Source organism: Gellertiella hungarica (assembly GCF_014197145.1).
Taxonomy (GTDB): domain Bacteria; phylum Pseudomonadota; class Alphaproteobacteria; order Rhizobiales; family Rhizobiaceae; genus Gellertiella; species Gellertiella hungarica.
Map to the genome: position 1 here is coordinate 226,545 of NZ_JACIEZ010000004.1, position 115,343 is coordinate 341,887.

Below are 115,343 nucleotides of genomic sequence, written 5' to 3' on the forward strand. Positions count from 1 at the left end.
TTTTTGTCGGCGGCCAGATCGGCAGGATCGATGTCGTCAGCAACCAGAAGCCGGATCCAGTCAAGCGCCTCCGAGGTCGACGGCTTCTTCTTGAGACCAGGTACCTCGCGAATCTCGTAGAACCTGGTCAGGACCGAGGCAACGAGCTGCGGCTTGATGCCCGGATAATGCACCTCGACGATCCTCGCGAGAGTCTCGGCATCGGGAAATCGGATGTAATGGAAAAAACACCGGCGCAGAAACGCGTCCGGAAGCTCCTTCTCATTGTTCGACGTGATGATCACGATCGGCCGATGCAGTGCCTTCACCGTCTCGCCCGTTTCGTAGACATGGAACTCCATGCGATCGAGTTCCTGCAGCAGGTCGTTCGGAAATTCGATGTCCGCCTTGTCTATTTCGTCGATCAGAAGTACCACGCGCTGCGGGGCCTCGAATGCCTGCCACAGCTTGCCCTTGCGCAGATAGTTGCGCACATCGTTGACCCGCTCGTCGCCCAGCTGGCTGTCGCGCAGGCGGGAAACGGCATCATACTCGTAAAGGCCCTGCTGCGCCTTGGTGGTGGATTTCACGTTCCACTCGATCAAGGGCATGCCGAGGGCCGCGGCAACCTGCCGGGCCAGTTCCGTCTTGCCGGTGCCCGGCTCTCCCTTCACGAGAAGCGGCCGCTCCAGCCGGATCGCCGCGTTCACGGCGATCATCAGGTCCTTGTCTGCAATGTAATCGGCTGTTCCTTGAAACTGCATCACTATTCCCGTCATCGCATCATCAAGAGCGGGCCTTCGAAGGCCCATATTGCGTCCGTGCATCCCGCATAGCGCATCGGGGGCAAAACAGGAACAGGATTTACCACTGGCCCAAGCGAAGAAGCCCGGCGGTGTGGGCCGCCGGGCTTCGTTCCAACAGTGCGCTGGGAAGGCGCGGTGGATCAGAACTCCTCCCAATCCTGCTGGTCATTCGTGGGTGCGACTGCAGCTGCCGTGCGCGCGCCGAAGGCAGACGCGATCCGGTTGCCGAGTGCCCGTGCAGGCGAGGCAACGGTGCGGCTGGAGTGATCCGCAGGCGCGGGCTTGGAAACGGGCGGCGCAACGGGCGCACGCGCTGCCGGGGCGGCGGCCGGAGCCGTACGGACTGCTACGCGGCCTTCTCCGAAGCGGAACTGCGCCAGCAGATGGTTCAGTTCGGCTGCCTCGGATGCGAGGGCATGGCTGGCCGCGGTCGACTCTTCCACCATCGCCGCATTCTTCTGCGTGCCCTGATCGATCGTGTTGACGGCGGAGCTGATCTCGTTGAGCGCGGTCGACTGTTCCCGCGTCGACTGGACGATGGAAGAGACGTGCTTGTTGATATCCTGAACCTGAGCCACGATTTCGGTCAGCGCCTCACCGGTTTCGCCAACCAGAGCCACACCCGTCTGCACCTGCTGTCCGGAATTGGTGATCAGTGCCTTGATTTCCTTTGCAGCATTGGCGGAGCGCTGCGCAAGTTCGCGAACCTCCTGGGCGACGACTGCAAACCCCTTGCCTGCTTCGCCGGCGCGGGCAGCCTCGACGCCCGCATTCAGCGCCAGCAGATTGGTCTGGAAGGCGATCTCGTCGATGACGCCGATGATGTTGGAGATCTCACGCGAGGAGTTCTCGATGCCGCTCATCGCGACAACGGCCTTCTTGACGACTTCCCCCGAGCGCTCGGCGCCAAGGCGGGTGCGGTCGACAAGCTCGCCGGCATCTTCCGCCCTGCGGCTCGCGTCCCGGATGGACGAGGTGATCTGCTCCAGTGCAGCAGCCGTTTCTTCCACCGAGGCGGCCTGCTGCTCGGTACGCTTTGCAAGCTCGTCGGAAGACGACCTGATTTCGGCCGAGCCGGACTGGATCGCGGCAGCATTGATCTGCACGGTCTGCAGTGCAGCCTCGAGCTTCGCCATCGACGCGTTGAAGTCCTGGCGGATGGCTTCCAGAGAACTATGGAAGGCGCTGTTGAGGCGGTAGGTCATATCCCCTTCCGCAAGCTTCTCGAGGCCCTTTGCAAGTTCGGCCATGGCGAACTGGACCTGCTGATCCCGTTCTGCAGCCTCTGCCTGACGCTGACGGCGCTCCTGGTCGGTCTGCGCGCGGGTTTCCTCTGCCTCGCTTTCGAGGCGGAGCTTTGCCAGGGTGGCGTCACGCAGGACGGCAAGCGAACGGTTGAGCTCGCCGATCTCGTCCGGCCGCTCGACCTCGTCCAGCGCCACGTTGGTGTTGCCGTTGGCAATCTGCGTGGTGGCGGAGATTACCTTGTTGAGGCGATTGCGGAACCGGGCGGCAAGAACGGTACCGACGAGAACCATCACCACGGCGCCGAACACGATCAGGCCGGCGCAAAGCCAGGCAAGACTGGTCAGCTTGGCGAACACGGCAGCCTTGGGCACGGAAACGACGGTGTACCATTTGATGCCTTCGATGACATGCACGGGCATGGCGATGCTGATGTTCGTCGAACCATCGGCCTCGGTGGTTTCAAAAGCCTCGCCGGGATTGTCGATGACCTTCTGGAAACCGACGGCATCGAGGCCGGATTCCTTCAGTCCCTTGCCCAGGCTCTTCTTGTCCGGGTGGCTGACGACCGCGCCCTTCTCGCTGAACAGCGCCACGTAGCCGGCATCCAGCGGCTTGATCTTGGAGAGGTCATCGGCAAGAACCGAGAGGCTCGAGTCCACACCGGCCACGCCAACGAACTTTCCGTCGATCTTCAGCGGCACCATGACGGATGTCATGAGCACGTCCTGGCCGTTGATCGGATAGATGTAGGGCTCGGTCAGGAGGTCTTTGCCGGTCGATTTCGGGATCTGATAGTAATCACCCGGGCCAGGCTTGTCGTAGTCCTTCAGCGGTTCATGCACGATATCGCTTCCGGAACGGGCGAAATAGGGAATGTACCGGCCGGTCGCGTCATGACCTTCCTTGTTCACAAAGTCGGCATCCTTGCCGTCGAAGGCATTGGGTTCCCAGCCGGTGCTGATCCCCAGTGCCAGATCGTTGTCCCTGAGAAAAACCTTGAGCAGCGTATCGGCCTCGCTGCGCGAGGGATTGCCCATGGCGTAGAGCGAATAGAGGACTGAGCGAAGATTGTTCGCAAGCGCCTTGGCCTGGGTGAAACGGGTCTCCACCTTGGCGGCGCTGGAGTCCGCGATCTCGGCCATTTCGGACACGCTGCGGGTCTTGATCTCCGAATAGGAGAGCCAGAACAGCATTCCTGCGGTCGCCACCGAGATCGCCACACCTGTCGATATGATGGCGAACATGTTACGCGCTGTCGCAGACTTCAGGATCATCGGAAACCTCCGCATGCCAGCTGCAGCGGTTTATCGCGCAGCCGGTCCGATTGATGAATTCTCTTGGAGAAGCGGCCCTAGCCAGCAGGCACGGCAACGGCGGTTGCCGATCAGCATCATGTGATCGACACAAAAGTATGTGGTTGAACGTTTATAAAGAATAAAATTTTATGCGTGCACCTGACGATTCAGCCCCTGAAAATCGGGGTGGCGCCAGAGATTCTGCCTAGCCTTCGAGCTCTTCCCGCAAAAGTTCCAGCTCGAGCCACTCATTTTCCATCTTTGATTGCAGCTCTTGAAGCTTTCCTAACTCCGCGGCCAATTTGTTGAACTGGGCGGGGTCCTTTGCGAACAGGGAGGGATCGGCCATTTTCGCCTCACAGGCGGCGATGGCAGCTTCGTTGCGGGCAATCTCCTTCGGCAGATTCTCGAGGGCGAATTTCTGCTTGTAAGAAAGCTTGCCCTTCCCCTTCGCAGGTTCGGAGGTGGTCTCCTGGGGCGCGGATCTCTCGCGCTCGGCCTTCTCGGCCTTCCGCTTCTCGTCCTGCATGCCCTTGCGCTGCGCCAGCATGTCCGAATAGCCGCCCGCATACTCGACCCAGCGCCCGTCCGGCGCTTCCGGATTGGCAGGGGCAAGCGTCGAGGTCACCGTGCGGTCGAGGAAGTCGCGGTCGTGGCTGACGAGGATGACTGTTCCGGGGAAGCCCGCCACGATTTCCTGGAGGAGGTCGAGCGTCTCGATGTCGAGGTCGTTGGTGGGCTCGTCGAGGATGAGCAGGTTGGTGGGGCGGGCAAGGATGCGGGCCAGCATGAGGCGTGCACGTTCGCCGCCGGAAAGCTCCCGAATGGGCGTCCGGGCTTGTTCGGGCTGAAACAGAAAGTCCTTCATGTAGCCGGTCACATGGCGCTGCTCGCCATTGACGATCAGGTTTTCCCCGCGACCGTCCGTCAGATAGTTCGCCAGCGTATCGTTCAGGTCGAGATCTTCGCGGCGCTGATCGAGCGTTGCGATCTCGAGGTTGGTGCCAAGCTTGATCGTGCCGCTGTCGGGCTCGAGCTGTCCCGTCAGCATCTTCAGAAGCGTGGTCTTCCCGGCGCCGTTCGGCCCGACAAGGCCGATGCGGTCGCCTCGGTGAACCCGCAGGGAGAACGGCAGAACGATCGGCCGGTCGTTATACGACTTCGTGATCTTTTCCGCCTCGATCACGAGCTTGCCGGACTCTTTCGCGTCTCCGAGACTCGCCTGCACCGAGCCCTGCGGCCCCTTGTGCCCCCTGTGACGGGCGCGCATGTCCTGCAGCTCGCCGAGCCGGCGCATGTTGCGTTTCCGGCGGGCGGTGACCCCATAGCGGAGCCAGTGCTCTTCGCGCTCGATGGCTTTGCCAAGCTTGTGCTGCTCCAGCTCCTCCTCGTCCAGAACCTGATCACGCCAGGCCTCGAAATGGCCGAAGCCGCGGTCAAGCCGGCGGGATTGGCCGCGGTCGAGCCACAGCGTGGCGGTCGAAACCTTTTCCAGGAAGCGCCTGTCGTGGGAAATCAGCACGAGTGCGCTGCGCGTCTTCTGCAGCTCGCCTTCCAGCCATTCGATGGTGGGGAGATCCAGATGGTTTGTCGGTTCGTCCAGAAGCAGGATGTCCGGTTCGGGCGCAAGCACCCGCGCGAGCGCCGCCCGGCGCGCTTCGCCGCCAGAAAGATTGACCGGATTCTCTTCGCCGGTCAGGCCGAGATGTTCCAGAAGATAGGCCACCCGATAAGGGTCATCACCCGGCCCCAGTCCCGCCTCCGCATAGGCCTGAACCGTTTCGAAGCCTTCGAAATCGGGCGCCTGATGGAGGTAGCGAATGGTGGCCGAGGGGTGTCGGAAAACCTCTCCCGACTGCGCCTCGACCAGGCCCGCCGCGATTTTCATCAGCGTCGACTTTCCAGAGCCGTTGCGCCCGACCAGGCACAGGCGGTCGCCGGCTTCGAGCTGGAAACCGGCACCATTGAGCAATGGCGTGCCGCCGAAGCTCAGAAAGATGTTGTCAAGTTTGAGGATTGGCGGCGCCATGGGTCAGGCTCCCGTAAGATCATATGGCCGGGCAAGAAGCATGCCCTGCCCGGAACGCAGCGTCAGCCGCACCGGGCCTTCTGCAACATTGGAAATGGTTCGGGAGGACCCGAAGGGAAGGTTGAAGTCTCGAAGGGGATAGCGTGCGCCATCGATCGAAAGCCCCGCCAGCTCGGTCAAACCGACAACCGAGAAAAGGGAGCCGCTCGGCAGATCGAGATCGAGACGACCCGGCAGCAGAGGCCATGCCTCTTCCGCCCCGGACGAAAGATGGGTTTCTATGCCTGCTCCCGCCAATTGTACCGCCTGCATGAAATGCTGTAGCGCATGGTCGGAGCGTTCGCCCCCAAGGGCGCCCAGCAGCCTCAACCCTCTGGCTCCCCGCTCCAGCGCCACGCTGACGGCAATTTCTCCATCGGTTGCGGCTTTCTGCGGCGGGTAGGGTTGCCTCTCGACCTTTCGCCAGTGTTCCAGAAGACCGGATGCCGAGGAATCGAAATCCCCGACCCAGAGCTCGGGGATCACACCCAGCGCTTCGGCATGCCGCATGCCGCCGTCAGCGGCGATCACGCGGGTTCCCTTCACCGCCTGCCTCACGCGGTCGGTCATGGTAAGGCTTCCGCCGAGAAGCAGGGTAAAGGTCGGTTCTTTCATGGCGCTACGAGATAGACAAGTTTGCGCCAAAGGGAAAGGGTGGAACGCCAGGCGCGAAGCGCCATCAGACGCTGCGTGCAGCGAGCCTCTTGCCAGAACAATCTGCCGGGACTACATCTTCGAACGCTCTAACGGGGTGCCTGAATTCCGCACGGAATGACAGGCTGAGAGGCTGAAAATGCCAACCCGCGGAACCTGATCCGGTTAGCACCGGCGGAGGGATTAGACGTTGCCATCATCGGCACCCTTATTCCCCCCAGTCCCATGATCGAGAGGAGAGGCCGATGACGGCTCGAACGAAGACATTGCTTGCCCGCCTGTCAGCTGCAGCGCTGACGGCAGCGTCCCTTGCCCTGCCGGCTTTCGCGGCAGACAAGCAGCTTACCATCTACACCTACGAGAGCTTCACGTCCGAATGGGGACCCGGCCCCAAGGTGAAGGAAGCATTCGAAAAGACCTGCAACTGCACGGTAAACTATGTCGCCGTGGCCGATGGCGTCGCGCTTCTGTCGCGACTGAAGCTCGAAGGCAGCAGCAGCAAGGCCGACATCGTGCTGGGCCTCGACACCAATCTCACGGATGAAGCAAAGGCAACCGGTCTTTTCGAAGCGAGTGGTGTGGATACGGCCGCCCTGAAGGTTCCCGGCGACTTCAGGGACGATACCTTCGTGCCCTATGATTACGGCCACTTTGCCGTGATCTACGATACGCAAACCATCAAGAATCCCCCGCAGAGCCTGAAGGACTTGGTGGAGGGCGATCCCGCCCAGAAGATCGCCATCCAGGACCCGCGCACATCGACTCCCGGCCTCGGCCTCCTGCTGTGGGTCAAATCGGTCTATGGCGACAAGGCGCCCGAAGCATGGGCCAAGCTCAAGAACCGCGTGCTGACAGTGACGCCAGGGTGGTCCGAGGCCTATGGCCTGTTCACCAAGGGCGAGGCACCGATGGTCCTGTCCTACGTGACCTCGCCGGCCTATCACATGGTTGAAGAGAAGACCGACCGATATCAGGCTGCGGCCTTTTCCGAAGGCCATTACATCCAGATCGAAGTCGCGGGCATGCTGAAGAATGCCCATGACAAGGACCTTGCACGGTCGTTCCTGAGCTTCATGGTCAGCCCCGGCTTCCAGGACATCATCCCGACGACGAACTGGATGATGCCGGTCGCGGATACGTCCAGCCCGCTTCCGGATGCGTTCGGCAAGCTTGTAAAGCCGACCAAGACATTCCTGATGAGCCCGGAAGAGGTGGCAAAGAACCGCAAGGCATGGGTGGACGAGTGGCTGGCCGCCATGAGTCTCAACTAAGTGCTCACGGCGCGGGAAAAGCGTCTGTCGATTGCCGGCGGGAGCATTGCTCTCGCCGGGATCGTTCTGTTTGCGGCGATTGCAAGCGTCGCTCTTCTGGAGGCAGGCTGGCCCTCGGAGAACACCGGGATCTTCGACGCTTACATGCGCCGGGTGCTCGCCTTCACGCTCGTTCAGGCCGTTCTTTCCGCAGCCATTTCCGTGGCACTCGCCATACCCTTTGCACGGGCGCTCGCGCGGCAGCCCGCATTTCCCGGTCGTATCTGGCTCGTCCGGCTGCTGGCTTTGCCCCTTGGGCTGCCGGTCATCACGGGTGCCCTCGGCATCCTCACGGTCTGGGGGAGGAATGGCTGGGCAAACGAAATCCTGCGGATGCTCGGCCTGTCGGAGCCAATCAGCATATACGGTCTCTCCGGCATTCTGCTTGCCCACGTCTTTTTCAATTTCCCGCTGGCCGCGCGTCTCATGCTCGCCGGCCTTGAGCGGCTGCCCGGCGAATACTGGCTTCTTGCCAGCAACCTGGGACTCGGGCCGATCAGCATTTTCCGTCATATCGAGTGGCCGGAGATCAGGCGTCAGATACCGGGTATCGCCGGATTGATCCTGATGCTGGCCGCCACCAGCTTCACGCTGGTCCTGCTCCTTGGCGGAGGACCGGCCGCAACCACGCTGGAGGTGGCGATCTATCAGGCGCTTCGCTTCGATTTCGATCCCCAGCGGGCGGTTTCGCTGGCTATCGTGCAGATCCTGCTGACCGCGTTGCTTCTAATGCTTCTCTCGTGGACCAGGGGGAAGGATCCGGAGGGCTTCAGTCTGCACACCACCTCCATGAGGCCGGACGGGAAGACGACGGCAAAGCGGTGTCTGGATGGGGCGCTCCTCCTGTCAGGCACTGTCTTCATCCTTCTTCCTCTATCCGCCATCGTCGTGAGCGGGTTGGAGGCGGATTATCTCAAGCTGCTGTCCGATGGCCTGTTCTGGCGTGCAGCGGCCACGAGCCTTGCCATCGCACTGCCGGCGGGTGCACTCGCAGTCCTCATCGCGGGGATGATCATCTCGGGACGGCTTGCCATCCTGGCCGATCCCAAGGCATCCGCCCCCCTTCTGGCCGGCGCCCGTCTTGCACCGGCGACCGCATCCCTCATCCTGCTTTTCCCGCCGACGGTATTGGGCACGGGCTGGTTCCTGATTGCCGGTCCGGCGAATGTGGACAGCGTTGCGCCGGTACTGATCATGCTCATCAATGGCCTGATGGCGTTCCCTTTCGTCTTGCGCATCCTTGAGCCCGCCATGACAACGCATCGCCACCGCACCGGGCGCCTGGCGGCGAGCCTCGGCATCACCGGGTGGGACAGGTGGAGACTGATCGATTGGCCGGGTCTGCGAAAGCCCTTTGCAATGGCCTTGTCCTTTGCCACCGCCCTTTCGATAGGGGATTTGGGCGTGGTAGCGCTTTTTGGTTCGGACAGTCTCGTTACCCTGCCCTGGCTTCTTTACAGCCGCATGGGAAGCTATCGGACAGCGGATGCCGCCGGCATTGCCCTTATCCTGGCAATCCTCTGCCTGCTGCTTACCGTGGCGGGCGCCAAAGGTGACACGGAAAGGCATCGGCATGTCGGATGACAAACCGCATATACACATGGACAATGTAAGGCTGGATCGCGGAGGCCAGACTTTTCACATCGACGTCCGGATGTCGGGCTCCATCACGGCGGTTGCGGGCGCATCCGGATCCGGCAAGACCACGTTCCTGCATCTGATCGCGGGCTTCGAAACGCCGCGGTCTGGCCGCATTCTGCTCACAGGGAAAGATGTGACAGATCTTCATCCTGCAGACCGACCGGTCTCGCTGGTCTTCCAGGACAACAATCTTTTCGCGCACCTGGACATCGCGCGGAATGTTGGCCTGGGCATCAATCCTTCTCTTCGACTGACTGCGGAGGACGAGAGGAGGATTGACGAGGCGCTGGCCCGTACCGGCCTTGCCGGATATGGCGGACGCCTTCCCGGTACGCTCTCCGGCGGCGAACGGCAGAGGGCCGCCTTCGCCCGCGCTCTTGTGAGAAAAAGACCCTACCTGCTTCTCGACGAGCCGTTTGCCGCGCTTGATCCCGGCCTTCGTCTGGCCATGGGAGACCTTCTCCGCGAATTGCAGGCGGAAACCGGTGTCATGGTGGTCATGGTGACGCATCTGCCGGACGAGGTGGAACGCTTGGCCGAACGGGTTGTTTTCCTTGCACGCGGTACCGTGGTTGCATCCGGCCCGACGGACGAAATCCTCCGCAGGGGCATGTTGCCCGAGATCGATGCTTTCATGGGATGAATGCCAATCCGCCGGGCAGCCTTATTTCGACCGAACACTGCGGGAACTATGGGCGAACTGCATGACAGGAATACGTCCGGTGGAGCTATGCAAAGGGGGCGGAAATCGGTTAGAGCAGGGGATGCGTCTTGCAGGCTAACGGCATGTCAACTCCGGGCCGCGCCGCGAGGAAAATGTTGAAGCTGATGACGATGACGGTAGCCGGCATGGCCAATCTGACCGCACGCGAGATCCGCCCCGGTGTGCTGGCGCGGCGGCTCATTCCGATCATAATGGCCCTGCTTTCCGGGGTGTCGCTTGCTGGTTGCCAGTCTATTCTCAGCCAGACCTACGAGCCGACCGTATCGCCCTCCTCCAACCCGCAGATCGTCGACGAGGTTCAGAAGAACGATCCGAACGCTCAGGTCGGCGCCCGGGAGCATCCCCGGATTGTTGCCAGTTACGGCGGAGAATATCGCGATGCCCGCACGGAGCGGCTGGTCGCCCGCATCGTCGGCGCTCTCACGGCCGTCTCGGAAAATCCCACGCAGTCCTACAAGATCACCATTCTGGACTCACCCGCCATCAATGCCTTTGCCTTGCCAGGTGGCTACCTCTATGTGACCCGCGGCCTGCTTGCTCTGGCAAATGATGCGTCGGAGGTTGCTGCCGTGCTCTCCCACGAAATGGCCCACGTCACGGCCAATCACGGCGTGGAACGCCAGAAGCGGGAGGAAGCGGAGGTCATTGCAAGCCAGGTGGTGGCAGAAGTGCTTTCCAGCGATATCGCCGGAAAACAGGCCTTGGCGCGTGGAAAGATGCGCCTTGCAGCCTTCTCCCGGAATCAGGAACTGCAGGCGGACGTGATTGGCGTGCGCATGCTGGGGGAGGCTGGATATGACCCCTATGCGGCCGCACGTTTCCTGGACTCGATGGCGCGCTATAGCCGTTTCATGTCGGCGACGGCCGATAACGACCAGAGCCTCGATTTCTTGTCCAGCCACCCGAACACGCCGCAACGCATCGAGCTCGCGCGGTCCCATGCCCGCAACTTCGGCATGGAAGGCACGGTGGGTGACAAGGGGCGAGACTACTATCTCAGCGGCATCGAGGGACTGCTCTATGGCGACAGCCCGCAGGAGGGCTATGTCCGTGGCCAGACCTTCCTCCATGGCGGCCTGGGGATCCGCTTCGACGTGCCAGACGGGTTCCAGATCGACAACAAGGTTGAGGCCGTGCTGGCCACGGGTCCCGGCGAGGCAGCCATTCGCTTCGACGGGGTGTCGGACACGAGCAATGGCAGCCTGACCAACTACATCGCCTCCGGCTGGGTAACCGGCCTGAAGCCGGAAACCATCAGGCCGCTGATGCTGAACGGGCTGGAGGGTGCGACCGCCAGAGCCGCAGCTGACCGCTGGGATTTCGATGTCACTGTCATCCGGACAGGCGCACAGATTTTCCGCTTCCTGACTGCCGTACCGAAGGGAAGCGGCTCGCTCGATTCGATAGCAAACGTGTTGCGCTCGAGCTTCCGGAAGATGTCTCCTCAGGAAGCAGCTGCTCTGAAGCCGCTGCGCATCCGGGTGGTCACGGTGCAGCCCGGCGAGACCATGGGAACGCTGGCAAACCGCATGATGGGAACCAACCGCAAGCTTGAACTTTTCCAGCTCATCAATGCGCTGAACCCGACGTCGGTGCTGACGCCGGGCTCGAAGGTAAAGCTGATAGCGGAGTAGGAGAGATCGCGACTCCTACAGGAAAGCGCGCCGCTCCCTGCCGTTCGGCCCCTGCGTCAGTGCCAGCTTGAGCTTTTCGAGCGCCCGGCTTTCGATCTGACGCACACGCTCCTTGGAGATGCCGAGCTTGGCACCCAGTGCCTCGAGGGTTTCGCTTTCGTCGCTCAGGCGGCGGGCGTGAATGATCTCCAGTTCGCGTCCATTCAGATGCTTCAGGGCCGAGCGCAGCCAGGCTGCGCGCCGCTCGCCGTCGATCAGCGATTCGGCCTGTTCGTCCGGAAGAGGATCTTCACTGCGCAGCACATCGGAAAGGCTCTGCCCGTCGCCGGAACCGAGAGGGGTTTCGAACGGAACATCGCCACCCGACAGACGAGCGTCCATGCGCTGCACATCCGCGAGCCCGACGCCGAGGGCGTTGGCAATCTCCTGATGAGCCGCCTCTGCCGTCAACTGGACGTCGCCGCGCGCAAGCTTTGCTCTCAAGCGGCGCAGATTGAAGAAGAGAGCCTTCTGACCGGAGCTGGTTCCGCCTCTGACGATAGACCAGTTGCGCAGGATGTAATCCTGCATCGAGGCCTTGATCCACCAGGAGGCGTAGGTGGAGAAGCGGAAACCCCTCTCGGGGTCGAAACGCGCTGCGGCCTCCAGCAAGCCGGCATAGCCTTCCTGGGTAAGGTCTGCCGCAGGCAGTCCGAAGTTACGGAACTTGCCTGCCATGGAAATCACCAGACGCATATGCGCGACGACGATCTGGTTAAGGGCATTCTGGTCATCGGAACCGCGCCAGCGGCTTCCCAGACGGGCCTCTTCCTCCCTGCTCAGGTAGGGCGCCGACATGGCGTGCCTGATCATGGTACGATCTGCCGCATTACTGGTCATCATCCATCTCCTGGCATTTGAGGCAATCCGGCAGACGGGCTGTCGCCGGGGAACTCTTGGGGTCAGGCCTGTAACGAACGACGCGGAAAAAAGTTTCATAAAAAAACCCGGCTTTCGCCGGGTTTTTTGGGTTTGTGAAAGCAAAAGGCTCAGGCTGCTTCTTCCTGGCTTTCGTCCTCATCGACTGCCTTGCCGCGCTTGGGGCCCTTGGCGAGATGAGTCTCGACAAGACGAACGGCTTCAGTCTCGGACATCTTGTTCACGGCCGCGATCTCACGAGCCATCCGGTCCAGTGCGGCTTCGTAGAGCTGGCGCTCGGAATAAGACTGCTCCGGCTGGTTTTCGGCGCGGTAGAGGTCGCGAACGACTTCCGCAATCGAGATCAGATCGCCCGAATTGATCTTGGCATCATATTCCTGGGCGCGGCGCGACCACATGGTGCGCTTGACCCGGGCCTTGCCCTGGACGACCTTGAGTGCACGATCAACGAAATCAGTTTCGGACAGCTTGCGCATGCCGATGCTCACGGCCTTGGCAACCGGAACCTTGAGGCGCATCTTGTCCTTCTCAAAATCAATAACAAAAAGCTCGAGCTTCATACCCGCCACTTCCTGCTCTTCGATGGCGGTGATCGTACCCACGCCATGAGCGGGATAGACGATCGATTCACCGGTCTTGAAGCCCTGGCGCGTCGAAGATTTTTTCTGCTGGGTCGTCATTCGATTCAAAAACTCCCTGTTACGCTCCCGGTCTGCCCGGGGCCGGGTCAGTCAGGCCCGGATTAGGCGGCGGCACCGCCGGGTGACTCCAGTTTCTGTTCCAGCATCAGCCCACGAATTGAACGTCCCGAAAACAAAAAACCCCTGCCCTCAGGCACACGCCTGCGTCATGGCTTCTTTTCGGATTCTTTCGTTTGCTTTCGTGATGGTTGCGGGCAGCGAATGCCCCGAAGTGGATCAGTATCAGGACCCTATCACAAAAATATGCGGAAATCAATAATTTGCTTTGCCTGTGCCTTGCCAGCCACGAGGCAGACGTCGAGAAAGGACGTTTTGTGATTCGGCGCCAAAACGGCGCTGCCAAGAAGAAAAGGAGCCGCCTGGCAGCTCCTTTTTCCCGTCACGCGTCGCCGCTGCCCGGGTTGGGCGAGAAGAACTTCTCGAATTTGCCCTCGACACCGTCCATCTCCTTTGCCTCCGGCAGAGGGTCCCGCTTCTGGGTGATGTTCGGCCAGATCAGGGCATATTCCGCATTGACCTTGAGCCACTTGTCGAGACCCGATTCCGTATCGGGCTTGATGGCTTCGGCAGGGCATTCCGGCTCGCAGACGCCGCAATCGATGCACTCGTCGGGGTGGATTACCAGAAAGTTCTCACCTTCGTAGAAGCAATCTACGGGGCACACCTCGACGCAATCCGTATATTTGCAACGAACGCAGTTGTCAGTCACGACATAGGTCATGTTGAACTCCAGAGTCGTCCCGCGGAGTGGCGTTATAACGCCTTGTGCCAAGCGGGTCAGGGAAGCGAAGGCGCGCCGCGCTGTCATAGGGGCGCGGCATGTTCGGAACGGTGAGGTATCGGCTTTATCACGCTGTTGCAAGGCTTTCCGTTCCGAAATTCGGCGCTGAAGCGGGAGGAAATTCCAAGCCTTCGGCCTTATGCCCGCGCGTGAGGCATTTTGTCCCGCCCCTTTCGGCAGCAAGCGATCCTGAAGCCGCCCTTGCCTTGTCCGTCCTGCGGGTGGATAGAAAGGGGACAGGAGAAGACGCATGAAGATAGCAATACTGACCGTTTCCGACCGCGCGAGCGAAGGCGTGTATGAGGATATCAGCGGACCCGCCATCGAAAGCTGGCTCGCACGCGCTGTGGTTTCGCCATACCTGGTCATCAAGCGGGTAATCCCTGACGGCGTGGAGAGCGTGTCATCTGCGCTCATCGACCTCTGCGACAATGTCGGAGCGGACCTTATTCTGACAACCGGGGGTACCGGCCCTTCGCCCCGAGACCAGACGCCGGAGGCGATGGCCCTGATCCTTGAAAAGGAGCTTCCCGGTTTTGGCGAGTTGCTGCGGCGCAGGAGTCTCGAACAGGTTCCGACGGCAATCCTGTCCCGCCAGACGGCGGGCACGCGGGGTCGGTCGCTGATCATCAATCTCCCCGGCAGGCCCCGTTCCATCGAAATGAGCCTGGATGCAGTCTTTGCCGCTGTCCCCTATTGTCTCGACCTGATCGGTGCTGGCCGGATCGAGACGGACCCGGCGGTCATCGAGAGCTTTCGTCCGGAAAAATGAGCAGAACTCACTCTGGCTGGTGCCGGCGCCCCTGATCGTCATACAGGCGGCGCGCTTCTTCATAAGGCCCCCTGCGGTCGCCGGGCCCGAGCACGACGACCGTATGCACAGTAAGCTGGATCCCCCGCCATGCAAGCAGTTCCACTTTGTCCCCGCTCTTCAGGACATGACTGGGCTGCAGCCCATCCCGGCCATTGACGCGCACGAGGTTCTCGGCAATCCACTTCTGCGCCAACGCACGGGATTTGGCCAGACGAGCAAAGAACAGCCACTTGTCGAGGCGCTGACGCCCTTCCGACTGTGGCTGCTCGTGTTCGTCCATCGCCTACTTCTTCATCTGTTCCTTGAGGGCAGCCAGTTTTGCGAAGGGCGAGTCCGGATCGACCGGCTTTTCCTTTCGGGGCGGCCTTGCCTCGAAACGCTGCTGCTGGGCAGGGCGTTCGTTGCGGTCCGGACGCGACTTGCGGTCGCCTTCGGGACGCTCATGGCGCTTGCCCTGGTTCTGCTCGGCGCGGCCCTGATCAGCCCTCGCCTGCGGACGATCACGGCCACCGCGATTGCCTTCGCCGCGACGGTTGTCGCCCTGTCGGGAACCCCGCTCTCCGCGCCCTTCGCCTTCACCGCCGCGATTCCCGCCCTGCGGGCGGCGGTTGCCTGCCTGATGGTTTCGCTGGTTGTCCTGCCGCCCGGCCGGACGCCAAAGCAGCACGGGCTTGACCTCGAGGGGCGCTTCCGGTGCGGTGTCGGTTGTGCCCGCTTCGATCGGCTGCTCGGCAGCGGGCGCTGCATCGGCAGTATCGGAAGCAACCGCCTCCCCAGCCTGCGTGGCAGCAGGCTCGGACGTGGCTTCCTCACCCTCGGACGATGCCGGTTCGGCAGCGGCCTGCGCCGGTTCAATCGAAGCAAGGTAGGCGGCCGCCTCTTCGGGCTTTACCGCATCGGCGCGGTACCCGAGACCCTTCAGGATCTCTTCCATATCGTCGGGCGTGGCCCCGAGGATGGAGAGCATGGCGGGCGTGCTGGTAAAGCGGCGGCCGTCATAGGCACCTTCGGGACGGGGTGTCGTGCCCGGCTTCCACTGCAGAAGCGGGCGAATGATATCCGCGAGCCGTTCGAGAATGTCGATACGCACCGCACGCTTGCCCAGGAAGCGGAAACCCGCGAGCTTGTAGAAGGTCCGCTCGAAGCCGGGATCGGTGACCACCGAGGTACGGCCGGCGGCAAGCGCGGGGATAAGCTCACCATAGCCGGGCTTGTCCATGCCGTCGTTCTTCAGCGCCCAAAGCAGCGTGATCAGCTCTGCCGGTGCAGGCTTCAGCAGGGCGGGCATGAAGATATGGTAGGCGCCGAAACGAACGCCGTAGCGGCGCATCGAGGCTCGGGCATCCTGATCCAGCGACTTGACGTCCTCGGTCACGTCGCGGCGGAAAAGCACGCCGAGATTCTCGACCAGCTGGAACGCAAGCCCCTTCGCCAGTCCCTGCAGGTCTTCCGCACGGGAAATATCGTCGAGCGGCTTCAGAACGGTGGAGATGTGATGGTTCACGAAGCGCTCGATTCGCGCGGCGACGTGTTCGCGCGCGGGTCCCGTCAGCTGTTCATCGGCAAGAACGATGACGCGGGGACGCATGACGTGATCGTTGGCGGCAAGCCGCGCAACCGGCTCGCCGAGCCACCGCACATAACCGTCGGCGCCAAGGGCGAGGTCGCCATTGCCGGAAGCGTGAAGGCGGGCAGCCCGCGCCTCGAATTCGAGCGCAAGAGCCTTTTGCGCGGCAGTCTGGACTGCCTTCGCCTCCGGGCCGTCGGACACGGCGATTGGGGAGAACCGGAAACCGGCCAACTGCCCGACATGATGTCCCTCGACGAAGACATCTCCATTCACACTGATTTCAGCTTCCAGCATCGCATTCTCTCTCAGGCGCTTCATGAGCACAGATGTCCTGCGATCAACAAAGCGTTTCGTCAACCTCTCATGTAACGCGTCAGACAACCGATCCTCGATTTCCCGCGTCTTTTCTTGCCAGTGTGTCGGATCGGCAAGCCATCCCGGACGGTTGGACACATAGGTCCACGTCCTTATCTGCGCAATTCGGGCCGATAATGTGTCAATCTCGCCCTCTGTGCGGTCGGCACGGTAAACCTGCTCGGCCATGTAGTCCTCGTTGACAGCACCATGCCGGACAAGATCCGAATAGAGGGTGGCAATGAGTTCGGCATGCTGGGCAGGGGTAATGCGCCGATAATCGGGAAGCGCGCATGCCTCCCAAAGCTTTTCTACCCTTTCGGGTGTGGTCGCAATATCCTGAATCTCCGGGTAGCGTGCAAGCAGTTCCAGCGCCTGTTGATCGACGGCAGGCAATGCGCGCGTCAACCCCTGTACCGGAGGTGCCGCTTCGAGGCTTGCGCGCAGCGCCTTTATCGAAGCGAAATCCAGCTCCTTCGTCCGCCACTGAAGCACGCGCACCGGGTCGAAATGATGGGTTTCGATCCGCTCCACAAGTTCGGGGTCGAAGGGATCGACTCGTCCCGTCACCCCGAAGGTGCCGTCGCGGACATGGCGCCCTGCGCGTCCCGCGATCTGGCCGATTTCGCCGGGGTTCAGATCCCTGAACTGATAACCGTCAAACTTTCTATCCTGGGCAAAGGCAACGTGATCGACGTCGAGATTGAGACCCATCCCGATCGCGTCCGTCGCGACGAGGTACTCCACGTCGCCTTCCTGGTAGAGCCCTACCTGCGCATTGCGCGTGCGGGGGCTGAGCGCACCGAGGACGACGGCAGCGCCGCCGCGCTGACGGCGGATCAGTTCGGCGATGGCGTACACTTCTTCTGCAGAAAAGGCGACGATTGCGCTGCGCTTGGGCAAGCGCGTGATCTTTTTCGAGCCGGCATAGGACAGCTGTGAAAGCCTGGGGCGCTCGACAACCGTGATGCCGGGCAGCAATTGCTCGAGGATGGTGCGCATGGTGCCCGCACCCAGGAGGAGCGTTTCATCGCGCCCGCGCAAATGCAGCAATCGGTCCGTGAAGATGTGGCCGCGCTCGAGGTCGCCCGCAAGCTGCACTTCGTCGATGGCGACGAAAGCGGCGCGCGTTTCGCGCGGCATGGCCTCCACGGTGCAGACCTGGAAACGGGCAGAAGGCGGAACGATCTTCTCCTCGCCCGTCACCAGAGCGACATGGGCAGCACCGACCCGCTCGACCACACGGGTATAGACTTCCCGCGCCAGGAGACGCAGCGGCAGCCCGATCACGCCCGAACCGTGCGCAACCATGCGCTCGATCGCGTAATGGGTCTTGCCCGTATTGGTCGGGCCGAGGACCGCGGTGACGCCGCGACCGCTCAGGATCATCGGTTGCTTGATCAAAATGTCGTTCCACAAAAACCGTCCAGCTTCCACGAAGTCCGCCGGAGACCTCGCACACATGGCGTTCCCGGAGACCAAAGACAAGTGCTTAAATTGACCTTCTGGAAAAGAACCGCCGCCCTGGCGGACAGGATGTCGCAAAGTCCGGAACACGCCATCGGGTTAACGAATGGAACAGCGACGGAACGAATCGCTGACGAATCGCTCACCAGGGCATTTTCCCGATTTGTTCCCCACTACATCTAGATTGTCTGGGCCTCGTCCGTGCCATATCAAGACAGCCTGCGGAAGAGGCAAGCCCAGACATCGCGGGCGCCGTTAACTCTTTCGCGAGAAGCGGCGAGGCGGATTAACCGTTTGTTAAGCTTGCCCTTCCGGCTCTTGCTCCTTCGGGGCGGAGGCTCGTTAACAAACTGTCCAAAAACGGAACGAATCACAGACGAATCACCGACGTCGTGATTTTCTTCTTTTGTTCGCATCAACATGTAGTATCTCAATTGTTCACCATATACGATTTCGGGATCTCTGTTTCCCTCAACTCGCTCTCCGGCGTCGTGCAAAGGTTAATGCCCGTGAAGCGGGGTCATTTGCCTTCGCGGGATAGTCGGCGGTCTCGCTGAACTCAGTGGCGGACTAATGTAGGCCAGTCTTGTGCCAAGACGGGAATTAACCTTCAGAACAGGGCTGGAACGAATCGCAGACGAATCGCTGACGTGGCTCGTTTCCCGATTTGTTCACCGCAGTATATTGTGTAATATCAATTTGTTAACCATAGAAATCGGTGGATAAGCACCTTCGGAAGGCTGCAGGGACAACGCGCCCGTTAACTTTTTTCCTGCTGCGCTTTGCAAAAAAGGCGGCTTTGCAGCCGCCTTTTAAACCTTGCGTTAAGGGATGCCTCACACGAAGAACTGGCCGCCATTGGCGGAGATGGTCGAACCCGTGATGAACCCCGCGTCCTCGGACGCGAGAAAGACCACGCAACGGGCAATTTCCTCCGGCTCGCCAAGCCGGCCCACGGGTATCTGCGGGATGATGCGCTCGTTCAGCACCTTTTCGGGAATGGCCCGCACCATCTCAGTCCCGATATAGCCGGGGCAGATGGCATTGACCGTAATGCCTTTTGCCGCCCCTTCCTGGGCAAGAGCCTTAGTGAAACCGAGGTCGCCGGCCTTGGCTGCGGAGTAGTTGGCCTGCCCCATCTGGCCTTTCTGCCCGTTGATCGAGGAAATGTTGATCACGCGTCCGAAGTTTCGCTCGCGCATGCCGTTCCAGATCGGATGCGTCATGTTGAAAAGGCCGGTCAGGTTGGTCCCGATGACCTCACCCCATTGCTCCGGCGTCATCTTGTGGAACATGGCATCGCGCGTGATGCCCGCGTTGTTGACCAGGATGTCCACCGGACCAAGATCGGCCTCCACCCTGGCAATTCCCTCGGCGCAGGCCTGATAACTGGAAACATCCCACTTGTAGACCGGGATGCCGGTTTCGCCCTCGAAGGCCCTGGCCTTTTCTTCATTGCCGGCAAAATTCGCCGCAACCCTGTAACCCGCATTCTTCAGTGCCACCGATATGGCCGCCCCTATGCCACGCGTCCCACCCGTGACCAATGCTACTCGCGTCATGCCATTCCCCCCTTTATGATTATGTCAGGTTTGCAAGCGCGGCCCGGATGCTGGTCATCCGGGCCAAATTTCCGACAAGCCGCTCAAAGCGCCTCGAAGCACATGGCGACGCCCATGCCGCCGCCGATGCAGAGCGTGGCGAGACCCTTGCGGGCGCCGCGACGCTTCATCTCGAAAAGCAGCGTGTTGAGCACGCGCGCACCGGAGGCACCGATCGGATGGCCGATGGCGATGGCGCCGCCATTGACGTTGACGATATCGGGATTCCAGCCCAGATCCTTGTTGACGGCGCAGGCCTGTGCGGCGAAGGCTTCATTGGCTTCCACAAGATCCAGATCGTTGATCGACCAACCTGCCTTTTCCAGCGCCTTTCGCGAGGCAGGGATAGGACCGGTGCCCATGATGCTGGGATCGACGCCTGCAGTTGCCCAGGACACGATGCGTGCCAGCGGCTGGATACCGCGGCGCGAGGCTTCGGCCTCGGTCATCAGCAGGGCGGCGGCGGCACCGTCATTGATGCCGGACGCATTGCCCGCCGTTACGCTGCCTTCCTTGTCGAAAGCCGGGCGCAGCTTGGCCATGCTGTCGATCGTGGCGCCATGCCGGATATACTCATCCTGATCGACGACGACGTCACCCTTGCGGCCCTTGATGACGAAGGGGACGATTTCATCCTTGAAGCGGCCGGCCTTCTGGGCAGCTTCAGCCTTGTTCTGGGAGGCGAGCGCGAACTGATCCTGCTCGTCGCGGGTGAGCTGGAACTGGCGCGCCACGTTTTCGGCCGTGATGCCCATATGGTAGCCGTGGAACGCGTCGGTCAGGCCGTCCTTGATCATGGTATCGATCATTTTCATGTCGCCCATCTTCGTGCCCGATCGCAAATGGGCGCAATGGGGAGCCATGGACATGGATTCCTGACCACCGGCGACAATGATGGATGCATCCCCGGTGGCAATCTGCTGCATGCCGAGCGCGACCGCGCGCAGGCCGGAGCCGCAGAGCTGGTTGATGCCCCAGGCCGTCGCTTCCTGCGGCACGCCCGCCTTCATGGCCGCCTGGCGAGCCGGGTTCTGGCCCTCCCCGGCAGGAAGAACCTGGCCGAGGATAACCTCGTTGACCTCTTTCGGGTCCACGCCCGCGCGCTCCAGGACGGCCTGGACCACGGCGGTGCCGAGTTCATGCGCCGGTACCGAGCCGAACGCGCCATTGAAGGAGCCGACTGCGGTGCGGGCAGCGCTCGCAATGACGATGGATGGATTGCTCATGGGATCTCCTCGCTTTCGATGGGTCGTTGTCCGAAAACTGACAAAGCTTGGGTTGCAAGTCAAACGGCTTAAGGCACCGTGCCCTTTCTGCCCAGAACGGCTTTGGTCGCAGATTTGCTATTGATCAAAAGCATTTCCCGCATCGCACAAAGTGATTGTCATGCCCATTTCTTGCGCATAAAGTCTGAGACGGGAGACAGTCTTGGCCGGATGCACGCCGGTGGGCAGGGAGATCATAATGGCGAAAAACAACGGGCAAATTACAATCAAGAAATATGCCAACCGCCGACTCTACAACACCGGAACCAGCACTTACGTAACGCTCGACGATCTCGCCGTCATGGTGAAGAAGGGGGAAGACTTCGTCGTCCAGGACGCCAAGACCGGCGAAGACATCACGCATTCCGTGCTGACGCAGATCATTTTCGAACAGGAATCGAAGACGGGGAACACGCTTTTGCCGATCTCGTTCCTCCGCCAGCTGATCTCCTATTACGGAGACCAGATGCAGATGGTGGTGCCGAGCTTCCTCGAGCACTCCATGAAGGCCTTCAACGAACAGCAGGTGCAGATAAGGGAGCAGATGACCCGTGCTTTCGGAGACAGCCCGCTGACCAAGAACCTTCAGGCGCCGATGCAGATGATGGAAGAACAGGTGAAGCGCAACACCGAGATGTTCCATCAGGCGATGCAGATGTTCTCACCCTTCATGACACCGCCGCAGCCCAAGGAGGCCAAGAAGGCCGACCCGAAGGACATCGACGAGCTCAAGGAGCAGCTGCGCGCCCTTCAGACCAAGCTTGACACTCTCTGAAAAGGATCCATCGCTTAGACCTGACCGGGGGCCCGCAAGGCCCCTTTTTCACAGGCCGATGGAAACGTCCCGGCTGGCACTTCTGACAGAAACGGCAAAACCGCCGATGACGTCGATGAAGGCGATGACCATCAGGATGAAGAAAACCTGGGTTGCGGCGTCCCGCACCGCCAGGAACTCCACGAGGAATGCCACGAAGACCAGAAGTGACAGCATGTGGTTCATCAGCGAGCCCGACGAGTTGCGCGTGGACTTCAGCAGTTCGAGAAAGAAGAAGACAAGTCCTATCAGGATGAAGAGGTCCCCGAGGGAGAGCGACCACACCGCTCCGGACAGCATGGAAACCTGCAGAAGGACCGTCTGCAGAGAGGCGACCCCGCCCCCGCCGAACAGGCCGATCATGGCAAGGTTGTAAAGCGCGAACGGTACGATCATCAGCGGAAGCGCAACAAGCATCATGACATTCCTTTTCCTTCCGGCACAAACGCGCTGCACCGGCTCACGGGTTTCAGGAAAAGAGCATTCCGCGAATAAAAATGGAAGCTGGAGCCCAAACAAAAAGACCGGCCAGGGGCCGGTCTTTCCGATCAGTATGTCGCACCGGCCGAATTCGGCCGGCCCGGAGAAAAATCAGGCGCTTTCCTTCGGGGTCAGAACCTGGCGACCGCGGTACATGCCGGTCTTCAGGTCGATGTGGTGCGGGCGGCGCAGTTCGCCGGAGTTCTTGTCTTCGACGTAGGTCGGGTTCTTCAGCGCGTCAGCAGAACGGCGCATACCGCGCTTCGACGGGCTTGTTTTTCTTTTCGGTACAGCCATTTGAGTACTCCACTTGACGGGGCAAAACCGCTCTCCTCAGCCAGATACGGCTGCCGGGATCACGGTTCAATCTCGGAAATTGGGCGGCTTATACATGCTCGTTTCCCGTTTGACCAGCCCTTTTAGCAATTTTTGCCGATTCTGCAGGGCACCGGTCCCAAGGGCTCCGGTCAAACCTCGTCTTTTTCCACGTACCAGGTTTCCGCAAGGGCTGCATGCTGCCACTCCACCCAGGCAGGATGTTGCTTGACCGCGGTCATGTAGGCAAGCGTCTCAGGGTCGGAAACCAGCTCATAGACCTCGAAGCGGTTCACGGCGGGCGCAAACATCGCATCTGCAGCCGAGAAGGCGCCGAACAGGAAAGGCCCCCCTGACTTCTGGCGGCAATCCTTCCAGATGGCCTCTATGCGCCGCACATTGGCCCGCACGTCCTCACCGACGGGGATCGCTGCCGGCTGGCGGCGGATGTTCATCGGGCAGGCGGAGCGCAAGGCGCCAAATCCGGAGAGCATTTCCATCGAAATAGAGCGGGCGAGCGCCCGCTCGCCCTGGGCCTTGGGCCATAATCCTGCCTCGGGGAAGAGCTCGGCCACATATTCGATGATGGCAAGGGATTCCCATATCCTGATCTCGTCGTGATGCAGCACCGGCACCCGCCCCACGGGGGAAAGTGTACGGAACTTCGGGTTCCCTGCCTTCATATCGAAGGGGATGAGCACTTCGCTGAAGGGAATGCCGCACGCCTTCATGGCGATCCAGGGGCGCAGGGACCAGGAGGAGTAGTTCTTGTTTCCGATGTAGAGGGTCAGTTCGGCCATGATGTTGCTGCTCCGCGTTGTCATGACCGCACGCTAGTCGGCTATCGGACGGAGCACCAACGAAATCCGGTGAAGTCAGTCATAAAGGCATTTGATGTAATCGCCGGAACCGGCAGCGCGGCGCTCGATGACGGAGGCGAGCTGTCGCAGACCCCGCCCCGGTTTGCTGGCGATCCGCGTATAGGGATTGGGCAGGGAAACGGCGAGCAGTGCCGCCTGCCTGCGGCTGAGCTTCGAAGCGGGAACCTTGAAATGATGGCGGGCTGCCGCCTCGATTCCGTAGATGCCGGGCCCCCATTCGGCAATATTCAGATAGATCTCCATCATGCGCCGCTTCGACCACACGAGATCGGAGGCCATCGCGAGCGGAATTTCGAGCGCCTTGCGCAGGAAGGACCGCCCGTTCCAGAGAAAGAGGTTCTTGGCGGTCTGCATGGATATCGTGCTGGCCCCACGGGTAGGCACACCCTTCAGAGCATCGTCCACCACGCCCCGCATCTGCGTCCAGTCAACGCCACTATGAGCACAGAACTGGCCATCTTCGGACATCATCACGGATTGCACGAGGACCGGCGAGATGTCGTCGAAGGACACCCAACGCCGATCATAACCCTTGAAGAGGGCGAGATCACCCAGCATCAGCGTGGAAACCGGGTGGGTAAAGGGGACCAGATAGACAAAGATCAATGCATAAGGCAGGACGATCAGGCCCAGGACCAGCTTTGCGGCCGTACGCATGCGGGAGCGAAAGGCACTTTTCACCGGCGCCACCTGTGGCGCAGCCGGCGCCTCCGCCTCCAGCTCAATGTCCGGCACGGTATCCACCATTGGCCCCAAAACGCTTCCATCCTTGCCTGCCTGCGTGTCACTCATACCCTTATGGCTCCGGCAATTCCAGCCTCACGCCCACCGAGTCCAAAATGTGCTTAAGGAAAGCGATTGCATCGGCCGGGGCAAGCGTGGCAAAGAGCCCTGCATGAGCAAGACATCATCCATCGAGCAGAAGCTTCAGTCCCGGGCACAGGAAGTCGAGCGTCTTCTCGACCAACTCCTCTCGGCTGATCTGCGTTCCGATGAAATTGCCCGTCCGGAGCGGCTGCGGGCGGCCATGCGGCACGGCGTCCTGAATGGCGGAAAACGTCTCCGCCCCTTCCTTGTCATGGAAAGTGCCTCCCTTTTCGGCGCTGAGAGCGGGCCGGCCCTGCGCGTGGCGGCAGCGCTGGAATGCGTGCACTGCTACTCCCTTGTTCATGACGATCTTCCCGCCATGGATGACGATGACATGCGCCGGGGACAGCCGACAGTGCACAAGGCCTTTGACGAGGCAACGGGCATACTGGCCGGCGACAGCCTGCTGACCTACGCCTTCGACATCCTCGCGGCTTCCGAAACCGATCTTCCCGCTTCGATCAAGGTCGATGTCATTCTCGCGCTGGCGCGCGCTTCCGGCCTTGGCGGCATGGCAGGAGGCCAGATGCTCGACCTCGAGGCCGAGAAAAAGAGCCCGGACGAAGAAGGCATCCGAACCCTTCAGGCGATGAAGACGGGCGCTCTCATCCGCTTTGCCGCGGAAGCCGGCGCTATCCTGGCCGGTGCCCTGAAGGAGGATCGCGACCGGCTCCGGCGCTTCGGAGAAAAAATCGGTCTCGCCTTCCAGCTCGCGGACGATCTGCTGGACCTGACCGCCGATCCCGAAACCATGGGCAAGGCAACCGGCAAGGATGCCGCCCGTGGCAAAGGCACGCTCGTTTCCTTGCATGGCGAGGCCTGGGCCAGGGACGCGCTTCAGCGGCTGGTGGCTGAATCGGAAGATCTTCTTGCCCCCTTCGGCGAAAAGGCAGAGACATTGCTGCAAGCGGCCCGTTTCGTGGCCGAGCGGAAGAACTGAAAAAGATAGCCGGCATTCCATCGTCTGCTGTTTGAAGCCTATCTTGTCCCGGAGACAAGATCTCGCCTGCAAGGTCCGGCTGTCGGCGCTTATCCTGCGGACATCGCATCAGCAGGAGATATGTGCCGTGCCCGCAACTGCCGAGCTTTCGCCCCTGCTCCTGGGCTGGGGAGCCTATGTTGCGGCGACGGCATCGCCCGGCCCTGGCATCCTCACCATCGTCGAGACCGCCGTCAGCGCGGGGCGGGCCGCAGGTCTCGCCCGTGCGCTCGGCGTGCTGTCGGGTTCGATGACCTGGGCTGCATTGACCACAATCGGTGTTTCAGCGCTGATTCATGCGGAGCCTGGGGTGCTCACCGTCGTGCAGCTGATCGGAGGAAGCTACCTGATGTTTCTCGCCTGGGGCATGGCAAGAAAGGCGATGAAGCCCGGTTCCTTGAACGTGTCGGTTGCGGACAGGGGGCATAGCCTGCGCCACCATTACGCAAAGGGTTACGGGGTGCACCTGACCAATCCGAAGGCGATAATGGCATGGATCATGCTGACGTCGCTGGCTCTTCCGCCGGGGTCAGGCCCGGAACAGACACTGCTCTTCGTCGGCGGATGTCTGTTGCTCGGCCTGACGATCTTTGCCGGTTTCGCCCTGCTCTTCTCGATCCCGGCCGTGCATGCAGCCTACCTGCGGCAGCGCCGCCCGCTCGAGGCGGGTGCCGCGGCCTTTTTCGCCTATGCCGGCGCAATGCTTCTCAGATCCGCTCTTTGAGCTGGCTGTTGCGGGCGAGAATATCGGCAAGGGCTTCAATCAGGACATCGCATTCCTCATCGGTGCCGATGGAAATCCGGAGGTACTGATCGATGCGCGGCTTCTTGAAATGCCGGACGATGACGGACCTGGCTCTCAGCTCTGCCTGCAGTTCCGCGCCATCCCTGTCCGGATGCCGCGCAAAGACGAAGTTTGCGTGGGACGGGAGCACCTCGAAGCCGAGACGTTCCAGCGAGACGACCAGACGGTCACGGCTTGTCATCACCTTCCGCCGGCAGAGCTCGAACCAATCCACATCCTCCATAGCGGCCGCAGCGCCTGCCTGGGCGAGCCGATCCAGCGGATAGGAGTTGAAGCTGTCCTTGACCCGCTCAAGCGCATCGATGAGCGGCCGCTGGCCAATGGCGAAACCGACCCGCAGCCCCGCAAGCGAACGGGATTTCGACAGGGTGTGAACCACCAGAATGTTGGGATATTTCCGCGTCAGCGGGATGGCCGTTTCCGCCCCGAAATCCACATAGGCTTCGTCGATGACGATCACCGTATCCGGCTTCGAGGCCGCGAGCCGCTCGATGGCCTCGCGGTTGACCGCAATGCCGGTCGGCGCGTTCGGGTTCGGGAAGATGATGGCGCCGCAATCCCGATCGAATTCGGAGAAATCGATGGTGAAATCGTCCCTCAACGGCACTTCCACGGCCTCGATCCCATAGAGGAGGCTATAGGTCGGATAAAAGCTGTAGGTGATATCGGGGTAGAGAAGCGGCTTCTCATGCTTCAGCAGCCCATTGAAGACATGGGCCAGCACTTCATCCGAGCCGTTGCCGACAAAGACTTCATCCGCGGTAACGCCATGCAGGCGGGCGATGCTGTCACGCAGCGCGGTGGAGGCTGGATCTGGATAAAGCCGGAGACGCTCGTCAGCCGCGTCCCTGATGGCGGCCAGCGCCTTTGGCGAGGGTCCATAGGGGTTTTCGTTGGTGTTCAGCTTGATCAGGTTGGTGATCTTTGGCTGTTCGCCCGCAACATAGGGCTTCAGCTCGCTGACGATGGGAGACCAGTATTTGCTCATCGGTTCATTCCGCTGCGCTTCGGGTGCCGAAACGCTTTTCGATATAGTCGATTACCAGCGCCTCGAAGTCGGCAGCGATGTTGGGGCCGCGAAGCGTCAGAGCCTTCTTGCCGTCGATGAAGACGGGTGCTGCCGGTGTCTCACCCGTGCCGGGAAGAGAAATTCCGATGTCGGCATGCTTGCTCTCCCCGGGTCCATTGACGATGCAGCCCATCACGGCAACGTTGAGGGCTTCAACTCCCGGGTATTTTTCGCGCCAGACCGGCATGTTCTTGCGGATATCTTCCTGAATGCGCTGGGCAAGCTCCTGGAAGACGGTCGAGGTGGTTCGACCGCAACCCGGGCAGGCCGCCACGACCGGAACGAATTGCCGGAAGCCCATGACCTGCAGCAGTTCCTGCGCCACCTGAACTTCGCGTGTCCGATCACCGTTGGGTTCCGGCGTCAGGGAGACGCGGATCGTGTCGCCGATCCCGTGCTGGAGCACATACCCCATGGCAGCCGACGACGCCACGATACCTTTTGTTCCCATACCCGCCTCGGTCAGCCCGAGATGGAGAGCGTGATCCGAACGCTCCGCAAGCATCGAATAAACCGCGATCAGATCCTGAACCTGGCTGACCTTGGCCGACAGGATGATGCGGTTTCGGGGAAGTCCGATATCTTCTGCCATCTGCGCCGAAATCAGCGCCGACTGGACGATCGCCTCATGCATGACTTCGCGCGCGGAAAGAGGTGAGCCTTCCGCGGCATTCTTGTCCATCAGATGGGTCAGCAGCTCCTGATCCAGCGATCCCCAGTTGACGCCGATGCGCACCGGTTTGTCATAGCGGATCGCCATCTCGATGATGTCGCCGAACTGCTTGTCCTTCTTGTCCTTGAAGCCGACATTGCCGGGGTTGATGCGGTACTTGGCCAGTGCCTCGGCGCAATCAGGGTGATCAGCGAGAAGCTTGTGTCCGATGTAATGGAAATCGCCGACCAGCGGCACATCGATGCCCAGCCGCAGAAGCCTGTCGCGGATGCGCGGGACGGCGGCGGCACTTTCGTCACGGTCGACCGTGATCCGGACGATTTCCGACCCGGCCCGATGAAGGGCGGCCACCTGCGCAACGGTCGCATCAATATCTGCGGTGTCGGTATTGGTCATGGACTGCACGACCACAGGCGCACCGCCGCCAACGATCACACCGCCCACATCGACGGCCACCGTTCTGCGGCGAGGCTTCGGATCATAGGGATTGTTGGAGGTCATGGCGGGCTCTTCCAGCACAAGTGACGGGTCGCTTTTCAGGTGGAGGAAGGCAGGTCGGTTGTCAAGTTTGGCTCTGGTCTTTCGTTGGACCGATGGCGGCGGCAAAGAGCCTCACCATCGCCTTCATGTCTGCCTCGGCCTCGTCAATGGAGGGCGCGCGCGTCTTGATGCCCTCGACCGCATCGACCAGGAGGCGTGCCACCGTGGCGGGCGGATAAAGCGGGTCAGCGGCGTTGCCCTGCCATTTTTCGATGAGCACGGCCGCCTGCTTCTCGACGCCCGCGAACCACTCCGCCATCAGATCGGCGGCAAACTCGTTCTTCATGCCGATCAGTTCCGCCCCGTGCGGCATCAGGCCCAGTTCGCGATGCGGCTTGACGAAGGCCGTGGCCAGCAGCTGATCAAGCGCTTCGACAAGGCCGCCTGCCTTGGACGACGCGGCGCATGCTTCGTCGGCAACCTGGGCGCCAAGTGCCGCAAAGCAGGCACGGAAGATTTCGGTCTTGTTCTTGAAATGATTGTAAAGCGCCGGCCTCGAAAGTCCGGCGGCCGTCGCGATGTCATCCATCGAGACCCGCTTGAACCCGTATTGGGCAAAGCACCGGAAGGCCGCCTCAAGGATCGCGCCACGCCGAGAGCCAATGGTATCTTCGTTCACAAACATGGTTTGACACTTTTACATTTTTTGTCATTATGTAAAGACACTTTATCTTGAAGGAGCTTATATCCCGATGCGCCTCACTGTGAACGGGAAAATGCACGAGCTTGATGCCGAACCCGACATGCCGCTTCTGTGGGCACTTCGGGATATCCTGGATATCAAGGGGCCAAAATTCGGATGTGGTGCGGGCCTCTGCGGCGCCTGCACCGTCATCATCGACGGAGAGGCAGTCCGCTCCTGTCAGACGGCGCTTCAGGACGCGACGGGAGAAATCCGGACGATCGACGGATTGGCGGACGGAGACAGGCTGCATCCGGTCCAGCAGGCATGGCTGGACGAGCAGGTGGCACAGTGCGGCTACTGCCAGGCCGGGCAGATCATGAATGCCGTGGCGCTTCTCGAAAAGAACCCCCGGCCTACCGACGCGGAGATCGACGAGGCGATGTCAGGTAATCTCTGTCGTTGCGGAACCTACCCGCGAATTCGCGCAGCAATCCACCGGGCTGCAAGCCAGGGCGAGGGGGTCTGACCATGGCAACCTTGGGAAAGATTGCAAGACGCACATTCCTGTTCGGCGCTGCCGCCATCGCGGGTGGTGTCGCCTTCGGCTACTATAAGTACAGCCAGCCCTTCGAGAACCCGCTGAAGAAGAACCTTGCCCCAGGCGAGGGCACGCTGAATGCCTACCTCAAGATTGCCCCGGACAACCGCATGACCGTCATCGTCCCCCGCGCCGAGATGGGCCAGGGGGTGACGACAACGCTGGCTGCCCTTGTCGCGGAAGAACTGGAAGTGCGCCTGGATCAACTGACCGTGGAGCACGGTCCCGCTGCTCCCGCCTATTACAACAGTGCAGCGCTGGTGGAAGGTGCGCCCGTCCCGCGGTTCGACCAGGGACTTTTTGCCGATACGCTCAGAGGAACCATGGCTGTCTTCTCGAAGCTGGTCGCGCTGCAGTTTACCGGGGGTTCTTCCTCCACGATCGATGCATACGAACCGATGAGGCGCGCGGGTGCCACGGCACGCGAAATGCTGAAGGCGGCGGCGGCCAAACGGTTCGGCACCCAGGCTGCCAATCTGAAGACCGCGGAAGGTACAATCACGGACACCGCCACGGGCAAGACGGTCACCTATGGCGAAATCGCAGCGGAGGCCGCACGGCTTGCTCCGCCCGAAGACATTGCACTCAAGCCTCGCACCGCATGGACCATCCTGGGCAAGCCTCAGCCGCGCACCGACATGCGGGCCAAGGTGACAGGCGCACCGGTCTATGGCGTCGACGTTTCTCTTCCGGGCTTGCTCCATGCAACCATCCGCATGGCGCCGCTGCCGGGGCAGCGGATGACGAGCTTCGATCCGGCCGAGGCCCGGAAGATGCGTGGTGTGGTGAAGGTAGTGGAGATCGACAGCCCCTTCGGCCACGGTTTCGGCGTCATCGCCGACAACACCTGGCGTGCCTTCCAGGCGGCAGATGCCGTCTCGGTGGCCTGGAGCCCACCCGCAAGCATTCCCGATGCCAAGAATGTCTTTGCCACGCTGGCCGAGGCATTCGAAACGGAAACGCCGTTCAGCCTCAGAACGCTCGGGGATCCGGTCTCTGCGATGGCCGCAGCTGCACCGGGAACGGTTTACGAGGCCGAGTACAGGGTACCCCACCTAGCCCACGCCCCCATGGAACCCATGAATGCAACGGCACAATACAAGGACGGTCTGCTGACCGTCTGGGCACCGAACCAGTCGCCCAGTGTCGTCCAGATGATCGGCAGCCGCATTGCCGGCGTATCGGCGCAGGACGTGGTGGTTCATACCACCATGCTCGGCGGAGGTTTTGGCCGCAGGCTGGAGCCTGACTTCTCCGATTACGCAATCCGTCTCGCCCTCGCGGCAGAGGGAAAGCCGGTGAAGGTTATCTGGACGCGTGAGGAGGACATGGGCCACGGTGTCTACCGTCCTGCGGCACTTGCCCGTTATCGCGCGGCTGTCGACAAGGATGGGATGCCGGTTGCGATCACCGGTTCACTCGCTTCGCAATCCGTTATCGCCGGCATGGCGGGCCGCATCGCGCCCTCCATCCCCATCGCCGGGCCGGACAACACCATGCTGGATGGGGCCTACAACCAGCCCTATGCCTTCGCCAACCATCGCATCGAAGCCCGGAAGGTCGACCTGCCGGTTCCGGTAGGCTCCTGGCGCTCGGTGGGCTATTCCTTCAATGCCTTCATGCAGGAGTCTTTCCTCGATGAGGTCGCCGAGAAGGGCGGGCTCGACCCCCTGGAGCTTCGCCGCAGGCTTCTCGCGGACAATCCGGCCGCTCTCGGGGTGATCAACCGGGCGGCGGAGATGGCCGGCTGGGGCCAGCCCCTGGCGGAAGGGCGGGCCCGCGGGCTTGCCTACAATCTCTCCTTCGGGACCCATGTCGCGGAAATCGTCGAGGTTTCCGGAGATGCGGCAAACGGCATCCGCGTTGAGAAGGTCTGGTGTGCAGCCGATCCGGGGATCGTGCTGGATCCGGGGATATTCAAGGCACAGCTGATGTCGGGGATCCTGTTTGGTCTCTCGGCTGCCATGTTCCAGGAAGTCACATGGGGACCGGATGGCGTGGAGCAGCTGAACTTCGGCGATTACCCCGCGTTGCGGATCAACCAGTCTCCGCAGGTGGAAATCGCCCTTCTCGAGCAATCGCCGTTCATGGGTGGTGCCGGGGAGCCGGGCACCCCGCCATCGATGCCGGCACTTGCCAATGCTGTTGCGCGGCTCACCGGGCAGCGGCTCCGGGAATTGCCGCTTTCGAAAGCCGTTGCCTTTGCATGAGGGTCAGTGCCTGATGCTGTCGGCGTGGCGCGCCAGACCCGACAGCATCAGGACGACGAGGAGCAGCACCGGGAGGAACAGGAAGACGGGCGCAAAACCGACATGCTCGGCAACGAAGCCGATGATCGAGGGAGCAGCCAGCAGGCCCGAATAGCCCATAAAGGTTGCGACCGAGAGACCGACGCCCGGCGCCATCCCCGGGATATTGCCGGCTGCCGAAAAGGCGATGGGGACCATGTTGGCGATCCCCAGCCCGCAGATGGCAAATCCCAGGATCGCAACTTCCGGGTTGGGCGCCAATCCAGAGATGAGCATGCCGCTCAGAGCCATCAGTGTGGACAGGCGAAGCGTCTTGACTGCGCCGAAACGATCCCGGACCAGATCGCCGCCAAACCGCATGATCGCCATGGTGCCCGAGAATGCGGCAAAGGCAAATCCTGACAGCACGAGATCGGCGCCCAGCTCATGGCGCACGTAAAATGCGCCCCAATCCAGCACCGCGCCTTCCGGAACCATGGAAAACAGCGCCATCACCCCGAGAATCCAGGGAAGCGGCTGGAGCGGCAGGCCGCGCTTCCGCTCTGACTTTTCTGCAGGATGCGGCGCATCCGGTAGAACCAGCGGCCATGCAACGACCAGCATCAAGATTGCGGCGGCCGTTGCCACAACCGCATGGACAGAGACTCCGAACCAGCTGATGAGCAAGCCTCCCGTTGAAGAGCCGAGCAGGCCGCCGAGGCTCCAGAAGGCATGACAGGAAGACATGATGGCACGGCCCATCGACTTTTCCACCGCCACCGCGTTCGTGTTCATCGCGACATCCATCGCACCCATGAAGCCGCCGAACCAGAAGATGGCGACGGCGGCAAACCACACTTTTCCGGCATAGGTCAGCAAGAGCAGCGAGGGAAGGAGTAGGATCGCCATGCCTTTCGCCACCCGGGCAGAGCCGAAGCGGGCCATCAAGGCGCCCGCCACGGGCATGAGCGTCAGCGATCCGGCACCCAGAAGCAGGATCATCAGCCCCAGCTCGCTCTTGGAGAGCAACAATCTTTCCGCGAAATCCGGGATTTTCGGCGCCCACGCCCCAACCATGAAGCCATTCATCAGGAAGAGGAGCGATACGGCCAGCCGGGAGGCAGGAAAGAAGGACGACGCGGGCTTGGCGGCGGTGGGGAGAAGGGCATCGGACACGTGTGAGCTCCTGCAGGGACGTGCAGATCAGTCGATCTTCACGTAGGCATCTTGAAGATGAGGCAGCCCGGGCGGCAAGCCCGGCTTCCAATGGCAGCGGAGCATATTTTAATCGTTTCAGTTCACAACCCCCAGTATGGGGGATGAGAACCACATTTTGTAACAGAAGATTTCAGCGGAGCGTGCCGGGCAGGCATCCCTGCCCGGCTTGATCTCTTCTCACGCAAACACGATCAGCAGATCCTTGGCGTCGATCTGATCGCCCGCACGCACCAGCACTTCGGCGATGGTGCCGTCCTTCTCCGCATGCAGTGCGGTTTCCATCTTCATCGCCTCGATGGAAAGGAGAACGTCGCCAGCCTTTACCGGCTGGCCAGCGCTGACGGCAACGGTGGAGATGACACCGGGCATGGGTGCTCCCAGATGGGCAGCATTGCCGATTTCCGCTTTCCGGCGAACGCCGTTGCCGCCCGCGCCATGGGCACGGTCCGGCACCTTGATGCGGCGCGGCTGGCCGTTGAGCTCGAAGAAGACCGTGACCATGCCCTTTTCGTCCACCTGCCCCATGGCCTGGTTGAGGATGACGAGCGTCTTGCCCTTTTCGATGTCGGCAAAGAGCTCCTCACCGGGCTGAAGACCGTAGAAATAGGACGGAGTCGGAAGGACTGAAACCGGTCCATAGGTCTCGGCGGCCATGGCGAAGTCGGTGAAGACCTTGGGATACATCAGGTAGGAGGCAAACTCCTGATCGCTGACATCGCGGCCCAGTTTCTCCACGATAGCCTTGCGCTCCGCATCAAGGTCGGCGTCGGGCAGCAGGGAGCCGGGGCGGTCGGTGTAGGGCTTCTCGCCCTTCAGCGCCTTCTTCTGCAGGTCTTCCGGCCAGCCGGACGGGGGCTGACCGAGATCACCCTTCAGCATGGATACGACCGATTCCGGGAAGGAGACGTCCTTTGCGGGATTGAGGACATCGGCAACCGTGAGATCCTGCGACACCATCATCAGAGCCATGTCGCCAACCACCTTGGACGACGGGGTTACCTTGACGATATCGCCGAACATCTGGTTGGCGTCCGCATAGGCCTGCGCGACCTCGTGCCAGCGGGTCTCGAGACCGAGCGAGCGGGCCTGTTCCTTGAGGTTGGTGAACTGACCGCCCGGCATTTCATGCAGATAGACTTCGGAGGCCGGACCCTTGAGATCGCTTTCGAAGGCTGCGTACTGGTTGCGGACAGCCTCCCAGTAGAAGGAAATGCGACGGATCCAGCTGGCGTCCAGGCCGGGATCCCGATCCGACCCGGCAAGAGCTTCCACGATGGAGCCGAGACAGGGCTGGGAGGTGTTGCCAGAGAAGGCGTCCATGGCCGCATCGACGGCATCGACGCCCGCGTCCACGGCCGCCAGCACGGTTGCAGCGGCGATGCCCGACGTATCGTGGGTGTGGAAATGGATCGGCAGTGAGGTGGCCTCGCGAAGCGCCTTGAACAGCACCTTCGCCGCAGCCGGCTTCAGCAGACCGGCCATGTCCTTGACGGCGATGATATGCGCGCCTGCCTTTTCGAGCTCGGCTGCCAGATTGGCGTAGTACTTGAGATCGTACTTGGGGCGGGCGGAATTCAGGATATCGCCCGTATAGCAGATGGCCGCCTCGCACAGCTTGTTTTCTTCAGCGACGGCATCCATCGAGACACGCATGTTCTCGACCCAGTTAAGGCAGTCGAAGACGCGGAAAAGATCGATACCGCCCTGAGCCGCCTGCCGGACGAAATACTTGACCACATTGTCGGGATAGTTCTTGTAGCCGACACCGTTTGCGCCACGGAGCAGCATCTGCAGGAGCAGGTTGGGCGCTGCCTCGCGCACCAGCGACAGGCGCTCCCATGGATCCTCCGTCAGAAAGCGCATGGCGACGTCGAAGGTGGCGCCACCCCAGCATTCCAGCGACAGAAGGTTGGGCAAGGCCCGTGCATAGGTACCTGCGATGGCTGCAATGTCATAGGTGCGCATGCGGGTTGCGAGCAGCGACTGATGGCCGTCACGCATGGTGGTGTCGGTCATCAGCACGCGCTTCTCGTTGCGCATCCAGTCGGCGAACCCCTTTGGACCCAGGGCATCGAGCTTCTGTTTCGTTCCATCGGCAATTGGCGCGTCGATGAAGGGCACGATGGGGGCAGCCGCATCGGGCGAGGGCATCGGGCGGCCCTTGGCTTCCGGATGGCCGTTGACGGTGACATCCGCCAGATAGGTCAGCAGCTTGGTGGCGCGGTCCTGGCGCTTGACCTGCTGGAAAAGCTCCGGCGTGGTATCGATGAAACGGGTCGTGTAGGAGTTGTCCCGGAACTTCGGATGCCCGATGATCGCTTCGAGAAAGGTCAGATTGGTCGCCACCCCGCGGATGCGGAATTCACGCAGCGCCCGATCCATACGCCGGATGGCATCTTCGGGCGTCGGGGCCCAGGCGGTTACCTTTTCCAAGAGCGGATCGTAATAGCGGGTGATGACCGCGCCGGAATAGGCCGTGCCGCCATCGAGACGGATGCCGAAACCGGTCGCCTCGCGATAGGCGGTGATGCGCCCGTAGTCCGGGATGAAGTTGTGCTCCGGATCTTCGGTGGTGATGCGGCACTGAAGCGCGTGCCCATTGAGGCGGATATCCTTCTGAGCGGGCACGCCGGATTGCGGAGTGCCAATGGCATGCCCTTCTAGAATGTGGATCTGAGCCTTCACGATATCGATGCCGGTGACCTGCTCGGTCACGGTGTGTTCAACCTGGATGCGCGGATTGACCTCGATGAAGTAGAACTTGCCGGTATCGGCGTCCATCAGATACTCGACCGTGCCGGCCCCGACATAGCCGGTGGCACGGGCGATCCTGAGCGAGTATTCCGCAAGCTCCTGGCGCTGGGCCTCGCTCAGATATGGCGCTGGAGCCCGCTCCACCACCTTCTGGTTACGGCGCTGGATGGAGCAATCGCGTTCGAAGAGGTGGACCACATTGCCGTGGGTGTCGCCGAGGATCTGGCTCTCGACGTGGCGGGCCTTCTCGACCAGCTTCTCCAGATAGACCTCGTCCTTGCCGAAGGCGGCCATAGCCTCGCGCTTGGCCTCCGTCACTTCGCGGGCCAGATCGGCCTCTGCTCGAATGACGCGCATGCCACGGCCGCCGCCGCCCCAGGAGGCCTTGAGCATCACGGGATAGCCGATTTCCGCGGCCATCTTTTTCACCTGCTCCATGTCGTCCGGCAGCGGTTCGGTTGCGGGCACGACCGGAACACCCACTTCGATGGCCAGGTTGCGCGCCGCCACCTTGTTGCCAAGACGGCGCATCGTGTCTGCTCGGGGCCCGATAAAAATAATGCCCGCTTCATTGCAGGCATCCACGAATTCGGGGCTTTCGGAGAGGAGGCCATAGCCGGGATGGATCGCATCGGCTCCCGAGAGCTTCGCAACCCGGATGACCTCGTCGATGGAGAGATAGCTTTCGATCGGACCGAGATCGCGCGCCAGATGCGGACCGCGGCCGACCTGGTAGCTTTCATCTGCCTTGAAGCGGTGCAGGGCGAGTTTGTCCTCTTCCGCCCATATCGCCACGGTTTTGATGCCGAGCTCGTTGGCGGCGCGGAACACGCGGATGGCAATTTCGGAACGGTTGGCAACCAGAATCTTGGAAATGGACAAGACGATCTCCTCACGACGTCAGCTCGAGGCGCCGGGCGATGGCCCAAGCGCATCTTCCTTAGCGGTTGGCGTTCCCAAGTCAATTTCCCCCGTCGACTGCAAACTGTCGAATTACGACTTTGGTGGAAGGAAGCGGGTGGCGCTCAACCGTCGATTCAGGGCTGATTTCTCAGATTTCCAGTGCGGAATCCTTCGCAAGTGCAAAAATCGCGGTGGATTCGCAATCCCGCAGTGCAAAACTGGAGAAAATCCAGCCGGAGCGACTTTTTGTACATTTTTTTCCGATCCGATGGAGTTTCCACCGGCTTTTGCACGCCGTCAGGAGATAAGGCCCCGGCGAAAGGCTATCGCAACGGCGTGCTGCCGGTTCTTGGCGCCGAGCTTTTCCTGAATGCCAGCCGTGTACCAGTCGACGGTGTGCCGGGAGATTCCGAGCGCCTTGCTGATCTCGTTGGAGGTCAGACCATTGGCCAGATGCCAGAGGACTTCCAGCTCGCGCTTGGTGACATCCGCCGACCCGGCGGAAACGGCAGCGAGGGTCTCTCTCTCGAGAAACAGCCGCATTTTCCAGTACACCGACTTGAAGGCTGCCTGAAAGAGAGCGATCTCGGTCGGCGAAAGGTCGATCACCCGCCCCCCGACGCTTACGAAACCCAGAAGGCCGCCGCGTCCGTGAATGGGGAAGATGTAGCCATCCTTGAGCCCATAGCTCGCGGCCTCGGCCATCATCCGCTCCATTTGCCGCGCCAACGGATCGGCCTGAAAGGCCTTCAGGGCCGTTGACCATCGAAACGGCCTCTGGGCCACTGAAAGGTAGCGAAGTGCAGGATCGATCGTCATGTGCCGAGCGGCGGCATAGGCTTCCGGCCACCCCGCCGGCCACTTGCTGGCCAGAAAGGAGAAATTGCCATCCGGGTCCGGACGCGCATCTCGAAGGATGGCGTAATATTCAAAGCCGTAGACGGTCAGAAGCGTCCGAAAGCTTGCCAAGACCTCATCCGCCGATCGGCATTCCTCGGTCGTTACCAGCAATTCCAGTATCGATTGAACCGACACGCGTTCCCCATTTCACACAACAGGCCGGCCCCTGACGACCCGACAGCACTTCAATAGGGGGCTATGTACTTCGCTGCACGGTACGATACCAGTCGAATTTTGTTGTACAACATCACATTATTGTCTGCTGCAAAGCAGCAGGACGCCATCTCACCGATATATAACGCATTGGCGTGCTTGGTACCGGGAAAATTTTGCGCTGCAGCAAGGCGAAGGAGCTCCGTTAATCCTGAGTTCAGCTTGGCTCCTGTACCGTCCGACACCCCATGGAAATTCAAGCGAAAGGATCCGTTGTGTCGCTTTTCCAGGTCTACGCACGTGCGCTCAGCTATCTGTCCACCTACCGTATGCGGGTGTCGATGGTCGTTGCAGCCAATATCGTTCTAGCTGTCATCACGATTGCCGAACCGATCCTGTTCGGCAGGATCATCGATGCCATTTCCTCCAAGGAGCCGGTGACACCGATCCTGCTGGCATGGGCGGGTTTTGGGGTTTTCAACACCATAGCCTTCGTGCTCGTGGCGCGCGAAGCCGACCGTCTCGCGCATGAACGGCGGGCCTCTCTGCTGACGGAGGCGTTCGGCCGGATCATATCCATGCCGCTCGCCTGGCATAATCAGCGCGGCACCTCCAATGCACTGCATACGCTGCTGCGAGCCTGCGAAACCCTGTTCAGCCTCTGGCTGGAGTTCATGCGCACCCACCTTGCAACGGTCGTTGCGCTGGCGCTGCTCATACCGACCGCATTCAGCATGGATTATCGTCTGTCTGCGGTCCTTGTCGTGCTCGGCATTCTTTACTGGATCATCGGCCGGATCGTGATGAGCCGCACCAAAGAAGGTCAGGCCGCGGTCGAAGCCCACTATCACACGGTCTTCTCCCACGTGAGCGACGTGATCTCCAACGTCTCCGTGATCCACAGCTACAACCGGATCGAATCGGAAACCCGCGCCCTGAAGTCCTTTACCAGCCAGCTCATCTCGGCCCAGCTTCCGGTTCTCGACTGGTGGGCCCTGGCGAGCGCGCTGAACCGGATGGCCTCGACGATCTCGATGATGATCATTCTCGTGATCGGCACCTTCCTGGTCCAGAGTGGCGAGTTGAAGGTCGGCGACGTCATCGCCTTCATCGGCTTTGCGGGACTCCTTGTCGGCCGCCTCGACCAGATGCGCGCCTTCGCCACCCAGATCTTCGAGGCGCGCTCGAAGCTGGAAGATTTCTTCCGGCTCGAGGACTCCGTCAAGGACCGCGAAGAGCCTGCCAACTCCGGAACCCTCGAACGGGTCCGCGGCGAAGTGGAGTTCCGCAATGTCTGCTTCGACTTTGCAAACACCACCCAAGGCGTGCGCGACATTTCCTTCAAGGTGAAGGCGGGTCAGACGGTAGCCATCGTCGGTCCGACCGGTGCCGGGAAAACCACGCTGATCAATCTGCTCCAGCGTGTCTACGATCCGCAGAACGGCGAGATCCTGATCGATGGCACGGATATCACGACGGTTACCCGCAAATCCCTTCGCACCTCTATCGCCACGGTCTTCCAGGATGCCGGCCTCCTCAACCGCTCGATCCGGGACAACATCCGGCTCGGGAAGGAAGAGGCCGATGATGCGGCGGTCCGGGCTGCGGCAGATGCCGCCGCTGCAGCCGAATTCATCGAAAGCCGCCTCAACGGTTTCGATACGGAAGCCGGTGAACGGGGCAACCGTCTCTCCGGTGGCGAACGGCAGCGTATCGCGATTGCCCGTGCCATCCTGAAGAACGCGCCGATCCTCGTCCTCGACGAGGCAACCAGCGCGCTTGACGTGGAAACCGAGGCGCGCGTCAAGGCAGCCATCGACAACCTGCGGAAAGACCGGACCACCTTCATCATCGCTCACCGCCTCTCCACGGTTCGCGAGGCGGACCTCGTGATCTTCCTGGATCACGGGCGGATCGTCGAGATGGGTGGCTTCGATGAGCTCAGCCATAGCAATGGTCGCTTCGCGGCGCTCTTGCGGGCGAGCGGCATTCTGACGGACGACGAAGTCCGCAAGGCACACGAGGCCGCCTGACGCGAGGAAGCCACCCTCTTCTCATCCGATCGCCCGTGTGCAGCCTGCCACGGGCGATCTTGTTTGTTCCTATGCGCGATCGACCCGGGCGAGATAACAACCGCGGTTGGCGAAATGGATGTGGATGTAATCGGTATCAGGGCGAGCAAGAAACTCTTCGATCAGGTGTTCCACCGTATCGCCATTCACGACGCCTGCATCGAGGATCATGTGCTCGCGCGAGAACGCCCGCAGCGACAGCAATCGTGACCGCATGACTTCAGGTACAGTATCGATCGCCTCGAACGGGTGGTCCTCTCCCTCCCGGACGAATATCGCGTGGGACGAGCGATAGGGCGTATTGGCAGGCTGGTGTGTGAAGTTGACCAGCAAGACTGTTTCGCCGAGGTCGCAGTCGCGCAAGGCGATGCGGTCAGGAAACCCGGGCTTGGCATCGACCACAAGACGATGCGCCCCCTGCTGAAGAAGCTCCTGATCAGACAGACGAAAAAGGGAAGAGAAGGTCTGGGGAGAAAGTCCCCGTATCTTGAACGACATGGCGGGCTCCTTTGTCTGGAGCCCGAAAGGTGCTGGATCCGGTGGCCGTTCTCCACCCGTTTCCTGCTCTGAAGGCCCCTCCCGCCCGGCTTCGCGTTCCGGCGGGAGGGTTACTCTGTCCCTAGAGATCGAACACCCTCGCGCCCTCCTCGAGGATGGTGCCGTCCACGCTGATTTCCAGGCGGTCGGATTTCCGGATCATTGCTACCCGGCGCGACGTGCTGGCAATCCTGATCTCCACATCCACCCGGTCCCACGCTGCGGGCAGAACGGGGTCAAGCCTGATCGTGCGTCCTTCCCGCCGAATGCCGAGGATCCCTTCGACAGCAGCGCGATAAAGCCAGCCGGCGGAACCCGTGTACCACGTCCAGCCTCCGCGTCCCGTCAATTCGCCCGCACCGTATACATCGGCCGCAACGACATAGGGCTCCACCCGATAATGCTCCGCCGAATCGCGGTTCAGCGCATGCGAGATGGGGTTGAGCATCGAGAAGCAGCGATAGGCTTCTTCCGCGCGGCCAAGCCTTGCAAGGGCCAGCACGACCCATGTGGCGGCGTGGGTATACTGCCCGCCATTTTCGCGCACGCCGGGCGGATAGGCCTTGATGTAGCCGGGGTCGTGATCGGTGTTTTGGAACGGCGGCGTAAACAGGCGAACCAGTCCTGCCTCTCCGTCCACAAGGTTCGTCATCACTGCGTCCATCGCGCGTTGCTGGCGATCCGGCGTACCCTTGCCCGAAAGCACAGACCACGACTGCGCGATCGAATCGATCCGGCATTCATCGGACAACGCCGAGCCCAGCGGCGTACCGTCATCGAATGTTCCCCGACGGTAATGGTCGCCATCCCAGCCGGCCTCTTCAAGCGCCTTTTCGAGGCGCAGGAAATGATCCTTCCAGCGCGCGGCACGCGCGCTGTCGCCGCGATCGGCGGCACGCGGAATGAAGCGCTCCAGCGTCGCGGCCAGAAGCCAGCCGAGCCAGGTGCTCGTGCCGCGGCCCTCGATGCCGACCCTGTTCATACCGTCGTTCCAGTCGCCGCCAAGAATGAGCGGCAAGCCGTTCTCGCCGGTCCGCAGAACCGCGAGATCCAATCCGCGCGCTGCATGTTCGTAGATGCTTCCCGACTCCGAGCTCGTCTCGGGACGGTAGAACGAATCATGCTGCCCCTCCGCCAGCGGCTCGCCCGAAAGGAACGGAACGACCTCATCGAGAATCGATGCGTCACCGGTCACGGACACGTAATGATCGACGGCATGCGCGAGCCAGACCACGTCGTCGGAAATCAGTGTTCGCACACCTGCACCGGTTTCCGGCAACCACCAGTGCTGCACGTCTCCTTCGACGAACTGGCGCGACGCCGCGTTGAGGATCTGGCCTCGCGCCAGCGACGGATCGTGCAGGAGGAATGCGAGCGTATCCTGCAACTGGTCTCGGAAACCGAAAGCGCCGCTTGCCTGATAGAAGGCCGCACGCGCCCTGATGCGGCAGGCGAGCGCCTGATAGGGCAGCCAACGGTTGACCATCAGGTCGAATGCCTTGTCCGGGGTGCGCACGTTGACGGTACCGGTGAAGGTCGACCAGTTGGAATGGATATCCTTCAGCGATTGCTCGAAGTCCTTCGAGCGGACCGCAGAAAGCACCCGACGCGCGTCGTCGGCATTCCCGGCATCTCCTAGATAGACATAGACATCCCGCTCCTCGCCGGGCGCCACCGTGATGCCGAGAGCGAGCGCCGCAGCCGGATCGCCGTCGAAATCCGCATTGTTGGATAGCGGCTGTCCCGGGCGGATCGCCGCGGGAGCGTGAATTGCCCCCTCCCGTCCAATGAACTCCCGGCGGCTGGCCGTGAAGCTTTCCGGCGCGATGCTTGCGGCAAGGAACGCCGTCCGTCCCGGATAGTCTATGCTGTAGGGATTGCTGGCGAACAGCGCCTCGGTCTCGATGTCATGGGACGTCATGACATAGGGAGCCGTCTTCTGGGCATTGTTGCCGAGCACCCATTCCGCATAGGCGTAAACCTTGAGAATCTTCGGCTCTTGCCCGGTGTTCCGGATCCGCAGACGGGACACCTTGACCGGCTCGAGAGGATCGACCGCCTGGAGAAGCTCAAGCGACAAGGGACCATTCTTCGTGACGAAGACGCTGTAACCCTGACCATGGCGCGCTTCGAAGCTTTGCCCCTGGTCTCTCGAAAGCGATGCGAAGGGTACGGTAACGGCGCCAGTTTCCTGGTCGACGATATAGAATGCTTCGCCGGGCCGGTTGACGACCGGGTCGTTCGTCCAGGGCGTCAGCTGGTAGTCGCGTGAGTTACGGCTCCATGTGAAGCCGCCACCTTCGCCCGCGACATGGAAGCCGAAGCCGGTATTGGCAACCACGTTGATCCAGGGCTGGGGCGTTGCCTGTCCGCCCCGCAGGCGAATGACATATTCGCTGCCATCGCGGCTGAAACCGCCATAACCATTCCAGAAGTCCAGATCGCCCGCATCCTCGACAGCCACCATGTCCCGGGCGGGAACGGAGGACAGAACGACCTCGGCGTCCCGCTCGGCTTCGCCAGCGGCAGAGGGGGCCGGCATGGTCGGGGCAAAAAGCGCGATGCTCCGGTTGATCTGGTCCGTTATGGTTCCGTTGGCCGCATGGAATACGGCGCGCGATGCGGCAATGAGCGCCTGCCAGGTGGTGTTGTCCATCAGGTCGCGGCGCACCGCGAAAATGTGCTGGCGAAGGCCGTCTGCCTGACCAAGCCGCCGGAAATTCTCGCAGGCGGCATCAAGCGCATGCTGCATGTCCTGCGCATAGGAGGCCGCACGTTCGTTGACGATCACCAGATCGACCGTCAACCCGCGCGAGCGCAGATATTCCTGCGCCATGAGCGCTTCCCGGGCGATCCCGAGATCCATCTCGTCGTTGATGCGCAGGGCGATGATCGGGAAATCGCCGGAAATGGCAAGAGGCCAGAGCGCCGACTGGGAAGCCAGCCCGGCCACAACCGTGGCCGGGTCCGCCCGGAGATGCATGTCCGGATAAACCAGGTAACGGCCGAGCAGCTGGAAGGCCGCCGCCTGCCGGGAGTTTACGCCGATGTGACGCATCTGCACCTGCGCGCGGGTCCAGGCGTGAACCATTTCATGACTGAACGCATCGGGATGACGATACCTGTCGATCGCCATGTCGATCTCTTCGCGGGTCGGTGCGGCGATCGTCCAGTAGATCACGCTGACCTTCTTGCCGGCCGGCACGCGCACGATCCGGCGAATGGACAGGACGGGATCGAGGGTAAAGCCATCCTTGCCGGACAGGGAAGAACCGGGATCGAAAGCAGCCGCTTCCGCGAGGCTGCGCCCGCGACCGATGAAGCGGCGACGGTCGGTCTCGAACTCCGTCGGACGTCCGGAGCCGGAATTGTCGACCACCAGATGGGCGACCCACATGTCCGGCTCATTCGGATTGCGCTTGTTGCGCACGGCGCGAATGACATCCCCGCGCTTGCCGATCTCCGTGCGCACGAACATGCGCGAGAACAACGGATGCGCGCTGTCAGCATCATCGGTGGAGAGCACCGGTTCCATGTAGGAGGTCACTTCGATGAAGCGGTCTTCCTGGCTCATGTTGATGAGGGTGAGACGGCGGCCCTCGGCGTCGTGTTCCGTGCCGACGATGCATTCCAGCTCACTGGTCAGACGGCCTACGGTCTTGGAGAACTCGGCCTTGTCGTCACCGAAGATGACATTGGATTTCTCGCCTTCGATCGCCTTGGGAGCCACGGTTGCCGACCACCATTGATTGGTGCCGAGGTCGCGCAGGAAGACGAAATTGCCCCAGTTGTCCTCGGTGGGGTCTGCCTTCCAGCGGCTGACCGACTGTCCGTTCCAGCGGGAGTAGCCCGAACCGGTGGCGGTAAGCATCACCGAGTAATGGCCGTTCGACAGGAAGACCAGTTCGCGTTCGCGGTTTGCCGGATCGTTGACGGTCCTGATCTGCGGACGCAGGAGGTCTGCCTGGCTGGAACCTGGCTTGGCAGGCTCCTGCTTGGCGCTCATCACCTTGACTTCGCGTGGCGCCTTTTCCTCGACCAGCAGTTCGGCGGCTTCGACAACCGGATCCGAGTGGAAGAGCTCGCGCAGCATGCCGTTGAAAACGACGTTGGCAACCGCGGCAATCGACATGCCGTGATGGTGAGCCATGTAGTTGCGGACCACGGCACAGCGGCTTCCTTCTGGTACCCGCGTCGGGGTGAAATCGACCGCGTCATGGAAACCATAGGGGCCGAGAGCGCCGAGCTTGCGCAATTCCTTCAGGTTCGCGAGCGCCGCCTCGGGATGGTACTGCGAGGCCAGAAGGGAAGCATAGGGCGCGATAACGGCATTTTCCCCGAGACCCCGCTTGAGACCGAGCGTGGGAACGCCGAAATTCGTATACTGGTAGGTCAGTTCATGATCCCGCGCATTGAACGCGGCTTCCGAAATGCCCCAGGGCGTGCCCAGGCGTTTGCCGTGGTTGATCTGCTCCTGGACCACCAGATTGTTGGTCTGGTTGAGGATCCCGCCCTGCCGCTCCTGCATGACGAGCGGCGGCATGAGATATTCGAACATCGACCCAGACCACGACACCAGGGCGCCTCTGGAGCCCACCGGCACGACCTGACGGCCGAGCTTGTACCAGTGCTCCGTGGGAAGATCGCCCTTGGCAATCGCAAAAAGGCTGGTGAGGCGGGCCTCCGAGGCCAGCAGATCGTAGCAGGCCTCGTCGAGTTCACCTGTCTCGACGCGATAGCCGATGGAGAGCAGGCGCCTCTCCTTGCGGAACAGGAAGCTGAAGTCCATGCCGAAGGCAATGCCGCGGGTCTTGTCGCGAAGGAAGGCGAGCCGGTGCCGCAAGGGCTCGATGTTGGCGATATCCGCGGCCGAGTCGCTGGCATGGGCCTCGCAGGTTCGAACGAGCGCGCTGGACCATGCTGCAACTTCGGCGCTTTGTACCGAGGCAACTTCGTGGTCCAGATTGATCGCCAGTTTCTCGATGTCTCGCGCAAGGCCGAGCAGGGTCTGGATCTGCGTGGAGGCCGAGACCTTCTCGCGGCGGACGGCGGATAGGGCCGAGCGGAAACTGTCGATGCATTCGGCAAGGCGGCGCCGAAGCGGACGCACGGTCTTCCGGTCATCCGGCAGCTCGGCCAGCACTTCCCGAAGGATTCCCAGAACGTCCGCCACGCCATCGATCTGCGCCTGCATGTGAGCGGAAGGCGCTTCCTCCCAGTCCCGCAAAGCAGAAGACACGGCCACCAGATGGCCCGCGAGGTTGCCGCTATCGACCGCCGATACATAACGGGGGCCGAGCGTCGCCAGGGTATCGGTCAGATACCAGTTCAGAAGATGGCCGCGGAACTTCTCCATGCGGTCGATGGTGGCGACGGTCTGCTCGATGCGTTCGATGGTTTCGGCAAAGGAAATCCAGCCGAACTGACGCGCGGAGATAATCGAGAGGAGATAGACGCCGATATTGGTGGGCGAGGTGCGCTTGGCGACGACCGGATTCGGTATCTCCTGGAAATTGTCCGGCGGCAGGAAATTCTGTTCCGCGTCCACGAATGTTTCGAAGTAGCGCCATGTGCGGCGCGCGATCTTTCGCAGTTCCGTCGAAACTTCTTCCGAGACGACAAGCCGATCTTCCGTCTCCGCCGTCTGGCTCACATACCAGGCTATGGCAGGCGACACGATCCAGAGGAAGACGAAAGGCAGGGCGACAAGGAAGCTCTCCTGGCCGTAAAGTGCCGCAAGGACAAGACCGGCGAGCGACAGCGCGGGGCCCTGCCACATGTTCTTGTAATAATCCAGGATGGAGCCCTGCGCCGCCGACTGAACGCTAGCCGCCGTCTTCCATTCCAGCAGAAGCCTGCGGCTGATGAAGAGGCGATAGAGCGACCGGACGATGGCGTCCAGCATCTTCCAGGCGGAATCGGCGATGAAGACCACGCGCAGGGCAACCTGCGCATTGGCAGCCCTGATATCCGACCAGACCGTATAGAGATGGGCACGGGCAACGATATCGCTCGAACGGGGAATGATGCCCGAGATCAGCGAGAGCGTCGGTGCAACGAAAAGGCAGAAGATCAGCAGCGCCTGCCAGACCAGAGCGTGGAAGGGTTCCAGCAGGATCCAGCCGCAGACAGAGGCGAGGAACCAGGCGATCGGAATCAGCGAGCGGCGAAGGTTGTCGATCATTTTCCATCGCCCGAGCGCGCTGACGCCGCGCTTCAGGTCGAGGATGAAGGGGAGCAACTGCCAGTCGCCGCGTGCCCAGCGATGCTGGCGGGAGACTTCCACCTCGTACCGGACGGGGAAATCCTCCACCAGTTCGACATCGGTCACCAGGGCGCATCGCGCCATGGAGCCTTCCAGCAGGTCGTGGCTGAGAATGGTGTTCTCTTCGATCCGGCCTTTGAGGGCAGCCTCGAAAGCATCCACATGATAAAGGCCCTTGCCGGTAAAGGTGCCCTCGCCGGTCAGGTCCTGATAGACGTCCGAGACGGTGAATACATAAGGATCCAGGCCGCGATTGATCGAGAAGATGCGCTGGAAGACCGAGGCATCGACGCCTGTCGTCAGCGATGCCGTCACACGCGGTTGCAGCAGGCCGTAACCCTTGACCACCCGGCGCGTCACCGGATCGAGTTCCGGGCGATTGATCGGGTGGTGCAGCTTGCCGACAAGCTTGGTTACCGCATCGCGCATCAGGCGCGTGTCGGAATCCAGCGTCATCACATACTGGATGCCTTCCGGAATCTCGTTGGCGCCGGGAAGGAAGGTGGTGTCACGATCGCCGCGGAGGAGGAGATTGAGCTCGTGCAGCTTGCCACGCTTGCGCTCCCAGCCCATCCAGCAGCCTTCCTGCGGATTGTAGAGCCGGCGGCGATGCAGGAGGAAGAAGCGCTGCATGGGATCGCCGGCATAGCGTTGCCGCAGCATCTCGATCTGCTGGCGGGCATAGGCAAAGACAGCCAGATCGGCTTCGGTCTCTTCCTTCTGGCTGTCCGGCCAGTCGCTGACCAGCGCAAAGTGGATGGCCCCATGGGGGTTTGAAAGGTAATGGACTTCCAGGTTGCGGATAAGCTCGTCGACGCTGTCTCGGCTGGAGATGAGGCATGGAACCACGAGCAGTGTCCGCGCATCCTCCGGAATCCCGTCCTTGAACTCGTAGCCGATCAAACGGACCGGCGGCACGAGAAAGGTGACAAGCGTGTTGAAGAGCCCCGTTGCACCCTCCGATGCAGGAAGCGCGAAGAGGAAGAGCAGGAGAACGAGCGCTCCGATGCCCAGGCTGGTCTGCGCGAGAAACAGAAAGGCACCGACAAGCGCCATCAGCGTGAAGGCGATGACCGGTCCGCCGATAGCGAACCAGTCGAACTTGCGGAAGTTCCGGATGGAGCCCTGCAGGAAAGGCGTGCGGTAGCCGATGGCCTTCTCGAGTTTCTTGCGCTGAGTGCCGACCAGAAAATCGCCGAGATTTGCCGTCCGACCGGTCAGGCCGACGGGTCCGGCCTGTTCGGTCATGTCGCAGGCGGTTTCCGCTATCTGCAGCTCGGTCAGACCCGAACGCCTGGCGAGCCGCTCGATGGTCTTTCGATACTTGTTCCGGGAGCCGGAATCGAGCGCACCATAATCGGTGCGGGCAAAGAGCACCTTGTCGACAGCGCTCACCTCTTCCACCCAGACGGCCCACTCCGTATCGTTGATGTGACGAAGGCCCTTGATGATGTTGCCCATGGTCACATTGCCAGAAGAGAGGCGGTTATGTTCCGCCATCAGCACCTCTTCCGCATCGGTGCCCGCCCGCTCGAGCCGCTCCTCCAGCCAGGCGATCGCAAGGCTGGAGGTCTGGGAACCGTCGCGCAACCGGTAGAGGAACTGGGTGGCAAAGGTATTGTCTTCAGCAAGCTGTTCCAGGCTGTGGAGATAGGCCTTGCAGCGTTCGGCATCGCCCAGGCGGATGAGTTCGTCCGCCGCCTCGTTGGCCCGCCGCCGCATCTGCCGGGAGCGTTCGACCCGGATGGAAATGCGCCGCAGATTTTCGATCAGGACATAGCGAACCATGGACGGCAGGGCCCAGAGCTCGCCGATCTTCAGCGTTTCAACGGACTGAAAGCCGTCGACGATTGCCGTCAGGCTTTCACGGGAAACGGTGCTGTGGGTGTGCGCCACGTAGAGCCAGGCGATGGCAAGGGTCCGTGGGATTTCGTGACCTGCGACGGTAATGGTCGGAAGTTCGCGGTAAAAGCGCCGGGGAAAGTCGCGCCGCACCTCCTGCAGGGCTTCTTCCACGATGTAGTGATTATCGAGAAGCCATTCGGCGGCGGGGGTGATCACCGCCCCCGCGGCCACATCCGATGCAGTCGAGCGATAGACCCTCAGAATTTCCCGATCATTTTCCTTGTGGCGGCGGAAAAAATCGAACGGGGTATAGGCAGGCAAATGAAGCGTTCCGTTCGTCGCCACGTCTGCACCCAGCGCGCGGAGCTCCTCCATGGAAAAGTAGGTGGAACGGATCGAACCGTTGTGATCGATCTGCCTGGATTCGGAATCGCGACTAGAGGCGGCGTGCGGGCTTTGCAGAGACATGAGTTCCGATCTGGATACATACAGAGTGATCAAACGGCCACGCCATATCCCGATGCCTGCATCAGCACAACAATTTTGGCCGCCGGATACGGACCGCAATTCTTCCGCGCGATGATGGCCTTCCTTGCACATGGACAGGCACGCCGGGACAGGGCGCAAGAGTCACTGCCTTGTTCAGCGAACATGGCTTTTTTGCGCCAGTTGCCCCGCCAAGGCGAACCGCGTGAGATTGAAGCAGTTTGACTTGAAGTCAAGGGCGGCCGCCTCGGACCTTCGTACCTTATCGGGACCTGTGGGTGCTTCCAGGCGTGCGCCTGCATCCGCACGGGGAGAGGACCGTACAGTTCAGAGCCGCAGCCCGCGCGTGTGGCGCTCATGCACCTCGATCAGGGTGGGACCACCATGACCGGCGGCACTTTTCAGGGCAGCCTCCAGTTCGCTGATGTCATCGAGCCGCCATGACGGAAGACCGTAAGCCTCGCCGATCTTCACGAAGTCGGGCGCGGATGGCTTCACGCCTTCGGGTGTGATCCCGTTGTCGATCATGTAGGTTTCGATTTCCTGATATCCGTCGTTGTTCCAGACCAGGAAGATGACACGGGCACCGGCATCGCGCGCGGAACCGATTTCCGCCAGCGTGAACTGCAGGCCTCCATCGCCCGTCAGGCAGACGACCGGAGTGCCGGGTTCGGCAAGGGCGGCTCCCACGGCGGCGGGGGGGCCGTAGCCCAAGGCGCCGAAGCCGGTCGCGGCGTTGAACCAGCCATGCGGACGGTCGGCGTCGTAGTAGAGATTGCCTGCATAGATCGCCTGGGTGGAGTCCCCGACGATGATGAGGCCCGGCAGGGCGGTGCGGATGCGCTCGAGAATCGCGACCTCATGCTGCATTTTCGCGCTCAGCTCCGACCGCGCCGACTGGCGCAGCAGCGATGCCCGTTCCGCTCCCCCTCTCGTCGGCAAGACATCGGGAACGAGAGAAAGCAGGTCTGCAGCCGCGTTCTCCACGGTCGAAAGAACGGAGACCCGGCTATCGGGGTAACGGGACAACTGGACGGCATCGACATCAACATGGATCACGCTATCCAGTTTCGGAAAGCCTCCGTCGACGTAGACGTCGTAGTCGGTCGGGCCAAACTGGGTACCGAGCGCAAGCACGAGATCGGCTGCCGCGATCTCGGCCCGCACGGAATGCAGACTTGCACTTGCGGGAACCGCAAGCGGATGTCCGGGCAGAAGACCGCGGGCGTTGGCGGTCGTTATGACCGGCGCGTCCAGGCGGGAGGCTAACATGCCAATGGCATCGGCAGCGGCAACGGCGCCACCGCCGGCCAGGATGAGCGGCCTTGCCGCCATGGCGCAGAGGCGGGCCGCCTCCTCGATCACGGCCTTTTCGCCTCTCGGACGAAGGCGCGGAGCGGCCTTCGGAACAGTCGCCGGGATCTGCGCCGACATCACGTCCGTCGGAATCTCGATGTGCACCGGCCCGGGGCGCCCGGAGCCGAGAATGGTGAAGGCCCGTGCCATGACCTCGGCGAGGTCGCCGGGTTCCAGCAGCGTGTGCGTCATCAGGCAGAAACTTGCCATCATCGCCCTCTGGTCGGGAAGTTCATGCAGCTTTCCCCGGCCATGACCCAGCGTGGCACGTGCATTCACACCCGAGATGACGAGCATGGGAACCGAATCCTGCTGTGCCTGCGCCATGGCGGTGATGGCATTGGTCAGTCCCGGCCCGGTGATCAGCAGGCAAACGCCCGGCTTGCCACTGACGCGCGCATAGCCATCGGCCATGAACGCGGCTCCTTGTTCGTGGCGCGGCGTGACGTGGCGGATCTTCGACCCGGCAAGCCCCCGATAGAGCTCGACGGTATGAACGCCCGGTATGCCGAAGACCGTGTCGACGCCGTTGGCCTCCAGGATGTCTATCAGAACCTCGCCGACTGTCTTCGTGCTCCTGCTCATGCCCGTCTGGCCCTCTCCTGCTTGAGATCCGTTGCCAGCGTCGCCATGCGCTTCATGGCGGTGGCCAGCACATCGTCGGGAACCGTAAGCGAGATCCGAATGAAGTCTCGCGCCTCTGCACCGAAGGAAGAACCCGGCATAACTGCCACATGCTGTTGCTTCAGGAGTGCCCAGGCAAAGTCTTCGCCCGAAAGACCCGTCTGACCGACATCCACCAGGATGAACATGCCGCCCTCCGGCATCATCGTCCTGAGCAGCGGTTCCCCGGCCAGCGCCGTCTCCACGATCTTCGCCCGGCGCAGATAGTTTTCCCGCATGACGGCGGCCGTATCGAAACGCTGGGATACGGCCATGGCAGTCATATCCGAAATGAAGGGCTGGACACCGAACAGCATCGTTTCCGATACGGGCAGCAGGCGTTCGCAGAATTCCACGGGTCCCGCAGCCCAGCCGCTGCGGAAACCGGGTGCGGCATGGGATTTCGAAATGGAGGAGACGACGATGGTACGTTCCGCGAGATCGGGATTGTCGAAGGGCGAGGCGAAATCCGCGCCGAAGGTCAGTTCTTCATAGACTTCGTCGCAAACGATCCAGAGATCGTGGCGACGGCAAACCTCGCCAATGGCGGCGATTTCGCCGGCAGTCAGCACGGCACCCGTCGGGTTGTGTGGCGTGTTGAGGAGAAGAACGCGGCTGTCGGGCGTAATCGCCTTTTCCAGATCCTCCGCCTGCAGATGGAAGCGCCGCTCGGGATGAAGCGGAACCGGAACAAGCCGGGCACCCGTGGAGGCCACGACACCCTCGTAAGTGGCATACAGCGGATCGCCAACGAGAACCGCGTCACCCGGCTCGACAAGACCCATCATGACGGCGAAGAGTGCCGTTTGGGTGCCCGGGAAGCAAAGGATGTTCTTTTCCGTGACGTCGGGGCGGCGCTTGCGATACTTGTCGGTCAGCGCCTTCAGCACCGCGGGCTCGCCGCGACCGTTCGAATAGCGCGTCCGGCCGGCATGCATGGCACGGGCGCATTCGGCCAGCAGGGCTTCATCCGGCGGCAGATCGGGCTCGCCGATGGTCAGCTCGATGATGGGCGTGCCGGCCGCAGCCATGCCGCGTGCGGTGCTGTGAACCGCCCATTTGCCGGAACCGAGGTTTGACAGTCGATCGGTGATGGAAGCGTAGCGCATGGTGTGATCCTTCTTCATGCGATGATCGCCGGAGGTACCGGATTGGAATGGGCCTTTATCAGGTGAGGCCACCGGGCGGCAAACCCAGAAGCTCCTCTGCCGAGCGCAGCACGATGTCGGCAGCTTCCGTCTCGCTGAACAGTTCCCGTGCGACCGAATGCTCGAGCCAGAGACCATCCACGAGACCGTTGATGGCAACTGCCTTGACCCGGCATGAGGCCGCGTCCGCCGGTTTGCCGATATCCGCGAGAAAGGCACGGATATGCGCCTCGAGCCTTTCCAGGAAGGCGAGATAGTACTCCCGGTGGATGGCTGCAAAGGCCGGATCGAGGTTGACGTGCCCGATGAAGGCAGCCCAGACCGCAAAGGTTCGCGCGTTGGTGACGTTGTCGTGCAGATTGCCGGCGATGAAATGGCGAAGACGGTCCCGGGGCGTATCGCCACCCGCATCCGCGGCAGCATCCACGCTCCGCAGCATGCCCTGCATCAGCTCCCGATAGGCCTCCTGGACCATCTGGTCCTTGCTTTCGAAGTAATGCCGGATGAGGCCGCCGGTCACGCCTGCCCGGGCTGCAATCTGGCGCACGGTGGCCGCACGCAGGCCCTGTTCTGCGATGACGTCAATCGTGGCCGCGATCAGGTCGCGGCGCCGTTCCGCCTCGCCGGCCCGGTGAAAGGTCCGCCGGCTCATGCAGCCCGCCAGACCGGCCGCGTGAGGCAGGTCGGTCCGCCCTCGCAGGCAATGCAGAGGGCATCGGCCTCGAAGGTCTCGACCGTACAGCCAGCCTGCTCCATCACCGCACGGGTTCCGGGAAAGCCGGCAACGGCAATGACGTTGCGCGGACTGACGGGCAGCACATTGAGATTGAGGCCGAAGCTCGCGGCGAACTCCTCCTCCGGCGCGTGAAGAAGTGTGATCCCCATGTCGCGCAGCATCAGGTAGAAGGCCGCAGGCATGAGCGGGGCGTGAACCAGGGCAAGATCTTCGGCAAGCGGGCTCATGACAGACATCAGATGCAGGCATGCTGCCTCCCCGGCCCAGAGCGGAAGATCGAAGGTCAGCACCGTCACGCCGAGGGGCTTCAGGATTTCCTGGACCTGATCGATGCCATGCTGGTTGGAACGGACCCCGCGACCGATCGCGAGGATCCTGTCATTGACCCAGATGCAGTCGCCGCCCTCGACGGTACCGGGTGCCTCGACCCTTCCAAGAATGGGGATGCCGGCAGCCCGGTAAGCGGCTTCGTGGAGCGACGGCTCACCCTTGCGCAGCGCCTTGCCCATGTTGAGGATGATTGCACCCTTGTCGGTCATCAGCGAGGGATCATGCGTGAACATCGCATCTGCCATGCCATCGCCTGCGTCCTCCATCCACAGAATTTCGGCACCCGACTTTTCAACAAGCCGTGTAAACTCGGCATATTGCCGGATCGCCTTTTCGCCGTTGAAGGTGGGCCCATAGTGCCACTCGGCAGCGTTTGCCGAAAGAAGGCTGGGTCCGGGGCGGCGCATGAGCACGCGCTTCAGTGTCGTTGCCATCGCTTGCGATCCGAAATTGCTCATGCGGCCACTTCCCCTCTCTTGAAGCCAGGCCCGCAGCGAGGCGGGCAGTGCTCGATATTATACGCTTGAATAATTTTCGGACAAGTGCAAAACTCCTCTCCAACATCGCTACGAGCCAGCGCGGAGCGAGAAGCAAAAAGCTGGGGAACACACAAGAAGGCGGGTAAAAACAAAGCCCGAACAAGGGGATGGGATGCAATGACCGAGCCCGGACTGGCCATTCAGGTAACCGACCTCCACAAGCGGTTCGGGCCGCTGGAGGTGCTCAAGGGCGTATCACTGGAGGCGAAACAGGGTGACGTCATCGCCATCATCGGTGGCTCAGGGTCGGGCAAGTCCACCTTTCTCCGCTGCATCAATCTTCTGGAACTTCCGACCGCCGGCCGCGTGACGGTACATGGCGAAACCATAGAGATGAAGCCCGATGGCCAGGGCGGTCTCATGCCGGCAAACCGCAAGCAGGTGCAGCGCATCCGCTCCCGCCTGGCCATGGTTTTCCAGAGTTTCAACCTGTGGCAGCACATGACGGTGTTGCAGAATGTGATCGAGGTGCCGATCCATGTGCTGGGCGTGCCACGAGATCAGGCCATCGCCACCGCGGAAGCGCTGCTGAAGCGCGTCGGACTGTTCGAAAAGCGGGATGCCTATCCGGCGTTCCTTTCGGGAGGGCAACAGCAACGCGCGGCAATTGCCCGGGCTCTCGCCGTCCAGCCGCTCGCGATGCTGTTCGACGAACCCACCTCCGCGCTTGATCCAGAACTTGTGGGCGAAGTGCTCACCGTGATCGGCGATCTGGCCCGCGAGAAGCGCACGATGCTGCTCGTGACGCATGAAATGAAATTTGCACGCGAAGTCTCCAATCACGTCGTCTTCCTCCACAACGGCATGATCGAGGAACAGGGACCCCCGGACCAGATCTTCGGGGCGCCCAAATCTGAACGGCTGAAGAAATTCATCAGCTCCATCCACTGAAAAGCGAAAAAGCAAAGGGGAACACCATGAAAAAATCGCTTTCCATCATCGCTGCCACACTGGCACTCGGGCTTGGCCTTGCCGGTGCCGCGCAGGCGGAACAGGTCAAGGTCGGCTTCGCCGCCGAGCCTTACCCGCCCTTCACCTCGCCGGACGCGAACGGCAACTGGGTTGGCTGGGAAGTGGACTTCCAGAAGGCTCTCTGCGCCGAAGCCAAGCTGGACTGCGTCATCACGCCCGTCGCCTGGGATGGCATCATTCCGGCCCTCACCTCCAAGAAGATCGACATGATCATCGGATCGATGTCGATCACGGAAGAGCGGCTCAAGACGATCGATTTCTCCGACAAGTACTACAACACACCGACGGTCGTGATCGGCCCGAAGGACCAGAAGTTCGACGCCACTCCGGAAGGCCTGAAGGGCAAGATCATCGGGGTACAGGTATCCACCATCCACCAGGCCTATGCCACGAAGTACTTTGGCCCGACGGCTGCAGAAATCAAGGAATACCAGACCCAGGATGAGGCGAACCAGGATCTGGCCGCCGGCCGCGTTGACGCCGTTCAGGCCGATTCCGTTGCGCTCGATGCATTCCTGAAATCGGAGGCGGGCGCCTGCTGCGAAGTGAAGGGAACGGTCGTTGACGATCCGTCCATCCTGGGGCTGGGCGTAGGTGTCGGCCTGCGGAAGGGAGAAACCGAGCTCAAGGAGAAGATCAACGCCGCCATCAAGGCGATCCGTGCCAATGGCACTTATGACACCTTCTCCAAGAAGTATTTCGATTTCGACATCTATGGCAAGTAACAACGGCTGAACGGATCCGTGGCCTGCGGCCACGGATCCGTTCCCGTCCTGGTGGATACATGCCATGGTGGCAGCAGCAACCCAGTCCTATCTGAGCCTGCTCGCACTGGAACCGCCCGGTTGGGGCGGTGTCATGCTTGTCGGCTTCATTCAATCGCTCAAACTCGCCTTTGGCGGCTATGGCCTCGGACTCCTGATCGGTATCGGCGGTGCGTGCGGCAAGCTCTATGGAGGGCCGGTTCTCAGGGATCTGATGGAAGTCTATACGACCCTGATCCGGGCCATCCCGGAGCTGGTCCTGATGCTTCTCCTCTATTACGCAGGGACGGATGCCCTCAGCCAGTTGCTGGCACTGGCCGGCTACGGCTCGGTCGACATCAATGCCCTGACGGCGGGCATATTCGTGATCGGCGTGGTGCAGGGGGCCTATGCGACGGAAGTTTTCCGCGGAGCCATCAAGGCGGTACCGATCGGCCAGATCGAAGCTGCCCGTGCCTATGGCATGTCTTCCTTCCAGGTTCTCCGGCGGGTGACGCTTCCTGCAATGCTGCCGCACGCGCTTCCCGGACTTGCCAACCTCTGGATGGTGGCTACCAAGGATACGGCTCTGCTGGCTGTCATCGGTTTCAGCGAGCTCACTCTCGTGACCCGACAGGCGGCAGGCTCCACCAAGGCCTACATGCTCTTCTTCCTCGCCGCCGGTGCGATTTACCTAGCCTGGACGCTGGTCTCCAGCCTCGTGATCCGGCTGATCGAAAAGCGTGCCCGTCGCGGCCTGACAAGGACGGCATGAGATGAGTGAGCCGACCACCCTGCCCGCCTATACCGCGCCCCGCCCCCGGAGCCTTTTCGAGCCGCACCGCATCGTGCTGATGGCAATCTTTGCGGTGCTTGTGTTTTGCGTCGTGTGGTTCATGCGTTGGGACTGGCTGCCGAATTACGGCACCCGCCTTGCCTATGGTGTGGGCGAGACGCTGATCATGCTGTTCTCCACCGCTATTGTGGGCTTCATGCTTGCCGTGCCCATCGGGCTGGTTCAGGTCACGGGGCCGCGGCCGCTCTCCTGGCTCGCCCTTACCTTCTGCACGATCATCCGCGGCACGCCGCTGCTTCTGCAGCTCTGGATGCTGTATTATGGCCTGGGTTCGCTCTTTGCCCAGTATCCGGAGATCCGCCAGTCCTTCCTTTGGCCATATCTGCGCCAGGCCTGGCCCTATGGCTTCACGGCGCTCATGATCTCCTTCGCCGCTTACGAAGGCGAAGTCATGCGCGGCGCTTTTGCCGGCGTACCGCGAGGCGAGCTGGAGGCGGCAGAGGCCTTCGGGATGAGCCGTTTCAAGCTGTTCTGGCGGATCTGGCTGCCGCGCGCCATCCACCGCGCCCTGCCCACCCTGAACGGTGAAACCGTGCTGCAGCTCAAGGCCACCCCGCTCATCGCCACGATCACGGTCGTGGATGTTTATGGGGTGATTTCGCGCGTGCGGCAGGATACCTTCCTCACCTACGAGCCCTTGCTTCTGCTGGCCCTGATCTATCTCTGCCTGACGGGCCTGCTCATCTGGGGCTTCCGCCTCCTTGAAAACCGCATTCCCACGCGTGGTGCATAAGACATGAAGATGAACCTCTCCAACGCAATGCCCGAACTCGTCGAGATCCGGCATCACCTCCACCAGTATCCCGAAATCGGCCTTTCCGAATTCCGGACATCGGATTACATCGCCGAGAAATTGACCGCCATGGGTTACGAAGTCACCCGTGGCCTTGCCAAGACGGGGCTGGTGGCAACGCTGAAGAACGGGTCGTCTCCGCGTTCGATCGGGATCCGTGCCGATATCGATGCCCTGCCGATCACCGAGGAAACCGGTGCGGACCACGCCTCGCGGATACCGGGGATGATGCACGCCTGCGGCCATGACGGCCACACCACGATGCTGCTTGGAGCCGCAAGGCTCCTCGCCGAACGCCGGCAGTTCGACGGCACCGTGCATCTCATCTTTCAGCCGGCCGAGGAGAATTTTGGCGGCGCGAGAATCATGGTCGAGGAGGGGCTTTTCGACCGCTTCCCCTGCGATGCCGTCTTCGCGCTGCACAACGATCCTTCGCTGCCATTCGGTCAGTTTGCATTCCGGGAAGGGCCGATCATGGCGGCAGTGGATGAATGCCGCATCACCGTCAACGGCAAGGGAGGACATGGCGCAGAGCCTCAGGATACGGCGGACCCGATCGTGGCAGGGGCTGCAATCGTCATGGCCCTGCAGACCATCGTATCGCGCAACATTCACCCCATGGATCCGGCGGTTGTCACCATCGGGGCATTTCATGCCGGGTCGGCCAGCAACGTCATCCCCGAGCGGGCGGAGATCGTGGTCGGCATTCGTTCCTTCGACCCCAGGGTTCGCGACGAGCTGGAGCATCGCATTCGCACCATCGCCACCGCCCAGGCGCAGAGTTTCGGCATGACCGCGACGGTCGATTACGAGCGTAGCTACGATGCGACGATCAACCACAAGGCGGAAACCGACTTCGCCCGCACGATTGCCCGCGATTTTGCCGGAGCCGACAAGGTCGTGGACATGCAGCGGCCCACCATGGGCAGCGAAGATTTCGCCTACATGCTGAAGGAACGGCCGGGCACGTACTTCTTCCTCGGTGCTCAGAAGAGCCCTGACGACCCGCAGCTGCACCACCCGAGATATGATTTCAATGATGATCTTCTGCCGATCGGCGCCGCCTTCTGGGTGGAGCTGGCAGAGCGCTACCTCGCGACGCGCTAGCGGCGAAGGGACGGAAAAGAAAAGGCGCGGACCTCTTGCCCGCGCCTTTCTTCATGTCGTGATTTCAAGGTTTCGGAAGTTCAGGGAAAGATGCCGAGCACAGCCGCTGCAACGAAAACGAAGGCTGCCGTGATGAGCGCCACGTTCACGGCGAGCTGAAGCTTCTGCTTGCCCGAGCGAACGGGTGCATAAAGGTTCTTCGCGGAATAATCGATGTTGGACATGCTGTCTCCTTCTAAACCGCCTTCGCATCGGAACCGCTGAAACCGGCTCTCGTGCCGCGGAAGAGTTTGCTTCCATCGGGACCGGACAGGAAAACGACGGCCCGCTTTCTCACCAGTAAAGGCTGAACCAGTTGGCCCGCGCGATCAGTTCCCTTTGGGCGGGAAGCCGCTCGGCTGCCTGACCGTCGGACACTGCCTGAGACCCGACCATTGCCTTTTTTCTGCCATCTTCCGGCCCGCCTTCGCGCGCCGGAGGATTGAGATAACCCAATGTCATTCCACCGAAATAGAACATCGTCACCTCCCGTGCGATGGGGCGGCTCGGCACCGCCCATGACACAATCATGACACAATCATGAACGGAGTCAACTATCTCTACCAATCAGATAGTGATTTAACGCTTGATTTACGAGATGTGCTTGGAACAGCAGCAGTTTTTCTTCACATACAAAAATGCGGACCGCTGCAAACGGTCCGCATGGAATAATTCTGGGTGGCAAGGAAGGACTGCGCTTCACCCTCCGGGTGTCGCCCCCTCGCGCCAGGCCGCGACAGAACAGGGTTCCAGCTGACTGCCGCCCAGAACGAAGTCCTCTCCCGGGCAGACCCATGGGGAAGGCCCGTAATTGAAGGCGAAGACCAGATCGCCGCGGCGACGCAGCCGGACATGCGGCGGGAGAGGAACGGTTTCCAGCTCCGCCTTGCGGACCATGTGCGCGATTACGTTTGTCAGCAGTGACTCGTCCGGCCAGCAGCCGAGATAATGGATGTTGTCTTTGGCGATCAGCGCCGGATCTCCGTTGGAGAACCGGGAAAGGATGTCTGCCGTGGTTTTGATGCTTTCTCGCCACCTGACCGCCTGACCGCTGACCATACCGGACACCGCATCGGCCAGACCCGGCCGGAGCGACGAAACCTGCGTCACCCGAAGGGGAACCAGATCCTGCAGCGGTCCTGGCGGCAGGGCGTCGGGGATCTGAAAGTGCCTGTCGCGGGAGCCTGAGCGTGGTCCGAAAAGGATGATGCCTTTTGCCGTTTTCAGAGCGCGGAGCGCTTCATCTGAAACATGCATCAGACCGGGGACGAGGATCAGCTTGCGGTCCGAGAGATCTGCGCCCGGCCGAACGAAATCCACGTCGAGCCCCAGCCGGCGGATGGCCTCGTACCAGCGGAAGGCAAGCTCTTCGGCGCGGAAATCCCGTCCCTGGGGCTGGATGATCGTGCTCCAGTGATTCTCGTAATCATAAAGAATGGCTACCGGCGCAGGTGCGCAAGGCTTCAGCGCGCCGAGATTCTCAAGATCGAGCGCCGATTGACGCGCTTCCCTGCCGCCGGCCGAGAGCTCGTCGAGCCCGGGCAGGTTGAGGCCTGCATGCATCTGCTCCTGAGCAAAGGGCGCCTGCCGCCAGCGGAAATAGCTGACGACCTCCGCACCGTGGGCAATGGCCTCGAGCGTCCAGAGCCGAACCATCCCCGGCCGCGGCACCGGGTTCCAGGGCGCCCAGTTCACCGGCCCGGGCTGCTGCTCCATGACCCAGAAACGCCCCTTGCCGACACCCCGGTAAAGATCGTGGTGGAAGGGCGCGATATCCGGATGGGAGGTTTCGGCCCAGCGGTTTCGCTCGTCCTCGGTGAAGGGAAACTTCTCGACGAAGCCGATGGGGTAGCTGTCCCAGGATGCGAGGTCCAGATTGTCGCCCACCGCCCAGTGATCGAAATCGTTCACGAAGCCCATGAAATTATGGGTTATCCATCGTCCGGGCGGACATGGCGCGGGACCGTCTTCCCTCCCTGGAGAAGATGCCCCTCGTCGAGCCGCAGACGGAATGGATGATCTTTCAGGCGCTGGCCGGCGCATGGCCCTCGGGAGAGGCGCCTCCCTCGCGCGACGTTTGCACAGCGCTGCTTGAGCGCCTGCAGCAGTTTCTTCAGAAAGCGGCCCGCGAGGCCAAGCTCGCCTCGAACTGGAATGCGATCAACGCAGACTACGAGGCCGCACTCGGCGACTATGCCTCAAGCCTCCTCGATCCGCTGAATGACGCCTTCCGCCGGGATTTCCACGAGACGCTGAAACCCTTCATCCGCGCCGGCGAGATGAATGCCCTGACGCAAGCAATCCTGAAGCTGACTGCGCCGGGCATTCCCGACATATACCAGGGGAGCGAGCAGCAGGATTTCAGCTTTGTCGATCCCGACAATCGGCGTTTGCCGGATTTCGACCGGCTTTCGGGCGATCTTCCGGAGGAAAGCCTCGACGAGGCTCTGGATCTCGATCCACGGGAGCTCCAGACGGGGCGCCTGAAGCAGAAGGTCATCGCGCGGCTCCTGCATCTGCGTCGCCACTTCCCGTCGCTCTTCCTGAAGGGCGATTACCGGCCGCTCGCCGTAGAGGGGGAGAACCGAAGCCACCTGCTCGCCTTCCTCAGGCGCCATGAGGGCCGCAGCCTGATTGTCGCGGTGCCGCTGAAAACGCTGTGCCTCGAACGGGGCGAGCGATGCAATCCCGGCGAAGGGCGTACGCGCGTGGTGTTGCCGGAGGACATGCTTGCGCACGGTTTCACCGACCTGTTTACGGGACGGGATCTGAACTTTCCGGACCGGGACGAAAATGTGTCGGGCTTTGCCGCAGCGGGCTATTCGCTGATGTTCGGCGCCGGAAACTGACGCGACAAAAAGGCCCTCTGGCCTTCGGGCGAAGCGCGCCTATATGGCCCTTTCATCATATGGAATGGAAGGGGGCATGATAGATGACGGGCAAGGTTCTGGTCTATGGCGGCACGGGCGGCATCGGCAGCGAGACGGCGCGGCTCCTGCGGGAAAAAGGGTATGACCTCCACATCGTCGGCCGCTCCGCCGAAAAGGTAGAGGCGCTCGCCAACGAGCTGGGGGCAAGCGCCAGCATTGCCGATCTCAACGACCCCGGCGCCTTTGCCACCGTCACCGCAGAAGCAGGTCCCGAGCTGGCGGGCCTTGTCTATGCCGTCGGAACGATCAACCCGAAACCGCTTGCCCGGCTGACGCCGGCCGACTTCGAAGCGGATTTCCGGCTTAACGCGATGGGGGCAGCGCTCGCCGTTCAGGCAGCCCTTCCGGCCCTCAAGGCAGGTTCTGGCACCTCTTCGGTCCTGCTTTTCTCCACCGTTGCGGTGGCCCAGGGCTTTTCCTCCCATGCCTCCGTCTCCATGGCCAAGGGCGCGGTCGAAGGACTTGCGAGGGCGCTCGCGGCAGAGCTTGCCCCCAAGATCCGCGTCAACGCCATCGCGCCGTCGCTGACCCGCACACCGCTTGCGGCGGGGTTGACGAGCCAGCCTGCCATGGCCCAGGCGCTCGGCCAGATGCACCCGATGGGGCGGCTCGGCGAAGCCATCGACACGGCCAGGCTGGCGGCTTTCCTCATCTCCGAGGAGGCAGGCTGGATCACCGGTCAGATCATCGGTGTGGATGGCGGGCGCTCGTCGCTGCGCACTAAGGGTTGATACCATGCCCCGCATGCGCAAGAAATCCGATCTGCCTGAGAAGACCTGCGCAGCCTGCAGGCGTCCCTTTTCCTGGCGGAAGAAATGGGCCCGTGACTGGGACAACGTGCGCTACTGTTCGGATGCCTGTCGAAAGACCGGGTCCAGCCCGTCCCCCAGGGTGTCCGGATGACCGGCACCCTCCGGCTCGTTCTGGGCGATCAGCTTGCACGCTCCATGACATCCCTCACCGATCTCGATCGGGAAAGGGACGTGGTGCTGATGGCCGAGGTGATGGACGAGGCCAGCTACGTGCCTCATCACAAGCAGAAGATTGCCTTCCTGTTCAGCGCCATGCGCCATTTCGCGCAGGCGCTGGAAGCGGACGGCGTGCGCCTCCGCTACGTCCGGCTCGATGATCCCGCAAACACCCAGTCGCTGACAGGAGAGGTGGAGCGCGCCCTCCGGGATTTCGGGCTTTCCGAAATCTGCGTGACAGAGCCCGGAGAATGGCGCGTGCGGGAAATGCTGCTTGGCTGGCGCGAGAGGCTCGGCCTTCCCGTCCACGTGCTCGACGACGACCGGTTCTTCTGTTCCCGCGCCGAATTCGCCGCCTGGGCACGCGGCAAGCGGCAGTATCGCATGGAATTCTTCTACCGCAACATGCGCCGCAAGACGGGCCTTCTGATGGACGGGACGGAACCGGCCGGCGGCCAGTGGAACTTCGACCACGACAACCGGCATCCCTTGCCGGACCGGATGTTCCTGCCGAAGCGACTGCGTTTCGAGCCTGACGAGATAACGCGGGACGTGCTCGGGCTGGTCCGCGACCGGTTCGGCGGCAATTTCGGAGATCTCGAACCTTTCGGCTGGGCAGTAACCCGCGAAAGCGCGCTGCTGGCGCTCGATCATTTCATTGACGCCTGCCTTCCCGCCTTCGGCACCTATCAGGACGCCATGCAGACGGGCGAGGACTTCCTCTATCACGGCCTCGTCTCACCCTATCTCAATGCCGGCTTGCTGACCGCTCGCGAGGTCTGCGAAAGGGCGGAGGAAGCCTTCCGGGCAGGCAGGGCGCCGATCAACGCTGTCGAAGGCTTCATCCGCCAGATCCTCGGCTGGCGCGAATATGTGCGGGGCATCTACTGGGAGCGGATGCCCGGCTACAGGGAAACCAACACGCTGGAGGCGACGCGTCCCCTGCCCGCCCTCTACTGGACCGGCGAAACACCGATGCACTGCCTGTCGGAATGCGTGCGGACGACGCGCCAGCATGCCTATGCCCATCACATCCAGCGGCTGATGGTACTCGGAAACTTCGCGCTTCTCGCCGGGCTCGCGCCCAGGGAAGTGCAGGACTGGTATCTTCTCGTCTACGCGGATGCCTATGAATGGGTGGAGCTTCCCAATGTTCACGGCATGGTGCTGCATGCCGATGGCGGGCTCATGGCTTCGAAACCCTATGCGGCTTCGGGCGCCTACATCGATCGGATGTCGGACTATTGCGGCACCTGCCGCTTCAGCCCCAAGAAGCGCACCGGCAAGGATGCGTGCCCGTTCAACTTCCTTTACTGGAACTTCCTCATCGAGCACCGCGGGCGTTTTGCCGGCAAAAACCGCATGGCAATGATGTTCAAGAACCTCGACCGCTTGAGCGAAGGGGAGCAGAAGGCGATCCGCGAAGAAGCAAAGGCCTTCCTCGATGACCTGAAACCCTATGGCTGATCGTCCAACTGTCGCAGATCTGCGACAGTTGGTGCACATCATATTTCGAAATGGCCGGCAGAGGCGAAGAGTGGCCGGTTGCCATGGCGACGCGCTTGCCCCACTCTGCTCTTTGATGCTTGAGTGGCCGTGTTCTTGGGAGGAGCCGGTGCGGACTATCATCGATCATGCCGAACAGGTTTATTCCGCGGCACTGCAGACGTCTGCAGCCGCCAATTCGCCGGTGGTTGCCTCCTGGCGCCGCTGCATGACCATGCACCGACTTCAGCCGGAAGAAAAACGCGCACCGCTCCGGCTTTCGGAAGCGGAGTTTCGCGCAGCGCGCGAAGCGTCGGAAAGGCTGATCGCAGATGCAAGGGAAGAGCTGGACCGCCTTTTCCTGACCGTCGGCAAGGCCGGTTGCTGCCTGCTTCTCACCGACCGGCACGGCATCGCGCTCGAACGGCGCGGCACCCGCGCAGACGACACCGACTTCCAGCATCTCGGCCTCTGGACGGGTTCCGTATGGACCGAGGCAAGCATGGGCACCAACGGGATCGGCACGGCCATTGCCGACGAACGCGCGGTCACCATCTACCGGGACCAGCATTTCCTTTCCGCCAATATAGCCCTTTCCTGCACCACGGCCCCGATCCGCGATCATCGCGGGCGGCTTGCCGCTGCCCTCGACATTTCCACCTGCCGTGACGACATCAACGACATGACCATCTCGATCCTGGCGCAGGCGGTGCGGGATTCGGCCCAGCGGATCGAAACCAACCTGTTTCGCAGCGCCTTTCCCGGCGCACGCTTCCTGATGGTACCGGATTCCGGGGGATCTTCGCCGGCACTGCTTGCAGTCGACCGCGACGACCTCGTGCTCGGTGCCAATCGGGCAGCACGCCTTGCCCTGAAGCTCGACGATATCAGGATCGCCGCCGGCCTCGCTGCCGCCGACGCCCTGAAGGAGGAGCGGCTGCCGGCGACCGGTGACCTGGAAGAGGCCGAGCGCGCCGCATTGCGCCGGGCCCTTACGCGCTCGAACGGCAATGTTTCCCAGGCAGCCATTGCACTGGGCATGAGCCGCGCCACGCTTCACCGCAAGATGAAGAAGCTCAATCTGCATTGAGCGTCCGTCCCCCCCTAGCCCGGGGCGGGATGTGTCGCAAGCCTGCGACATGGTGCAGTGCGGTATCGGTTACCGCCCCTGTTTTCCGGCCCGATCCGGCGGCAGTCTTTCCTCACCGGTTCAGCCGAACCTGTTTCCATGGGAGGAAAACATGCTGCATCAGAAGATCATCGAATCGCCCTTCAAGACGCGCTACGGCAACTTTATCGGCGGCGAGTGGCGGGAGCCGTTGTCCGGCCGCTACTTCGACAACATTACGCCCGTGACCGGCGGCAAGCTGTGCGAAATTCCCCGCTCCGACGAGAAGGACATCGAGGCCGCGCTCGACGCCGCCCATGCCGCGAAGGACAAGTGGGGCCGCACCTCGACCACCGAACGCTCCAACATTCTCCTCAAGATCGCCGACCGGATGGAGGCCAATCTCGAGCTGCTGGCACGCGCCGAAACCTTCGACAACGGCAAGCCGATCCGCGAGACGATGGCGGCGGACATCCCGCTCGCCATCGACCACTTCCGCTATTTCGCAGCCTGCATTCGCGCTCAGGAAGGCTCGATCGGCGAGGTGGACCATGACACGATCGCCTATCATTTCCACGAACCGCTCGGTGTCGTCGGGCAGATCATTCCCTGGAACTTCCCGATCCTGATGGCCGCCTGGAAGCTGGCGCCCGCGCTTGCCGCCGGCAATTGCGTGGTGCTGAAACCGGCCGAACAGACGCCCGCATCGATCCTGGTACTTGCCGAACTCGTCGCCGATCTCCTGCCGCCCGGCGTTCTCAACATCGTCAACGGTTTTGGCCTGGAAGCCGGCAAGCCGCTGGCGACGAGCCCGCGGATCGCCAAGATTGCCTTCACCGGCGAAACCTCGACCGGTCGGCTGATCATGCAGTATGCCAGCCAGAACCTGATCCCGGTGACCCTCGAGCTGGGCGGCAAGAGCCCGAACATCTTCTTCGCCGATGTGATGAACGAGGACGATGCCTTCTTCGACAAGGCGCTCGAAGGCTTTGCGATGTTCGCGCTGAACCAGGGCGAGGTCTGCACCTGCCCGAGCCGCGCGCTCATCCAGGAATCCATCTACGACCGCTTCATGGAGCGCGCCATCAAGCGGGTGGAAGCCATCCGCCAGGGCAACCCTCTCGACAGCGCGACCATGATCGGCGCGCAGGCTTCGTCGGAGCAGCTGGAGAAGATCCTTGCCTACATGGACATCGGCCGTCAGGAAGGCGCGGAAGTTCTGACCGGTGGCGCACGCAACGATCTCGGCGGCGAACTGGCCGGCGGGTATTACGTGAAGCCCACCGTCTTCCGCGGCCACAACAGGATGCGGATCTTCCAGGAGGAAATCTTCGGACCGGTGGTGTCCGTCACCACCTTCAAGGATGAGGCGGAAGCGCTGGAGATCGCCAACGACACGCTCTATGGCCTGGGCGCCGGTGTCTGGAGCCGCGACATCAACCGCTGCTACAATTTCGGCCGCAACATCCAGGCCGGACGTGTCTGGACCAACTGCTACCACGCCTACCCGGCCCACGCGGCCTTCGGTGGCTACAAGCAGTCCGGCATCGGGCGCGAGACCCACAAGATGATGCTCGATCATTACCAGCAGACCAAGAACATGCTGGTGAGCTACAGCCCGAACGCTCTGGGCTTCTTCTGATCTGAACCTCAAGACAAGGCCCGGCCTCGCCGGGCCTTGTCCGTTTGCCTTTGGAGAGACCCGCCATGACGATCGCCGATACGGTTGCGGGGGAGCCTCGTGTCGTTGCCACGGAGGCGGCCCTTGCCTTCCTCCGGGAAATACAGGCCGACCACCCGGACATCCTGTTCCACCAGTCCGGCGGATGCTGCGACGGTTCATCGCCCATGTGTTACCCGGCAAATGAGTACCGGGTCGGGGAAACGGATGTGAAGCTGGGCGAAATCGGCGGGGTGCCGGTCTATATCAGCGGCAGCCAGTTTGCCGTCTGGCAGCACACCCAGCTGATCATCGACGTGGTACCGGGACGCGGGGGCATGTTCTCGCTCGACAACGGACGCGAAAGGCGTTTCCTGACCCGTTCCCGCCTCTTCGGTGGCGGCGAGGCCTGTGCGCTACCCGTCAGGTAGAGCTTTCCTGCAGCACTTGCCCCGCTGAGCGGACGATCTGGACCTAAATTCCGGCAGAACTGGCTATAAGCGAAGCCCGGCTGCGCTTCTACTCTCGCCATGACCCCCTCCGATCGCGAGCGTGAGCATGGAACCGGCCATCGACGACAGACCAGAAAAGCGGAGCGTTCCGGCGTTGTCGCGCGCCATCGAACACTATGGCCCGGGACTGCTGGTAACGGCAGCCGTCGCGATGGCTGCCCAGTTTCTGGCCGAACATTACGGTGCGCCGGCCATGCTGATGGCGCTGCTGCTGGGAATAGCCTTCCATTTCCTTTCGGAGGAGGGGCGCTGCGTCGCGGGCATCGAGCTCTCGGCGAAGAAGGTGCTGCGCGTTGGGGTCGCCCTTCTCGGCATGCGCATCAGCGTCGACCTACTCATCCAGCTCGGCGCGGAAACAATCCTGCTGCTGGTTGCGGGCCTCGCGGCGACCATTCTTTTCGGGCTCCTGCTCTCCCGTCTCCTTCGCCTCGACTGGCGTCTGTCGCTGCTGACGGCCGGCGCGGTGGCCATCTGTGGGGCTTCCGCTGCCATGGCCATCGCTGCCGTGCTTCCGAGGGGCCGCCATTCGGAACGGAACCTGCTGGTGACGGTGCTCGGCGTGACCGTCATGAGCACCATCGCCATGATCGCCTACCCGATCCTCGCACACCGGCTCGGCCTTTCCGACCGGGCAACGGGCATCTTCTTCGGCGGCACGATCCACGACGTGGCGCAGGTCGTCGGCGCGGGCTTTTCGGTCTCGCAGACAGCCGGGGAGACGGCGACGCTGGTCAAGCTGATCCGCGTGACCATGCTGGCCCCTGTCGTCCTCTGTTTCTCGCTCGTCCTGCGCAACATGCCTGCCGACGATCCGGAGATCGGCGCAAAGCGCCCGCCGCTGCTCCCGGGCTTCGTGATCGCCTTCCTGATTCTCGCGGCGATCAACTCAGCCGGCTGGATTCCGGCCGCATTGAGCACCGCTGGGCTTGAGGTTTCGCGCTGGGCACTGCTGGCGGGGATCGTGGCGGTGGGGATGAAGACCTCGCTGAAGAATCTTTTTGAGGCCGGCCGCACTGCCATCGGACTTATCGTCGCCGAGACGATTTTCATCGCAATCTTCATCCTGACGGGCCTTTCCTATCTGGATCTTGGCTAGGATCGGCAAAAAGCCGGCGAAAGACCGCCTTTCGACGGGCGATATGCCTGTTCGGACGGATGAGAGCCGCCGCGGTCGGAAGACGACCGCCGGAAGACCCCGCCTTGCATTGATTCCTGAAATACGCTCACTTGTGCGCTGCAACAGTTGGCGAGCGGGCAAGAGGTTCCGGGTGCGGGCAATAATCGAGCGGCTGGAAAACAGGGAGGCGGACGAGGCGCCACTGACCGCGCGGCTGCATGCCGAGCGGGCCAGGGGCAGCGTGCGCCTTTCCATGGGAACCACCGGCCTCAAGACTCTGCGCGAGGAGGGATCGCTGAAGATCCGCCTTCCTTCCGGTTCCAGCCAGGCCATCCTGATCAACACGGCCGGTGGGATTGCCGGTGGGGACCGCTATCGGATCGACATCGAAGCAAGCGGCGAAAGCCGCCTCGCCATTGCCTCTCAGGCCGCCGAGCGAGTGTACCGTACACTCGGCCCCTCGGCCGAAATCACCGTCTCCCACCGGGTCCGCGACAGGGCGCGGCTGATCTGGTTGCCACAGGAAACCATTCTCTTCGACAAAAGCGGCCTTTCCCGCCGCCTTGAGGTGGATCTGGACCGCGAGAGCTTTTTCCTCGGCATGGAAAGCACCGTGCTCGGGCGCCGCGAAAGCGGCGAGCGGATACGCGAGATCGCCTTTCGCGAGAACTGGAGCGTCAGGCGCGAGGGCCGGCTTCTGCACAGCGAGCGGCTGAAGATCGATGGCATGCTTCCGCGGGGAATTGCAGAGCTGGGAAATGCGGGTGCCTTTGCCACCCTGCTCCTGGTCAGCCCGCATGCGGAAGCACTTGTCGAAGATTGCCGCGCCCTGCTCGGGTCCCGGTCGGGCGTATCTGCCTGGGACGGCCGACTCGTCATCCGCCTTCTCGAGGAGGACGGCTTTCGCCTGCGCAAGCGCCTGCTCGCCCTCTTTCCGCTTCTGCTGCCGCCCGCCGAAATACCCCGTGTCTGGCTTATCTGAGGATCACGCCCATGCAATTGACTCCCCGTGAAAAAGACAAGCTTCTGGTGGCCATGGCGGCCATTGTGGCCCGCCGGCGGCTAGAGCGTGGCGTGAAGCTGAATTTCCCGGAAGCGGTTGCGCTGATCACCGATTTTGTCGTCGAGGGTGCGCGAGACGGCGCCAGCGTCGCCGACCTCATGGAACAGGCCGCCCATGTGGTGAGCCGCGACCAGGTGATGCCCGGCATTGCCGAGATGATCCCCGAGGTGCAGGTGGAAGCGACCTTTCCGGACGGCACCAAGCTCGTCACCGTACACCACCCGATCCGCTGAAGGAGGCGTCCCATGATCCCCGGAGAAATCATCACCCCTGAGGGCGAGATCGAATTGAACGTGGGCGCGGAGAAGACGGTGATCGAGGTCGCCAATACGGGTGACCGTCCCGTGCAGGTGGGCTCCCACTACCACTTTTTCGAGGTCAATGACGCGCTCGCCTTCGACCGCGAAGCCGCCCGCGGCAAGCGGCTCGACATCGCAGCCGGCACAGCGGTGCGGTTCGAACCGGGTCAGCGCCGCGAGGTGACCCTCGTGCCCCTCGGCGGCAAGCGCCACGTCTACGGTTTCCAGCAGAAGATCATGGGAGCGCTTTGAGATGGCGAAGATTTCCCGTTCCACCTATGCACAGATGTATGGCCCGACCGTGGGCGACAAGGTGCGGCTCGCCGATACCGCACTCCTCATTGGTGTCGAAAAGGACTATACGATCCCCGGCGAAGAGGTGAAGTTCGGCGGTGGCAAGGTCATCCGTGACGGCATGGGCCAGTCGCAGGCGACCCGCGCCGAAGGGGCGATGGATACCGTCATCACCAATGCGGTCATTCTCGACCATTCCGGGATCGTCAAGGCGGATGTCGGCCTCAGGAATGGCCGCATCGCCGCTATCGGCAAGGCCGGCAATCCCGATACGCAGGATGGCGTGACCATCGTCATCGGTCCGTCGACGGAAATCATCGCCGGCGAGGGCCGCATCCTCACCGCGGGCGGCATCGACAGCCATATCCATTTCATCGCTCCGCAGCAGATCGAGGAAGCGCTCTATTCCGGCGTCACCACCATGCTGGGCGGCGGAACGGGTCCCGCCCATGGCACGCTCGCCACCACCTGCACCGGCGCCTGGCACACGGAACGGATGATCGAGGCAGCGGACGCCTTTCCGATGAACATCGGCTTCCTCGGCAAGGGCAACGCATCGCTGCCGGCGGCGCTCGAGGAGATCATCCTGTCCGGTGCCTGCGGGCTGAAGCTCCACGAGGACTGGGGAACCACGCCGGCGGCCATCGACTGCTGCCTTTCGGTGGCCGATCAGTACGATGTGCAGGTCGCGATCCATACGGACACGTTGAACGAATCGGGCTTCGTCGAGGCATCGATTGCCGCCTTCAAGGGCCGGACGATCCATACGTTTCACACGGAAGGAGCGGGCGGCGGGCACGCGCCCGACATCATCCGCGTGGCAAGCCTGCCGAACGTGCTGCCCTCCTCCACGAATCCGACCCGACCCTATACCGTGAACACGGTTGCGGAGCATCTCGACATGCTGATGGTCTGCCATCACCTCTCCCCCCGCATTCCGGAGGACGTCGCCTTTGCCGAAAGCCGGATTCGCAAGGAGACCATCGCGGCCGAAGACATTCTCCACGATATCGGAGCCTTCTCGATGATCTCCTCCGACAGCCAGGCGATGGGCCGTGTCGGCGAGATGATCATCCGTTGCTGGCAGACGGCGCACAAGATGAAGGTGCAGCGCGGCAGTCTGCCGGGCGACGGCGAGACCGACAACGAACGCGCCAAGCGCTATGTGGCGAAATACACGATCAACCCGGCAATCGCCCATGGCATTGCCCACGAGGTCGGATCGGTGGAAGTGGGAAAGCGGGCCGATCTGGTCCTGTGGAACCCGGCCTTCTTCGGCATCAAGCCCGAATTCGTGCTGCTCGGCGGTTCGATTGCGGCGGCACCGATGGGCGATCCGAATGCTTCCATCCCCACCCCGCAGCCGGTTCATTATCGGCCGATGTTCGCCTCCTACGGAAAACTGCGCACCAATTCCTCGGTGACCTTCGTTTCGGAAGCTTCGCTGCAGGCCGGGCTTCGCGACCGGCTGGGGACAGCAAAGGCCATGGTGGCGGTGAAGAACACCCGCGGCGGCATTTCAAAATCTTCGATGGTCCTCAACAGCGCCACGCCCTATATCGAGGTGAACCCGGAGACTTACGAGGTGCGCGCCGACGGCGAGCTTCTCGTCTGCGAACCGGCGCAAACGCTCCCCATGGTCCAACGCTATTTCCTGTTCTGAACGATGACCCGCAAAGCAACCCAAATCATCAAGGCCGCAGAGGTCAGCACCGCAGCCGCCTTCAAGCTGACGCTGGACGCCCAAGACCGTCACATCCGCCGCAAGCGCGTGCAGCTGAACGACGGGTCGTCGGTCATGGTCGACCTCGAAAAGCCGGTGCAGCTCTCGGACGGCGATTGCCTCGTCCTCGACACTGGCCAGCTCGTGGAAATACAAGCTGCCCATGAAGACCTGCTGGAGATCACCGCGGCATCTCCCCGCGCGCTGGTGGCGCTCGCCTGGCACATCGGCAACAGGCATCTCGAGGCGCAGATCGAGGAGAAACGCATTCTCATCCGCCCGGATCACGTGATCGCGCACATGCTGGAGCACCAGGGCGCCGTGGTGCGCGAAGTGCGGGAGACCTTTGCGCCGGAGAATGGCGCCTATCACCACGAGATCGGCTACGAACACGGATACTCGCTGACAGAAACCTCCGGCCATGGCCATTCTCACAGCCATTTGCACGGACATGCACCGGACCGCCCCCATGACGACAGCGACGACGATTGAGCAGGACCAGCTTCTTCTGCTTCTGACCTTTCTGTCGCCCGCCTTTCCGACCGGTGCCTTCGCCTATTCACATGGCCTGGAACAGGCGATCGCTTCGGGTGCCGTCAGCGATTCCGAAAGCCTCACCGGCTGGCTTTCGGCGCTTCTGATCCGCGGCTCCGCCTGGAACGATGCCGTTCTTCTGCGGGCGGTCGGGCGGGAGGAACTGGCGTCCCTGAACAGCCTTGCCCTCTCCCTTTCCGCCTCGCGCGAGAGACATCTCGAGACGACGGCGCTCGGCGGGAGCTTTGCGGCTTCCGCTGCCGTTTTCGGTGACCTCGCGCTTCCCGAAGGAGAAACCGCCTATCCGATTGCAGTTGGGGCCGCCGCATCGGCTGCAGGCATTTCCTGCGAGGCGCTCATTCCAGCCTATCTGCATGCCTTTGCCGCCAGTCTTGTCTCCGTTGCGGTCCGTCTCGTGCCGCTCGGCCAGACGAGCGGTCTTTCCGTGCTGGCACGGCTCATGCCTGTCATTTCCGAGGTCACACAGCGCGCGCTCGGCTCTACGCTCGATGATCTCGGATCCGCAACCTTCCTTTCAGATATTGCCGCCATGCGGCACGAATTCCAGGAACCGAGGATTTTCCGCACATGACCCATGGCCCTCTCCGCGTCGGAATCGGCGGACCCGTCGGCTCCGGCAAGACGACACTGACGGAAAAGCTCTGCAAGGCCATGCGAGACCGTTATTCCGTCGCCGTCATCACCAACGACATCTACACGAAAGAGGACGCCCTGATCCTCAACCGGCTTCAGGCGCTTCCCGAAGACCGGATCATGGGGGTGGAAACCGGGGGCTGCCCGCATACGGCCATCCGCGAGGACGCCTCGATCAACATCGCCGCCATCAACGAAATGGTGAAGCGTTTTCCCGATCTCGACGTGATCTTCATCGAATCCGGTGGCGACAACCTTGCGGCCACCTTCTCTCCCGATCTCGTCGATCTCTCGCTTTACGTGATATCGGTCTGCCAGGGAGAGAAGATCCCCCGAAAGGGCGGGCCGGCAATCACCCGGTCCGACCTGCTGCTCATCAACAAGACCGATCTTGCTCCCCATGTCATGGCAGATCTTGATGTCATGGAGGCCGATACAAGGCGGGTACGGGGAGCCCGCCCCTATGTCTTCACGGACCTTCTGCGCCAGAAGGGGCTCGACGAAGTGATCGCCTTCCTGGAACGCGAGGGCGGGCTGCAGGCCTGACCGTCAGGTCCGCTGGGCGGCTGCAGTGCCGGCCGCCGCGGGGATCGGCCGGAACATCATGGCGATCAGGAAGGCCCCGATGCCGATAGCCCAGGACCCGACATAGAGCCAGGTATAGCTTGCAAACGCATCATAGATCATCCCGCCGGCAATCGGCCCGAGGGCCATGCCGAGGCTTCCTGCCATCGACATGCCGCCGATCACGGATCCCATATGGCGGAGCGGAAAGTTCTCGCGGGCGATCACGGCGTAAAGGGGCATGACACCCGCATAGATGAAGCCGAAGACGGCGGCCGCCGCGTAGAAGCTGCCGATCCCGCCGGCAGCCACATAGCCCAGTGCGCCAAAAGCCTGGGCAAGCAGGCCGAGGACAAGGATGTTCTTCGCCCCGAACCGGTCGCCGAGAAGCCCGAAAGCCACGCGCCCGCCCATGCCCGCCAGCCCCTCGATGCTGTAGATCGAGACCGCCGCCATCATCGGTATGCCGCAGGTGACGGCATAGCTGACCGTATGGAAGATGGGCCCGGAATGGGTCGCGCAGCAGAAGAAGTTCGTGGCAAGCAGGATGGCAAATTGCGGCGTGCGCACCACCTGCCGGAGGGTCATGGACGGGGGCTCTCCCATGACATCGGCTTGCAGGCCAGCCCCGGACCCCTCGAGAGCGGGCGGGCGCCGTACGAGCAGCGCGAGGGGAATGGTCGTCACCGCGGCGATCAGGGCGATGATCTGCATCGCCGTTCGCCACTCGTATTGGGAAACCAGCCAGGCCGCGAAAGGCGCGACCACCATGGGTGCGATGCCCATTCCGGCCGAAACGAGCGAAACCGCGAGGCTGCGCTGCGTCTCGAACCAGCCGGTTACACTGGCCATCATGGGCGTGATGATCGCCGCCGCGGCAAGCCCCATGCAGAGGCCGAAGAGCAACTGGAACACGATGAGCGAGGGTGCCATGCTGGCCAGCGCAAGGCTGGCGGACAAAAGCATGGCGCCTCCGAGCACGACCGGCCTTGGGCCCACCCGATCCGAGAGTGTGCCGCCTGCGATGTTGCCAAACGCCATGGATAGGAAGCCGACAGTCATCGCCGCAGAAATTCCGGTCACGGACCAGCCCGTGTCCCTCGAGATCGGCATCAGGAAAACCGGCAGCGAGAAGAGCGAGCCGATGACCATGCAGCCGAGGAAGCCACCGGCTGCGACGATGACCCAGCGATAGGGAAGGGCGGGCATGTTCGTCTCCGTGATCGAGTGCGGGAGCATGCATTGACCCGGTCATGGTGCCCTGAAAAAGCTCCTGGCAAAAGAGCTTAATTCTGGGGCCCCGGTCCGCCTCGCGAAGGCGGACCGGCAAAGCCGCGCAGGTGCCTCAGGTCCGCATCACCCGATAGATCGCCGGTATGACAAGAACGGTCAGCAGCGTCGAGGAGGCAAGGCCGAAGAGCAGGGATATCGCAAGCCCCTGGAAGATCGGATCGGTGAGGATCACCGCAGCCCCGATGATTGCCGCAAGCGCAGTCAGCAGGATGGGCTTGAAGCGGATCGCCCCCGCTTCGATCAGGATTTCGGTGAAGGACCTGCCGGTTCTGTCCGCGTGGCGCACGAAGTCCACCAGCAGGATCGAATTGCGGACGATGATGCCCGCAAGGGCGATGAAACCGATCATCGAGGTGGCCGAGAAGGGAGCGCCGAACAGCCAGTGTCCACCGAGGATGCCGATGAAGGTCAGCGGCACGGGCGTGAGGATCACCAGTGGCACCTTGAAGGAGCCGAACTGTCCGACGACAAGGATGTAGATCCCGAGAAGGGCGATCATGAAAGCCGCGCCCATGTCGCGGAAGGTCACCCAGGTGACTTCCCATTCCCCGTCCCAGAGCAGCGTGGAGACGCTTTCGTCCCTCGGCTGGCCATGAAGTGCGATGACGGGCTTGGGCAGGCCGGTCCAGTCCTCTGCATCCAGCGCATCCTGGACCGCAAGCATTCCGTAAAGCGGCGCTTCATATGCCCCGGCGAGCTCCGCGGTGACCATCTCGGCGCTGACGCCGTTGTGGCGGAAGATCGGCAGCGAGGTTTTCTCGTCCGTAACCCGGACCACGTCACCCAGTTCGACCACGCCACGGTCCCCCGGCAAGACATTGGCCGGCATGGGGGTTGTCAGAAAGGCCTCGTCGAGGACCTTTTCCCCCTTGGCCCTTTCGAGGCGGATCGGGATTGGCGGCCGCCCTCCGCCCCGGTGCGAATAGCCGATGGTCTTCCCGTTCGAGAGAATGGCGATCGTGTCGAAGACGTCACCTTCCTCCACATGATAGAACTCGGCATTGTCCGTGGAGACCGTGAGACGCTTGCGCCGGGCCTCAAGGCCATAGGAATTGTCGACATCGACGATGAAGGGCACGGAACGAAAGGCATGTTCGACCTTCTCAGCGACCTTCCGGCGCGTTTCGGCGTCCGGGCCATAGATCTCGGCCAGCAGCGTCGCCATTACCGGCGGGCCGGGTGGCGGTTCGACCACCTTCAGGCTTGTCCCCTCGGGAAGCTTCAGCGTGGCGATCTTCTGCCTTATATCGAGGGCTATGTCGTGGCTGGAACGGTCCCGCTCTCCCTTGGGCGTCAGATTGATGGCCACGTCGCCCTGGTTCGGCGCCGCGCGCATGTAGGCATGCCGGACGAGACCGTTGAAGTTGAAGGGCGCTGCCGTCCCCGCATGGGTCTGCACCGAGACCACCTCCGGCATCGAGAGAACGATCCGCGCAACCGCCTGGGCAACGGCATCGGTCGCCTCGGTGGAGGAACCTTCCGGCAGGTCGAGCGTCACCGAGAGCTCCGACTTGTTGTCGAACGGCAGAAGCTTCACGGTCACGTGCTTGGTGTAGAAGAGGGAGAGCGAGCCCAGCGTCAGCACGCCGACAGCGAGGAGGAACGCCCAGCTCCTGCCCTTGGTCGCAAGGATCGGCCTTGCGACGGCCGAATAGAGAGCGCCAAGCCGTCCACCCGCTTCCGCCTCGTGGCCATGGTGGACCGGGGCATTGCCGGCAACCTTCAGCATCAGCCAGGGCGTGACGATGACAGCGACGAAGAAGGAGAAGATCATCGCGGCGGAGGCATTGGCCGGGATGGGGCTCATGTAGGGACCCATCATCCCCGACACGAAGAGCATCGGCAGCAGGGCCGCAACGACGGTCAGCGTCGCAACGATCGTCGGGTTGCCGACCTCGGCAACAGCCTCGATGGCGCTGACCCGCCGGGAGCGGTTGTCCCCCATGCCCCAATGGCGCGCGATATTCTCGATGACGACGATGGCGTCGTCGACGAGGATGCCGATGGAGAAGATGAGCGCGAAGAGCGATACCCGGTTGAGAGTGTAGCCCATCAGCCGCGAGGCGAAGAGCGTCAGGAGAATCGTCACCGGAATGACGATGGCCACCACGAAGGCTTCGCGCCGACCGATGGAAATCCAGACAAGCGCGATGATCGAAACGGTGGCAAGTCCGAGATGATAGAGAAGCTCGTTGGCCTTCTCGTTGGCCGTTTCGCCGTAGTCGCGCGTCACCTCGACCGACATGTCGGCCGGAATGATCCGGCCCTTCACCGCGTCTACCCGCTCGAGAACCGCATGGGCGACGACAACGGCATTGGAGCCTGCACGCTTGGCAATGGCCAAGGTTACCGAAGGCGTACGCTCGACATTGCCGCCCTCTGCCTTGCGGAGGGTGGAAACGATGGCGTCGCTCGTATCCGTAACGAAGGCGATCGTTGCGACATCCCGGACATAGACGGGGCGGCCGTCGCGGGCCGTCAGGAGAAGATTGCCGATCTCCGCCGGGGTGTTGAGGGTTTCCCCCGCCATGACGTCGATCTGGTCGCCCCGGTCGCGGACCATGCCAGCCGGCATGGCGGAATTTGCGCCGCCGACCTTGCCCGCGAGCTGCTGCAGCGTGATGCCGTAGAGGGCAAGTTTTTCCGGTTGCGGCGAGATGCGGATTGCCTCGCCCGTTTCGCCGACGAGATAGGTGAGGCCGACATCCTCCACCTTGGCAATTTCGTTTCGCAGCTCGCGGACCACGCGCGTCAGGTCATTGGCGCCGACGCGAGCCGCAGCTTCAGGCCGGGGCGAGAGCGTCAGCGTGACGATCGCCACGTCGTCGATGCCGCGGCCGACGATCCTGGGTTCGGGAATGCCGACCGGAATGCGGTCCATGTTTGCCCGCACCTTGTCGTGCACGCGCAGGACAGCCGCATCGGCGGAGGTGCCGACGATGAAGCGGGCAGTGACCATGACCTGGTTGTCCATGGACTGCGAATAGATGTGTTCGACGCCGTTGATGCTCTTCACGATGGTTTCGAGCGGTTCGGTGATGAGCTTTTCCGCGTCCGTCGCCTTGAGCCCTGGCGCAGGCACGATGATGTCGACCATCGGAACGGAGATCTGCGGCTCCTCCTCGCGGGGCAGCGTCAGCAGTGCGACCAGGCCGAAGGCGAATGCAGCAATCAGGAAAAGCGGCGTCAGGGGCGACTTGATGAAAAGCCGCGTGAGATTGCCAGCGATGCCAAGATCGCCCCGCGGCGCATCAGCCGAGACTTTTTCCGCCGCGGCATGGAGATTTGTCTGCTCGGTCATGGGACGATCACCGTTTCGCCTTCGGAAAGGCCCGTGAGGATTTCAACCATGTCGACACCGTCGACAGCACGGCGGTCGCCGCTCATCACGGCCCGCTCGACGACCTTGCCGTCTTCACGCACGGGGACGAAATCGATGCCGGCCCGGGTAGCGACGGCAGAAGCCGGGACCATCAGCGCCTTGCGGCTGCCAACCGGAAGCTCGACAAGGACACGGGCTCCGACGAATTCGGTCGGGAGGCCCTCGACCTCCACATCCGCCGTAACGCGGCCGCCGAGGATCTCGGGGTAGATCTTCGCAAGCCGCCCGGACAGTGCTTTCCCGGAGGCGTCGATTGCAATTTGCGAACCTTCGCGGAGCGCGGCGGCGTGGCGTTCGGGAATGGCCAAGCGGAGGAAAAAGCCGCCTCCCGCAATCGTCGCCACCGTTTCGCCGGCCATGACCACGGCTTGCCGGGTGACCGGCACGGAGAGCACCTTGCCTGCGGAAGGAGCAAGGACTGCCCCTTGCGCCGCCTGCTCCACCAGCACCGAACGGCTTGCCTCGGCAGAGCGGATCTGGTTGTCGAGGACGTCCACCTGCGTCTGCAACTGATCGACACGCTGGGCGGTGGACGTGCCGCTCTTCAGCAGCTGACGGCCCCGCTCCAGTTCGGCGCGGGCATTGGCGAGCGACGCCTTGAGGCCGAGAAGCTGGGCGTCGACTGCACCGATCTGGAAATTGGTGCGGTCGTCCTTGATGCGCGCTATGACATCACCCGCGGCCACCATGTCCCCTTCCGAGACCGCAAGTTCCACAAGCGTTCCGGGAATGCGGGCACGGGCCAGCACCTGATCCTTGGCCTGGACCTGTCCGTAGACCGCCTTCATCTCGGCAATTTCGGCAGGCTTGAGGAGGAGATCGCCTGCCAGGACAGTGCCCGGTACGAGAAGACAGCCCAGGAGAAGCGTGGAGCGGAAGGGGATCATGGTCAATTCCTTCAGAAGGCGCTTTCGCGGCCGAGACCGAGCTTGCGGAACAGCATGGCTGCCGGGCAGAAGCCGGTGAAGGCCGACTGGATCATGTTCAGGCCGATGAAGACCGTGAACCACACGAAGCCGGGATGCACGAAGTGGGTGAGCAGCAGGGATGCCAGCACCATGACGCCGGCGAACACGAGGACGGCACGATCGATACTCAAGGGAGTTCTCCTTTAGGTTTCATATCTACGAAATAACGTAGATATTTACGACACGCTTGTCAAGCTTCCCTGGCGATCGCTGGGGAGGAAGGCGGATGACAGCTGGTGTTCAGTCGGGGTCGCCGCAGGCATCGCGGCCACAAAAGCTCTCGTACAGCGTGGCGACGATGGCACGGGCGGGCTCGCTCTCGATCCGGTACCAGATCGTCTGTCCTTCCCGGCGTCCTGAGATGATCCGGTCCCGGCGCAGGAGTGCGAGGTGCTGGGAGACGGTCGAATCCCGTATGCCGAGAAATTCAGCCAGCTCGCCAACGGAATGCTCTCCGTCGGTCAGGCGGCAGAGGATCAGCAGTCGGTGCCGGTTGGACAAGGACTTCAGCAGCTCGCTGGCCATGTCCGCGCCGGCGACCATCTCTTCCGGTTTTATCTTCATAGATACGTATTTACATTAATTATTCCACCCAGACAAGCGCGCGTCGTCGCCCTTGCAAATTTTATCGATCATATGTATCTACGAAACATCGTATCTAATTGACGAGGGTACATGTCATGATCAGTAAGGACGATGTTCTGCACCCCGAGGTGACCGCGTTCTTCGACGCGGCGACCAACACCGTCTCCTATGTCGTGCGCGACCCGGCTTCGCGCTCGGCGGCCATCATCGATTCCGTGCTGGATTTCGACTATGCGGCCGGCCGGATCTCCTACGAATCCGCCGACCGTATCATAGACTTCGTGCGTGCCAACGATCTCGCGGTCGAATGGCTGATCGAGACCCACGTGCATGCAGATCACCTCTCGGCTGCGCCCTATCTGCAGGAAGCGCTCGGCGGGCGGATCGGTATCGGCGCGGGCATCCGGACCGTTCAGGACACCTTTGGCAAGATCTTCAACGAAGGAACGGCCTTCGAGCGGGATGGGAGCCAGTTCGACCATCTGTTTTCCGACGGCGAGACCTACCGGATCGGATCGCTGCTGGGGAAGGCCCTTCACACGCCCGGCCACACGCCTGCCTGCATGACACATGTCATCGGCGATGCGGCCTTTGTCGGCGACACGCTGTTCATGCCCGACGGTGGGACGGCGCGCGCCGACTTTCCGGGAGGCGACGCACGCATGCTCTACCGCTCCATCCGCCGCATCCTCGACCTGCCCCCGGAGACCCGCCTCTTCATGTGCCACGACTATGGTCCGGGCGGGCGGGAAATACGCTGGGAAACAACCGTTGCCGCCGAGCGCGCCGACAACATCCACGTCCGCGACGGCGTCTCGGAAGATGAGTTCGTCGCCATGCGCACCGCCAGGGATGCCACGCTTTCCATGCCGAAGCTGATCATTCCGTCTATCCAGGTGAACATGAAGGCCGGGGCGTTACCGGAGAAGGACACCAACGGGACGCGCTATCTCAAAGTCCCGCTCGACGCATTCTAGGAGACAATCATGCTGGGAAACCTCCTCGCACTCTTCATGGGAAAGGGAAGAAAAATGGTACAGGTTCGCAAGATCGATTCCGGTTTCGACGTCGCAGGGCAGCTCGTGCCCGATCAGATGGCCGAAGTCTCGACGCTCGGCTACAAGCGGGTTATCTGCATGCGGCCGGACAACGAGGGCTTCAACCAGCCCGCCTTTGCCGATATCGCGGCCGCAGCCGACAAGGCCGGGCTCACGGCGATCTATTTCCCCGTCGTCCCCGGACAGATGACGCCGGATCAGGCCCGAAAGCTGAAGACCATTCTGGGCAGCGAGAGTGGGCCGGTGCTGGCCTTCTGCGCTTCGGGTAACCGCTGCGCGGCGGCTTACGACATGGCAAGGCGGGTCTGATGCTGGCCGCCATCGCCTCCGGAGGAGCGGTCGGCTTCATGCTCGGCCTGGTGGGTGGCGGAGGATCGATCCTTGCCACACCGCTGCTTCTCTACGGCGTCGGCGTTCGTGATCCGCATGTGGCGATCGGCACGAGCGCCCTGGCGGTTGCACTCAACGCCTATGTCAATCTCGCTGCCCACGCCCTCAAGGGACATGTGCGCTGGAAATGCGGCAGCGTCTTCGCGGGCATTGGCGTTCTTGGCACGCTTGCGGGATCGACGCTCGGCAAATGGATGGACGGCCATGCCCTTCTGTTCCTGTTCGGCCTGCTCATGCTCGCGATCGGCGCACTGATGCTGCGGCCGAGGAGTGCCACGGCAAGGCTTGAAGCATCTGACACCAGGACATGCCTTCGCACGGGCGCACTCGCGCTCGCCACCGGTGCTGCCTCCGGCTTCTTCGGCATCGGCGGCGGCTTCCTCATCGTGCCGGCTCTGATGTTCGCAACCGGAATGTCGATGATCAACGCGGTCGGCACCTCGCTTCTCTCCGTCGGCACATTCGGCCTTGCCACGGCCGCCAACTATGCCCATTCCGGGTTGATCGACTGGCCGGTGGCGGCGGAATTCGTTGCAGGGGGCGCTGCCGGCGGTACGGCCGGAATGCTTCTCGCCACGCGGCTTGCGGGCATGAAGAGCGTTCTCAACCGCATTCTCGCGCTGCTGATCCTGCTGGTCGGAGCTTACGTGCTCTGGAAGAGCGGGCTCGAACTCATGCGATGACCGATTGCAGAGACCGCTCGATCAGTTCGGCTGCCAGCGGATTTGGAAAACGGCGGCGGGTGGTGACGGCATAGAAGCTTTCCTCGACGCCAGGCAGCGTGCCGAGTTCAACGAGACTGCCCGCCTCGAGCTCTCCCTTCACGACGATGGGCGGAAGCACGGCAAGGCCTGCACCTTCCCGCGCCAGAAGACGCATCATCGCCATGTCCTCCACTTCGGCCGCAATCTGCGGCGTGATGCCGAGGCGCGCGGTCAGCGCATCGAATTGCTGGCGAACGCCGCTCTCCAGGGTGGGAAGGATGAGCGGATGCCCGGAAAGGCGCGCCGACAGATCATCGGCCTGCTCGGCAGGTCCGGGACGGGCAACGAGGCTGACACCCTGCGTGGCAATGAGATGGGACACGAAGGGAGTTGCGGCATCCGCAGCCGGCGCCTGGTTGAGGAGGACGATATCGAGATTGAGGCTCTCGAGGCCGGAAAGCAGCTCCGCCATCCGGCCGGACCGAAGGATCACCTCGACGTCGGGGCGGGCGATTGCCGGGCGCAGGAATTCCATCTGGAAGTTGCGCGAAAGGGTCGACAGCGCTCCGATCCGCAATGCGCGGCGCGAAACGCCGGTGCGCTTCAGTGTTTCCACAAGCTCCTCGCCGGCCGAGAAGATGCGGTCGGCGTGGTCGAGCGCAATCCGCCCCGCCTCGGTCAGCACCAGCTGCCGCCCGCGGCGCTCGAAAAGCGCATGCCCCAGCCGCTCCTCGAGCTGCCTGATCTGCACGGAGAGGGCCGACTGCGAGAGGTTGAGCCTTTCGGCCGTGCGGGTGAGGTTGCCGTCATGGGCGACCGCCCGGAAATAGCGCAGGTGATGGTAGTTCATTTCGCTCATACGTTCTATTTTATGGAACGAAATATCAAAAACAATGAATTTTTATTGAGAACCGCGCCTTGCTAGAGGAAGCGGCATGTCCTTCCTCCACGAGGCGCTCTCATGTTGCACAGCATTCCCTTCATAGCACCCTGCCTTTATGCGCTTGCCGCCGTGATTGCCGCGGCCGGCCCGTGGGCACGTCCCAGGCGCATCCTTGCCGTCACCAACCTGCTTTCGCTGGCAGCCTTTCTCGTGGCGGCTGCAAGTCTGGGTTTCCTTCTTCATGCGGGCCCGGGCACCAGCCCGGCGGTGGGCGGCGGCGCGTTTGCGCTTGCGGTACGTCACGACCTTCTGAGTGTCGTCATGCTGCTGCTCGTGACGTTCATCGGGTGGATCGTGATGCGCTACAGCGCAACCTATCTGGACGGCGAGGGACGGCAGGGCCCGTTCACTGCCTGGATGAGCCTGACCCTGTCGGCCGTCTCCCTGCTGGTCATAGCGGGCACCCTCCCCCTGTTCGTGGCGAGCTTCGTCGCGACAAGCCTGTGCCTCCACCAGCTTCTGGTCTTCTATCCCGGCCGGGCTGCCGCACGGCGGGCTGCACGCAAGAAATTCATCCTTTCGCGGATCGCCGACGTCTCGCTTGCCCTTTCCGCCATCATTCTCGGCACCGGTTACGGAACGTCCGATATCGCAACCATCCTCGAAAGCGCACGGGCGGGCATGCAGCCTGCAGGAGCGGACGTGGCAGTCGCCCTCCTCGCCGTCGCCGCCCTGCTGAAATCCGCCCAGTTTCCAACCCACGGCTGGCTGACGGAGGTGATGGAAACGCCGACACCGGTTTCCGCACTGCTGCATGCGGGGCTGGTGAACGCCGGTGGCTTCATCCTGATCCGCTTTGCCGACGTCATGCTCCTCTCCCCGATCACGCTGGCCGCGCTGGTCATGATCGGCGCCTTCACCGCGGTCTTCGGCGGGCTCGTGATGCTCACCCAGAGCGCTGTGAAGACCTCGCTTGCCTGGTCCACCGTCGCCCAGATGGGCTTCATGATCCTGCAATGCGGCCTTGCTCTCTTCCCGATCGCGCTGCTGCACATCGTCGCCCACTCGCTCTACAAGGCCCATGCCTTCCTCTCCTCGGGCAATGCGGTGGAAACGGTGCTCGCTGCCCGTCGCCCCGGACCGGTTGCTGTGCCCGATGCGCGGGCCGTTGCACGGGCCTTCCTTCTGGCGCTTGTGATCTACGCCGTTGCGGGCCTTGCCTTCGGCTTCTGGCACAAGCCGCCGCAGGCACTGGCGCTCGGCGCAATCCTGATCTTCGGCGTCGCCTATCTGCTGGCGCAGGGTCTGGCCGACACCGCCCCGCGTGCCCTCACCTGGCGCACCTCGCTTTACGGACTTGCTGCCTCCATCGGTTACTTCGGACTGCAGTGGGCCACCTACCGGCTGACCGCGGGCACGGTTCCCCTGCCGCCACAGCCCGGACCGCTGGAATGGGCCCTGATCGCGCTGGCGGTCGTCACCTTCGGCATCGTGGCCGTGGCCCAGTCGCTCTTCCCGCTATGGGCCTATCACCCTGCGGCAGCCGGTCTGCGGGTCCATCTGCAGAACGGACTTTATGTCAACGCCCTCTTCGACCGGCTGCTCGGCCATTTCGCCCTGACGCCCGCTTCCGCCCAGAAGGACTGAACCCATGAACCAGCTTCCGCACTTCGACCTTTCGGACGCCCATCGGCTTTGGCAGGCAGCAGACGGTGCAGGCCGTGCCATTCCGCCGGCCTGGCCGCTTCAGGCCACGGTCGCCGTCAATCCGTTCCTCGGCCAGTCGCAACTGACGCTCGCGGAAACCGCGGAACTGCTCGGCCGCCTTTCCGGAACCGATCTCGCCCCGCCCCGCGACTGGTTTGCCAGGCGGATCGAAAGCGGCCTCATCACCGGGGACGATCTTGCCACAGCACTTCAGCGCATCCCGGTTCCGGGCCTCAAGGCTCCCGCGGAACTGGCGGCTGCGGCGCTCCGGGAGAAGACGCTGCCGGACGTGATCCCTGACGTGGCGAGCCTGGCCGCACGGGCGAGCGGTATCGACTGGCCGCGGATCGTGATCGAACGGATCGGCACCTTTGCGGCCGGCTACTTCGACGAGGGACAGGCCCTCTGGGCGGCATCGCGGGCAAAGGGTGCCTATGCTGCATGGCGCCTCTTCGCCATGCACGATCTCACGCCGGAAATAGCGGGTCTGAAAGGCTTTGCCGCCGAGGTTGCGGAACTGCCGCTTTCGGCGCGGGACGCCATCGCCGCTGCCGGGGAACGTCTCGGGCTCGGTCATGAGCCGGGCACCTACTTTCACCAGCTTCTGCTAGGCCTCGGCGGCTATGGGCAATATGCCCGGCAGCTGCAGTTTTCCGCCGAGCGGGACGGTTCCGGCGAGACCAGCGTGACCGAACTCCTGGCGATTCGGCTGGCTTTCGAGGCTGCACTTTTCCGGCTCTACCGGCAGGGGATCGAAGCCGAATGGCAGCACTCGCTTGCCGCCCACCGCAGCCCCGTTCGGCCCGGCCGGGACCGGCTGATCGATGCGGCACTTCTCGAAGCTGCCGAACTCGGCGAGAACCGCCGGCGGATCGCCTCGCTGGAATGGGCCTGCCTTTCCGGCAAGGTGGTGGCCGATCCGCTGCCCGTGCGGCCCTCCGTCCAGGCCGCCTTCTGCATCGACGTGCGTTCCGAAGTCTTCCGCCGCGCGCTCGAAACGGTCGACATGGGCATTGCCACGACCGGTTTCGCCGGCTTCTTCGGGATGGGCGTAGCCCACCGGCAGGCGGCTTCCGATCTGACCGAACACAGGCTTCCCGTCCTCCTGCCGGCCGGCCAGTTCACCTGCGAGGCCGTGCCCGGGGAGCGCGACCGCGCCGATCGTTTCAAGGCAAGGGCAGTTCGCGCCTTTGGCCGCTTCAGGCAGGCGGCGGTATCCTCCTTCGCCTTCATCGAGGCGATGGGGCCTGTCTATGCAGGCAAGCTGATCGGCGATTCATTCCGCTGGCGCGGCCGGAAGAGGATCTCCCCCGGACCGGTCACCGCCCACGGGACGTCTGAAACGGAGCGGACAGCGACCGCGGAGGCGGTGCTGCGGGCGATGTCGATGACCACCAACTTCGCCCGGATCGTCCTGCTTGCCGGCCATGGCGCCACAAGTGCCAACAACCCGTTCCTGAGCGCCCTGCAGTGCGGCGCGTGCGGCGGTCATGCGGGGGACGTCAACGCAAGGCTGCTGGCAAACCTGCTGAACGACCCCGCGGTGCGTGCTGGCCTGAAGGAAAAGAACATTCTCATACCGGAGGATACGCTCTTTCTCGCAGGCCTGCATGACACAACCACCGACGAGGTGACGCTGTTCGAGGGCGATGTCGAGGTGAGTGCGCATGAGGCGGACCTCGCGCGGCTGCGGGACTGGCTGCATGTGGCGGGGCGGCTTGCCCGGACGGAACGCGCCAAGCGGTTGCCGCGGGGCGCCGAAGCGCCGCCGGCACGGCGCAGCCGCGACTGGGCGGAGACGCGCCCCGAATGGGGGCTCGCCGGTTGCACAGCCTTTATCGCCGCGCCCCGCTCTCTCACCGTCGGCCACTCCCTGGAAGGCCGGGCCTTCCTGCATGATTATGTCTGGCAGAAGGACGAGGGCTTCAAGGTGCTCGAGCTGATCCTCACGGCGCCTGTCGTGGTCGCAAGCTGGATCAACCTCCAGTACTACGGCTCCTCGGTTGCGCCCGCCCTGTTCGGTTCGGGCAACAAGCTTCTCCACAACGTGGTGGGCGGCATCGGCGTGCTGGAAGGCAACGGCGGACCCATGCGGACGGGCCTGCCCTGGCAATCGGTGCATGACGGAAGGCGGCTGGTGCACGAGCCGATGCGGCTTTCCGTCTTCGTCGCCGCGCCTGCCTCTGCCGTCACGGATATTCTGGCACGTCAGCCCGGGTTGCGGCAGCTTCTCGACCGGGGCTGGATCAAGCTCTTCTGCATCAACGATCAGGGAGGACCGACACTTCGCTATGCGGGCGATCTCCGCTTCGAGGAGCAGCCGGCGGAACCATACGGGACGCCGGAATGGGCAAGGGAGACGGCCTGATGGACCGCTTCGGAACGGCATTGAACCGTCCTGTCTACACGGGAGAGACGGCGGTTCTTGCCAGCATGCATGGCAAGGAAGAGGCCTTTGCCGGCCCTCTCCTCGACCTGCTCGGGCTCAGACTGACGGTGGCGGAAGGAATAGACACCGATGCCTTCGGCACCTTTGCCGGCGAAATCCCCCGCCGCATGGGAATGCTGGAAACAGCCATCGCAAAGGCACGTCTCGCCCTCGATCGTTCCGGTGCGGATATTGCGATCGCGAGCGAAGGCAGTTTCGGTCCGCATCCCCACATTCCCTTCCTCGCCGCCGGCGTCGAGCTGGCGGTGCTGGTCGATGAGCGGCGCGGGATCGTGATCCAGGAAAGCCTGATCGATGATCAGCCGGTCTATCATCATGCCGAGGTGACAGATATGGGCGAACTCGAAGCCCATCTCGTCCGGATGGATTTTCCGCGTCACCGCCTGATCGTGCGGCCCTGCCTTCCCGGGGCAAGGGGCGGTGCAACGGTGAAGGCCATTGATGACGGAAAGACTCTCGCAGAAGCGGTCAAGGCAGCGAGTGCGGCGAGCCTGGACGGGAAGGCCTTTGTCCAGACCGACATGCGCGCCCACATGAACCCCCGGCGGATGACCACGCTGAAGAGGCTCGCTGCAAGGCTTGCCGAAAGAGCGGCCTGTCTTTGCCCGGGCTGTGCGTCACCGGGTTATGGAGCGGTCCGGATGGAAGGGGGGCTGCCCTGCGAGGACTGCGGTTTTCCGACCGGCCAGCCGTTGCACGCCATTTTCGAATGCGTCGCCTGCGATCACAGGGAGAAACGGCCAAGACCCGGGCAGCCGGAGAAGGCCAGTTCGGTGTTCTGCGCGGTGTGCAATCCATGAGCTCCAGGAGCCCGGCCGGCGCAGGAAATCGCAGGTGCGGCAGAAGGTGCCGCACCTGCGCTGGTCTTGATTACTGGGCAACGCCGGCAATGGCGGCTTCGAGCCGTTCATGTGCCTTCTTCGGCAGCTTGCCGTTTTTGATGGCGTCGAGGTTGGCCGGCTTGTCGCCGACGACCACCAGACCCACCATGCCCATGCCGACATGCGGCGTGCACTTGACCGCATAGGCGCCGGGAACCGTGAGGGTAACCTTGAAGGTCTCGTTCATCTTGCTCTTGAAGGCTTCGGCGCCTGCGGGGATCATGTCCTTGATGGACTCGACGTTATGCCCCTTGTCGGTGGGGATGAAGGTGACCGTATCGCCGGCCTGAACCTGGGTAAGTGCGGGTTCGAAGACCATCGAGCCGTCCTTGCCCTTGTTGAGCATGTGCACCTCGAAATCGGCAGCAGCGGCCATGCCGGCCATCAGCGAAAGGGCGAGGGAGGCGCCGCACAGCGCACGGGAAAGATGAAGCATTGTCCTGTCTCCTTTGAGAAGTCGTCACGGCGAATTGCCGTTGGCGTGAGACAAGACATAGAGCATCCCGGACGGGAAACTTTGCGCTACGTCAAACTGGAGCGCGGTCGGCCGCTTTTCTCCTCAGCGCTCGCCCTCGGCAAGGCGTGCGAGACCCTTGAGGTCGCGCACCAGGAGCTTCTGCCTCCCGGCAGCCACGAGACCCTTGCCCTCCCAGGCGCTGAGAAGCCGGGAGACCGTATGCAGCGTGGTGCCCGTCATCTCGGCGATATCCTGCCGAGAGATCTGGAAATCGATGCGCACGCCCTCTTCCTCCGCCTTTCCCGCCTTCCCCGCGAGACGGATGACGGCATGGGCGACGCGGCGCTCCACTTCCTGGGTGGACATTTCGCGGATGCGGGTATGCGCTTCCTCGAGGCGGTTGCCGATGGTTTGGAGCGCGGAGACGGCCAGCGCCGGGTTCTGCTCGACAAAGAAGGACCAGAGCGAGGTCGGCCAGGCGAGATAGAGGCTTTCGGCCGCCGCATGGGCCGTACCCGGGTAGTCAAGCCGCTGCAATGCCTTGGCAAATCCGAACAGATCGCCGGGGTGGACGACCCGCACGATGATCTGCTGCCCGTCTGCGGTGACCTGCGTAACCTTCAGACGGCCATTCAGCAGCAGGAAGAAGTGATTGGCTGGTGTTCCCTGTACGAATACGGTTTCGCCCATGGCCACCCGGGCAGAGGTGGCATGGGAGAGAATCTGGTCGATCTCGCTGTCGCTCATGCGGGAGAAGAGCGGAAGCGGCTGAACGATGCTGCGGTCTATGCGCAAGACGGTCGAACTCCTGGTTTCGGCGCCGAAAGGCGGGGCGGGCCGTCGCGGATTGTCCTCCCGGAACGCCACCGGCACAAGTCAGGGATTTCCCGTATCCGCTTCCGAGCCCGGCAGCCAGCGGTATATGCCCATCTTCACCCGCTCCAGGAAATCCGGCCGTCTGACGAGACGGAATCCCAGGTTGTCAGGAGGAGCCCCGACGGAGCATCCGCCGGTCTTGGGTTCGCGCACGAAAGAACTGATCGCCGTGCGATGCCGGCCTTCCGCGACATAGATGCCGCAGATGCTGTCGACCGCCTTGCCCCTGGCGGCGGCGGAAAGATCGACGCGACGCTGGCAGGTGGAGGTCCACTCCCATACATTGCCTGCAATATCGGCCACTCCGGCGGCATTTGCACCATAATGCCCGAGCGGCTTGGGCGTGGGATCCACAGCGGCCTTGCGGGCGGTCTCGCGGTTGTAGTCGGCCAGCCACCGCAGTGCCGGATTGCGGCTTTCCGGATCGATGCCGAGCGCGTCGTCGACGAATTTCTCGCCCGCGGCGTAAGCCCACTCCGCATCGCTGGGCAGGCTGTAAAGTTCGCCGGTGCGATCGGAAAGCCAGCGCGCATAGGCGATGGCATCGTCGTAGCTAACACCGGTTGCGGGTACGTCCTCGCCAAGTGCCGGCTGGGGTTGCTTGCCCGGCTCGCGCGGGTGGCAGACGCCATCGGCGACGCAGGCATCGTAATCCCGCGCAGTCACCTGGAATTTCATGATCTCCAGCGGCTCGGCCTGAACCAGTTCCACCTTGGGCGCGTCTACCGCATAGCCATTGCGGTAGTATTCGCCGTCCAGCCGATGGAGAAAGCGGCCGGCGGGCAGGGTTACCAGTTCGGGACGGAAGAGAACCGCATCGGCCGGCGCCGCCCGGAAGGCGCCGAGCTGGAAGGAAAGCGCAGCCGCAAGCGAAGCGGCGAGAAGGGCTGGCAGAAGCAGGGAGATGGGCCTGTCGGCCTGTTTGCGAGTGAGCGCGGTCATGGCCTCGTCCTTTCGGGAACAAGCCGGGGAAGGAGACGCCGGGGCGGCTCGTCGCCGCCCCGGTTCGGGTGCCGGAGAACCGGCACCGGGGGGATCAGGTGGCGTTGGGGGCCACGACGGCGGTCATCAGGTCGTCGTTCCATTCGCCGGTTACCTTGAAGTGCGCGGCAGCACCCAGCTCGAAGGCCTCGATGAGGTTGTGGTTCACGTAGGCATAGACGCCGGGCTGGTGGAAGGTGTAGTAGGCCGCGCCTGCTGCACCGCCCGGGATGAACCAGGTTTCCTGATCGACATCGGGGGCATTGTTGAACTTGCCCGTTGCCCAGACATAGTCGCCGTGACCGCCGATGAGATGCGGACGGGTATCGCGGTTGGCCTGGGAGTGAACGATCAGAACCCGGTCACCCACTTCGGCCTTGAGCGCCTTCTCACCCGTCAGTGCGCCGACCGCCCCGTTGAACACGATATGGGTCGGGGTCAGGGTCCGCATGACCTTCAGCTGGTCGTCGTAGGCGTCGCCGGGGCTTTCGTATTTCTTGAAGTTGCCGTTCTCGTCCTTCGGCACATAGAAATCCTGTTCGCCGACATAATAGACCTTGTCATAGACGAGATCATTGCCCTTGCCGTCCTTCAGGCCTTCGCGCGGCAGCACCATGATGGCACCGTTCATGCCGGAGGTAACGTGCCAGGGAACCATCCCGGGAGGTGCGCAGTGATAGACGAAGACGCCGGCGCGGGTGGCCTTGAAGCGCAGGACTGCGGTCTCGCCGGGATTGACCAGCGTCAGCGCACCGCCGCCCAGGGCACCCGTTGCCGCGTGAAAGTCGATGTTGTGCTGCAGTGTGTTGGTGTCGGGATTGACCAGGGTGAGCTCGACATAATCGTCCTGATGGACCACCATCAGCGGCCCGGGAACCGACCCGTTGAAGGTCATGGCATGGATTTCGGTGCCCTTGTCGTCGATCACCAGCTTCTTTTCCTGAATGGTGAGCTTGAACTCGACCACCTTCGGTCCGCCCTCGGCCTTCTGGCTGTGCGCATGCACGAAAGGCGGCGCGACCAGGTCGACCTTCTGGCGCGGCAGGCTGGCGATGTCGATCTTGCCGACCGGCTTGGCAGGCGTGGCGGCAGAGGCCTTCGCGGCGGCCAGCACGGGCGCGACGGCCCCGGCAAGCGCTGCTCCGGTGAGCATGGTGCGGCGGGTGAGTTTCATGGCTTCGGACATGACGATGTCCCCTTTCTTCGTCTGCGATCAGTTTCGAGAATGGTTGTAGACCCGCCGGCCGATGCGCTCTTTGTGGCAGCACAAACTTCCCGAAGATCGGCAGATCCCTCGACGGCGACCTCTCGCGCGCGTGCTTGCGTCCGCGCAAAGAGGGAATGCGCATACCGGCTAGAACGCTCCTGAGGGCCCGGTGGTCGGGCCCCGCAATCCAGGAATCCTTGCCATGTGCGTCATCAAGAAAACTCTCGGCCTCGAAAGGAGCGCCCCCTCCGATGCCCCTGTCCGGGGCAAGGGAAAGAGCGGGCCCGCCCTCCTCTCCTATGGTTTCCGCCCCTTCTTCCTGCTCGGCGGTCTGTTTGCCTCCGCCGCCATCATCCTCTGGCTGCTGGCGCTTGAGGGCATTGCCGAGCCGGGCGGCAGCTACGGGAGCGGGCACTGGCACGCCCACGAAATGCTGTTCGGCTTTGCCCCCGCCATTCTTGCGGGCTTCCTGCTGACGGCCATTCCGAACTGGACGGGCCGGCTGCCTGTCTCCGGCCGTCCGCTGGCGCTGCTGCTGGCCGCATGGGCCATGGGCCGCTTTGCGATGCTGGATCCCGACAGGCTGGGCCTTCCCGTCTCTGCAGCTATCGACATGGTCTTCCTGCCGGCCATGCTGGCCGTTTCGCTTCGCGAGATCGTTGCCGGGCGGCAGTGGAAGAACCTCAAGGTGCTTTTCGGCCTGCTGCTGCTTTCCCTTGCCAATGGATGCTTCCATTACGCGATGATCGAGGGCGAGCACCCCGGCGAGGCCATCCGGCTGTCGATCGCCGCCTACACGCTCCTCGTGATGATCATCGGCGGCCGGATCATTCCGAGTTTCACCCGGAATTACATGGCCAAGCTCGGCCGGACCGATGCGCCCGTACCCTTCAACCGCTTCGACATAGCATGCATTCTGGCGGGCGCGGTGGCGCTCGGCCTGTGGGTCCGTGACACGGAAAACACCCTGACCGGCGCGGCCGCACTCCTCGCTGCCCTACTTCATGCGGTGCGGCTGATGCGCTGGAAGGGCCTTGCCGTTCGCAGCGAAATCCTTCTCTTCGTCCTGCACGCCTCCTATCTCTTTGTGCCGGTCGGCCTTGCCACCATCGCTCTGGGTGCTGCGGACCTCCTCGACGAGCCCTTCGTGCTGCATGTGCTGACCATCGGCGCGATATCCACCATGATGCTGGCCGTCATGACCCGCGCCAGCCGCGGACACACGGGGCGGCAGCTGGTCTCCTCGCCGGTGACGCGTCTTTCCTACGCCCTGCTGTTTCTTGCGGGGTTCCTGCGCCCTGCGGCGGAATTTGCGTCGGAGTGGCAGATGCCTCTCCTCGTCGCCGCGGGTGCATGCTTTGCGGCGGCCTTTGCCCTCTTTGCAGCAGAACATGGCCCCATGCTGGCCACCCGCCGCAGCTGAAGGCATACGAAGGGTAGGCTGGGGACAGGCGCGGCCTGCCCCCTTTCTTCGTGGCGTCCTGTCCAGCCCACAAACGGAAACGGCCTCCCACCTGTCCTCGGGCGGGAGGCCGTCAGCCCTTCGGGGCCTGGATGGGCTCAGGCGATGGAAGCGCCCCGCCGGATGAGAATGCGGTAGGTTTCGCCGGCGGCATCGTAATTGCCGACCCATCCGTGGCGACGGCTCGTAAGGTCCGAATAGAGAAAGGCCGGTTCGCCGTCGAGCAGCACGAAGATCACTTCGCCCTCCGTCTGCAGCTCCAGCGTGGCAAGGATGCGTTCCGAGGCCTCGCCGCTCGGCCTGCCGGTGAGATCGAGCAGCAGCACCGGGTCGGGCCAGGTCAGCGGAGAGGGTATGGCAGAGGCCGCGTTCAGATCGCCGGCCTCCTCCCGCGGCGTGAACAGCACCTCGCAGCCGCCATCGGGCAGATCGACCGGATGGGCATCGAAACCCTTGCCTTCCATCAAGCGGAAGAGGGGCTGTGGCCGGAAGGGTGCGAGCAGCCGAAGCGCCTGCCCCGGCCGCAGACAGTCGACGGCCGCATCTATGGCCGCCAGCGGTTGCCCGCCCGAGGCGAGGATGGGCCTGACATCGAGGAGGAGAGGTTCGTTCGGCATCGTTTTCTTCCTTGGCGGAGAGGCCGCCTCGCTCTGCAAAGATGATGGGCGCCGGGCCCCGGTCAAGCCCCTTCGGGCATCGGCAGGGCCGGCATCGGTGAAATGGCTGCCTTCTAATGGCTGCCGCAGGTGCAATTGCAGCCGGCGCTCTCGCGCCTGCCGATACGCACCTGCCAGACGTCGGGGCCCTCGGCCAGATATTCCCAGGAGAAGACGCCTGGCTGGACCCATTCCAGCTGACGGTGCAGCGGAAGGGGATCATGGTCATTGATCAGCGTCAATGTTTCGCCGCCGTCGAGCATGCCCAGCAGATGAAAGATGCGGGCATGCCGTTCCGGTGGCGGCAGCATGCGCAGGTCGAGGATCGGAAAGGGCGAATTGCCGGCTATGGCAAGGGAATCGGGAGAGGCGGTCATGCGGGATCGTCCTTGGTGAAGCGGCCGCGTCTGTTGAAGAACGGTCGGCCGCCGCGGCAACGGCCGATGGAAAAACCAGCCTAGCAGGAGGCGCCCGGCCAGACTTTGCGGCCGCGCAAAGACCGCAAAGGGGCGCCTCAGCCCGCCAGTGTCCGGTAGATGGCCGGCAGCGCGGCAGGAAGCCGCGCGAGCGAGCCGACCATGGCAAAGCCCTTCTGCCCGAACAGCGCCGGAAGATAGGTTTGCGCATTGCGGTCTACCGTCACGGCAAAGACGGAAATGCCGGAGCGGCGGGCTTCCATGACCGCGCGTCTCGTATCCTCGAGCGCATAGCGACCTTCGTAGTAATCCACGTCATTGGGCTTGCCGTCGGTGAGCACAAGCATCAGCCGCCTGCCGTTCGGCTGCTTCAGAAGATCGGCCGCCGCATGGCGGATGGCTGCACCCATGCGGGTGTAGTAGCCCGGCTTGAGACCGCAGATCCGCCCCTCCACCACGGGCGACATTCCTTCGTCGAAATCCTTCACGGTCTGGATGCGGACATAATCCCGCCGGCGGGAGGTGAAGGTCTGGATGGCATAGCGATCGCCGCAGGCGGCAAGCCCGTGGGCGAGCACCAGAAGCGCTTCCTTCTCCACATCGATGACCCGGCGATTGTCGATCCAGGCATCGGTGGACAGCGAAACATCCGTGAGCAGGGTTACCGCCAGGTCATGGTCACGCGGGCGGCTCGTCATGTGGATGCGGTCCGTGCCCTCGCCTCCTGCGGCAAGATCTGCCTGCCGGCGAATGAGCTGGTCGAGATCGAGCTCGGCTCCGTCGAGCTGCGCCTTCATCAGCGTGTTCCTCGGCCGGAGCACCTCGAACTGGCGGCGCACCTTGCGGATGAGCGAAAGCGTTTCTTCGCCCGATGCCTCCAGATCGCCCGTCAGATCCGCCCGGGAGCAATGCACGGCGACCTGCCCCTGCCGGTAGGATTGGGTGCGATAGTCCCATTCCGGGTAGAGCAGCGGCGCGGAAAGCGCCTTGCTGTCCACCGCCTCCGGCGGCAGATCGAGATCGAAGCGGAAGCGGGAGGCCGGCTTGCCCCGTCGCTCGCCGAGCGTCATGTCCTCGAGATCGTCGGCGGTCCGGGCATCGTCGTCGGAATCGTCCGCCGGCCGGTCGACGCTGACCATCTCCGACAGCGACAGGATCTTTTCGAAGCGGTTGAGAATGAAGGGGCTGCGTTCCGAACGGCCGCGCTCGGGATCCTCCCGCACGGCAACCTTTCGGCCGCATTCCGGCCCGTTGGCCGTGCCGGGAACGGGCTGGTCCTCGCCCTCACGGGCAGGGGTCTCGCCGCGGTTGACGAAGCGGGGCCAGACCGGCACCGGAAGATGCGGCAGATAGCCCGCCGGCGCACGGGCAAGAAGGGGCTCGGGTGCCGCGACGAGAGGCACCCCGGCGGCATCGGCCAGAAGCAGACGGATACGGTTTTCCACCGCCTGCTCCGCCCGCGGCAGCGACCCGCGCCGACGGCCTTCGAGCAGATGTGCGCACATCCGGCGATAGAGCGGCGCAAGCCCGGGGAAGATGCGGATGACCCGATGCGCCGTTTCGGCAGAGCGGGCGATGTGCAAGAGGTCCGCCGCAAGCGGATCGCCATCGCCCTCCGGAACCGGCCGCGCCGGCATCACCGCCATGAAGGCGGCGAGCCAGAGGTAAAGGTCCCGGTTGAGATCGCGCTCGGGAAAGAAGGCAATCTTCTCCGGAAGCATCAGGCTCCGGTGGTCGCGGGCGATTTCCTCGATCCGCTCCTCGCCGAGTCCGATATACTGCCGAAGACGCAGCCGGTGCAGGGAACTCCTTGCGCGGGAGGGCGCAATCTGAACCGTGCTCTCGCCCCCGAGGGCACGGAAGAAGGGTCCCAGCACCGGCCGCATCTCTTCCAGGGCCACCTCCGCCGCAGGATGACACGGAAGGCTGCGCGTATCGCCGGCGAAGCGATGCCAGGCCCGGCCGACGGTTTCCTCGAGCTCCAGAAAATCCAGCATCGCTATCTCTCCTGCCTCAGGCGGCCACGGCGCGGGCGGTCTCGAGCAGCGCCGCGCGGATATCCGGTTCGTCGGTCAGCGGTTCGATCATGGCGGCCCGGATTGCCTCGCGGCTGTCCATGCCGGCGCCGATCAGCGTGGCGCAATAGACGAGAAGACGGGTCGAGACGCCCTCCTCGAGATCGTGACCCTTCAGGGCCCGAAGCCGGTGCGCCAGCGAGACCAGCGGAGCGACCCTGCCCTCGGCAAGCCCGCTTTCCCGGGAGACGACGGCAATTTCCTGCTCGCGCGGCAGGAAGGAAAACTCGATGGCGACAAAGCGCTGGCGGGTGGAGGGCTTCAGCGCCTTCAGGAGATTCTGGTAGCCCGGATTGTAGGAGACGACGAGCATGAAGCTGTCAGGGGCCTCCAGTTCCTCGCCGGTGCGTTCGAGCGGCAGGATGCGTCGGTCGTCGGTGAGCGGATGCAGAACGACGGCGACGTCCTTGCGCGCCTCCACCACCTCGTCGAGGTAGCAGACCCCGCCCTGGCGCACCGAACGGGTGAGCGGGCCGTCGACCCAGATCGTGTCGCCACCCTTCAGCAGGTAGCGCCCGGTGAGGTCGGCGGCAGTGAGGTCGTCATGGCAGGAAACGGTCGTCAGGGGCAGCCCGAGCCGGGCGGTCATGTGGGAAACGAAGCGGGTCTTGCCGCAGCCGGTCGGCCCCTTGAGGAGCAGCGGCAGACGCCTTTGATGGGCGGCCTCGAAGAGGGCACATTCGTTGCCCGCAGGGCTGTAGGCCGGGATATCGGGCGAAAGGGACTTGATGTCGGAAAGGTGAAGGGTCATGGCAAGGGTTCCTGGTGAGATCGGGGCCCTCCCCGGATCGGGGAGGGGTTTGCCGGCGTGATGGGATCACTCGGCAGGCTGGGCGGCAGTGGCGCGTTCGGCGGCCTTGCGCTGGCCTTTCAGGAAGAGCGAGGCGAGGAACAGGAAGGCTGCGACCAGCACCAGGAAACCGGAGCCGAGGCGTACCCAGTAGAAGAGGGCGAGCTGGTCCTGGGTATCCATGTAGCTTTCGCCGGCAATGCGCTGGAGCTCCACCTGCTTGATGCCCGCGAAGGTGAGCGCGAAGGTCATGATCGACATGCCGCCGCACATGATCCAGAAGGCGAGCTTGGAGAGGCCCTGATTGGCCGGTTCGCGCTTGAGGAGTTCAGGCACCGCATAGGCCATCATCGCGAGGTTCAGCATGACATAGGCGCCGAAGAAGGCGAGGTGGCCGTGCGCGGCGGTCAGCTGGGTGCCGTGGGTGTAGTAGTTCACCGGCGACAGCGTGTGGATGAAGCCCCAGACGCCGGCCCCGAAGAAGGCCATGACGGAGCAGCCGAGCGACCAGAGCAGCGCGGCCTGGTTGGGATGCTTGCGGCCGGCCTTGCGGGTCATGACGAAGGAGAAGGCGACCATGGTGGCAAAGGGCGCCACTTCGAGCGTCGAGAAGAGCGAGCCGATCCACTGCCAGTATCCGGGTGCGCCGATCCAGTAATAGTGGTGACCGGTGCCGAGGATGCCGGAGAAGAGCGCCAGGCCGATGATGACGTAGAGCCACTTTTCCACCACCTCGCGGTCGACGCCGTTGAGCTTGATCATCAGGAAGGCAAGAACCGAAGCCATGATGAGCTCCCAGACGCCTTCCACCCACAGATGGATGACGTACCACCAGTACATCTTGTCGAGCGCAAGGTTCGTCGGATTGTAGAAGGCGAAGAGGAAGAAGACCGCAAGGCCCCAGAGCCCGAAGAGGAGGATGTTGGTCACCGTGGTCTTGCGGCCCTTCAGCACGGTCAGCGTGATGTTGAAGAGGAACATCAGCGCCACGATGACGATGCCGACCTTGATGATGAAGGGCTGCTCGAGGAATTCGCGGCCCTCGTGGATGTGGAAGAGATAGCCGACAACCGCGATCGCCGCGGCCACCAGGAAGATCCAGAACTGCGCGATGGCGAGCTTCGGGCTGAAAAGCTCCGTCTCGCTTTCCTCAGGCAGCAGGTAGAAGGTGGAGCCCATGAAGCCCATGAGCAGCCAGACGACGAGCGCGTTCGTATGGATCATGCGCACGATGTTGAAGGGCAGCACCACCGAAAGCGTGTTCGGCAACACGTAGATGGTGGCAGCGATGACCCCGAAGAGGATCTGTGCAAAGAACAGGCCCAGTGCTCCGTAGAAGTAGAGCATCGCGACCTTCTGGCTTTGATATTTCATGATTATTGTCCCTTGAAAGCAAGCGGTCAGCCGGCGTCGTTCGGCGGCCAGTTCTGCGTCTTGATCTTGGAGGCCCATTCGAGGAAATCGGCGAGGTCGCGCACTTCCTGGTCGGTGAGGTTGAACTGCGGCATCTGCCGTCGGCCTTCGATGCCCGAGGGCTGGGCGGCCATCCAGGCTTTCAGCATTTCCCGGGCGCTTTCCGGATCCGCATCCCCGCCCCAGCGTTTCCAGACGTTGCCGAGTTCAGGTGCGAAATAGGCGCCCTCGCCGAGCAGCGTGTGGCAGTTGATGCACGAGTTCTTCTCCCAGACGTGTTTTCCGCGGGCGACGCTTTCGGTCAGCGTCGTCTCGTCCGTGGAGGTCGTCTTCATGTAGTAGTGACTGTGGGCGGTCAGCCCCACGAAAATGGTGAAAAAGAAGACCGACCCGCCATAGAAGACGTTTCGGGCCCCTGTCTTAGTGAGGCGTTCTGCCATGCCCCGGCTCCTTGTTCGAAAGGTCTGTCGATCGCCGGCCTACCCTTTCGGGAGATCGGCGTGTCGGTTTCCCTTTTAGGCAGCGGGGGAAATCCCTCTTTGCGCTTTGGCAAACAAAAAGACGGAACGGGGCGCGCCGGAAAACTTGCGCTGCCGCAAAGACGGGTGGGGAATGCGGGCCTAGAAGCAGGTCAAATCTCAGCGCCAGGAGCCGCGATCATGACCGACGCCCAAGTGGGACTGGCAATCGCCACCCCCATCATCATTGGCTTTGCCATCGTTCTTTACGGCATGGGCGTCCTGCAGCGCACCGGCGTTCTGCTGGCCGTCCTATCGTCGCTTGTCATCGCGGCGGTCCTGTTCCTCACGCAGTGAGGATGCCATGCCGCTCTTCCTTGCCAGCCTTGCGCTCTTCATCGCCCTGCACAGCATTCCCGCCATCTCCCCGATCCGATCGGCGCTCATCGGCGCGCTGGGGCGCGGCATCTATTTCGGCCTCTATTCGGCGGTCTCGACACTGTCCCTCGGCCTGGTCTTCTGGTCGGCCTTCCGACTGGACTACGTGCCCTTGTGGGATCCCGCCCCCTGGCAGGCTGACGTGACCCTTGCAACGGCCCCGGTCGGCCTCTTTCTGGTCATTGCGGGGCTGCTGAGCCGCAATCCCCTTTCCGTCACGCTGCGGCGCGGCGGCGAAGCAAGGGACGCCATCGTCTCGATCACCCGGCACCCGGTCCTCGTCGGCTTTCTTGTCTGGGCGCTCGGCCATCTGCCGCCAAACGGCGATCTGCGCTCGGTGATCCTCTTTTCCACCTTCTCGCTCTTTTCACTCGCAGGCATCGCCCTGCAGGAAAGGCGGACACGGAGACGGCTGGGGCCCCGAGGTTTCGCCGCCCTGACCGCCGGAACGACCATCATCCCCCTTTTGGGCGTCTTCCACCGCGGGCGCCGGGGCGAAGGCGCAGCGCTGATCGATGCACCGCTCCTGGCAGGATTGGCAATCGCCGTGATCTCGACCTTCCTTCTTCTGGCAGGGGGCCACGAGATGGCGATCGGGGTCGATCCGCTGGCGCTCGCCAATGCCGGCTGAACGCCGGCTTTCGCACGACACTTTGCGAAAACGCAAAGTGGCGGACGGGTTCCCTCTCTAGGGTGTGTCCGACGCAAGGCCTCGATCGACATGAAAAGGAGCAGCTCATGGCGCTGGCAGATCAGAACGACACGGAAGCAACGGCGGACGGTGACCTGCTGATGTGGATCCTCATATGGGGAGAACTCGTCATCTTCGCCGCGCTCATCGGCGCCTTCGCGCTGCAGGCGCTGAAGGATCCGGCCGGCTTCGAGGCGGGTCGCGCGCTGCTCGCGAGCCGGATGGCCGGCCTCAACACGGTGGTTCTGCTGCTGTCCGGATGGTTTGCGGCCCTTGCCGTGCGGGCCGGAAACAGCCGCTTCTTCCGCCGGGTGCACCTGATCGCCGCGGGCGGGCTCGGCATGGTCTTTGCCGTTCTGAAGATCGCCGAATACCGGCAGGAATGGCCGATCGCCAGTCTCCCCGGTGCCGAAAGCTTCTTCCAGTCCTACGTGATCCTCACGGGTTATCATCTTGCCCATGTCGTCTTTCTGGCCGGCCTGCTCCTTCTTCTCGCCTTCCGGCAGAGCAGCGGCGATATTCGCCGTGTGGCAACACTCTGGCACGTGACGGACCTCGTATGGCTCGCCCTCTTCCCCCTCATTTACCTGAGCTGATCCCATGAAGACGAAGACACGCGACACCCTCTTTGCAAGCGGCAACTGGATCCTTTCCCTCGGGACGATCGCCGCGCTCCTCGCCTCGCAATGGAAGGAAGCGCCTCTGCCGGCGGCGGTTCTGGTTGTGATCGTGATCATGACGCTGGCCAAATCCCGCCTGATCATCCTCGATTTTCTGGGCCTGCGCGGCGTCTCGCCGAGACTTGCCCTGCCGCTCTACGGCTTCATGGCCTTCGGTTCGGGCGCTGCGCTGACAGCGGCCTTTTTCGGAGCCTGAGAGAGGTTCAGAGCGAGAAGGGATTGCGATGCGCGGTTGAAGTCGAGCGGGTCGAACCATACATTTGGTAGAACTCGAACGACAAGGGAGACGCATGCCGCACCATACGCCGCTGATTGCCACCATTTCCATCGGACTGGCACTTGCCTTTCTCCTCGGGCTGATTGCCCAGAGACTGCGTCTGCCCTCGATTGTCGGCTATCTGCTGGCGGGTGTGTTCGTGGGTCCCTTCACCCCCGGCTTCGTGGCCGATCAGAAGCTGGCCGCAGAACTGGCGGAAATCGGCGTCATCCTGCTGATGTTCGGCGTCGGCCTGCATTTCTCGCTCAAGGATCTGCTTTCGGTCCGCACCATTGCCATTCCCGGTGCCATCGGCCAGATCGCGGTTGCCACCCTGCTCGGTGCAGGCCTCGCCTGGCTGCTCGGCTGGGGCGGAGGGGCGGGCCTGCTCTTCGGCCTTTCGCTCTCGGTCGCCAGCACCGTCGTTCTCCTAAGGGCACTGCAGGAAAGGCGCGAGGTGGAAACCGGCAAGGGGCGGATTGCCGTCGGCTGGCTGATCGTCGAGGATCTGGTCATGGTCCTCACCCTGGTCCTGGTCCCCCCGCTGGCAGGCCTTCTGGGCGGCCGCCCTCCGGCGGATACCGGCAGCCTCGGCCTCGTGGACTGGCTCGGCATCGGTCCCGTCTGGGCCACGCTCCTGCTGACGGCGGTCAAGGTGGTCATCTTCGTCGCGCTGATGCTGGTGGTGGGGCGAAAGGTCATTCCCTGGATCCTGCATTATGTCGCCCATACGGGCTCGCGCGAGCTATTCCGGCTCGCCGTCCTCGCGATCGCGCTCGGCGTTGCCTATGGTTCGGCAAACCTCTTCGGCGTTTCCTTCGCGCTCGGAGCCTTCTTTGCCGGCATGGTGCTGGCGGAATCGCAGCTCAGCCATCAGGCCGCGAAGGAAACCCTGCCGCTGCGCGACGCCTTCGCCGTGCTCTTCTTCGTGTCGGTGGGCATGCTCTTCAACCCGTCGATCCTGGTTTCGGAACCGCTTGCGGTACTGGCGACCTTCCTGATCATCGCGCTCGGCAAGTCGGCCGCCGCCTATGCGATCGTCCGCGCCTTCGGCCACCCCAACGGCGTGGCGCTGACGATTTCGGCAAGCCTTGCCCAGATCGGCGAGTTCTCCTTCATCCTGATCGTGCTCGCCGTCAATCTCGGCATCGTCCCCGCAGAGGCGAGGGACCTCGTCGTGGCGGGATCGATCCTGTCCATCCTGCTCAATCCGCTGATGTTCATCGCCATCGACCGCCTGGCCGCGGCCCGGACGTCCGGTGCACCCGATGCGCCTTTGCAACCTGATGTGTCGGCAGAATCCGGGAAGGCGCCGACGACGCTGGCGGGGCATGTGGTGCTGGTCGGACACGGCCGGGTGGGATCGGCCATAGCCGCGGCGCTGAAGGCGAACGGCGACGCTTTTCTGGTGGTCGAGGAAAACGAGGAGGCGGTGGCTTCGCTGGAGAAGGACGGCATCGAAACCCATGTCGGCCCCTGCGGCGAGACAGCCATGCTGGAGAGGCTGAATTTCGAGGGGGCACGGTGCCTGATCACCGCCATTCCCGATCCCTTCGAGGCCGGGCATGTGGTGGAGGCGGCCCGCGCCGCCAATCCCGCCATCCGCGTGATCGCGCGTGCCCACGCGACGGATGCGGTTGCCTACCTGACGAAATGCGGTGCGGATGTGGTGGTCATGGGGGAGGAAGAACTCGCCCGCAGCATGGCCGCGGCAGCCGGCGCAGCCGGCGCGCCAGGCCATCGTTACGGCCAGACGGCGTGATTGTTCCCCCGGGGCGAGAAAAGGGCAGGCGGAATTCATGCCGTAAAGAGGTCGCTCGACCCCTTTCGGGGCTGCCTCAGGGGTCTACCCTACCTGACAATTAACAGGTTAATCACGTCGTTTCCGATCCCGGCGGTCGGGAATCGCAAGGCCGACGGCAGGCTTCATTCTGAACTTCATTACATGTTGAATGTCCAATGTTGTTTTCATTTCCATGGACTACCGCTGCACGGGCTGGCAAAAGCCGGTGAAAACACGGGATAGCCAGCGCGTTTCCCGCTGAAACCGGCGTCATCCCGCCGTTTCAAACATCATTGACACCCGATCCAAAAGGACCTTAGTCTGTTTTTTGCGGTCGCGGAGACCGCTGGCGGCAAGGGTGCCGCCCCGAAAGTTGAGCGCGATGCTGCCTCCTATGCCCCGTCATTGGCCGGGCCGGGAGGCTTTTTGTTTTTCAGGACATCCAACTGCACGGAGAAGACGCAGGCACTGAGAATGGACAGCTGGCGATCGGAAGATGAAGCGAGAAGACTTCACGGATGGCCGGTTTGCACAAGGGGATCAACAAAGGGATGAAACATTTACGATGGGAGCTATCAACCGAAACCAGCAAACCTCAGCACCCTGGCGGGTGGGTGTCCTTTTCTCGAAAACCGGCTTCATGTCCGTCATCGAGGAAACGCAGCTGCGAGGCACCCTGATCGCCATCGACGAAATCAACGATCGGGGCGGCGTGAACGGGCGGCCGATCGAGCCGGTCGTCTACGACCCGGGATCCGAAGTCCGCTCCTACGGTCAGTATGCCAAGCGTCTGATGGTCGAGGACGGCGTCAGCACCATCTTCGGATGCTACACCTCTTCCAGCCGCAAGGCGGTCCTTCCGGTCGTGGAGAGGCTCGACGGGCTCTTGTGGTATCCGACCCTTTACGAGGGTTTCGAGTTCTCGCCCAACGTCATCTATACGGGCGCAACGCCGAACCAGAACACGGTGCAGCTCTGCAAGGCGCTGATGCAGCAGTTCGGCAACCGCTTCTTCTTCGTGGGCTCCGACTATGTCTATCCCCGGGAGTCGAACCGGGTGATGCGCGAGCTGGTGCGCGCCAATGGCGGAACGATCGTGGGCGAGCGCTATCTGCGGCTCGAGGCGGACAGGAGCGAATTTCTGCCGCTGGTGCGCGACATCAAGCACGCCCAGCCGGACGTGATCTTCTCGACGGTCGTCGGCGAATCCACCACCTTCCTCTACCAGGCCTATCACGATCTCGGCCTCAACCCGAAAACGGTGCCGATTGCCAGCCTGACGACGACGGAAGCGGAGATCCGCGCCATGGGCTATGATGTCGGTGAAGGCCATTTCACGGCGGCCTCCTATTTTCAGGGCGTGGATACCGCAAGCAACAGCGGCTTCGTCAGCCAGTACCAGAAACGCTACGGCAGCGACGAGCCCACCAACATGTGCCTCGAGGCCTCCTATTTCCAGGTAAACCTGTTTGCCCGCACGCTGGAACAGACGAACTCCATGGACACCCGCCGGCTGCGGACCTCGGTCATGGGCGCCGAGTTCGAGGCGCCGCAGGGTTGCGTCTCGATCAATCCGGTCTGGGGGCATGCGGATGTCTGGACCCGGATCGGACGGGCAAACAGGAAGGGTCAGTTCGACATCGTCTTCGAATCCTCCAGCAGCGTAAAGGCGGACCCCTATCTGATCGGATACGGACGCTCCCTGGAGAACGCCTCATGCAGATAACGGGCAGACGCCGCCTTTCAACGGAGAAACAGATGCCGGAAATGTCGAGGGCGGATTATGGTCATGATCGCTGGATCGGCAACAAGTCGGAGACCAGGGCGGCACCCGACGACCGCACGGCGCGCAACATTGCTCCGGAGTTTACCGTCGCGGTGATCGTGGAGCGGGACGATCACGGGGAGTTCCTGATCCGGGAGCTGCAGCGTCAGCGCATCGCCGTGCGCCATATCTGGCCGAAGCCGGCGCAGATACCATTGCAGTATGACGCCATCTTCTGCCTTCTGTCCGACGACCTTCCCCAGCGCATCCCCTGGGTTCCGGGAGAGCCCTCCTCGGCCCTGATCCTGGTGGACGACGGCAAGGCGCCGCTCAATCTCAAGCTCATCCACAATTGCGCGGCCCATGGCCTGCTGCACTATCCGGCAACCTCGCGCATGATCCAGTCCGTGCTGATGATGGCGCGGGAGCATTTCCAGTATGAGCGCCGCCTGCGTGGGCGCATCGACAAGCTCGACGAGAACATGCGCACCATGCGCCTCGTCGAGCGCGCCAAGGCGTTGCTCATCCGGTTGAAAAACCTCAGCGAAGAGGAAGCCTACAATTTCCTGCGCAAGCAGGCCATGGAGAAGCGGGTCACCATCGGCGCCGTCGCTGCCGCCGTGATTGACTCGCATGAACTTCTGAGCTAGCCTTTCTTCATTGTACGCGGCAAAGGCGCTGCGCACATAAAGGGTGACGAAACCCCGCGGGTCCGCAACAGCGGAGCGTGGGGTTTTTTTGTGTTTGTCTGATGCTTCGCGGTTCATGCCGGCCCGCGCCGGGACCGACGACAGCCGAGGCAAAGGGAACCGGTTCCGCCTGGGAGGACATGGCGGCGCTCGTTTCCCGTAAACTTCCCGCGGCGAGGACGCCGTACTCACATCCAGTGGCGAAGAGGCCCCGAAACGAGCTGCCATCCGGCGGAGCGCTTCGGGGCCTTCTGTTTTTTTCAAGGGAGAACGAGGGTGAACAGGAACAGGCGCAACTTTCTCAAGGTCGGTGCAGCGGCAGGCGCGCTCACGCTGACCGGTTTTCCGCACATCTGGTCCCGCAACGCATCGCTGGCCTATGCCGCCGATGGCGAGATCAAGGTGGGCGTTCTTTTCTCGCTGACCGGCACGACCGCGATCATCGAGGAATCGCTGAACAAGGCGACGCTGATGGCAATCGAGGAGATCAATGCCGCGGGCGGCATCAACGGCATGAAGATCACGCCCGTCATCGAGGATCCGGCCTCCGACCCCGCGACATTTGCGGAAAAGGCGCGCAAGCTGGTCCTGAGCGACCGCTGCGTCTCCGTCTTCGGCTCCTACACATCCGCGAGCCGGAAGGCCGTGCTTCCGGTCTTCGAGAAGCAGGACAATCTCTTCTGGTATCCGACCCTCTACGAGGGCCGCGAATGTTCGAAAAACGTGATCTACACCGGCGCCGTGCCCAACCAGCAGCAGGACGACTTCATTCCGTGGCTGGTCGAGAAGTTCGGCAAGCGCTGGTATCTCATCGGCTCGAACTACATCTATCCGAAGGAAGAGAACAACTACTGCAAGAAGCTCCTGGAGAAGCTCGGGGCAGAAGTGATCGCAGAGGAATACGTGCCCCTCGGCCACTCGGAATTCTCTTCCGTCATCAACAAGTTCCGGTCGGAAAAACCCAGCGTGATCTTTTCCACCGTGGTGGGCGATTCCGTGGTGGCGCTGCACCGCCAGTACCGCGCCGCCGGCCTGGATCCGGCGACGATGCCGATGGCAAGCCTGACGACATCCGAAAACGAGGTCGCGGCCATGGGCGGCGATGCGGCGGCCGGTCACTTCACCTCCGCCCCCTATTTCATGGTCTTCGATTCCCCCGAGAACCAGAAATTCGTGGAGGCCTACCGCTCACGCTGGGGCGGCGACAAGGTGACCCACTTCGTCTCGGAATCTTCCTATTTTCAGGTCCACCTGTTCAAGCAGGCGGTGGCGAAGCTCGCCGCAAGCGACATCTCGCCTGTGACGATCCGCGAGGCGGTCAAGGGCGAGCAGTACAAGGCTCCCCAGGGCCTCGTGAAGGTGGAGCCGGAAAACCTCCATTGCTGGCTGCGGCCGAAGATCGGCCAGTGCAAGGCGGACGGGCAGTTCGAGATCCTGACCCAGTCGGCCGACTGGCTCGAGCCCAACCCCTACAGCGCCTATCCCAACCAGAAATGCACCGCCGAAGGTCTGAAAGAGATCTGATCCCCCAAGCGGCCGGCGGCCCGAAAGGGGCCGCCGGCACAAACCGCGGAGAAGGTGCCCATGGACTTCGTCGTTTCGCAAATCCTCACAGGCCTCAGCCTGTCGTCCATCCTGCTGCTAGTGGCCCTTGGCCTTGCCATCATCTACGGGGTGACGGGCGTCATCAATCTTGCCCATGGCGAGTTCGTCATGCTGGGCGCCTATGGGGCCTGGCTTCTGCAAACCCAGTTCGGCTGGAACGTGCTGGCCAGTCTCTTCGTCATCTTTCTGGCGATCGCCCTGCTCGGCTGGCTGCTGGAGGCGACGGTCATCCGGCATCTCTACGACCGGCCGCTCGACACGATCCTTGCCACCTGGGGGCTGGGCGTGATGATCCAGCAGATCGTCCGACTGACGGCCGGCGGGGAACTGCGCTACGTCCAGATGCCACCGGGCCTTTCGGGCAGCGTGGACATCCTCGGCGCCACGGATTCCGCCTACCGCCTCTTCGTGCTCGGCGTGGCACTCGGGCTTTTCGCCCTGACCTGGTCCATCTACCGCTACACGACCTTCGGCCTGAAACTGCGGGCAATTACCCAGAACCGGGCGATCGCCTCGAGCTTCGGCATCAATTCCGGCCAGGCCTACAGGGCGACCTTCGCCTATGGCGCGGGCATCGCCGGGCTTGCGGGCGCGCTGATATCGCCGCTCAAGAGCGTCTCGCCCGAGATGGGCACAACCTATGTGGTCGATGCCTTCATGGTCGTGGTGCTCGGCGGTGTCCAGAGCCTGATGGGAACGCTCGCCAGTTCCGCCGTGCTCGGCGAGGCCTCGGGCCTGCTCGCCTATTTCAGCAACGACACGATCGCCAAGGCGCTCGTTCTCGTCGCCATCGTCATCATCATCCGCTTCCGGCCCCAGGGCCTGTTTGCCCCGCGTGTCCGCGCCTGAGCGCACGTCAAGGAAAGGTCTGACCCTTGTCTGGAAAACTCACCCGCCAATTCCTGATCTACGGGGCGGTTTGCCTGTGCATCCTGCTGGTGCCGGTGGTCGTCGACGATGCCTTCCTGCTCAACAAGTATGCGCGCTACCTGGTCTTCGGCATGCTGGCCATCGCCCTCAGCCTCTCCTGGGGCTACGCGGGCATTCTCAATCTCGGCCAGGCGACCACCTTCGGCATCGGCTCCTATTGCATGGCCATGTTCCTGAAGCTCAAGACGGTGCCCGTCCATACGGGCAGCGAGGGGCTGCCGGACTTCATGGTCTGGAACAACGTGACCGAACTGCCCTGGATCTGGGTGCCGTTCCAGTCCACCACCTTCTCGCTGCTGGCGGGAATCCTGCTTCCGGCGCTGTTTGCGGCGCTGCTCGGCTGGTTCATCTTCGGCGGGCGGATCGCGGGGGTCTATGCGGCGATCATCACGCTTGCGGTCATGGTGGTGGCGAACCTCATCATCATCGACCAGCAGAGCTATACGGGCGGCTTCAACGGCATCACCGATCTTGCGGAATTTTCCTTCCTCGGCATCGATTTCGACGCCTATTCGGCCTCGACCTACTATCTCGTCGCGGCCTCCCTTACGGTCACGCTCTTCCTCGCCCTCGCGGTGTCGCGCAGCAAGACCGGCCTGATCCTGCAGGCGGTGCGGGACCAGGAAGAGCGGGTGCGCTTCTTCGGCTATGACGTGGCCCTCTACAAGACCTTCGTCTTTGCCCTCTCCGCCGGCATCGCCGGGCTCGCGGGCATGCTCTACACGATCGTCATGGAGTTCGCCTCTCCCACCTTCCTCGGCGTTCCCCTGAGCCTTTCCATCGTCATCTGGGTCGCCGTCGGCGGACGCCAGAGCCTGATCGGCGCCATGCTCGGCGCGATCCTCGTCACGGGCGTGCAGGGCGCCCTCTCGGAATCGGAAGCCTTCCTCGAAACCTGGACCCTGATCATGGGCGGCCTGTTCGTACTGATCGTGCTGCTCATGCCGAAGGGGTTGGCGGGCGCTATCGAGGCCCTCGTGCGCCGCCTGCCTCAGGCTGGCAACGGGAGGAGCGCCCGCCACACCGAACCCGACCATCGTCCGGAAACCCATCCCAATCTCGGAGGCACGCAATGACAGGGAACCGGGAACAATTGCTGGCACTCAGGCAGGCCACCGTCTCCTTTCAGGGTTTCGTTGCCGTGGACCGCCTCGACTTTTCCGTCGCGGCCGGCGAGCTGCGCTGCCTGATCGGCCCGAACGGCGCCGGCAAATCCACCACGCTCGACCTCATCTGCGGCAAGTCGCGCATCACGTCGGGAGAAATCATCTTCCGCGGCGAGCCCATCCACACCTACCGCGAGTTCCGCATGGCGCGCACCGGGATCGGCCGCAAGTTCCAAGTCCCCAGCGTCTTCCGCGAACTCACCGTGATGGAAAATCTTGAGATCGGCTGCTCGCGGGAACCGGGCGTCTGGCACAATCTCTTCCGCTTTTCCGGCGGGGCGGACACGGAAAGGCTGGAACGCCTGGCGCTCCTGGTCGGGCTTCAGGACGAGCTTTCCACACAGGCGGCCCATCTGTCCCACGGTCAGACCCAGTGGCTGGAAATCGCGCTGATCCTCGCCCAGGACCCCGCTCTCATCCTCATGGACGAGCCGACCGCCGGCATGACGGCCCACGAGACCAACATGACGGCCGAACTCTTCAACCGCCTGAGAGGCCAGCACACGCTGATCGTGGTCGAGCACGACATGGGCTTCGTGCGCGATATCGCCGAGACCATATCGGTCATGCATCAGGGCCGGCTGCTGGCGCAGGGCACCGCCGACGAGATTTCCGAAGATCCCGGCGTGCGCGAGGCCTATCTCGGTTCGGGAGGGATCGGCCATGCTTGAGCTTTCCGACCTCAGCGGCTTCTATGGCCGCAGCCGCGCGCTCCAGTCCGTCTCGCTGACGGTCGGCAGGGGCGAGTTCCTGACCGTTCTCGGGCGAAACGGCGTCGGCAAGACGACGCTCCTGCGCACCATTCTCGGCCTCACGACGCGCAGCACCGGATCGGTGCGGCTGGACGGGGCGGAGATCGGGGACATGCCGACCCATGGGCGGGCACGCGCCGGGCTCGGCTACGTGCCGCAGGGCCGGGGCATCCTGCCCGCCTTCACGGTGCGCGAAAACCTGTTGCTCGGCACCTTTGCCGCGGAAAAGCCGGCACGCACCATTCCCGATCATATCTTCGAGCTCTTTCCGATCCTGAAGGAGTTTCTCGGGCGCAGGGGCGGCAATCTGTCCGGCGGCCAGCAGCAACAGCTTGCGATTGCCCGCGCCCTGCTGTCGGAGCCGAAGATCCTGCTTCTCGACGAACCGACGGAGGGCATCCAGCCCAACATCGTCGAGCAGATCGAGGACGTGCTCATCGATCTCAACCGAAGCTACGGGCTCTCGGTGATCCTCGTCGAACAGAACATCAAATTCGCAAGGCGGGCCTCGCACCGCTTCGCGATCCTCAATCGCGGAAGCGTGGCCGTATCGGACGACATCGGCGCGCTCAGCGATGACCTCATCCACACCCACCTCGTCGTCTAGACCAGCGCGTAAGGAGAAGAGCGATGTACCATGGCGATATAACCAGCAGCAAGGATACGGTCGGCGTTGCTGTCGTGAACTACAAGATGCCGCGCCTGCACACCAAGGCCGAAGTGCTGGAGAATGCCCGCAAGATCGCCAGCATGATCGAGGGCATGAAGATCGGCCTGCCGGGCATGGACCTGGTGATCTTCCCGGAATACTCCACCCACGGGATCATGTACGACTCGGCCGAAATGTACGAGACCGCCTCCCAGATACCGGGGGAGGAGACGGCGATCTTTGCCGAAGCCTGCCGCAAGGCCAATGTCTGGGGCGTCTTTTCCCTGACCGGCGAGCGCCACGAGGAACACCCGAACAAGGCGCCCTACAACACCCTCATCCTGATGAACAACAAGGGCGAAATCGTCCAGAAATATCGCAAGATCATGCCCTGGGTGCCGATCGAGGGCTGGTATCCCGGCGATTGCACCTACGTCTCCGAGGGACCGAAGGGCCTCAAGATCAGCCTGATCATCTGCGACGACGGCAACTATCCCGAGATCTGGCGCGACTGCGCCATGCGCGGGGCCGAGCTCATCATCCGCTGCCAGGGCTACATGTATCCGGCCAAGGAACAGCAGGTGCAGATCTCCAAATCCATGGCCTGGGCGAACAACGTCTATGTGGCGGTCGCCAATGCCGCGGGTTTTGACGGCGTCTACTCCTATTTCGGCCACTCCGCGATCATCGGCTTCGATGGGCGCACGCTCGGCGAATGCGGCACGGAGGAAAACGGCATCCAGTATGCCCAGCTCTCGGTCTCCGCGATCCGGGACGCACGGCGGAACGGCCAGTCCCAGAACCATCTCTTCAAGCTCCTGCACCGCGGCTACACGGGCATGATCAACTCCGGTGACGGCGACAGGGGCGTGGCTTCCTGCCCGTACAACTTCTACGCCAAGTGGGTGAACGATCCGGATGGCACCCGCGAAATGGTCGAAGCCATGACCCGCAGCACGGTCGGGACCGACGAGTGCCCCATGGAGGGTATTCCCCACCAGAGCGCACATCGCTGACGTCCCGGGCGGGCCGCCTGCCTGACCCGCAGCGGCCCGCCCGGCCAGAACCGACTTCACAAAAACAAGGGGAACGGACATGTCTACAGGTTCGACGGATCCCGGCGCCACGCCGGTTGCGGATGCCGACCATGTGCTCGGCGAGGAATATGAACACGTACCCGTGCCACAGGCGGCACGGCGCAGCCTCTTTTCCATGGTGACGGTCTGGGCAGGTTTTCCCATGATCATCACCGGCGCCATGACCGGCTCCATTCTCGTGCTCGGCATGGGTTTTGCGCGTGCCCTGGTCGCCATGATCATCGGCAACCTCATCATGCTGGCCTATGTCGGTGCGCTCGGGCTTTCGGCGACACTGAGCGGCATGAACTTCGCCCTGATCGCCTCGCGCGTCTTCGGAACGAAAGGCTATGCGCTGGCTTCGGGCCTTCTGTCGACGCTCCTTCTCGGCTGGTTCGCGGTCCAGACCGGCATCACGGGTGCGCTGATCTCCACCACCTATGGCCTGAACTACGTTGCGATGACCATCGTCGCCGGCCTTCTCTACATCGCCATCACCTTCATCGGGGTGCGGGGCCTGCACCTGATCGGGCTCGTTTCCGTGCCCTTCTTCTTCGTGCTCGGCCTGTTCGTGGTGTTCCATTCGGCCTCGACGAGCTCCTTGGACGCCATCTGGAACTATGCCGGAAACAATGGCGTCGCCACCATGTCCATGGGCGTCGGGCTGACCGTGGTCGTGGCGCTCTTCATCGATGCGGGGACGGTGACGGCGGATTTCAACCGTTGGGCAAAGACCGGCACCCATTCGCTGATCGCGACCTTCTCCGCCTTCCCGGTCTCCAATCTGGTGGCCATGCTCGTCGGTGGCATCATGACGGCGGCGCTCGCCGTGCCGGATGCCAATCCCTTCGGCGCGGACAACATGTTCGGCTACATCAACAGCCTGCAGATCGGCTGGCTGAGCGCGCTGGCCTTCCTGTTCCTCTACATCAACCTCGGCTCCGTCTGCTCGCACTGCCTGTACAATGCCGCAACCGGCTGGTCGCGCATCCTGGGTTCCAGAATGCGGCTTCTGGCCATCGTGCTCGGCATCATCGGCATTGCGGTCGCGGCGGGCAATGTCTGGGCCTTCTTCATCCAGTGGCTTTCGCTCCTCGGCGTCGTCGTGCCGCCGATCGGCATGATCCTCCTGGTGGAAGCCTATCTCCTGAAGCCCGGCGTGACCGTCGAGCGCGAATGGCGCACCACGCCCTTCATCTCCTGGGCGATCGGTTCGGCCGCGGGCTTCGTCGTGGAGTTCTATGCGCCGCATCTCTCCACCGCGATCAGTGCCGGCCTCGTCGCTGCGGTCGCCCACCTGGCGCTTTCCACGCTTCGGGACAGGAGCCCCGCCCCCGGATTGTCCGCCTGACATCATCCGGATGAGAAAGCGCGGTGCGGGGCGATCAGGTCCTCGCACCGCGCACCGATCTTCAGCCATGGAGGAACCCATCATGACAGCAGACTACAAGATCTTCGAACTCGGCGATTTCCCGCTGCAGAACGGCGCGATCCTGCGCAACGCGAAGCTTGCCTACAAGACCTTCGGCACGCTGAACGCCGCCCGTGACAACGTGATCGTCTATCCCACCTGGTATTCCGGCCAGCATTACGACAACGAATGGCTGATCGGCCCGGGCATGGCGCTCGATCCCGACCGCTATTTCATCATCATTCCCAACATGTTCGGCAACGGGCTCTCCTCTTCGCCGAGCAACACGCCGGAGCCGCAGAATGCCGCACGCTTTCCGAAGGTGACCGCCTGCGACAATGTCCGTGCCCAGCATCGCCTGGTGACCGAGCATCTCGGCATCTCGCACATCCGGCTCGTCACGGGCTGGTCCATGGGCGGGCTCCAGACCTTCCACTGGGGTGCGCTCTATCCCGACATGATGGATCTTCTCGCCCCCTTCTGCGGATCGGCGAAATGCTCCCGCCACAACTTCGTCTTCCTCGAAGGGGTAAAGGCGGCGCTGACGGCGGACGCGGCCTTTGCCGAGGGCTGGTATCGCGAAAAGCCTCACCGGGGGCTTCGGGCCGCGGCCCGCGTCTATGCCGGCTGGGGCTTTTCCCAGTCCTTCTACCGGGAGGAACTCGATCTGACGACGCTGGGCTTTGCCTCGCTCGAGGATTTTCTCGTCAGCTTCTGGGAAGGGTTCTTCCTTCCGAAGGATCCGAACAACCTGCTCGCCATGCTCTGGACCTGGCAGAATGGCGACATATCCGCCAACGAACTCTACAACGGCGACTTCAAGGCGGCGCTCGGGGCGATCAAGGCGAAGACCTATGTGATGCCCGGCGAGACCGACCTCTATTTCCCGCCCGAGGACAGCCGCAACGAGGTGGCCCACATGCCGAATGCCACCTATGTGCCGATCCCTTCCATCTGGGGCCACTTCGCCGGAGGTCCCGGCACCAACCCCGTCGACGTGAAGTTCCTGGACGACCGCCTGAAGGAACTCCTCGCATCCTGATCTTCCCCGCGCCGTGGGCCCCGGTCCGCGGCGCCAAACCGAGAGGCAAATCGTGACGATACTGGATGCCTATCGCATCACCCGCGAACCCTTCTACCGGCCCGTCGGGCGGGAAATCGAACTCTTCGAGGCCGCCTATGCGAGCCGCATGCCTGTGATGCTCAAGGGTCCGACGGGCTGCGGCAAGACCCGCTTCGTCGAACACATGGCCTGGCGGCTCGGCAGGCCGCTGGTCACCGTCTCCTGCCACGAGGACATGACCGCCTCCGATCTCGTCGGCCGCTTCCTGCTCGATGCGGAGGGCACCGTCTGGCATGACGGACCGCTGACGCTTGCCGTGCGCGAGGGCGCGATCTGCTATCTCGACGAGATCGTGGAAGCCCGGCAGGACACCACCGTCGTCATCCACTCGCTGACGGACGACCGGCGCATCCTGCCGCTCGAGAAGAAGAACGAGGTCGTCACGGCCCATGCCGACTTCCAGGTCGTCATTTCCTACAATCCGGGCTACCAGAGCGTGCTGAAGGACCTGAAGGAATCGACCAAGCAGCGCTTCGGCGCGCTGGCCTTCGCCTATCCCTCCCCCGCGGTGGAAACGGAAATCGTGATGCGCGAGGCAGGCGTGGAGCGGCGGATGGCGGAAACGCTGGTGCGCATTGCCGAACGCTCGCGCAACCTGAAGGGCCACGGGCTCGAAGAGGGCGCGTCCACGCGGATGCTCGTCAATGCGGGGCTTCTCGTCGCCCGGGGCGTGCCGGTGGAGGAGGCATGCCAGGTCGCCATGGTGGTGCCGATCACCGATGACCCGGACCTGCGCGAGGCGCTTTCGGGCGCCATCGCCGCCTGCCTGTGAGTAAGCGCCATGACCGGGCGGGCCCGTCTTGACGATCATAATCCCTTTCCGCCGGCATGGCGGGAACGATGGCGGACTGCCGAAGAGAGGATCGCCCTTGCGGGTTACGGGGATATGGTAACGGATGCCTATCGCGCCGCCGCCGGAGCTCTCGCCATGTCGGCCGGTCCTGCCCTTGCCATCCGGCTGGCCAAAACCGTTTCGCTGGCGGCGATCCGGTCCGGACGGCGGGCCGCCTGCCTTGTTCCGGAGGCGGCGCTCGAGACTTCCGCGCGCTACCGGCAGCCGGAGGACATGGATCTTTGGGTTGCGCAGGTGGAGGAGGTGCTGCGCAAGGCACCGGAAAGCGCGCTTGCCCTTCTCGAAAACATGGGGCGGATCGTCGGCGCGCTCCCGCCCTTCGCATTCCACGCCTTCGTTCGCGCTGGCCTCGCCTCGCGGGCAGCCGGCAGCGGACAGGCGTCCGCCTTCTTCGCACTCGAGACGCCTGAGGCCTTGAGGATGCTGGGCGGCACACCCGGTTCCACCGGCTTCGCCACGCTCAGGGGTCAGCTGAGACCCTACATGACAGCCCTCTGGGGCCTCTGCCCGCCGATTGCCGAACCGCCCCCCGACGCGCCCGAAGCCATGCGCAGGCGTCCCGGTCTCGGCGGCGGCGGGGTGCGGATGCCATCCTCCTATCCGGGCTTTCCGCCGGAAGAGGCAAGGCTTCTCTACCGCGCCGCGCTGGCCCATATCGGCGCCCATCGCCGCCATACGCGGACGCTCTTTCCCGCAAAGGGCCTGAAGCCGCTGCAGATCGCTCTTGTCTCGCTGATCGAGGATGCGCGGGTGGAGCGCCTGGCCGCCCTCGAAATGCCCGGGCTCGCGCGTCTCTGGAACCGGTTTCATGTGGCTCGCCCGGAAGGACCGCCTCTCGCCATCGCGCTGATGGCCCGCCTTTCGCGGGCCCTTGCCGATCCGGCCTACGAGGATCCGCACGGCTTTGTTGCCAAGGGTCGCGCGCTTTTCGAGGAGGCATTTCAAAACGACAGGCACGACCAGCAGCTCAGCCGGCGCATCGGCGGTCTCCTCGGCAACGACATCGGGCAGATGCGGCTGCAATTCGACCCGAAGACCTATGTGGTCCAGCCTGCCTACCGCGATGACAATCTCGGGATCTGGGATTTCGGCCCGCAGGACGACCAGGCGCCGATCGAGATGGAAGCAATGCTCGAAGGCGCCCGGATCGAGCAGCAGCAGGGAGAGGATGGCCGCCGGGAACAGGGGGATGCGGGCGAAAGCGCTGCCGGGCGGCTGGTGACCCCTAACGACGAGGACGCCTATCCCCGCTTCCGCTATCCGGAATTCGACCCCGTTGCCGGCCAGTACCGCCCGGACTGGTGCACGGTGCGCGAATATCCGGTGCGCCCCGGCCCTCCCGCCCTGGTCCGCGC

At 62.8% G+C, this 115,343-nt stretch carries 101 protein-coding genes and 1 riboswitch (2 of these 102 cut by a window edge); of the genes, 55 read left to right on the plus strand and 46 right to left on the minus strand.

What is annotated here, in order from left to right; all coding sequences use genetic code 11:
- From GGR23_RS12430 to GGR23_RS12445, 4 genes are all read right to left on the minus strand, one after another.
- Positions 1-743: the 5' portion of an AAA family ATPase gene (locus tag GGR23_RS12430; protein ID WP_183366603.1), read on the minus strand. It extends 97 nt beyond the left edge of the window; the window shows 743 of its 840 coding nt (coding positions 1-743); it begins with the start codon at positions 741-743; its stop codon lies beyond the left edge, outside the window.
- A 182-nt stretch (positions 744-925) separates the two neighbouring features.
- Positions 926-3,307, minus strand: a complete 2,382-nt coding sequence (locus GGR23_RS12435) for a methyl-accepting chemotaxis protein (protein ID WP_183366604.1) — start codon at positions 3,305-3,307, stop codon at positions 926-928.
- A gap of 226 nt (positions 3,308-3,533) precedes the next feature.
- The gene (locus tag GGR23_RS12440) at positions 3,534-5,357 is read right to left on the minus strand and encodes an ABC-F family ATP-binding cassette domain-containing protein (RefSeq protein ID WP_183366605.1); all 1,824 of its coding nucleotides are present in this window, start codon (positions 5,355-5,357) and stop codon (positions 3,534-3,536) included.
- Between the two features lie 3 nt (positions 5,358-5,360).
- The gene (locus GGR23_RS12445) at positions 5,361-6,011 is read right to left on the minus strand and encodes a thiamine diphosphokinase (protein WP_183366606.1); all 651 of its coding nucleotides are present in this window, start codon (positions 6,009-6,011) and stop codon (positions 5,361-5,363) included.
- A 122-nt stretch (positions 6,012-6,133) separates the two neighbouring features.
- A riboswitch (TPP riboswitch) is annotated at positions 6,134-6,250 on the plus strand.
- Positions 6,251-6,295: 45 nt separating this feature from the next.
- On the opposite strand from GGR23_RS12445, the gene thiB reads away from it, so the two are divergent.
- The 4 genes from thiB to GGR23_RS12465 all read left to right on the plus strand — a co-directional run bounded on the left by thiB (position 6,296) and on the right by GGR23_RS12465 (position 11,359).
- The gene (thiB, locus tag GGR23_RS12450) at positions 6,296-7,321 is read left to right on the plus strand and encodes a thiamine ABC transporter substrate binding subunit (protein WP_183366607.1); all 1,026 of its coding nucleotides are present in this window, start codon (positions 6,296-6,298) and stop codon (positions 7,319-7,321) included.
- Positions 7,322-8,944, plus strand: coding sequence for a thiamine/thiamine pyrophosphate ABC transporter permease (thiP, locus tag GGR23_RS12455; RefSeq protein WP_183366608.1), 1,623 nt, complete (start codon positions 7,322-7,324; stop codon positions 8,942-8,944).
- Entirely contained in the window at positions 8,934-9,644 is a 711-nt protein-coding gene (locus GGR23_RS12460) for a thiamine ABC transporter ATP-binding protein (protein ID WP_183366609.1), read from the plus strand. Before thiP ends, GGR23_RS12460 begins: the two co-directional genes overlap by 11 nt.
- Before the next feature lie 272 nt (positions 9,645-9,916).
- Positions 9,917-11,359 carry a M48 family metalloprotease gene (locus GGR23_RS12465; protein WP_183366763.1) on the plus strand — a complete coding sequence of 481 codons (1,443 nt, stop codon included), beginning with the start codon at positions 9,917-9,919 and terminating at the stop codon, positions 11,357-11,359.
- A 15-nt stretch (positions 11,360-11,374) separates the two neighbouring features.
- Here the strand turns inward: GGR23_RS12465 and GGR23_RS12470 are convergent, their stop codons facing one another.
- From GGR23_RS12470 to fdxA, 3 genes are all read right to left on the minus strand, one after another.
- Positions 11,375-12,238 carry an RNA polymerase factor sigma-32 gene (locus tag GGR23_RS12470; protein WP_183366610.1) on the minus strand — a complete coding sequence of 288 codons (864 nt, stop codon included), beginning with the start codon at positions 12,236-12,238 and terminating at the stop codon, positions 11,375-11,377.
- A gap of 149 nt (positions 12,239-12,387) precedes the next feature.
- Positions 12,388-12,957, minus strand: a complete 570-nt coding sequence (locus GGR23_RS12475) for a CarD family transcriptional regulator (RefSeq protein ID WP_183366611.1) — start codon at positions 12,955-12,957, stop codon at positions 12,388-12,390.
- Between the two features lie 400 nt (positions 12,958-13,357).
- Positions 13,358-13,699 carry a ferredoxin FdxA gene (gene fdxA / locus GGR23_RS12480; protein WP_183366612.1) on the minus strand — a complete coding sequence of 114 codons (342 nt, stop codon included), beginning with the start codon at positions 13,697-13,699 and terminating at the stop codon, positions 13,358-13,360.
- A 310-nt stretch (positions 13,700-14,009) separates the two neighbouring features.
- On the opposite strand from fdxA, the gene mog reads away from it, so the two are divergent.
- Positions 14,010-14,531, plus strand: coding sequence for a molybdopterin adenylyltransferase (gene mog / locus GGR23_RS12485; RefSeq protein WP_183366613.1), 522 nt, complete (start codon positions 14,010-14,012; stop codon positions 14,529-14,531).
- Positions 14,532-14,538: 7 nt separating this feature from the next.
- Here mog and GGR23_RS12490 read toward each other — a convergent pair whose 3' ends face one another.
- From GGR23_RS12490 to GGR23_RS12505, 4 genes are all read right to left on the minus strand, one after another.
- On the minus strand, positions 14,539-14,853 hold the full coding sequence (locus tag GGR23_RS12490; RefSeq protein ID WP_183366614.1) for an RNA-binding S4 domain-containing protein: 315 nt from the start codon (positions 14,851-14,853) through the stop codon (positions 14,539-14,541).
- A gap of 3 nt (positions 14,854-14,856) precedes the next feature.
- A complete protein-coding gene (locus tag GGR23_RS12495; protein ID WP_183366764.1) occupies positions 14,857-17,886 on the minus strand; it encodes a helicase-related protein in 3,030 nt (1,009 codons plus the stop codon).
- A 914-nt stretch (positions 17,887-18,800) separates the two neighbouring features.
- A complete protein-coding gene (gene phbB, locus GGR23_RS12500; protein ID WP_183366615.1) occupies positions 18,801-19,526 on the minus strand; it encodes a beta-ketoacyl-ACP reductase in 726 nt (241 codons plus the stop codon).
- Between the two features lie 83 nt (positions 19,527-19,609).
- On the minus strand, positions 19,610-20,791 hold the full coding sequence (locus GGR23_RS12505; protein ID WP_183366616.1) for an acetyl-CoA C-acetyltransferase: 1,182 nt from the start codon (positions 20,789-20,791) through the stop codon (positions 19,610-19,612).
- Positions 20,792-21,029: 238 nt separating this feature from the next.
- Between GGR23_RS12505 and phaR the strand changes: the two genes are divergently transcribed.
- On the plus strand, positions 21,030-21,605 hold the full coding sequence (gene phaR, locus GGR23_RS12510) for a polyhydroxyalkanoate synthesis repressor PhaR (protein ID WP_183366617.1): 576 nt from the start codon (positions 21,030-21,032) through the stop codon (positions 21,603-21,605).
- A 48-nt stretch (positions 21,606-21,653) separates the two neighbouring features.
- On the opposite strand, the gene GGR23_RS12515 is transcribed toward phaR, so the two are convergent.
- From GGR23_RS12515 to mtgA, 4 genes are all read right to left on the minus strand, one after another.
- Complete coding sequence (locus tag GGR23_RS12515) at positions 21,654-22,061, minus strand: hypothetical protein (RefSeq protein ID WP_183366765.1); 408 nt, start codon at positions 22,059-22,061, stop codon at positions 21,654-21,656.
- A gap of 174 nt (positions 22,062-22,235) precedes the next feature.
- Positions 22,236-22,421, minus strand: a complete 186-nt coding sequence (gene rpmF, locus GGR23_RS12520; RefSeq protein WP_027487079.1) for a 50S ribosomal protein L32 — start codon at positions 22,419-22,421, stop codon at positions 22,236-22,238.
- A 170-nt stretch (positions 22,422-22,591) separates the two neighbouring features.
- The gene (locus GGR23_RS12525; protein ID WP_183366618.1) at positions 22,592-23,239 is read right to left on the minus strand and encodes a glutathione S-transferase family protein; all 648 of its coding nucleotides are present in this window, start codon (positions 23,237-23,239) and stop codon (positions 22,592-22,594) included.
- Positions 23,240-23,314: 75 nt separating this feature from the next.
- Complete coding sequence (gene mtgA, locus GGR23_RS12530) at positions 23,315-24,112, minus strand: monofunctional biosynthetic peptidoglycan transglycosylase (RefSeq protein WP_183366619.1); 798 nt, start codon at positions 24,110-24,112, stop codon at positions 23,315-23,317.
- A gap of 103 nt (positions 24,113-24,215) precedes the next feature.
- Between mtgA and GGR23_RS12535 the strand changes: the two genes are divergently transcribed.
- Positions 24,216-25,127, plus strand: coding sequence for a polyprenyl synthetase family protein (locus tag GGR23_RS12535; RefSeq protein WP_183366620.1), 912 nt, complete (start codon positions 24,216-24,218; stop codon positions 25,125-25,127).
- Between the two features lie 127 nt (positions 25,128-25,254).
- Complete coding sequence (locus GGR23_RS12540) at positions 25,255-25,890, plus strand: LysE family transporter (RefSeq protein WP_183366621.1); 636 nt, start codon at positions 25,255-25,257, stop codon at positions 25,888-25,890.
- On the opposite strand, the gene hisC is transcribed toward GGR23_RS12540, so the two are convergent.
- From hisC to GGR23_RS12555, 3 genes are all read right to left on the minus strand, one after another.
- Positions 25,874-26,959, minus strand: a complete 1,086-nt coding sequence (gene hisC / locus GGR23_RS12545; RefSeq protein WP_183366622.1) for a histidinol-phosphate transaminase — start codon at positions 26,957-26,959, stop codon at positions 25,874-25,876. The two genes, GGR23_RS12540 and hisC, sit on opposite strands and share 17 nt — an antisense overlap.
- Before the next feature lie 4 nt (positions 26,960-26,963).
- Positions 26,964-28,214, minus strand: coding sequence for a flavodoxin-dependent (E)-4-hydroxy-3-methylbut-2-enyl-diphosphate synthase (ispG, locus tag GGR23_RS12550; protein ID WP_183366623.1), 1,251 nt, complete (start codon positions 28,212-28,214; stop codon positions 26,964-26,966).
- A 61-nt stretch (positions 28,215-28,275) separates the two neighbouring features.
- Complete coding sequence (locus GGR23_RS12555; RefSeq protein ID WP_183366624.1) at positions 28,276-28,878, minus strand: TetR/AcrR family transcriptional regulator; 603 nt, start codon at positions 28,876-28,878, stop codon at positions 28,276-28,278.
- A 67-nt stretch (positions 28,879-28,945) separates the two neighbouring features.
- Here GGR23_RS12555 and GGR23_RS12560 point away from each other — a divergent pair, with 67 nt between their 5' ends.
- Positions 28,946-29,404 (plus strand): (2Fe-2S)-binding protein, encoded by a 459-nt coding sequence (locus tag GGR23_RS12560; protein WP_183366625.1) that lies wholly within the window; start codon positions 28,946-28,948, stop codon positions 29,402-29,404.
- A gap of 2 nt (positions 29,405-29,406) precedes the next feature.
- Positions 29,407-31,686, plus strand: a complete 2,280-nt coding sequence (locus tag GGR23_RS12565) for a xanthine dehydrogenase family protein molybdopterin-binding subunit (RefSeq protein WP_183366626.1) — start codon at positions 29,407-29,409, stop codon at positions 31,684-31,686.
- 3 nt (positions 31,687-31,689) lie between these two features.
- Here GGR23_RS12565 and GGR23_RS12570 read toward each other — a convergent pair whose 3' ends face one another.
- The 3 genes from GGR23_RS12570 to GGR23_RS12580 all read right to left on the minus strand — a co-directional run bounded on the left by GGR23_RS12570 (position 31,690) and on the right by GGR23_RS12580 (position 37,614).
- A complete protein-coding gene (locus GGR23_RS12570) occupies positions 31,690-32,880 on the minus strand; it encodes an MFS transporter (RefSeq protein WP_343066680.1) in 1,191 nt (396 codons plus the stop codon).
- A gap of 219 nt (positions 32,881-33,099) precedes the next feature.
- Positions 33,100-36,558 carry a pyruvate carboxylase gene (gene pyc / locus GGR23_RS12575; protein WP_183366627.1) on the minus strand — a complete coding sequence of 1,153 codons (3,459 nt, stop codon included), beginning with the start codon at positions 36,556-36,558 and terminating at the stop codon, positions 33,100-33,102.
- Between the two features lie 318 nt (positions 36,559-36,876).
- Positions 36,877-37,614, minus strand: a complete 738-nt coding sequence (locus tag GGR23_RS12580) for a helix-turn-helix transcriptional regulator (protein ID WP_183366628.1) — start codon at positions 37,612-37,614, stop codon at positions 36,877-36,879.
- 293 nt (positions 37,615-37,907) lie between these two features.
- Between GGR23_RS12580 and GGR23_RS12585 the strand changes: the two genes are divergently transcribed.
- Positions 37,908-39,665 carry a glucan ABC transporter ATP-binding protein/ permease gene (locus tag GGR23_RS12585; protein ID WP_183366629.1) on the plus strand — a complete coding sequence of 586 codons (1,758 nt, stop codon included), beginning with the start codon at positions 37,908-37,910 and terminating at the stop codon, positions 39,663-39,665.
- A gap of 69 nt (positions 39,666-39,734) precedes the next feature.
- Here the strand turns inward: GGR23_RS12585 and GGR23_RS12590 are convergent, their stop codons facing one another.
- The 6 genes from GGR23_RS12590 to GGR23_RS12615 form a co-directional block, all read right to left on the minus strand.
- Positions 39,735-40,202: a DUF1203 domain-containing protein gene (locus GGR23_RS12590; protein ID WP_183366630.1), complete on the minus strand. Its 468-nt coding sequence runs from the start codon at positions 40,200-40,202 to the stop codon at positions 39,735-39,737.
- A 121-nt stretch (positions 40,203-40,323) separates the two neighbouring features.
- Positions 40,324-48,819 (minus strand): glycoside hydrolase family 94 protein, encoded by an 8,496-nt coding sequence (locus tag GGR23_RS12595; protein WP_183366631.1) that lies wholly within the window; start codon positions 48,817-48,819, stop codon positions 40,324-40,326.
- A 345-nt stretch (positions 48,820-49,164) separates the two neighbouring features.
- Positions 49,165-50,778 carry a 5-guanidino-2-oxopentanoate decarboxylase gene (locus tag GGR23_RS12600; RefSeq protein WP_183366632.1) on the minus strand — a complete coding sequence of 538 codons (1,614 nt, stop codon included), beginning with the start codon at positions 50,776-50,778 and terminating at the stop codon, positions 49,165-49,167.
- Positions 50,775-51,965 carry a pyridoxal phosphate-dependent aminotransferase gene (locus tag GGR23_RS12605; RefSeq protein ID WP_183366767.1) on the minus strand — a complete coding sequence of 397 codons (1,191 nt, stop codon included), beginning with the start codon at positions 51,963-51,965 and terminating at the stop codon, positions 50,775-50,777. The genes GGR23_RS12600 and GGR23_RS12605 overlap by 4 nt, the downstream gene beginning before the upstream one ends.
- A 58-nt stretch (positions 51,966-52,023) precedes the next feature.
- A complete protein-coding gene (locus GGR23_RS12610; RefSeq protein ID WP_183366633.1) occupies positions 52,024-52,656 on the minus strand; it encodes a TetR family transcriptional regulator C-terminal domain-containing protein in 633 nt (210 codons plus the stop codon).
- Positions 52,653-53,528 carry a dimethylarginine dimethylaminohydrolase family protein gene (locus tag GGR23_RS12615; RefSeq protein ID WP_183366634.1) on the minus strand — a complete coding sequence of 292 codons (876 nt, stop codon included), beginning with the start codon at positions 53,526-53,528 and terminating at the stop codon, positions 52,653-52,655. Before GGR23_RS12615 ends, GGR23_RS12610 begins: the two co-directional genes overlap by 4 nt.
- A gap of 198 nt (positions 53,529-53,726) precedes the next feature.
- Here GGR23_RS12615 and GGR23_RS12620 point away from each other — a divergent pair, with 198 nt between their 5' ends.
- The 5 genes from GGR23_RS12620 to GGR23_RS12640 all read left to right on the plus strand — a co-directional run bounded on the left by GGR23_RS12620 (position 53,727) and on the right by GGR23_RS12640 (position 58,080).
- A complete protein-coding gene (locus tag GGR23_RS12620; protein WP_183366635.1) occupies positions 53,727-54,500 on the plus strand; it encodes an ABC transporter ATP-binding protein in 774 nt (257 codons plus the stop codon).
- Between the two features lie 26 nt (positions 54,501-54,526).
- Positions 54,527-55,306: a transporter substrate-binding domain-containing protein gene (locus GGR23_RS12625; RefSeq protein ID WP_183366636.1), complete on the plus strand. Its 780-nt coding sequence runs from the start codon at positions 54,527-54,529 to the stop codon at positions 55,304-55,306.
- 64 nt (positions 55,307-55,370) lie between these two features.
- On the plus strand, positions 55,371-56,099 hold the full coding sequence (locus GGR23_RS12630; RefSeq protein ID WP_183366637.1) for an ABC transporter permease: 729 nt from the start codon (positions 55,371-55,373) through the stop codon (positions 56,097-56,099).
- A 1-nt stretch (position 56,100) separates the two neighbouring features.
- Complete coding sequence (locus tag GGR23_RS12635) at positions 56,101-56,913, plus strand: ABC transporter permease (protein WP_183366638.1); 813 nt, start codon at positions 56,101-56,103, stop codon at positions 56,911-56,913.
- A 9-nt stretch (positions 56,914-56,922) separates the two neighbouring features.
- Positions 56,923-58,080, plus strand: a complete 1,158-nt coding sequence (locus GGR23_RS12640) for a M20 aminoacylase family protein (protein ID WP_382342721.1) — start codon at positions 56,923-56,925, stop codon at positions 58,078-58,080.
- An 80-nt stretch (positions 58,081-58,160) separates the two neighbouring features.
- Here GGR23_RS12640 and GGR23_RS12645 read toward each other — a convergent pair whose 3' ends face one another.
- The 3 genes from GGR23_RS12645 to GGR23_RS12655 form a co-directional block, all read right to left on the minus strand.
- Positions 58,161-58,304, minus strand: coding sequence for a hypothetical protein (locus GGR23_RS12645; RefSeq protein WP_183366640.1), 144 nt, complete (start codon positions 58,302-58,304; stop codon positions 58,161-58,163).
- 109 nt (positions 58,305-58,413) lie between these two features.
- Positions 58,414-58,599 carry a hypothetical protein gene (locus GGR23_RS12650; RefSeq protein ID WP_183366641.1) on the minus strand — a complete coding sequence of 62 codons (186 nt, stop codon included), beginning with the start codon at positions 58,597-58,599 and terminating at the stop codon, positions 58,414-58,416.
- A gap of 219 nt (positions 58,600-58,818) precedes the next feature.
- Positions 58,819-60,162: a beta-galactosidase gene (locus tag GGR23_RS12655; RefSeq protein ID WP_183366642.1), complete on the minus strand. Its 1,344-nt coding sequence runs from the start codon at positions 60,160-60,162 to the stop codon at positions 58,819-58,821.
- On the opposite strand from GGR23_RS12655, the gene GGR23_RS12660 reads away from it, so the two are divergent.
- From GGR23_RS12660 to ureG, 15 genes are all read left to right on the plus strand, one after another.
- Entirely contained in the window at positions 60,072-60,968 is an 897-nt protein-coding gene (locus tag GGR23_RS12660; RefSeq protein ID WP_183366777.1) for a malto-oligosyltrehalose synthase, read from the plus strand. The two genes, GGR23_RS12655 and GGR23_RS12660, sit on opposite strands and share 91 nt — an antisense overlap.
- 83 nt (positions 60,969-61,051) lie before the next feature.
- A complete protein-coding gene (locus GGR23_RS12665; protein ID WP_183366643.1) occupies positions 61,052-61,780 on the plus strand; it encodes an SDR family NAD(P)-dependent oxidoreductase in 729 nt (242 codons plus the stop codon).
- 13 nt (positions 61,781-61,793) lie between these two features.
- Positions 61,794-61,952, plus strand: a complete 159-nt coding sequence (locus tag GGR23_RS12670) for a DUF2256 domain-containing protein (protein ID WP_382342796.1) — start codon at positions 61,794-61,796, stop codon at positions 61,950-61,952.
- Positions 61,949-63,484, plus strand: a complete 1,536-nt coding sequence (locus GGR23_RS12675) for a cryptochrome/photolyase family protein (protein ID WP_183366645.1) — start codon at positions 61,949-61,951, stop codon at positions 63,482-63,484. The genes GGR23_RS12670 and GGR23_RS12675 overlap by 4 nt, the downstream gene beginning before the upstream one ends.
- 148 nt (positions 63,485-63,632) lie before the next feature.
- Positions 63,633-64,592 carry a helix-turn-helix domain-containing protein gene (locus GGR23_RS12680; RefSeq protein ID WP_382342727.1) on the plus strand — a complete coding sequence of 320 codons (960 nt, stop codon included), beginning with the start codon at positions 63,633-63,635 and terminating at the stop codon, positions 64,590-64,592.
- A gap of 151 nt (positions 64,593-64,743) precedes the next feature.
- Complete coding sequence (gene adh / locus GGR23_RS12685; RefSeq protein WP_183366647.1) at positions 64,744-66,252, plus strand: aldehyde dehydrogenase; 1,509 nt, start codon at positions 64,744-64,746, stop codon at positions 66,250-66,252.
- A 71-nt stretch (positions 66,253-66,323) separates the two neighbouring features.
- Entirely contained in the window at positions 66,324-66,701 is a 378-nt protein-coding gene (locus GGR23_RS12690) for a DUF779 domain-containing protein (protein ID WP_183366768.1), read from the plus strand.
- A 127-nt stretch (positions 66,702-66,828) separates the two neighbouring features.
- Complete coding sequence (locus GGR23_RS12695; RefSeq protein ID WP_183366769.1) at positions 66,829-67,878, plus strand: YeiH family protein; 1,050 nt, start codon at positions 66,829-66,831, stop codon at positions 67,876-67,878.
- A 172-nt stretch (positions 67,879-68,050) separates the two neighbouring features.
- Positions 68,051-68,881, plus strand: coding sequence for an urease accessory protein UreD (locus GGR23_RS12700; protein WP_183366648.1), 831 nt, complete (start codon positions 68,051-68,053; stop codon positions 68,879-68,881).
- Between the two features lie 11 nt (positions 68,882-68,892).
- Positions 68,893-69,195 (plus strand): urease subunit gamma, encoded by a 303-nt coding sequence (locus GGR23_RS12705; protein ID WP_183366649.1) that lies wholly within the window; start codon positions 68,893-68,895, stop codon positions 69,193-69,195.
- 12 nt (positions 69,196-69,207) lie between these two features.
- Complete coding sequence (locus GGR23_RS12710) at positions 69,208-69,513, plus strand: urease subunit beta (protein WP_183366650.1); 306 nt, start codon at positions 69,208-69,210, stop codon at positions 69,511-69,513.
- A gap of 1 nt (position 69,514) precedes the next feature.
- Positions 69,515-71,218: an urease subunit alpha gene (ureC, locus tag GGR23_RS12715; protein WP_183366651.1), complete on the plus strand. Its 1,704-nt coding sequence runs from the start codon at positions 69,515-69,517 to the stop codon at positions 71,216-71,218.
- 3 nt (positions 71,219-71,221) lie between these two features.
- Complete coding sequence (locus GGR23_RS12720; protein ID WP_183366652.1) at positions 71,222-71,770, plus strand: urease accessory protein UreE; 549 nt, start codon at positions 71,222-71,224, stop codon at positions 71,768-71,770.
- Positions 71,748-72,404: an urease accessory protein UreF gene (locus GGR23_RS12725; protein WP_183366653.1), complete on the plus strand. Its 657-nt coding sequence runs from the start codon at positions 71,748-71,750 to the stop codon at positions 72,402-72,404. Before GGR23_RS12720 ends, GGR23_RS12725 begins: the two co-directional genes overlap by 23 nt.
- Positions 72,401-73,012, plus strand: coding sequence for an urease accessory protein UreG (gene ureG, locus GGR23_RS12730; RefSeq protein ID WP_183366654.1), 612 nt, complete (start codon positions 72,401-72,403; stop codon positions 73,010-73,012). The genes GGR23_RS12725 and ureG overlap by 4 nt, the downstream gene beginning before the upstream one ends.
- Positions 73,013-73,015: 3 nt before the next feature.
- Here ureG and GGR23_RS12735 read toward each other — a convergent pair whose 3' ends face one another.
- The 5 genes from GGR23_RS12735 to GGR23_RS12755 all read right to left on the minus strand — a co-directional run bounded on the left by GGR23_RS12735 (position 73,016) and on the right by GGR23_RS12755 (position 79,237).
- Positions 73,016-74,239: an MFS transporter gene (locus GGR23_RS12735; protein WP_183366655.1), complete on the minus strand. Its 1,224-nt coding sequence runs from the start codon at positions 74,237-74,239 to the stop codon at positions 73,016-73,018.
- Positions 74,240-74,375: 136 nt separating this feature from the next.
- Positions 74,376-77,624 (minus strand): efflux RND transporter permease subunit, encoded by a 3,249-nt coding sequence (locus GGR23_RS12740; protein ID WP_183366656.1) that lies wholly within the window; start codon positions 77,622-77,624, stop codon positions 74,376-74,378.
- Positions 77,621-78,592, minus strand: a complete 972-nt coding sequence (locus GGR23_RS12745) for an efflux RND transporter periplasmic adaptor subunit (RefSeq protein ID WP_183366657.1) — start codon at positions 78,590-78,592, stop codon at positions 77,621-77,623. Before GGR23_RS12745 ends, GGR23_RS12740 begins: the two co-directional genes overlap by 4 nt.
- A gap of 11 nt (positions 78,593-78,603) precedes the next feature.
- Positions 78,604-78,804: a YgaP family membrane protein gene (locus GGR23_RS12750; protein WP_183366658.1), complete on the minus strand. Its 201-nt coding sequence runs from the start codon at positions 78,802-78,804 to the stop codon at positions 78,604-78,606.
- Positions 78,805-78,913: 109 nt separating this feature from the next.
- Positions 78,914-79,237 (minus strand): ArsR/SmtB family transcription factor, encoded by a 324-nt coding sequence (locus tag GGR23_RS12755; RefSeq protein WP_183366659.1) that lies wholly within the window; start codon positions 79,235-79,237, stop codon positions 78,914-78,916.
- 116 nt (positions 79,238-79,353) lie between these two features.
- Between GGR23_RS12755 and GGR23_RS12760 the strand changes: the two genes are divergently transcribed.
- From GGR23_RS12760 to GGR23_RS12770, 3 genes are read left to right on the plus strand one after another with little or no spacing between them, the layout of a single operon-like run.
- Positions 79,354-80,235, plus strand: coding sequence for an MBL fold metallo-hydrolase (locus GGR23_RS12760; RefSeq protein ID WP_183366660.1), 882 nt, complete (start codon positions 79,354-79,356; stop codon positions 80,233-80,235).
- A 9-nt stretch (positions 80,236-80,244) separates the two neighbouring features.
- On the plus strand, positions 80,245-80,625 hold the full coding sequence (locus GGR23_RS12765; protein ID WP_183366661.1) for a protein tyrosine phosphatase family protein: 381 nt from the start codon (positions 80,245-80,247) through the stop codon (positions 80,623-80,625).
- On the plus strand, positions 80,625-81,389 hold the full coding sequence (locus GGR23_RS12770) for a sulfite exporter TauE/SafE family protein (protein WP_183366662.1): 765 nt from the start codon (positions 80,625-80,627) through the stop codon (positions 81,387-81,389). Before GGR23_RS12765 ends, GGR23_RS12770 begins: the two co-directional genes overlap by 1 nt.
- On the opposite strand, the gene GGR23_RS12775 is transcribed toward GGR23_RS12770, so the two are convergent.
- The gene (locus GGR23_RS12775; RefSeq protein ID WP_183366663.1) at positions 81,379-82,269 is read right to left on the minus strand and encodes a LysR family transcriptional regulator; all 891 of its coding nucleotides are present in this window, start codon (positions 82,267-82,269) and stop codon (positions 81,379-81,381) included. The two genes, GGR23_RS12770 and GGR23_RS12775, sit on opposite strands and share 11 nt — an antisense overlap.
- 102 nt (positions 82,270-82,371) lie before the next feature.
- Between GGR23_RS12775 and GGR23_RS12780 the strand changes: the two genes are divergently transcribed.
- Genes GGR23_RS12780 through GGR23_RS12790 form a run of 3 tightly spaced genes read left to right on the plus strand, consistent with a single transcriptional unit; the run spans position 82,372 to position 87,249 of the window.
- On the plus strand, positions 82,372-83,940 hold the full coding sequence (locus GGR23_RS12780; RefSeq protein ID WP_183366664.1) for a proton-conducting transporter transmembrane domain-containing protein: 1,569 nt from the start codon (positions 82,372-82,374) through the stop codon (positions 83,938-83,940).
- Positions 83,941-83,944: 4 nt separating this feature from the next.
- Entirely contained in the window at positions 83,945-86,368 is a 2,424-nt protein-coding gene (locus GGR23_RS12785; RefSeq protein ID WP_183366665.1) for a YbcC family protein, read from the plus strand.
- Positions 86,347-87,249, plus strand: a complete 903-nt coding sequence (locus tag GGR23_RS12790) for a DUF6671 family protein (protein ID WP_246365343.1) — start codon at positions 86,347-86,349, stop codon at positions 87,247-87,249. The genes GGR23_RS12785 and GGR23_RS12790 overlap by 22 nt, the downstream gene beginning before the upstream one ends.
- Positions 87,250-87,319: 70 nt before the next feature.
- Here GGR23_RS12790 and GGR23_RS12795 read toward each other — a convergent pair whose 3' ends face one another.
- From GGR23_RS12795 to nirK, 4 genes are all read right to left on the minus strand, one after another.
- Entirely contained in the window at positions 87,320-87,766 is a 447-nt protein-coding gene (locus GGR23_RS12795) for a pseudoazurin (RefSeq protein ID WP_183366666.1), read from the minus strand.
- Positions 87,767-87,889: 123 nt separating this feature from the next.
- Positions 87,890-88,582: a Crp/Fnr family transcriptional regulator gene (locus GGR23_RS12800; protein ID WP_183366667.1), complete on the minus strand. Its 693-nt coding sequence runs from the start codon at positions 88,580-88,582 to the stop codon at positions 87,890-87,892.
- Positions 88,583-88,663: 81 nt separating this feature from the next.
- Entirely contained in the window at positions 88,664-89,605 is a 942-nt protein-coding gene (locus GGR23_RS12805) for an SUMF1/EgtB/PvdO family nonheme iron enzyme (protein WP_183366668.1), read from the minus strand.
- A 94-nt stretch (positions 89,606-89,699) separates the two neighbouring features.
- Entirely contained in the window at positions 89,700-90,830 is a 1,131-nt protein-coding gene (gene nirK, locus GGR23_RS12810) for a copper-containing nitrite reductase (protein WP_183366669.1), read from the minus strand.
- Between the two features lie 223 nt (positions 90,831-91,053).
- Between nirK and GGR23_RS12815 the strand changes: the two genes are divergently transcribed.
- Complete coding sequence (locus GGR23_RS12815) at positions 91,054-92,274, plus strand: NnrS family protein (protein WP_183366670.1); 1,221 nt, start codon at positions 91,054-91,056, stop codon at positions 92,272-92,274.
- Positions 92,275-92,411: 137 nt separating this feature from the next.
- Here GGR23_RS12815 and GGR23_RS12820 read toward each other — a convergent pair whose 3' ends face one another.
- The 6 genes from GGR23_RS12820 to GGR23_RS12845 form a co-directional block, all read right to left on the minus strand.
- Complete coding sequence (locus tag GGR23_RS12820) at positions 92,412-92,930, minus strand: DUF2249 domain-containing protein (RefSeq protein ID WP_183366671.1); 519 nt, start codon at positions 92,928-92,930, stop codon at positions 92,412-92,414.
- 113 nt (positions 92,931-93,043) lie between these two features.
- Entirely contained in the window at positions 93,044-93,346 is a 303-nt protein-coding gene (locus GGR23_RS12825; RefSeq protein ID WP_183366672.1) for a DUF2249 domain-containing protein, read from the minus strand.
- Positions 93,347-93,483: 137 nt separating this feature from the next.
- Positions 93,484-95,382, minus strand: a complete 1,899-nt coding sequence (locus tag GGR23_RS12830) for a nitric oxide reductase activation protein NorD (protein ID WP_183366673.1) — start codon at positions 95,380-95,382, stop codon at positions 93,484-93,486.
- A 16-nt stretch (positions 95,383-95,398) separates the two neighbouring features.
- Complete coding sequence (locus GGR23_RS12835) at positions 95,399-96,211, minus strand: CbbQ/NirQ/NorQ/GpvN family protein (protein ID WP_183366674.1); 813 nt, start codon at positions 96,209-96,211, stop codon at positions 95,399-95,401.
- A gap of 66 nt (positions 96,212-96,277) precedes the next feature.
- Positions 96,278-97,624 carry a cbb3-type cytochrome c oxidase subunit I gene (locus GGR23_RS12840; protein WP_183366675.1) on the minus strand — a complete coding sequence of 449 codons (1,347 nt, stop codon included), beginning with the start codon at positions 97,622-97,624 and terminating at the stop codon, positions 96,278-96,280.
- A 26-nt stretch (positions 97,625-97,650) separates the two neighbouring features.
- A complete protein-coding gene (locus GGR23_RS12845; protein WP_183366676.1) occupies positions 97,651-98,103 on the minus strand; it encodes a c-type cytochrome in 453 nt (150 codons plus the stop codon).
- Positions 98,104-98,322: 219 nt separating this feature from the next.
- Here GGR23_RS12845 and GGR23_RS12850 point away from each other — a divergent pair, with 219 nt between their 5' ends.
- From GGR23_RS12850 to GGR23_RS12930, 17 genes are all read left to right on the plus strand, one after another.
- Entirely contained in the window at positions 98,323-98,478 is a 156-nt protein-coding gene (locus tag GGR23_RS12850) for a hypothetical protein (RefSeq protein ID WP_183366677.1), read from the plus strand.
- Positions 98,479-98,485: 7 nt separating this feature from the next.
- Positions 98,486-99,190 carry an NnrU family protein gene (locus GGR23_RS12855; protein ID WP_183366678.1) on the plus strand — a complete coding sequence of 235 codons (705 nt, stop codon included), beginning with the start codon at positions 98,486-98,488 and terminating at the stop codon, positions 99,188-99,190.
- A gap of 107 nt (positions 99,191-99,297) precedes the next feature.
- The gene (locus GGR23_RS12860; RefSeq protein WP_183366679.1) at positions 99,298-99,846 is read left to right on the plus strand and encodes a cytochrome c oxidase subunit 3; all 549 of its coding nucleotides are present in this window, start codon (positions 99,298-99,300) and stop codon (positions 99,844-99,846) included.
- Between the two features lie 4 nt (positions 99,847-99,850).
- Entirely contained in the window at positions 99,851-100,126 is a 276-nt protein-coding gene (locus GGR23_RS12865) for a hypothetical protein (protein ID WP_183366680.1), read from the plus strand.
- 94 nt (positions 100,127-100,220) lie between these two features.
- Complete coding sequence (locus GGR23_RS12870; RefSeq protein WP_183366681.1) at positions 100,221-101,948, plus strand: cation:proton antiporter domain-containing protein; 1,728 nt, start codon at positions 100,221-100,223, stop codon at positions 101,946-101,948.
- Between the two features lie 586 nt (positions 101,949-102,534).
- Positions 102,535-103,695: a transporter substrate-binding domain-containing protein gene (locus GGR23_RS12875; RefSeq protein WP_183366682.1), complete on the plus strand. Its 1,161-nt coding sequence runs from the start codon at positions 102,535-102,537 to the stop codon at positions 103,693-103,695.
- Between the two features lie 32 nt (positions 103,696-103,727).
- Positions 103,728-104,384, plus strand: coding sequence for an ANTAR domain-containing response regulator (locus tag GGR23_RS12880; RefSeq protein WP_183366683.1), 657 nt, complete (start codon positions 103,728-103,730; stop codon positions 104,382-104,384).
- 315 nt (positions 104,385-104,699) lie between these two features.
- Positions 104,700-105,947: a transporter substrate-binding protein gene (locus GGR23_RS12885; RefSeq protein ID WP_183366684.1), complete on the plus strand. Its 1,248-nt coding sequence runs from the start codon at positions 104,700-104,702 to the stop codon at positions 105,945-105,947.
- A gap of 60 nt (positions 105,948-106,007) precedes the next feature.
- The gene (urtB, locus tag GGR23_RS12890) at positions 106,008-106,877 is read left to right on the plus strand and encodes an urea ABC transporter permease subunit UrtB (RefSeq protein WP_183366685.1); all 870 of its coding nucleotides are present in this window, start codon (positions 106,008-106,010) and stop codon (positions 106,875-106,877) included.
- Between the two features lie 26 nt (positions 106,878-106,903).
- Positions 106,904-108,034 (plus strand): urea ABC transporter permease subunit UrtC, encoded by a 1,131-nt coding sequence (gene urtC / locus GGR23_RS12895; RefSeq protein ID WP_183366686.1) that lies wholly within the window; start codon positions 106,904-106,906, stop codon positions 108,032-108,034.
- A complete protein-coding gene (gene urtD, locus GGR23_RS12900; RefSeq protein WP_183366687.1) occupies positions 108,031-108,795 on the plus strand; it encodes an urea ABC transporter ATP-binding protein UrtD in 765 nt (254 codons plus the stop codon). The genes urtC and urtD overlap by 4 nt, the downstream gene beginning before the upstream one ends.
- Positions 108,788-109,483, plus strand: coding sequence for an urea ABC transporter ATP-binding subunit UrtE (urtE, locus tag GGR23_RS12905; RefSeq protein WP_183366688.1), 696 nt, complete (start codon positions 108,788-108,790; stop codon positions 109,481-109,483). Before urtD ends, urtE begins: the two co-directional genes overlap by 8 nt.
- 23 nt (positions 109,484-109,506) lie before the next feature.
- Positions 109,507-110,541, plus strand: a complete 1,035-nt coding sequence (locus GGR23_RS12910; protein WP_183366689.1) for an aliphatic amidase — start codon at positions 109,507-109,509, stop codon at positions 110,539-110,541.
- 79 nt (positions 110,542-110,620) lie between these two features.
- Positions 110,621-111,952 carry a purine-cytosine permease family protein gene (locus GGR23_RS12915; RefSeq protein ID WP_183366690.1) on the plus strand — a complete coding sequence of 444 codons (1,332 nt, stop codon included), beginning with the start codon at positions 110,621-110,623 and terminating at the stop codon, positions 111,950-111,952.
- 82 nt (positions 111,953-112,034) lie between these two features.
- Entirely contained in the window at positions 112,035-113,054 is a 1,020-nt protein-coding gene (locus GGR23_RS12920; RefSeq protein ID WP_183366691.1) for an alpha/beta fold hydrolase, read from the plus strand.
- A 52-nt stretch (positions 113,055-113,106) separates the two neighbouring features.
- Positions 113,107-113,907 carry a CbbQ/NirQ/NorQ/GpvN family protein gene (locus tag GGR23_RS12925; protein ID WP_343066682.1) on the plus strand — a complete coding sequence of 267 codons (801 nt, stop codon included), beginning with the start codon at positions 113,107-113,109 and terminating at the stop codon, positions 113,905-113,907.
- A gap of 9 nt (positions 113,908-113,916) precedes the next feature.
- On the plus strand, positions 113,917-115,343 hold the 5' portion of the coding sequence (locus GGR23_RS12930) for a nitric oxide reductase activation protein NorD (protein ID WP_183366692.1). The gene runs 784 nt beyond the window's last position; only the first 1,427 of its 2,211 coding nucleotides appear in the window; its start codon is at positions 113,917-113,919; the stop codon falls past the right edge of the window.

What these genes read in the sequence shown, in the direction of transcription:
- GGR23_RS12435 (WP_183366604.1), bottom strand. Translation starts at nt 3,307, where the DNA reads ATGATCCTGAAGTCTGCGACAGCGCGTAACATGTTCGCCATCATATCG.
- GGR23_RS12440 (WP_183366605.1), bottom strand. Translation starts at nt 5,357, where the DNA reads ATGGCGCCGCCAATCCTCAAACTTGACAACATCTTTCTGAGCTTCGGC.
- GGR23_RS12445 (WP_183366606.1), bottom strand. Translation starts at nt 6,011, where the DNA reads ATGAAAGAACCGACCTTTACCCTGCTTCTCGGCGGAAGCCTTACCATG.
- thiB (WP_183366607.1), top strand. Translation starts at nt 6,296, where the DNA reads ATGACGGCTCGAACGAAGACATTGCTTGCCCGCCTGTCAGCTGCAGCG.
- GGR23_RS12460 (WP_183366609.1), top strand. Translation starts at nt 8,934, where the DNA reads ATGTCGGATGACAAACCGCATATACACATGGACAATGTAAGGCTGGAT.
- GGR23_RS12465 (WP_183366763.1), top strand. Translation starts at nt 9,917, where the DNA reads ATGGCCCTGCTTTCCGGGGTGTCGCTTGCTGGTTGCCAGTCTATTCTC.
- GGR23_RS12470 (WP_183366610.1), bottom strand. Translation starts at nt 12,238, where the DNA reads ATGACCAGTAATGCGGCAGATCGTACCATGATCAGGCACGCCATGTCG.
- GGR23_RS12475 (WP_183366611.1), bottom strand. Translation starts at nt 12,957, where the DNA reads ATGACGACCCAGCAGAAAAAATCTTCGACGCGCCAGGGCTTCAAGACC.
- fdxA (WP_183366612.1), bottom strand. Translation starts at nt 13,699, where the DNA reads ATGACCTATGTCGTGACTGACAACTGCGTTCGTTGCAAATATACGGAT.
- mog (WP_183366613.1), top strand. Translation starts at nt 14,010, where the DNA reads ATGAAGATAGCAATACTGACCGTTTCCGACCGCGCGAGCGAAGGCGTG.
- GGR23_RS12490 (WP_183366614.1), bottom strand. Translation starts at nt 14,853, where the DNA reads ATGGACGAACACGAGCAGCCACAGTCGGAAGGGCGTCAGCGCCTCGAC.
- GGR23_RS12495 (WP_183366764.1), bottom strand. Translation starts at nt 17,886, where the DNA reads ATGATCCTGAGCGGTCGCGGCGTCACCGCGGTCCTCGGCCCGACCAAT.
- phbB (WP_183366615.1), bottom strand. Translation starts at nt 19,526, where the DNA reads ATGACGCGAGTAGCATTGGTCACGGGTGGGACGCGTGGCATAGGGGCG.
- GGR23_RS12505 (WP_183366616.1), bottom strand. Translation starts at nt 20,791, where the DNA reads ATGAGCAATCCATCCATCGTCATTGCGAGCGCTGCCCGCACCGCAGTC.
- phaR (WP_183366617.1), top strand. Translation starts at nt 21,030, where the DNA reads ATGGCGAAAAACAACGGGCAAATTACAATCAAGAAATATGCCAACCGC.
- GGR23_RS12515 (WP_183366765.1), bottom strand. Translation starts at nt 22,061, where the DNA reads ATGCTTGTTGCGCTTCCGCTGATGATCGTACCGTTCGCGCTTTACAAC.
- rpmF (WP_027487079.1), bottom strand. Translation starts at nt 22,421, where the DNA reads ATGGCTGTACCGAAAAGAAAAACAAGCCCGTCGAAGCGCGGTATGCGC.
- GGR23_RS12525 (WP_183366618.1), bottom strand. Translation starts at nt 23,239, where the DNA reads ATGGCCGAACTGACCCTCTACATCGGAAACAAGAACTACTCCTCCTGG.
- mtgA (WP_183366619.1), bottom strand. Translation starts at nt 24,112, where the DNA reads ATGAGTGACACGCAGGCAGGCAAGGATGGAAGCGTTTTGGGGCCAATG.
- GGR23_RS12535 (WP_183366620.1), top strand. Translation starts at nt 24,216, where the DNA reads ATGAGCAAGACATCATCCATCGAGCAGAAGCTTCAGTCCCGGGCACAG.
- hisC (WP_183366622.1), bottom strand. Translation starts at nt 26,959, where the DNA reads ATGAGCAAATACTGGTCTCCCATCGTCAGCGAGCTGAAGCCCTATGTT.
- ispG (WP_183366623.1), bottom strand. Translation starts at nt 28,214, where the DNA reads ATGACCTCCAACAATCCCTATGATCCGAAGCCTCGCCGCAGAACGGTG.
- GGR23_RS12555 (WP_183366624.1), bottom strand. Translation starts at nt 28,878, where the DNA reads ATGTTTGTGAACGAAGATACCATTGGCTCTCGGCGTGGCGCGATCCTT.
- GGR23_RS12560 (WP_183366625.1), top strand. Translation starts at nt 28,946, where the DNA reads ATGCGCCTCACTGTGAACGGGAAAATGCACGAGCTTGATGCCGAACCC.
- GGR23_RS12565 (WP_183366626.1), top strand. Translation starts at nt 29,407, where the DNA reads ATGGCAACCTTGGGAAAGATTGCAAGACGCACATTCCTGTTCGGCGCT.
- GGR23_RS12590 (WP_183366630.1), bottom strand. Translation starts at nt 40,202, where the DNA reads ATGTCGTTCAAGATACGGGGACTTTCTCCCCAGACCTTCTCTTCCCTT.
- GGR23_RS12595 (WP_183366631.1), bottom strand. Translation starts at nt 48,819, where the DNA reads ATGTCTCTGCAAAGCCCGCACGCCGCCTCTAGTCGCGATTCCGAATCC.
- GGR23_RS12600 (WP_183366632.1), bottom strand. Translation starts at nt 50,778, where the DNA reads ATGAGCAGGAGCACGAAGACAGTCGGCGAGGTTCTGATAGACATCCTG.
- GGR23_RS12605 (WP_183366767.1), bottom strand. Translation starts at nt 51,965, where the DNA reads ATGCGCTACGCTTCCATCACCGATCGACTGTCAAACCTCGGTTCCGGC.
- GGR23_RS12610 (WP_183366633.1), bottom strand. Translation starts at nt 52,656, where the DNA reads ATGAGCCGGCGGACCTTTCACCGGGCCGGCGAGGCGGAACGGCGCCGC.
- GGR23_RS12615 (WP_183366634.1), bottom strand. Translation starts at nt 53,528, where the DNA reads ATGAGCAATTTCGGATCGCAAGCGATGGCAACGACACTGAAGCGCGTG.
- GGR23_RS12620 (WP_183366635.1), top strand. Translation starts at nt 53,727, where the DNA reads ATGACCGAGCCCGGACTGGCCATTCAGGTAACCGACCTCCACAAGCGG.
- GGR23_RS12625 (WP_183366636.1), top strand. Translation starts at nt 54,527, where the DNA reads ATGAAAAAATCGCTTTCCATCATCGCTGCCACACTGGCACTCGGGCTT.
- GGR23_RS12630 (WP_183366637.1), top strand. Translation starts at nt 55,371, where the DNA reads ATGGTGGCAGCAGCAACCCAGTCCTATCTGAGCCTGCTCGCACTGGAA.
- GGR23_RS12635 (WP_183366638.1), top strand. Translation starts at nt 56,101, where the DNA reads ATGAGTGAGCCGACCACCCTGCCCGCCTATACCGCGCCCCGCCCCCGG.
- GGR23_RS12640 (WP_382342721.1), top strand. Translation starts at nt 56,923, where the DNA reads ATGAACCTCTCCAACGCAATGCCCGAACTCGTCGAGATCCGGCATCAC.
- GGR23_RS12645 (WP_183366640.1), bottom strand. Translation starts at nt 58,304, where the DNA reads ATGTCCAACATCGATTATTCCGCGAAGAACCTTTATGCACCCGTTCGC.
- GGR23_RS12650 (WP_183366641.1), bottom strand. Translation starts at nt 58,599, where the DNA reads ATGTTCTATTTCGGTGGAATGACATTGGGTTATCTCAATCCTCCGGCG.
- GGR23_RS12660 (WP_183366777.1), top strand. Translation starts at nt 60,072, where the DNA reads ATGGCGCGGGACCGTCTTCCCTCCCTGGAGAAGATGCCCCTCGTCGAG.
- GGR23_RS12655 (WP_183366642.1), bottom strand. Translation starts at nt 60,162, where the DNA reads ATGCGCCGGCCAGCGCCTGAAAGATCATCCATTCCGTCTGCGGCTCGA.
- GGR23_RS12665 (WP_183366643.1), top strand. Translation starts at nt 61,052, where the DNA reads ATGACGGGCAAGGTTCTGGTCTATGGCGGCACGGGCGGCATCGGCAGC.
- GGR23_RS12670 (WP_382342796.1), top strand. Translation starts at nt 61,794, where the DNA reads ATGCGCAAGAAATCCGATCTGCCTGAGAAGACCTGCGCAGCCTGCAGG.
- GGR23_RS12675 (WP_183366645.1), top strand. Translation starts at nt 61,949, where the DNA reads ATGACCGGCACCCTCCGGCTCGTTCTGGGCGATCAGCTTGCACGCTCC.
- adh (WP_183366647.1), top strand. Translation starts at nt 64,744, where the DNA reads ATGCTGCATCAGAAGATCATCGAATCGCCCTTCAAGACGCGCTACGGC.
- GGR23_RS12695 (WP_183366769.1), top strand. Translation starts at nt 66,829, where the DNA reads ATGGAACCGGCCATCGACGACAGACCAGAAAAGCGGAGCGTTCCGGCG.
- GGR23_RS12705 (WP_183366649.1), top strand. Translation starts at nt 68,893, where the DNA reads ATGCAATTGACTCCCCGTGAAAAAGACAAGCTTCTGGTGGCCATGGCG.
- GGR23_RS12710 (WP_183366650.1), top strand. Translation starts at nt 69,208, where the DNA reads ATGATCCCCGGAGAAATCATCACCCCTGAGGGCGAGATCGAATTGAAC.
- ureC (WP_183366651.1), top strand. Translation starts at nt 69,515, where the DNA reads ATGGCGAAGATTTCCCGTTCCACCTATGCACAGATGTATGGCCCGACC.
- GGR23_RS12720 (WP_183366652.1), top strand. Translation starts at nt 71,222, where the DNA reads ATGACCCGCAAAGCAACCCAAATCATCAAGGCCGCAGAGGTCAGCACC.
- GGR23_RS12725 (WP_183366653.1), top strand. Translation starts at nt 71,748, where the DNA reads ATGACGACAGCGACGACGATTGAGCAGGACCAGCTTCTTCTGCTTCTG.
- ureG (WP_183366654.1), top strand. Translation starts at nt 72,401, where the DNA reads ATGACCCATGGCCCTCTCCGCGTCGGAATCGGCGGACCCGTCGGCTCC.
- GGR23_RS12735 (WP_183366655.1), bottom strand. Translation starts at nt 74,239, where the DNA reads ATGCCCGCCCTTCCCTATCGCTGGGTCATCGTCGCAGCCGGTGGCTTC.
- GGR23_RS12740 (WP_183366656.1), bottom strand. Translation starts at nt 77,624, where the DNA reads ATGACCGAGCAGACAAATCTCCATGCCGCGGCGGAAAAAGTCTCGGCT.
- GGR23_RS12745 (WP_183366657.1), bottom strand. Translation starts at nt 78,592, where the DNA reads ATGATCCCCTTCCGCTCCACGCTTCTCCTGGGCTGTCTTCTCGTACCG.
- GGR23_RS12755 (WP_183366659.1), bottom strand. Translation starts at nt 79,237, where the DNA reads ATGAAGATAAAACCGGAAGAGATGGTCGCCGGCGCGGACATGGCCAGC.
- GGR23_RS12760 (WP_183366660.1), top strand. Translation starts at nt 79,354, where the DNA reads ATGATCAGTAAGGACGATGTTCTGCACCCCGAGGTGACCGCGTTCTTC.
- GGR23_RS12765 (WP_183366661.1), top strand. Translation starts at nt 80,245, where the DNA reads ATGCTGGGAAACCTCCTCGCACTCTTCATGGGAAAGGGAAGAAAAATG.
- GGR23_RS12770 (WP_183366662.1), top strand. Translation starts at nt 80,625, where the DNA reads ATGCTGGCCGCCATCGCCTCCGGAGGAGCGGTCGGCTTCATGCTCGGC.
- GGR23_RS12775 (WP_183366663.1), bottom strand. Translation starts at nt 82,269, where the DNA reads ATGAGCGAAATGAACTACCATCACCTGCGCTATTTCCGGGCGGTCGCC.
- GGR23_RS12780 (WP_183366664.1), top strand. Translation starts at nt 82,372, where the DNA reads ATGTTGCACAGCATTCCCTTCATAGCACCCTGCCTTTATGCGCTTGCC.
- GGR23_RS12785 (WP_183366665.1), top strand. Translation starts at nt 83,945, where the DNA reads ATGAACCAGCTTCCGCACTTCGACCTTTCGGACGCCCATCGGCTTTGG.
- GGR23_RS12790 (WP_246365343.1), top strand. Translation starts at nt 86,347, where the DNA reads ATGGGCAAGGGAGACGGCCTGATGGACCGCTTCGGAACGGCATTGAAC.
- GGR23_RS12795 (WP_183366666.1), bottom strand. Translation starts at nt 87,766, where the DNA reads ATGCTTCATCTTTCCCGTGCGCTGTGCGGCGCCTCCCTCGCCCTTTCG.
- GGR23_RS12805 (WP_183366668.1), bottom strand. Translation starts at nt 89,605, where the DNA reads ATGACCGCGCTCACTCGCAAACAGGCCGACAGGCCCATCTCCCTGCTT.
- nirK (WP_183366669.1), bottom strand. Translation starts at nt 90,830, where the DNA reads ATGTCCGAAGCCATGAAACTCACCCGCCGCACCATGCTCACCGGAGCA.
- GGR23_RS12815 (WP_183366670.1), top strand. Translation starts at nt 91,054, where the DNA reads ATGTGCGTCATCAAGAAAACTCTCGGCCTCGAAAGGAGCGCCCCCTCC.
- GGR23_RS12820 (WP_183366671.1), bottom strand. Translation starts at nt 92,930, where the DNA reads ATGCCGAACGAACCTCTCCTCCTCGATGTCAGGCCCATCCTCGCCTCG.
- GGR23_RS12825 (WP_183366672.1), bottom strand. Translation starts at nt 93,346, where the DNA reads ATGACCGCCTCTCCCGATTCCCTTGCCATAGCCGGCAATTCGCCCTTT.
- GGR23_RS12830 (WP_183366673.1), bottom strand. Translation starts at nt 95,382, where the DNA reads ATGCTGGATTTTCTGGAGCTCGAGGAAACCGTCGGCCGGGCCTGGCAT.
- GGR23_RS12835 (WP_183366674.1), bottom strand. Translation starts at nt 96,211, where the DNA reads ATGACCCTTCACCTTTCCGACATCAAGTCCCTTTCGCCCGATATCCCG.
- GGR23_RS12840 (WP_183366675.1), bottom strand. Translation starts at nt 97,624, where the DNA reads ATGAAATATCAAAGCCAGAAGGTCGCGATGCTCTACTTCTACGGAGCA.
- GGR23_RS12845 (WP_183366676.1), bottom strand. Translation starts at nt 98,103, where the DNA reads ATGGCAGAACGCCTCACTAAGACAGGGGCCCGAAACGTCTTCTATGGC.
- GGR23_RS12850 (WP_183366677.1), top strand. Translation starts at nt 98,323, where the DNA reads ATGACCGACGCCCAAGTGGGACTGGCAATCGCCACCCCCATCATCATT.
- GGR23_RS12855 (WP_183366678.1), top strand. Translation starts at nt 98,486, where the DNA reads ATGCCGCTCTTCCTTGCCAGCCTTGCGCTCTTCATCGCCCTGCACAGC.
- GGR23_RS12860 (WP_183366679.1), top strand. Translation starts at nt 99,298, where the DNA reads ATGGCGCTGGCAGATCAGAACGACACGGAAGCAACGGCGGACGGTGAC.
- GGR23_RS12865 (WP_183366680.1), top strand. Translation starts at nt 99,851, where the DNA reads ATGAAGACGAAGACACGCGACACCCTCTTTGCAAGCGGCAACTGGATC.
- GGR23_RS12870 (WP_183366681.1), top strand. Translation starts at nt 100,221, where the DNA reads ATGCCGCACCATACGCCGCTGATTGCCACCATTTCCATCGGACTGGCA.
- GGR23_RS12875 (WP_183366682.1), top strand. Translation starts at nt 102,535, where the DNA reads ATGGGAGCTATCAACCGAAACCAGCAAACCTCAGCACCCTGGCGGGTG.
- GGR23_RS12880 (WP_183366683.1), top strand. Translation starts at nt 103,728, where the DNA reads ATGCCGGAAATGTCGAGGGCGGATTATGGTCATGATCGCTGGATCGGC.
- urtB (WP_183366685.1), top strand. Translation starts at nt 106,008, where the DNA reads ATGGACTTCGTCGTTTCGCAAATCCTCACAGGCCTCAGCCTGTCGTCC.
- urtD (WP_183366687.1), top strand. Translation starts at nt 108,031, where the DNA reads ATGACAGGGAACCGGGAACAATTGCTGGCACTCAGGCAGGCCACCGTC.
- urtE (WP_183366688.1), top strand. Translation starts at nt 108,788, where the DNA reads ATGCTTGAGCTTTCCGACCTCAGCGGCTTCTATGGCCGCAGCCGCGCG.
- GGR23_RS12910 (WP_183366689.1), top strand. Translation starts at nt 109,507, where the DNA reads ATGTACCATGGCGATATAACCAGCAGCAAGGATACGGTCGGCGTTGCT.
- GGR23_RS12915 (WP_183366690.1), top strand. Translation starts at nt 110,621, where the DNA reads ATGTCTACAGGTTCGACGGATCCCGGCGCCACGCCGGTTGCGGATGCC.
- GGR23_RS12920 (WP_183366691.1), top strand. Translation starts at nt 112,035, where the DNA reads ATGACAGCAGACTACAAGATCTTCGAACTCGGCGATTTCCCGCTGCAG.